This window comes from Lewinella sp. JB7 (assembly GCF_024297185.1).
Taxonomy (GTDB): domain Bacteria; phylum Bacteroidota; class Bacteroidia; order Chitinophagales; family Saprospiraceae; genus Neolewinella.
Genome location: NZ_JANCTD010000004.1, coordinates 230,687 through 346,029, shown reverse-complemented (window position 1 = coordinate 346,029; position 115,343 = coordinate 230,687). Strand labels below are relative to the sequence as shown.

Below are 115,343 nucleotides of genomic sequence, written 5' to 3'. Positions count from 1 at the left end.
GTCCGACATAATAAAGATGATGTTCGGCCGGGTGGCTGGTGTACTTCCCGCTACGTCTCCTTCGGGGGCGGGGCCGCAGGAGCAGAGTAAAAACAAAAACAGCAAAGAGGGTAGGGTGCGAAAAGTGAGCATGAAATAGCGTTTGACACTAAGGCGGTTTGAAGTAAGCATGTGGTATGCACGGGGGGGCTACCCTTCGTCCAGGTCGATGAGCTGATCCTTGCCCTTGACGAGCTTGCTCTGGTGGTCGGCGACAACGGACCGAATGCGCTCGAGAATTTCGGGGTGGGCCTCCGCGATGTCGTGACGCTCGGACGGGTCCATGCTCAAGTTGTAGAGTAGGGGGGTATCGTGGACCGTACGTTCTTCCCCGCCGTAGGCCCCCTGTGTGATGAAGTGGGCTTTGTAGTCACCTACCCGAATGGCGTAGAGCTCGTCCCCCCGGTAGTAGTAGACCGTATTACGCGGACTGGTGCCATCGCCGAAGAGGACGGGGGCTAGGTCCACCCCGTCCATGGGTCGGTCGTCCGGTTCCGCGACCCCGACCAGGGCGCTGAAGGTAGTGAACAGATCCATCGTCGTTCCCAGATCGGTGACCACCCCGGGCCGGATCCGGCCGGGACCCCAGAAGATGCAGGGCTCCCGCATGCCGCCCTCCCAGGTGGTGCCCTTGCCGTTGCGCAGGAGTCCGGCACTGCCGCCCTGAATACCGAAGGGCAACCAGGGGCCGTTGTCGGAGGTAAAGACGATCACCGTATTCTCGGCGAGCCCCTCTTCCTCCAGAAGTGCCCGGATTCGGCCGATCCCGGCGTCGATCTCTTCTACCACGTCGCCGTAAAGTCCCCGCTCACTGGTGCCCGTGAACTCCTCGGAGGCAAACAGCGGGATGTGGGGTAGGTTATGCGCCAGGTAGATGAAGAAGGGTTCGTCGTCGTCCCGTTCGCGGATGAAGTCCATCGCCTCCTCGGTGTACCTCCGGGTGATGGTGTGCTGGTCGGCGGGGCGCTCCACGATCTCGGTGTTGCGCATGAGCGGCACGTTGTAGCTCTTCGTGTCCGCGCCGTCGCGGGAGGTGAAGAAGTTCCAGTACCCCCCGGCCGCTTCCAGGTCGGCGACGATGTCCATGTCGTTGGAGTACGGAATGCCGAAGTAGTAATCAAAGCCGTTATTGGTGGGCAGGTAGGGCTCCTTGTGCCCCAGGTGCCACTTCCCGATGCAGGCGGTAGCGTAGCCGGCGGATTTGAGTTGGTCGGCGATCGTGACCTCCGCTTCGGGCAGACCGTACCTGGAGTTCGGGTAGAGCACCCGACGCCGCGGGCTCACCATGCCGCTTCGCACCGGCAGGCGACCGGTCATCAGGGCGGCCCTGCTCGGGGTGCACACGCTGGCCCCCACGTAGAAATTGGTCCACTTCTGTCCCTCCGTAGCCATGCGATCGAGGTGGGGCGTGCGGATGGTCGGATGGCCGTACACGCCCAAATCCCCGTAGCCCAGGTCGTCGGCGAAGATGACGATGATATTGGGCGGCCGCTGATCGGGTTCCCCGGCCTGGCCGTGCAGACTCAGGGAGAGCAGCAGAAGGGTGGCGAACAGGCCGGTGGGGAGGGGAGAGAAGAGGAGGTGCTGCATTTAATAGCCGGTATTTTGGGTAAGTAAATTGTTGGCGTCCATTTCCACCTGGGGAAGGGGGAACAGGACCCGGAAATCCTCCGCGATGTGCCCCCGTGCGCGGGCGCCGGAGATGAAGCGGTCGTGGCGGAGCTGATCCTCCCGCTGCTTCGATTCGAACCAGAATTCCCATTCCCGCTCGCGGAGAATGGCGTCGCGGAAGGAGGACTGATCGTAATCGGCCAACTGGAGCGGGTCGGCACCGGCCCGCTCGCGGACCATATTCACGAGATCGACGGCTTCCTGGCTGGGGCCGTTGAGCTCGTTCAGGGCCTCGGCGCGGCTGATGAGGATGTCCGCGTAGCGTACCACGGGCAGGTCGTTTCCGGCGTTGAAACCTACGGAATTCGGATCGAATTCGTACTTGTAGGGAAAGGATTTGTCGGCACCGAGCCCGGGCACTACTTGTCCGGAGGCCGTGCTGGTGTATTCGGTGACGATAAGATCCTGGCGGGTATCGTTGTCGGCGAAGGAGTTGACGAAGTCATCGTAGAGGTAAGTCCGCGCGGCGAAGACCCCGTTATTGGGGTAGGGGCGGGGGTAGTCGGGGGGGAAGAGTAGGGCGTTCACGCCCTGGCTGGTACTGCTGGATACGGCGGATTTAGGAAGGGCCCAGACCATCTCCTCGTTGCCTTCGTTCGCGACGGCGAACACGTTGGCGTAATCGTCCACGAGGCCGTAGTCGCCCGTATCCATCACGCGCTTGGCCATATCGGCGGCCTGCTGCCACTGCCGGGTGTTGAGGTAGAACTTGGTCAGTACGCCCATGGCTGCTCCGCGGGTGGCTTTTCCGTAGGCCAGGGGTTCTGCGGGCAGACCGTCGATCGCCTGCAGGAGTTCCGCTTCGATAAAGCTGCGCATCTCGGCGTCGCTGGCGCGGGCCTGCAACGGGTCGTCGGTGGAGGAGGTGTAGAGGGGGACGGGGCCGAACAGATTATACAGTTCGCCGTAGTTCCACCCCCGGAGGAAGTGGACTTCGGCCGCGGTGCGCCGGCGGAAGTCGGCGCTGAAGGCTTCGTTGTCGAGGTTGTCCAGGACGAGGTTAGCGTCGCGGATACCGTTGTAGTAGACCGTCCACATCGCCAGGATATGGTCGTGGTTGGCATCCCAGGTAAAGTTGATAAGGCTGGTCCAGAGGGACTCGATCGACCCGCCCTGTCCGTAGATCTCTCCGGCGGTCATGCCCTGCAGGTAGAAGGGCGCCCAGGATTCCTGGAAACCGGAGCGGTGACTGTAGGCGTAGGCCGAGTTCAGCACCGCTTCGATCCCGCTTTCGGAGGTGAAGAGGGTGGAAGGCGCCAGCTCGCTGAAAATCTCTTCCTCGAGGGGTCCCTCGCAGGAAACGAAACCGAGCAGGCATACGGCAAGGAGGTAGTGGTTGATGGCTTTCATGATATGTTATTTTGATTCCGGTTTCAGAAGCTTGCGTTCAGTCCTACGATGTACGTACGTGCCAGGGGGTAGCTGCTGTAGTCTACCCGCACGTTGCTGCGACCGAAGGAGTTCGCTTCGGGGTCGAAGCCGATGTAGTCGGTGATGGTGAAAAGGTTCTGCCCGGTGGCGTATAGCCGCAGGCTGCTGAGGAAGCCCTGTCCGCTCAGGGGGACCGTATAGCTCAGTTGTACGTTCTTCAGGCGGAAGTAGGAGGCATCCTGCAGTACCAGGCTATTCACCTTACCCGCGCCGTAGGCGTTGGGGTCCACGCCGGAGGGCCAGCGGGCGTCGGTGTTCTGGGGCGTCCAGCGATCGAGGGACTGCTCGGCCAGGCGGTTGCGGCGGAAGTTGGCGGGGTAAAGGCTCTCGATGACGTTGATGTTGAGCAAGTCGGCTCCCTGCTGCCCCTGGAAGAAAATGTCGAGTTGCCAGTTGCGGAAGGAGAAGGAGTTAGAAACCCCGTAGGTGAAATCCGGGAACGGACTGCCGATGATGGTCTGGTCGGCCGGCGTGATGGCCCCGTCGTTGTTCCGGTCCTCGAAGATGGGAAAGCCGGGCTGGGCGTTCGGCTGGGCCGATTCGGCGATGTTGTCACCTTCCTGGAAGATCCCCTGTACGACGTAGCCGTAGTAGGACGCCAGGGGCTCACCGACCTGAATGACGGCGGTATTGCCCACCGCCTGGATGCTGCCGGTGACGATGGAGGAGGCCCGGCCCAGGTCCAGGACCTTGTTCCGAATGGCCGAGAAATTGACCGAGGACTTCCATTTGAATCCCGGCGTCGACACGTTGACGGAGTTGGCCAAAAACTCGAAGCCCTGGTTGCGGACTTCCCCGACGTTGGTCAGTACCGACCGGAAGCCGGACGACCGCGGCAGGGGCAGGTTGAAGAGCAGGTCCTTGGTGTTCTTCAGGAAGTAGTCGACCGAGCCGTAGATGCGACCGTTCAGGATGCTGGCGTCGATCCCTACGTTGAACTGCTCGGTGGTTTCCCAGCGCAGGTCGGGGTTCGCGATCCGTTGCGGGGTCACGCTGCCCTGGACGTTGCCGTTAAAGACGACGCCCGGACCGGTACCGAACGTAAGCTGGGAGGCGTAGTTGCCGATCTCCTGGTTGCCGGTCTGTCCCCAGCTCGCCCGGAGCTTGAGTTCCTCAAATACGGCGGGCACGAAGGGTTCGCCCGACAGTTTATAGCCGAAGGCGAAGGAGGGAAAATAGCCGTACTTCTGGTTCGCCCCGAAGCGGGAGGAGCCGTCCGCCCGGATGGAAGCCGTGAAGAGGAACTTGTCGAACAGATTGTAATTCGCCCGGGCCAGGTAGGAAAGAAGGGTGTTTTCTTCCCGGCCACTCACCAGAGCATCGGTATTCGTATCGCCGAGACTCAGGTTGCCGGTGCCGATCTCGTCGGTCGGGAAACCGCTGATGCTGCCGCCGAAGAGCTTATTCTGGAACCACTGGTAAGTCACTCCTCCCAGCAGCGTGAAGACGTGGTTTTCGTTGAGGGAAGTATTGTAATTCATCGTGTACTCCAGCAGGGTACTGGATCGCTCCAGCATGGAAATGTTGGCGATGCCTCCCGACGGGCCGCCGTAGAAGGTGGCGCGGGTATTGTAGATGTCGCGGCGCGTCGACTGTCGGTCGGTTCCGAAGTTCAGCTTGGCGATCAGGTTGGGCAGGGCTTCCACGGACACGAATGCATTGCCCAGCGTGCGGTTGGTCTGTCCTCCGCTGTTCACGCCGCGAATCAGGGCGACGGGGTTGTTGACGGTCAGGTTAGTCGACTGGTTGTAGCTTCCGTCGGCGGCGAAAATGGGCTCGGTGGGGTCGTACAGCAGGGAGGAGTAAATGGGGCCGGCGTTTTCGTTGGTTTGGATGCCGTCGATGTTATTATTGTCCTCGACCAGGCTGGTGTTGATGTTGATGCCGACGTTCACCCGGTCGCTGAGTTCGGATTCGACGTTGATGCGGCCGATGTACTTCTCGATGCCGGAGTTTTCGACCACCCCCTGCTGGTTGAAGTAGTTGACGGAGGCGTATATCGACGTGCTGCCGGCCCGGCCGCTGAGGGAAAGGTTGTGGTCCGTAACCGGAGCGTTGCGGTACACCTCATCCTGCCAGTTCGTACCCGCCCCGATGGCCGATATGTCGGCGGCACTGAAGACCGGCTCCTGGCCGCGGGCCGCCGAAAGGTCATTCATCAGCGTGATGTATTCCTGGGTGGAGAGGATGTCGAGTTCCTTCGCGACGGTTTGCAGCCCGGCGTACGCGTTGTAGTTAACCGAAAGCTGTTCGCCCGCCCCCTTCTTCGTGGTTACGATGATGACGCCGTTCGCGCCCCGCGAACCGTAGATCGCGGTGGCAGAGGCGTCCTTCAGAATTTCAATCGAAGCGATGTCATTGGGGTTAAGGGAGTTGAGGGGGTTACGGGGGCTCTCATTCGCGCCGATGCCGCCCGCCCCGCCGGAGGAAAGGTTGGGGCTATTGTCGATGGGGAATCCGTCGATCACGTAGAGGGGTTCGTTGCCCGCATTGATGGAACTGGCTCCACGGACCCGGATGGAAAGTCCGCCGCCGGGCTCGGCACTGCTCTGGTTGATCTGTACGCCCGCGGCCCGCCCCTGCATCATCTGATCCACGGAGGCGTTCGCGCCGGGGTTGAGGTCTTCCGCCTTGAGGGACGATACGGCCCCCGTCAGGTCGCTCTTCTTTACCGTACCGTAACCGACGACGACGACTTCGTCCATCGCGATGCCCTCCGCCAGAACGACGTTCAGGTTTCCCGATGCCGGTACTTCCTGTGTTGAGTAGCCGGTATAGGTGAAGATCAGGGTACTGGTTTCGGGCACTTCGTCGAGCGTGAAGTCACCGTTGTAGTCCGTAACGGTGCCGCGCTGGGTTCCCTTCACCATGATGGTAGCTCCGATGAGGGGCTCTCCGTCGGCGCCGGAAACGTTACCCGTGACCGTCTGGGCCAGGGCGGTGGCCGTGCCCAGAAGCAGGCAGGCGAGTATGCTGAATAGTGATTTCATGATCGAATGTTGAATAGTTAATGACCTAGTGAAGGCGGGAAAAACGGTGCGGTGCCTAAAATCCGAGTTGGGAGAGCAGGGTGCGGGCCGGCGCGTCGATCGCGTCGAAGATGTAGGGAACCTTCTCCACCCCGGCTTCGTGGTCGGCGACCAGCTTGCGCAGCCGGCTTACGACCTCCCGATTCCGGGCACTCACTTCGTACTGTTCGGAGGGGTCGTGCTCCAGGTTGTAGAGTTGGGGCCGGGTGTACAAGGTGACGTCGCTGTAGGATTCCACCGACCGCAGGTGCATCTTCCAGGGGCCGGAGCGTACCGCGTACAGTTGGTTTAGGTGGTAGTAAAAGAGGGTTTCGGTCGCCTCCTCCTGCTCCCCCTTCCACACCGGCAGGAGATCGTTGCCGTCGATTGTCCGGTCCGTAGGTACCTGACCCCCGCCGAGCTTGATCAGGGTGGTGTAGAGGTCCATCGTGGTGCCCAGCGACTGGATGATCTGGTTTTCGGGGATCGTGCCCGGCCACTGCACGACCGCCGGTACCCGCATGCCGCCTTCCCAGCAGCTGCCCTTGCCGCCGCGGAGGAGCCCGGCCGACCCGCCCTCTTCGTGCTGGGTGGTCCAGGGACCGTTATCGCTAGTGAAAATGACCAGGGTGTTTTCTTCCAGACCGTGTTCCCGCAGCCGGTCGAGTACCTTCCCGACGCTCCAGTCGAGCTCCTCCACTACGTCGCCGTAGAGGCCGCGGCGGGTGCTGCCCTCGAAGGATTCGCTGGCGTACAGGGGCACGTGAGGAAAGTTGGGGGCGTAGTACAGGAAGAAGGGCTCGTCCCGGTGCTCATCGATGTAAGTCAGCACCTTGTCGGTGTAATCAATGGTGAGCTGGCTCTGGTCGACGTCCTCGTCAACCACTTTCTCCCCCTCCAGCATGGGCAGCGTAGTGTAGAGCTGCTTGAGTGGTCCTTCGGAGTCCGAATTCGACCGCATATCGTTGGAGTACGGGATGCCGTAGTAAGAGTCGAAGCCGTGGCGGGTGGGCAGGTATTCGGGCAGGTGACCCAGGTGCCACTTGCCCACCATGCCGGTGGCGTAGCCGGCATCGCGCAGGGCTTCGGGCAGGGTGATTTCTTCCTGCGGGAGCCCGCCCGTGGAGAAGGGAAAGAGGACGCCGAGCTTCTCGCCCACCATGCCGCTCCGGATCGGTAAGCGCCCGGTCAGGAGGGCGGCCCGACTCGGTGAGCACACGTTGGCGCCGACGTAGAAGCTGGTCAGTTTGGCACCCCGGCGGCCCATTTCGTCCAGATGAGGGGTGCGAATGGTCGGGTGACCGAAGGTACTCAGGTCACCGTATCCCAGATCGTCCGTAAAGATGAGTACGATGTTCGGGGGGCGGTCCTGGGCATTCATTGCGCAGGAGAGCAGAAGGAAGTAGGTGATTTGGCGTAATATTCGCATGACCATATTTTGTTCCAAATCTCGGTCAACATGCCTCCTAGTGCCTTCTACATTTTCGTCAATTACGTTGAAAAATCGGTCAGGGAGCCGCCTTGTCCCGCCGGCGTGCCTGAAATTCGGTCGGCGTCATCTGGTACAGTCGTTTGAAGCAGGTGGAGAAGTACTTCGGATCGGAAAAGCCCACCCGGTACCCGATCTCGGAGATGTTCAGGTCCGTGCGCTGCAGCAGATCGAGGGAGCGCTTCAACCGGATGGTGCGGATGAATTCATTCCCGCTGAGGTCCGTCAGGCTCTTCAACTTGCGGTAAAAGGTGGAGGATGACATGCCCAGCTCCTCGGAAATATTCGCTACCTCCAGCGTGCCGTCGTCCAGCCGTTGGTCGATGTAGGCAATAACGTGGTCAATGAAAGCCTGATCGGCCTGGTTGAGGGCAAGGTCATCGGTCGCCGGGAGGGTGGAGTGGAGAAAGGATTGTTTCAGACGCTTCCTGGAACGGAGCAGATTTTCCACCCGGGCCCGCAGCAAGTTCGTCGGAAAGGGTTTGGTGACGTAAGCATCCGCTCCCGTACGCAGTCCCTCGATTTCGTGGTCGGTGGAGTTCAGGGCGGTCAGCAGTATGATCGGGATGTGGCCGAGGAGGAAGTCGGCCCTGGCCCGGGCGCAAAACGCATAGCCGTCCATGCCGGGCATCATTACGTCGCAGATGATCAGATCGGGCATAGCCGTACGGGCGAGCTCCAGGGCCCGTTCGGCCGATTCCACGGTCAGCACTTCGTGGCGGTCGGAAAACATCTCCTCGATCAGCTCCCGCACGTCGGGTTCGTCGTCTACGACGAGCAGTTTGCCCTCCGCCGCTTCCGGACTGACCCGCTCCGGCTCCGGCGGGGGGAGCAGACCGGGCGAGGCACTACTCACCCGCTGTTCCGGGGCGTCCTCCTGCATCAGTTCCAGATCAGCTTTCGGAAGACTGAGGGTGAAGGTCGTACCCTCGTGCAACGTGGACTCGACCTCGATCGTGCCCCGGTGCAGAACGGTCAGTTGCTTGACCATGTGGAGCCCCAATCCCGATCCCACCCGACTATCGCCGCGCTGCTCCTGGAAGAAGGTGGTGAACACCCGGTCGAGATTTTCCGGTCGGATGCCGCGGCCCGTATCCGTAACCCGCAGGTGAAAATGGGTTGGGTGGGAAATATCGTCCGGTTCCGTAACGCTGACGCTGACGCACCCCGCGTCGGTAAATTTCACGGCATTGGCTACCAGGTTCGTCAGGATCTTTTCCATCACGTCCCGGTCGAAGAGTACGTAGGGGTACTTTTCCATGTTCGTCTCGAAGTTGAGCTCGATACCCTTCTCTTCCGCCATACTCAGGAAGCCGTACAGGATCTCCTCGGCGAAGGTCACGATGTTGCCCTTTTTTGCGAATACTTTCATGTCCGATTGCTCTATTTTTCTGAAGTCCAGAATCTGATTCACCCGGTGCAAAAGTTTGTGGGTGTTGCGATGAATGAGCCGCAGCAGGCGTCCTTCTCCACCACCCCGGTGGCGGCTGATGATCTCCTCCAGCGGGCCGATGATCAGCGTAAGCGGGGTGCGCAACTCGTGGGTGATCTGGGTGAAGAAATCGATCTTGAAATTGTACAATTCCTCCATCTTCTCCCGCTCGAAGCGCTGCATGACCACCTCCTGCCGCAACCGCCGGCGATGGCGGCGGTACAGGTAGAACTGGCGGACCAGGAAAAAAAGGACGATGGCGTAACCCAGATACGCCCACCCGCTCAGCCAGGGTTTCGGGGGCAGGTGCAGAGCCAGGGTAGCGGCCCGCGGTGCGAACTCTCCCTCCGCCCCCCGGTATTTCACTTCGAAGGTGTAATCTCCGGCCGGCAGGTCGCGGTAGGTCGCGTAGTTCCGGTTGCCTACCTGGTTCCACTCCTCCTCGTAGGGCCGCAGCCGGTAGGCGTAGTTGAGTCGCGACGGGTTGTGGTAGTCCAGCGCGGTATACTCGAAGGTGATGAGGCTCTGGTACCCCGGCAGGCGCACGCCGTCGATGTAGGGCAGGTCTCCCGGCACCCGGAAGCCCGCTACTTCCGATTTCACCGCCGAGCGGTTCAGCAGCAGAAAATCCGTCAGGTGAATCCGGGCGTCGGGTGGGGGCGCGGCGAGCAGCTTGGCCGGTTCAAAGGCGTACATCCCGCTATTCCCCCCTACCACGATTTCCCCCCGGGGCGTAGCGATCAGGCCGTTGCGGTTGAAATAGGTGGGCTCGAAGCCCTCGTTATGGTCGAGAATGTTAGCCACCTCCCACTCTTCGGTGACGCGAATGAGTCCCAGATTCGAGGCCAGCCAGTAACCCCGCGCGGGATCTTCGCAGATGGACATGACCGTAAGGTGCCTGGTCGGAGGCAGGCCGCGTAGTCGCTCGAACTCCGTCAGTTCCGCGTTGTAGCGAATCTGGCCCTGGTGGTCCGAGCACACGATCAGACGGTTCCGTGCGTCGAGGTAGAGCGCGGTCACGGCGGCTAGCGGAGGGTGATCGGCGGGAAATACGTGCCGACGGAAACTGCGATCCCGTTTGGAAAATACGTACAACGCCCCGGCACGGGAGGAGAGATATGCCACGCTATCGTTCTGGACGAGGGAGGTGACGGCGCTCTCCGTATTCGGCAGCGGGTAGGTGTCCAGGCTCCCGTCGTCGAGATCGTAGATCTGCAGACCGTCCAGATTAGAAAGGTAGATCTGGCGGCCGTCCTGCAGAATGGTGCTGACCAGACTTCCGGGCCGCAGTTTTCTGCCCCGGTTGGCGTGGTGAAAGTACTTCCAGCGGCCCGTGGCAAGGTGGTAATCGTAAAAGCCGGTGAGGGTCCCGATCAGGAGGTGATCTTCCTCCTCGGTCAGCAGCAGGCTCAGGATGTAATTGTTTTCCTTGCGGGCGCCCAGGTTGAGGGAGTCGGAATTGGTGGGCGTCAACTTCCGGAAGCGGTCCGCGCCGCGGTCGTAAAAGAGCAAACCCTCCTCGCCGGCCCCGACCCACAGATCGTTGTTGGCGGTCGGGGCGAAGGAGGTGATGTAGTTGCTGTTGATGCCGCTGTTTTCCCCCTTCGGAAAGTAAAGGTTGTAACTCACCTGCTGCTGGTAGAAGTACTCCATCCCACTGGTGAAGGTGCCGATCCAGATGCCCCCGTTGCGGTCGGCGTAGATCCCGGAGAGCGAGTTGGTCGCGAAGTTGCTCTCCGGACGGTCGCCGTACTGGATCACCTCCACGCTCCCCGTCGTGGGGTCGAGGATGTTCAGTCCGTTGCGGCCGGTAGCGACCCAGATCCGCCCCTCCCGGTCCTCGATGACGCCGTTGATGAAGCGGGAACTGAGGTTCTCCACCACCGTCCAGTGGCGGCTGCCGGGGTCGTAGTACCGCAGACCGTTGCCCCGATCGCTCACCCAGATGCGTTGGGCCGAGTCAAAGTAGATCGTGGACACAAATTCAACTACCCCCGGTTCGCGGATAAAATAGTCGGCCAAAGGATTGCTCATGCGCCCCGCCGCCGCATCGTACCGCCGCAGCCCCACGTTGGTATTGATCCATACCCGGTCGTCGGCATCCACGTGCAGCGCGGTCATCGCATCCATTCCGGGTTCGGAAGACAGGCCGGTAAGCCTCAGTTCCCGGACCACCTTCAGCCGTTCGTCCAGTTGCAGCAACACCCGTTCCGTAATGATGAATACCCGTCCACTACCGTCGCCCGCGATCGCCCTGATGGATTCTTCTCCCAGTACCGGATGCGCGAAACGTTGGAAGCGGGAAGTTCGCCGGTCGTATACGTTGAGTCCCGCCAGCGTTCCCACCCATAGGCGGTCCCGCTCGTCCTCGTACAGCGCCGTTATCTGGTCGTTGGCGAGACGGGTGCTGTCCGTAGCGTCCGCGAAGTAAACGGTGAACTGGCGGCCGTCGTAGCGGTTGAGGCCCAGGTCCGTTCCGAACCACATGAAGCCGCTCCGATCCTGGAGCATACACGTCACCCGGGGGTAGGACAGCCCCTCCCGGACCGAGATATTTCTGAAGTGGATCTGCTTGCTGAACTGAGCGTTCAACGGGGGGGTGAAGGCGCACCAGGCCAGCAAGAGGAGCCACGCGACCGAACCGCGAATGTGTAGCATGGGAAGACGTATCCGGGAGCAGACCCGGGTAGGGAAGATACGAATTCGGGCGGGGCCGCGGGAGCAACGCAACTACCGAGAGCAACAGGATCGGGTGATTTCCCGCCGACCGACCAGCTACCGGAGAGCAATTTTTCGCCGATCGGGCTATTGCATGTTGTCACGTTCTTCCCTATTTTACATGCACCCCCCCTTCGATACTAGACGGTAGCCTGGAACCCATTTCCCCCCCCTGTACCGAAGCCATCCCTCCCGGATGGCTTGGAGCGGTATGTTCTTCTCACCCATACTCTACTACCATGGCTAGGAAAATTATGAAGTTCGTCGCCTTTTTGGTGACAGGTATCCTGCTGATCGCGGGTGCGGTCGTCCTGTACGTCAAAACGGCTCTGCCCGACGTGGGTCCGCCGCCGGAGATTACCCTCGATCGTAGCCCCGCCAACGTGGAGCGGGGCAAATACCTGGCCAATCACGTGATGGCGTGTACGGATTGCCACTCCCAGCGCGACTGGACGCAGTACTCCGCTCCCGTCATACCGCACAGCGTCGGTATGGGTGGGGAGGTGTTCAGTCACGAGATCGGCCTTCCCGGGCGCTACGTGGCCAGCAACCTCACCCCCGCCAACCTGGGCAGCTGGACGGACGGAGAGATCTTCCGCGCCGTTACTTCCGGAGTAGGGGAGGGGGGGCGGGCCCTCTTTCCCATCATGCCCTACATGTCATTCGGCAAGCTGGATCGGGAGGATATTCTCTCCATCATTGCCTACCTCCGTTCCCTGGAGCCCATTGAGCACGTCACCGAGCCGTCCCGTTCCGACTTTCCGATGAACCTGATCGTAAACACCATCCCGACCGAACCGCAGTTCAGCACCCGCCCCCACCCGTCGGATCAGGTCGCTTACGGAGAGTACCTGGTCACGGCGGCGAGTTGCATCGATTGTCACACCCGCCAGGAGGGCGGTGAATTCGTGGGCAAACCGTTTTCCGGGGGCTTCAAATTCCCCCTGCCCAACAACACCACCGTCGTTTCGGCCAACATAACTCCCCACGAAACCGGCATCGGCAGCTGGACGGCGGATCAGTTTGTAGCGCGCTTTAAGCAGTACCAGGATACCGGCTACGTGTCGCCCGTCATCGCGGACGGTGACCCCCAGACCGTCATGCCCTGGGTCATGTTCTCCGGTATGCGGGAAGAAGATCTGCGGGCCATCTACGCTTACCTGCGCACCCTAGAGCCGGTGGAATCGCGGATTACGAATTTCGGCGCGCCTTCTTCCCTGCCGCGGAATCCGGTGGTACGGCAGGAGGGGCGGTAAATCTCTCACCGGGGCAGGTATCGTTGTCGTCGTCCTAGGTTTCCAGTATTGAATTCATTCGGCGAGGACTGCCGGGTTCGGCGTTGAAGGCAGGTAACGCGACGCTATCAACCCGCGAACCCGTTAACCGATACTTTTCATCACGCGTGCCGGGATGCCCGCTACCACCGTATTGGGGGGTACATCCTTCGTGACGACCGCCCCCGCCGCCACGACCGCGTTCTCACCTACGGTCACGCCGGGGAGCACGGTCGCGCCGGCCCCGATCCAGGCGTTCCGTTTAATCAGAACGGCAGCGGGCAGCAGCGTTTTGCGGTCGGCGGCGGAGACGGGGTGATCTTCGGAGGTGATGTTGACCCGCGGGCCGATCATGACGTCGTCTTCGATGGTGATGCCCCCCAGGTCGAGAAAGCTGCAGGCATGGTTGATGAATACCCGCCTGCCGATGCGGAGGTGGCCGCCGAAGTTTGTGTGAAAAGGCGTAAAGAGGGTGGTGTACTCATCGATGGTTTGTCCGGTCATCTCGCTGAGGCAAGCGCGGATAGCTGCCGGGTCGACACACTGGTTAAGGCGTACCAAAAGCTCCCGCGTGCGTATCACGGCCGCCCCGATGCGTTCGTATTCCGGATCGTCCATGGGAATGGGTACACCGGATCGCAGTCGGGTAAAAATGTCACTAGGGTCAGGCTGCTGCTGGGGTCGGGGCATCGGAAAAGTAGTTCAGTTACCGCCACAAAGTTACGGGCCGGGGCTCCCCTACGCTATTACAGTTGTTCCGGATACTCTACCTTGTAAATTGGTTAACCAATATCCGGTTGGCCGTCACCGCCGGCGAAACCACCGGCCGTGGACCACAGATAGCTAACATAAAACGAGCATCATGCACCAATTTAACCGAATGACGTACGCCTTAATCCTCACCGTTCTGACCATCCTGGCCACCGGCTGCAATGCGGATCCCCAAACAAGCCCGGCGGATACCCCTCCGGAGGACGGGGTAAGATATCCGAGCGACGTACTGTCTTCCCCCGACCAGTGGAGCATTATGCTCGGCAACGGGGAAGTGATCCGCGATCTGACGGACTTTGCTCACCCCGAATACTTCTATACGGCCCACGATAGTACGGACTGGGTCGTCTTCAAAACGCCGAACGGCGGCGTGACCTCCCCCAACTCCCACAATACGCGGACCGAATTGGGACAGAAAGAACGGTGGACGCCCGATGTCGGTGGTAAACTGCGCGGTACCGTCAAAGTGATGCACGTTTCCACCGCCGGAGATGCGCGGGTGGCCGCATCGCACTCGGTCGTCGTAGGGCAAATCCACAGCGATGACGGACACGAGAACGAACCCCTCAAGATCTTCTATAAAAAGTTTCCGGGACACGACCGCGGCTCCGTCTTCTGGAATTACGAGATCAATACGGAGGGGGACAACGATAAGCGGTGGGATTACTCCACGGCCGTCTGGGGCTACGATATGTCGACCCTCGGCAGCGGCCCGGACAGCTATCCGGCCGAACCGGAGGACGGCGTCGCCCTGGGAGAGGAATTCCGGTACGAGATCAACGTCCACGAAGGGGTGATGTACCTCACCTTCGAACGGGAGGGGTACCCGGCCAAGACCTTCACCAAGAGTCTTCTTGAATCGGACTTCGCCAACAAGGAGGACATGCCCGAACAGATCGTATCGCTCTACGCCGGCATCGGTCGCGACGGCACCGAACGCCCCACGGCTTACGCGGGGGAGCGGCAGTTCTTCAAGCAGGGCGCCTACAACCAAACCAACGGCCGCGACCCCGCGACGAATATGGTCTGGAGTACCGGCGCGGCTACCTACGACGGCGACGTAGCGGAACAGTACGCCAACGGCAGCTACACCGAAGTATGGTTCCGGGAATCCTCCATCGGACCGGGCACCGCGCCGACGCGCTGAGCAAGGGTACGACGGTACCGGGCGACCGACTAACTTACGGGACCCAACAACCCGCCTTCCAGATGTCGTACCCCCGAATGCTGATCCTTATAAGTGTACTGCTGACCGCAGGCGTCCTACCGGCCCAGTCCCCCCAGCCGGACCTGGAACGCCGGATGTGGCCCGCCCAGTGGATCACGGTACCGGAGACCGATCCGGAGGCCTACGGGGTCTATCTGTTCCGCAAGGAAATCGAGGTGGCCGGGGTGCCGGACAGCTTTCCGATGCTGATCACGGCCGATAACCAGTACGAGCTCTTCGTCAATGGCTCCTTCGTCAACCGGGGCGCCGCGAAGGGCGACCTCGATCACTGGAACTACGACCGGCTGGACCTGGCCCCCTTCCTCATCGCCGGCACGAATAGCCTTGCCGTACGGGTATGGAACGCGGGCGACTTCCGCCAGGAAGCGCAAATTTCCTACGGGACGGGACTGATCGTTCAGGCTGCATCACCGATTTCCGCCCCGATCAACACCGGGGATAGCTGGGTATGCCGCCAGGACCGCAGCTATCGCCCGGTGCCCGTGAGCGTCTACGGACCCCGGCCCGGTATGATCGGTATGTACGGCTATTACGTGGCGGGGCCCGGCGACCGTGTCGACATGGCCCAACGCATTGACCGCTGGGAAACGATCGACTTCGACGACTCGGAGTGGCAACCCGCCCGGGCCGTTTCCCCCGGCGTTCCGCGCAACACGGTCGGCATGGACGCCCGTCAACCCTGGCGGCTGGTGCCTTCCCCGATCCCTCCGATGCAACGAACGCCGGAACGCTTCGCGGCCGTCCGCCGGGCGGCGGGTGTGACCGTTCCCGACGACTTTCTGGCGGGGACCGATCCACTGACGATTCCGGCCGGTACGACGGCAACACTGCTACTCGATCAATCCTACCTCACCAACGCCTTCCCCACGATCACCCTGGGCGGGGGCGCGGGAGCAAGCGTAGTCCTCACCTACGCCGAAGCCCTCTACGAGGATGATCTGCGGACCAAGAATAATCGTAATGAAGTAGAAGGCAAGACCATACTGGGCCGCCAGGACAGTATATTCACCGACGGCACGGCCGGGCAAACCTTTACCCCGCTTTCCTACCGCACGTACCGCTACGTACAAGTGGAGATCACGACCGCGGAGGACCCCCTGACCATCGCGGATATTTCGGCGGTAGCCGTAGGTTTCCCCTTTGAGCGTAGAGCTAAGCTGAGCAGTCCACTCCCGGAAATGGACACCCTCCTCGACATCGGCTGGCGCACCGCCCGCATGTGCGCGATGGATACGTACATGGACTGCCCCTACTGGGAGCAGCTGCAGTACATCGGCGATACGCGTATTCAGGCGCTGGTCTCCCTCTACGAAACCGGCGACGACCGGCTGGTCAAGAACGCCCTCAACCTCATGCACTTCTCCCGCCAACCGGAGGGCATCACCACGAGCCGGTACCCCACCAACATCAAGCAGATCATCGGGCCATTCTCGCTCTGGTACATCGGTATGCTCCGCGACTACATGTGGTACGGCACCGACCGGGCCTTTATTCAGGATAAGCTCTTCGGAGTGCGGCAGATCCTCGACTATTTCGGCAATTTTCAGGATGCGAATGGATCATTGCGCGACCTGCCCAACTGGTCCTTCACCGACTGGGTGGAGGGCTGGCCGCGCGGTATCGCCCCGCTGGACGATGACGGTCACTCCGCCGTCCTCGACCTGCAGTTACTACTGGCCTTTGAGCACGCCACCCAACTGGAGGCGGAACTCGGCATGACAGTGTTCGCCCAACAGTACCGGGAGCAAGCGGAGCGGCTGGCAACTACCATCCGCGATCAGTACTGGGACGCCGGTCGCGGACTCTTCGCCGATACAAAAGCTCACGACCACTATTCTCAGCACGCCAACAGCCTGGCCATCCTCGCTGGAATTGTCCCGGAGAAAGATCGGGCCGCCCTGGCGAACCGTATGCTGGACGACGAGGATCTGGCCCCCGCCTCCATATACTTTCGGTATTACCTGCACCGGGCCCTGGCGGAAGCGGGAATGGGCAACGACTACCTCGACTGGCTCGACGTCTGGCGCACCAACCTTGAGTTGGGATTGACTACCTGGGCCGAGGATTCCGACGTAGCGGGTGCCCGCTCGGATTGTCATGCCTGGGGATCGAGTCCCAATATCGAATTTTACCGCACGGTACTGGGCATCGACAGCTCCGCCCCCCATTTTCGCAGCGTGCGGATCGAGCCCCACCTCGGCAACATCCGTCGGATCAGCGGGGAAATACCTCATCCGGCGGGTAGCATTTCGGCGGACTACGACCTCGACGCGGGGACCGCCCGTATACATCTGCCCGCGGATGTATACGGACTCTTCGTATGGCGGGGAAAGACCACGCCGCTCACCGGAGGAGCCAACCGGCTGGACCTGAAGTGACGGCTATTTCGGGAATTGCACGGCTCCCGCGCGCCGCCGCCCGGCCGGAAATTGCGCGAAAAATATATTTTAAGATTTTCTTCACCAAGTCGGTGACCGCGTGTTTACAACATAGTCTATTCCGTAAACTAAGTATCGGCACCTACCCCGCACCATTCTGGAGGGGGGTAACCGACGGCTGGTTAGACGCGATAGTTTATTTCACTTATTCACTGTATTCCCATGAAATACGTTTTGCTCGCAGGCATGCTTAGCCTGACCTTTGCTTGTGACAATAGCGCCACCCCCGACGAAACCACCGTCACCGACCAGGACCTGACTCCCGGAAGTGAAGTGGCAACCGAGCCGAACACCGCGGATGCCGCGCTGACCGAAGAAGGGGAGAATGACTTTACCAGCCACTTCGATGCTGCCGTAGCCACCTTCGACCAATCCCACTACGCCGAGGCGGCCGACCATCTGCAGATGGCCACCGCCGCACTGGAAAGTGAGCAGGTAGAACTGGAGGGTGAAGCGCAGGAAAGCCTGAAAGCCGTGATCGAGGAAATCGAGAACCTGACCGACCGCGTGCGCGCCGGCGAGGTAAGCGATCGCTCGGAGATCACCACGCTCATTCAGCGTGCGCAGGAGGCGGTCTATCCCACGGAGGAATAGTTCCCCATCCATCAGATTAATGACGCAGGTCCGTATCCGTACGGGCCTGCGTTTTTTTTGTCCCTTCCGTGTAGGCCGAATAGGGTCGGCTTGTTTTCCGGGGCGGCGCCCCGAAGGCTTTGCGGCAATAGTTGGAATATTCAGAAAGATCGGCTACCTTACAATTGGTTAACCAATTTATGGTTGACCAATTGTTGTGCCCCCGGGCAGGAAGTTTAAATGTCGATCGCATGAATTATTACTTACTGAGCTGCGCCATTGCGCTGTTATTTTTTTCCTGTGGTGGTGATCCCTCCGCAGAATCCATTACCGTCACCGATGTACGGGAACTGAACGAGGCCATCGATCGCAGCGGACCGGGCGCCGAGATCGTGCTCGCTAACGGCGTCTGGCGGGACGCGCGGATAAATTTCTACGGAAAGGGAACGGAGGAAGCCCCCATCACCCTGCGCGCCGAGACGCCGGGCGAAGTCTACCTGGAGGGACAGTCCTATCTACACCTGGGGGGAGAGCATCTGGTGGTCAGCGGACTACACTTTCGCAACGGCTACACGCCCGAGGGGGGCGTGATCCAGTACCGCATCGGGCGCGACAGTACAGCCTTCCACACCCGGGTCACCGACTGCGTGATCGACGGCTTTACCCAGCCCAACCGCTACGACAGCGATACCTGGATCGAATTTTACGGTAAGCATAACCAGCTCGACCACTGCTACATCGCCGGCAAGTCGAACGACGGCGCCACGCTGATGGTCTACCACGCCGGCAACGAGCACACCGACAACCACCACCAGATCGTGAACAATTACTTCGGTCCGCGCCCCCGCAAGGGTGGACCCCGGGGGGAGACGATCCGCCTGGGCGGCAGCGAAACCTCCATGACCCCCGGCCGGGTGAACGTGTCGAACAACTACTTCGAGGCCTGCAACGGGGAGGTGGAGATCATTTCCGACAAGACGAACTTCAACCTCTTCACCCACAACATCTTCGACAAATGCGAGGGCTCGCTGGTCATGCGGCACGCCAATTACACGACGGTCGACGGGAACATCTTTATCGGCGGGGACGATTCCGATTTCTACGGTGGCGTCCGGGTAGTGAACACCGGTCACTGGATCACCAACAACTACTTCTACAAGATCCGGGGGGAACAGTTCCGCAGTCCCCTGGCGATTATGAACGGCATCCCCAAAAGCTCCCTGAACCGCTACAAGCAGGTCACCGACGTGGTGGTAGCCCACAACACCTGGATCGACAGCCGCTCGCCCTGGCAGATCGGTGTCGGACAGAACATGGCCAGCGCCGACGTCCTCCCGGAAAGCGAGATCCGCTCGGCCCCACCCATCCGGACCACCATCGCCAATAACCTGGTCTACAATACCGAAGTGGACACGCTGCCGGTATTCAATCACGATGACATTACGGGCGTCCGCTTTGAGCATAACCTGATCGACAACCACGGCAGTGCCTACACGGAATACGAGGGCATCCGCAGCGCCACCATTGAGATGAAGCAGATTAACGACTGGTTGCTCGTGCCGGCGGACGGCCAGGACGAGCTGCTGAACCAGGTGTACGCCGGCTACGACTTCGACCGGATCAAGACCGACCTGTTCGGCAATCCCCGGAATGAGGTTAATCGGGTCGGGGCCATTAGTGACCTGGCGGCCGCCGCCGACTTCCGCGTCGACAAAAGCCAGTACGGCCCGTCGTGGTTCTCCACCGAAAAAGCGGTCGTCGAACCTACCGTACATCAGGCAGGCCCCGCGGCCGGCGAACTGGCAAACCTGATCGGACAGGCCGCCGCCGGGGACGTCATCGAACTCAGCGCGGGCACCTACGCACTGGACGCCTCCCTGAAGATCGACAAGCGGATCACCCTACGCGCCGCCGGTGGGGGAGACGTGCGCCTCGAGTACGCCGGCCCGGACGGCACCCCGGCCCTCCGGATGCATCCCGGAGGCGATATCCGGCTGGAAAACTTACACCTGAGCGGCGGGGCCAATCAGTTGGCCTTCGCCCCCCTGGACGAAGGGATGGCTTCGGCCTACAAGCTCTCGGTGAACAACTGCGAAATCGAGGATTTCGGCCACGTCCTGCTGGCTTCCCGGGGCTCCTTCGCCGACTCCCTCCACTTCACCAACACGACGATCCGCAACTGCGCGAACGGCTTCGTGCTCGCCGCGGACGAGAAGGGTGACTACAACGCCGAGATGGTAACCTTCGAGGGCTGCATCTTCGACGGGGTCAGAAGCAGCGTGATCGATTTTTACCGGGGCGGCTACGACGAGTCGACTATAGGCGGACAACTGACCCTGACCGACAACAACTTTACCGGCTGCGGCGCGGGGGAGAAGAGCGGCGTGCTGATCCGTACGCGCGGCATCATCAACGTGCACCTGGTGGGCAATACCTTCCGCGACAACCCGGTAGAACTCGTGGCACTCCTGTGGGGGGAGAAGAACAACCACCACCGCGACAACACGGTGATCCGCTCCGGGCGCATCGAGGTGGAGGAGCAACAGGAACTCGAACTGCTTTACTGATCGCCCGTCAAACCGACCGCTCCGGCGGTCCCCAACTTTAACTCACCGTAAGAAGCGTACCACCATGAAACACGAAAACGGACCGGGCGACGGCCATCCGACCACCAAAAAGAGTGCAGGACAAAAGCTGCTGGCCTTCCTGCTGGCCTTCGGGCCCGGCATCTTCGCCATCGGCTACACCATCGGTACGGGCAGCGTCACCTCCATGATCGTGGCGGGCAATTCCTTCGGGATGGACCTGCTGTGGGTGCTGTTTTTCAGCTGCATCTTCACGGGCGTGCTGATCTACGTATCCGGCAGCTACTACCTGTTTACCGGCGAAACCGCCCTGTACGCCGTGCGCAAACACCTGCCCTGGGGCAAGGCCCTGGCGATCGCCATCATCGTCGCCGTGGGGATCGGGCAGTGGAACTCGCTCATCGGGATCCTGGGCATCACCTCCAACGTCATTTTCGAGATCCTGGTGATCAACTTTCCCGGACTGGCGGACCAGAAATACTGGGTGGTACTCGGGCTGGCCGTGCTGGTCATCGGTATTTTCTACCTTCTGCTGATCAAGGGCAGCTACTCCCTCTTTGAGAAAGTACTCGCCCTGTTCGTCAGTCTGATGGGACTGTCGTTCATCTTTACACTACTCTTCGTGTTTCCCCTGCCGTCGGATATCGTGCGGGGACTGATCCCCAAAATACCCCAGGTGGAGGGGGCGGGGATTCTCATCGCGGCCTTCGTAGGGACCACCATGGCCGCGGCCACCTTCCTTTCGCGGCCGCTGTTCATCCAGGGTAAGGGGTGGACCATGGCCGATTTCCGGACCCAGAAGAACGACTCTATCATTGCGGCCCTGCTGATCTTCACCATCAGCGGGTCAATCATGGCCGTGGCGAGCGGCAGTCTGTACGGGCAGGGGAAAGAAATCACCCACGTACTCGATATGTCAGGGGCGCTGGAGCCGTCGGTCGGGAAGTTCGCCGTCAGCATCTTCTTCGCCGGGACGCTGAGCGCCGGTCTTTCCTCGATCTTTCCCTGTCTGATGATCGTACCCCTGATGCTCGGCGATTACAATTCCGGGCAGCTGGACGTGAATTCTAGTCGCTTCAAACTGATTACGGGGGTAGCCAGCATTCTGGCACTAAGCGTACCGGTATTCGGCTTCAACCCCATTCAGGGACAGATCTTTACCCAGGTATTCAACGTCTTCGCCCTGCCGCTGGTGGTCTTTTGCTTCCTCTTTCTGTGGAACCGAAAGAACGCGGGCCTACCGACCAATCGCCTGATCACCAACATCGTAATGGTGGGAGCATTCGTGTTTTCCCTCATCATCCTCTGGAACGGGCTGTCGGACATCTTTGGCTGAACCGGAATGTGAGCCGCCCGTCCGCCTACTTCGAAGCCTGTCCTTTCGCCAACTGCAACTGCACGGCTACGATGATCATCGGCATTCCACTGTCCACCGAAGGGTGGGAGAGGACCAGGTAAAGATCGTCGGAAGCAGACGGATCGGCGTCCGCCGGCAGCTTCACCGGGATGTGCAGGACCGGCGGCGCGGCGGCGAGGTTCATATCCTCGGAGGGGGGCAGGAAGTCGGACTTCCCGATCAGCGGACCGTCGGCGCTGCCGAGGTGCAGTTCGACCACGCCGCCCACGGCGTTCACCATCGGTTTGGGGGCCATGGCGACCACGTTCACGGCCTGCACGCCCGCCAGGCTGACGTCACTGAGGGTCACGTAGGAACCGGGGCCGTCGGGCAGCAGCATATTCTGGCCGCCGTAGGTCAGCTTACGCACTTTCTCGTAACTGTCGAAGCCGAAGACATCGAGCTGGGCGTTGCGGAGTACCACTGTTTGTTCCGTCGTCAGGCCGGGCAGGCCGCTGGCCCCCTGGTCGCGGTAGGCGGCCCGCAGGATGTACACGCCCTTGCCGGCGTCGCCTTCGGGCAACTGGATGGCGTAGTCACCGCTCAGGGGTAGTCCGGGGCCGGTGTCCTTGTTCTGGGCCATGATGTAGCGGACCATGCTGGCGGCATCCTCCGCGGCCAGTTCGGGGTGGGCGGACATCACGTGCTCGCCCCAGTTGCCCGTTCCGCCGGAGATGATCTTACCCGCCAGCATTTCGTGGGCCCCGGCGTCGCCGGTATAGCGTTCGGCGATGTCCTGGTAGCTCGGTCCGATGGATTCCCCGGCCACTTTGTGGCAGGCCATACAGTCATTTTCGCCGATCAGGACCTCGCCGCGGGTGGTGAGCGCCCCGTCGTCGGCCGAGCGATGGCCCTGGGCGATGGCGACCTTGTCGTAGCCCTCCGGCAGGTAATCCACGGTAAAGGCGACCCGGTCGGCCGAGATCCCGTTTTCGAGGGTGCCGTCTTCGGCGTCGCGCACGTTCACGGCGTAGCGGATGGGGCGACCGGGCGTGTAGAAGGAGCGGCTGCCCCGAAGGTCGAGCTCCACTACGGGAGGCTCGTTTCCGACGGTCAGGTCGGTAGACTGGGTCGTCACTCCACCGTTGCCGTCATCGACGGTGAGCACGGTACGGTAGATGCCGGGTTCCGAGAGCGTGACCTCCACGTCGGTGCCCGCAAAGGATTCGTCGTAGCCGTTGTCGGAAGAGATCTTCCACTGGTAGTCGAGTTCATCCCCGTCGGCGTCTTCCGTACCGTCGGCGGAGAGGCTCACGGTCAGGGGAGCGGCACCGCCCATGGTACTGGCGAGAAGTTGGGCTTCCGGCACCCGGTTGCCGCCGTTGTACTCGATGCGCACGAGGCGGGCGTCGTCGTTCTGGGTGAACCAGCCCGAGCCGTACTCGAGCATGTAGAGGTCTCCGTTGTCGGCAAAGACCATGTCCATCGGATTGCTGAAGCTGAAGCTGGGCATGAAGCGTTCCATGGATTTATAGTCGCCATTTTCATCGAGGGTCACGGCCATGACCCAGCCGCGCATCCACTCGTAGGTGAGCAACTTGCCGTTGTAGTAGTCGGGAAAGGCGCGCTCGGCACTGGAGAAATCGTCGCTGTAGAAGACCGGTCCGGCCATGGCGTTGCGCCCGCCGCTGCCCACGAGCGGGAACTCCGCGGAGGGGCCGTAGGGGTACCAGATCAGGGCTTCCTTCGCCGGGGGCAGTTGTTCCAGTCCGGTGTTGTTGGGGGATGTATTAGTGGGTGCGTTGACGTCCCACAGTTCGCCGGATCGGCCGGCGGCAAAGTCGTACTTGTGGTAAGCCTTATTGTTGCCGACAAAGTGGGGCCAACCGAAGTTGCCCGGCTCCCGCGCTTGTCCGACCTCATCGTGTCCGGCGGGGCCGCGGGTGCTGTCCGGGTCAGAGGCGTCGGGGCCTACTTCCCCCCAGTATACGTAGCCGGTGCGTTGGTCCACCGAGATGCGGAAGGGATTCCGGTGGCCCATGGTGTAGATCTCTGGCCGCGTCTTTTCGGTGCCCTCGGGGAACAGGTTCCCGGCGGGAATGGTGTAGGAGCCATCGTCTTCGGGGTGAATGCGGATGATCTTGCCGCGCAAGTCGTTGGTGTTGGCGGAAGACTTCTGGGCGTCCCAGGGTCCGCGCCCGGGTCGTTCGTCGCTGGGGCTGAAGCCGTTGGAGGCGTGGGGGTTGGTGTTGTCGCCGGTGGAGAGGTAGAGGTTGCCGTCGGCGTCCCAGGCGATGGAGCCCCCGGTGTGGCAGCACTCCTGCCGCTGCACGGGTACGTCGAGCATGATCTTTTCGGAGTCCAGGAGCAGCTCGTCGCCGCTCATGGTGAAGCGCGACAGGCGGTTGACGGAGGGCTCCACCGGGGAATAGAAGAGGTAGATCCACTGGTTATCGGCGAAGTCGGGGTCTTTGTTGAGGCCGAGCATGCCGTCTTCGGCCGTGCCCCCGCCCTCGTACTTGGTGCTGACGGGGAGGGTAGCGATGGTTTTGAGTTCCTCCGTCTGGGTATTGTACAGCCGGACTTCTCCCTTGCGCTGGATGAAGAGGATGCGGTGATCGTCGAGCAGGGTCATCTCCATGGGCTCATCGAGCTTGTCGGCCAGGACGACCTTGGCGAAGCGATTTTCCTCGGGGCGTGATTTACCGTAGTCGAGGGGTTCGGGATTGCTGCCCCCGCTGGCGTAGTCGATGCCGGCCCAGAGGTGCTGCAGGAAGGTGGAGTCGGTGTAGGCCTCGTTCGTATGGCCCAGGGCGGTGTAGAAGGAGCGGCCGCCGTCAAATTCCTGGTACCAGGCCATGGGGTGATAGTCGGGGTTCTCACCACCGATGTAGCTGCTGTCGTCGAGTTCCAGTACGGCGTTGATGCGCGGAGATATGTTGCGGAAACTGTAGAATTCATCGGTGCGGCGGAAGGTGTCGGGGAACATCGACGTAGCCCACATATCCTTTTCCAGGACCGTAAACTTGCCCTCCTGCACGTTGCTCGGCGTACTGGGGTGCATGAGGAAGTAGGCACCGGCGAGCTGTCCGTACCAGGGCCAGTCGTATTCGGTATCGGTGGCGGAGTGCACGCCTACGTAGCCGCCGCCCGCCTGGATGTAGCGCTCGAAGGCCACCTGCTGCTCGGCGTTCAGCACGTCGCCGGTGGTGTTCAGAAAGACGACCGCCCGGTAGGTTTGCAGCGTATCCTCGTTGAAGCGTTCGGCATCTTCGGTGAGCGTGACGGCGTATCCGTGCTCGGCGGCCATGCGCCCTACGGCGGCCTGTCCCGCGCCGATGGACTCGTGGCGGAAGCCGTCGGTCTTACTGAAAACGAGCAGGCGGGCCGGGCCGGTCGCGGTTTCCGAATCATCGCCGCAGGCCGGCAGGGCAAACAGCAGCAGGAAGAGGACGGACAGGAGAGCGGAGGACACGGAAATTTTCATGGACGATCGACTTAAGGGTACCAAAGATAGGCAAAACGAAATTATTGTCTATAAATAAGACAATAGCTCAGCGGGCCGGCAGGAATGGAACACGGGGCGTTTGCTGCGGACTCATTTCCCGCCGGTACTATATTTAACCCTATACCAATGTACTATGAGACAACTAATCGCGCTGCTCGTCTTCGCCTACGTGGTGCCCGGACAGTTCCTGATGGCCTAGTTTACTCCCCCGGAATCGAAGGTACTAGAGGGCCTGGATGCCCGGGCGGACGATTACTTCGACGTAGCCCGCCGCATCTGGGGTTTTGCCGAAGTCGGCTATAAGGAAGAGCGAAGCTCGGCCCTGCTGCAGGAGACCCTGCGCGCGGCAGGCTTTACCGTGACGTCCGGGGTGGCGGACATACCCACCGCTTTCACCGCGAGCTTCACGACGGGCGAGGGTCCGACCATCGGCATTCTGGGCGAATACGATGCTCTGCCGGGCATTACCCAGACGGATCGCCCGGTACGGGAGGAGCGTGAGGACGTCGCCGCCGGACACGCCTGCGGCCACCACCTCTTCGGGGCGGGATCGGCCGCGGCGGCCATCGCCGTAAAGCAGTGGATGGAGGACAACGACGTGGCCGGCACCCTGCGCTTCTACGGCACTCCCGCCGAGGAGGGCGGCGCCGGAAAGGTGTATATGGTACGGGCCGGACTGTTTGACGACGTAGACGCGGTGATTCACTGGCACCCCTCGGACGGCAACTCCGCCCACGCCGCCTCTTCGTTGGCCAATAAGTCCGCCAAGTTTCGCTTTTACGGCGTGTCGGCCCATGCGGCCTCCGCGCCGGAGAACGGTCGCTCCGCCCTCGACGGGGTGGAAGCCATGAACTTTATGGTCAACATGCTGCGGGAGCACCTGTCCATGGAGAGCCGCACCCACTACGTCATCACCCGGGGTGGGGAGGCCCCCAACGTGATTCCTGACTTCGCGGAGGTGTTTTACTACGTCCGTCACCCGGATATGGCTACCGCGGCGGAAAATTTCGCCCGGGTGGTGCAGTGCGCGGAGGGCGCGGCGCTGGGCACCGGCACCACGATGGACTACGAGGTCATTCACGGAGCCTATAACCTGCTGCCCAACGTCACCCTCAGCCGGCTCATGCACGATAACCTTGAGCGGATAGGGGGCGTGGAGTATACCGCCGACGAGCGGGCCTTCGCCGAGGAAATCGCTACTTCCTTCACGGGGACTGGTGGAAAGAACCTGGCCACGGCCGCGACGGTGGATTCCTTCCGGATCATCCGCAAGGGGCAGGGCGGCTCGACCGACGTGGGCGACGTGAGCTGGGTCGTGCCGACCGTCGGCCTACGCACCGCCACCTGGGTACCCGGTACTTCGGCCCACAGTTGGCAGGCGGTAGCGGCCGGGGGCACCAGCATCGGTAAGAAGGGCATGATGGTGGCCGCCAAAGCGATGACGCTGACCGCCATGGACCTGTTCCGCCAACCCGCCACCATTACCGCGGCCAGACAGGAACTGCTGGAACAGCGGGGGTCGGACTTCAAGTACCAGGCCCTGCTCGGCGACCGGGAACCCCCGCTGAACTACCGCGATTAACCCGGGAGGGGGACAGTCGCCACTGCATTATTGTCTATTAAATAGATAATAGCGAAATCTTCTTATCTTCCGCGAGCACCGTCCCGCTAAGCACCACTTTCTCTACCGCCTCGCCGACGCACCCTCACGCAAACCCCGCGGTGCCACGCCGGGGGATGAGTGACTGTAGGGGGCGTGCCTGTTTAAGACACGACCGACAAATGCCCGATATCCACCCACCGACCGACCGCAGTAGCGAATACATCAAACAGCTCTCCATTGATTGCGTCGTCTTTGGCTACCGCGACGGGAAGTTGTACGTCTTGGTACCCGAATTGATCTTTCGGGGCAACTACTACGGCCTGCCCGGCGGCTTCATCCGGCAGTCGGAATCCATCGACGATGCCGCCCGTCGCATTCTCGAGGGGCGCACCGGCATCACGAATATCTACCTGGAGCAGTTTCGGGTTTTCGGCGGTACGGAGCGGAATAACCGGAAGGCCCTGGAACGTCTGCTCGCACTGAATACGGAGGGAGACGGGGGTATCGACTGGATGCGCAACAACCTTCACTGGCTCGGCGAGCGGTTCGTCTCCATCGGGTACTATGCGTTGGTGGATATGCACATGGTGATGCCGGTGAAAACCAAAATCGATGCGAGCGTGAACTGGTACCCGTTAGACGAACTCCCGCCGATGATCATGGATCACGGCGAGATTATTGGTGAAGCGTTACGGTCCCTGCGCCGTGATCTGGACGAGAAACTCATCGCCTTCAATCTGCTACCCGAAAAATTTACCATGAAGGAGCTGCGGCTGCTGTACGAAGCCGTTTACGATCGCCCCTTCGCTCGCAACAACTTCCAGAAGAAGATCCTCGACCTCGGCGTCCTCGAACGGCTGGAAAAAAAGTATACGGGAGCTTCCAATCGGGCACCCTATCTGTACCGCTTTCAGAGAATAGACACTGCACCCGCGTCCCCGCACCAACTGCTTTGATGGCCGGTGTGGCCGACGCTATTTTGGGTGTCCAAACGAAATACGAACATGCATGATTTCAAGACTTCTGTGTACCTGTTTTTAATTCTATTGCTGGCCTGCGTCGGCGAGGTAACGGGGCAGATCACAGTAGAAAATTTACGGGTAGAACAAGGTTCCGAGCCGCTCGCACTGGAGACCGAAACGCCCCGTTTCAGCTGGCGGATGAAGGCAGAAACCGACCGCCGGGGCGTCCGCCAAACCGCCTACCGTATTCGGGTCCGAAACGAAGCGGGAGAGGAGGTGTGGAACTCCGGAAAGGTGGCTGACGATGAATCGCTGTACGTTCCCTATGCGGGGGCCTCGCTGCAACCAACCACTCGGTACAAGTGGGCGCTGGAAGTATGGGCCGATAACGGTGAAACGGCCGCTAACGAATCCTTCTTCGAAACTGCCCTGACGCTTGACGGACACAGTGCCTCGGAATGGAACGGCGCGCAGTGGATCGGTGGCGGAGAGGAAGATTTGGTACTCTTCAGTCCCTACTTGTCAGTGTTCCGTCTGGAATACGGCATACAACTCGATGAAGCGTCTGGCAGTACGCGCGCCGCTTTTCTGTTCGGGGGTAACGACGCGCGGTGGATGAACCGGAATAAGAACCTTTTCGGAATGGAGAACGAACGTGACCAGGCCTATCTCGCCCTGGAGCTGGACGTTTCCGCACTGGACGCGGAGACACCGGGCCCCGCCCGGCTTCATATTTATCGCGCCGGCTATACCGCCGACGACCAACCTGACCGGCCGCTGCTGACTTACGAGATTCCGATTACCCTTATCGACGCAACCAATCGCTACGCCACTCACCGAGTTTACCTGGATCTGGTTTTTGGCGAAGGCAATCTCTATCTTGACGGTACATCCCCGGAGCACCGGTTAAACGCCGAAACATTTACGGTGAACCCTTACGGGAAGGGAGGCGACTATATTTCGGCGCCGATGGTGGGTGAGGTAGGTTACTGGGTGGAGCCCGGTCAATCCGCCCGATTTTCCGAAGTAGCTGTTCGCAATTACCGGCAGCCGTCCAACGTTCTAGCCCGACTACCGGACGTCGAGTTCTCCACTAGTGGTAGCCGCCAATTGCAACTGACGGACCCCAGCCGGAATGCCGCTCCGCTGTTGCGTACTGAATTCACCGCGCCGGATCGGGCGATTGAGAAAGCCCGTCTGTACGTGACCGCCCGGGGCATCTACGAAGTTTACCTGAACGGGGAACGGGTGGGGGAGGAGTACTTCAATCCCGGCCTGACGCAGTACAACAAGACACACTTCTACCAGACCTACGATGTGACGGACCGGATCAGGCCGGGGGAAGCCAACGTTCTTGGTGCCTGGCTCAGCGAAGGGTGGTGGAGTGGCAACATCACCTTTAGGGGAGAGAACTGGAACTACTTCGGCGACCGACAGTCGTTACTAGCCAAATTGGTCATTACCTTCAGCGACGGGACGGAATATATCATCACGTCCAACGATACGGACTGGAAGCTTTTTACTGACGGTCCCATTCGATACGGTAGTTTCTTCCAGGGAGAAATTTACGATGCGCGGCGGGAGGCTGCCATCACGGATTGGTCGGAGCCCGGCTACGACGATAGCGACTGGAAATCCGCGGTGGAAGTGCCGCTCGAGGGGACTACCCTGCAGGGTAGTTTCCGGGACTTTCTCGGCAGAGAGGTCAGGCTGAACTACGACAGTATGGACCTTCGCAGCCAGATCGGGGAGAACGTGACCATTGTGGAAACACTTACCGCCCAAAGCGTGGAGGAAGTGCGTCCGGGTGTTTTTCTCTACGATCTGGGACAGAATATGGTCGGATTTCCGCGAATTACTCTGCACGATACCCGTCCAAGCGACACCATCACCCTGCGCTATGCGGAGATGCGGTATCCGCAACTACCCGAGTACACGGGAAATGAGGGAATGGTCATGATAGAGAATCTGCGGGCCGCATTAATCGAAGACCGCTACATCACCCGCGGCGGCCTGCGGGAGGTGATCCAGCCGCGGTTTACCTTTCACGGTTACCGCTACCTGGAGATTACGGGCATCGACGAGGCGCTCCCCCTGACAGCCGTAGAGGGCAGGGTACTGAGTTCGGTCAAGGAGCTGGCTTCCCACTACGAAACCTCCAATCCTCTAGTGAACCGGCTGTGGGAGAACATTACCTGGTCGCTACGGGGCAACTTTTTGTCTATTCCGACCGACACCCCGGCTCGCAATGAACGGATGGGTTGGAACGGCGACATCAACGTTTTCAGCCGTGCGGCGACATGGTTGGCGGACATCGGAGCCTTCCTGGAACGTCACGCCCTGGCCATGCGCGATATGCAAGGAGAGAATGGAAGATTCACCGACGTAGCACCGGTTGGCGGCGGTTTCGGCGGCACGATCTGGGGAAGTGCCGGACTCGTGATGACGTGGGAGAATTATCGACAGTTTGGCGACCTGGAAGCCCTCCGGGACCACTATCCCGCCATGCAGCGGTACGTAAAATTTCTGCAAACGCGATTCGACGATGGGATCCTCACCGAGGGTCCCCTGGGCGACTGGCTCAGTCCCGAAAACGGTAAGAACGACAACTCCATGCTCTGGGCGGCTTACTACGGTTACGATCTGAAAATTCTGGCTGCCGTAGCTGCGGCACTGGGTGAAGCGGAACAGTCCGGGCGCTACGAACGACAGTTTGCGGATTTTCGCGAAGAGTTCAATGCGCGCTACGTCGACCCCGAGACCTCCCACACCCTTCACCAGGGCGTCGTTTTCAATTTCAGGTCGGGGCTGACTACGGACAGCACCCTCAGGGGCAAGCGTGTCGATACCCAGGCTTCCTACGCGATCCCGCTGGCCTTCGGCCTGTTCACTGACGGGCACCGGGGGGCGGCGGGCCGTCTGTTGGCGGAAAGCGTGGAGCGAACGAACATAGACGACGGTGGTGTAGCACGGCCGCCCTATTCCCTGATGACCGGGTTTATTGGCACCGCGTCCATTGCCGAAGCGCTGAGCCAGGCCGGTCGCGACGACCTGGCCTACCGGCTACTGCAACAAGAGACCTATCCCTCCTGGCTATACCCGGTGAAGAACGGGGCGACGACCATCTGGGAGCGACTAAACTCCTACACCCACGACGACGGCTTCGGCGGGAACAACAATATGAACTCCTTTAACCACTACTCCTTCGGAGCAGTGGCCACCTGGATGTACAACCACTCCCTCGGGATACGACGCGATCCGGAACGCCCCGGGTTCAAGCATTTTTTGCTGTCTCCAACGCCGGACCCGACGGGCAAAATGACCTACGCCCGCGGACATTATGATTCACCCTACGGTCGCATTGAAAGTGAGTGGAGTACTGAAGAGGAAGCCGTCAGCTACCGTATCGTGGTGCCGCCCAACACTACCGCCACCCTGTCATTACTGGCCAAAGACGTCAGCACGATTACGGAGGGTGGACTACCCGCTACGGAAGCGGAAGCGGTTACGGCCAGAGGACACGATGGGGACAGACAATTATTTGAGCTGGCTGCGGGAAGCTATGACTTCAGAGTATCGAAGCGGTGAGTACCTTCTGATTTCAAGAATTTTGTAGGAATTAACCGATTTAGCAAGTCAAGTAACCAAGCGTGGTAATCCCTCCCCGCCGAAGACACTTATCATTGCAGGACACGTAACCGAGCCGTCGCCGCGGCTAAATGGTATATTTCACTAACCCTTGTCTGATGAAGAAAAGCGCATTACCCGATCCCTTCGCCGCCGCCCGGCTACGGGAGGGCATCGGACACATGAACGATCAGGGGGATCCGGTGACCATGATCCTGCGGCTGAAGGATTTGCGTAAGACGGCCCATAACTATAAGACCTTTCAGTCCGGAGCCACTCCCGGCCGCATCGTCGTACCCTCGGAAGTCAACATCCGCGATACCCGGCAGATCCCCTTCGAGCTCGACCCGCCGGAGCATACCGCCTATCGGGCCGCGGTGGAGGCCTGGTTCCGCCGGCCCCTGGAGGAAGGATATGCCCGGGCGCTTACCAGACAGATTGAAACCCTCGTCGATGAGGTGCTACAGGGGGACACCGTGGAGGTCGTTAGTGCCTTCGCCCTGCCCCTGCAGTCGCGGGCGCTGACCCTGCTGCTCAACATTCCCGAAGCGGAAGCGGACACCTGGATTGCCTGGGGCACCCATGTCTTCCGCAGCGAGGGCGTGGCGCTCGACGGCGAGAAGGCCAACATTCTGTACGATTACATCGACGAGCAGATCGACCGGGCGATCGCCGATCCCGGGGAAGACCTGTACTCCGTTCTCCTGGCTTCCGAAGTGAACGGCAAGCCACTGACGCGCGAAGAAGTCAGGGGCGTCATGATCCTGACCTTTGCCGGCGGTCGCGATACCCTCATCAATGCCATTACTAATTCCGTGGCCTACTTCGCCGAGCATCCGGAATCCCTGAACCGACTGCGCACCGAGCCGGAGATTCTGAACCGGGCCGTAGAGGAACTGGTCCGCTACTTCGCGCCGCTGACCCATATAGGCCGGGTCGTGACCCGGGATGCGGAAGTATGCGCCCACGCCGTGCGGGCCGATTCCCGCGTCTCCCTCTGCTGGGCCTCGGCCAACCGGGACGCCGCCGCCTTCGATAAGCCCGACGAGATCGTACTGGACCGCAAACTCAATCCCCACGTCAGTTTCGGCTTCAGCCACCACAACTGCCTGGGGGCCACCCACGCCCGCCAATTGCTGCGCACCCTGGTCGCTACGCTGGCCGAAAAGGTGGCATCGATCGAACTTCTCGACCACCGGGATAACGTCGAAGACCTCGATCAATTCAAGCGCAAGGTTGGATTCGACTCCCTCACGGTGCGCTTTCACGCCCGCTAAACCTCCCTTTTTCCCCAATTAACCTTACCACCATGGCAAACATCACCTTTATTACTACCGACGGCGCGTCGACTACGGTAAGCGGCAACTCGGGTTCCGTGATGGAACTCGCCCGCGACCACAACATCGAGGGCATTCTCGGTAACTGCGGAGGGGTGTGCTCCTGCGCTACCTGTCACGTACACGTCGCGCCGGATGACATGCGGAAAACCGGGGAAGCCAGCGAGATCGAGCGCGATATGCTCGAACTCGACGACAATGCCGATGAATACAGCCGGCTCTGTTGCCAGATCGTGGTCAGCGATGCCATCGACGGCGTCGTATTCCGGGTCGCGGAATAGGCGTTCACCTCGATAATTGCTCATGCCCCACGACGAAGCACCCACCTGCCTGATCGTCGGCGCCAGCCACGCCGGCGTCGGCTGCGCCTTTGAGCTCCGCCGGCAGGGGTGGACGGGACGGATCGTGCTCATCGACCGTGATCCCCACCTCCCTTACCACCGTCCGCCCTTGTCCAAGACCTGTCTTACGGCCGAAGCAGGGAGCGATCATAGTCCCCTCCGCGCGGCCGACAGCTACGCGAAGGACGCGATTGACCTGCGTCTCGGGGTGTCCGTCACCTCCGTCGACCGCGAACGTTCACTCGTACTTCTGGATAACGGCGAGAATCTCCCCTACGATAAGCTCGTACTGGCGACGGGTGCCCGCCCCCTGATCCCCCCTTTTCCGGGACTGGACGCCGCACGCCACGTTTTCCCGCTGCGGACGGCCGCCGACGTGGCCGGTATCCGCGCGGCACTATCCGAAGATCACGGTAAGCGCGTGGTCGTGATCGGAGGTGGTTACATCGGACTGGAAACGGCCGCCTCCCTCCGTAAGCTGGGAGCGGAGGTTACGGTTTTGGAGCGGGAAGAGCGCATCCTGGCCCGGGTCACGACCCCCACGATGTCGGCCTTCTTCGCGCAGCTCCACGCCGACCATGGAGTGAAAATTCTGACGGGTAAGACCGTTTCCGGGTTTCGGACCGGCGACACCCATTCAATCGTACACTGCGCGGACGGAGACGAATTCGCCGCCGACGTGGTCGTGATTGGCGTGGGCATCCGCGTGAACGTCGAACTGGCCCGCCAGGCCGGCCTGGAGGTGAGTGACGGGATTTGCGTAGATGCATCCGCCCGCACGTCCGACGAGAACATCTACGCCATCGGGGATTGCACCTACCACCACAATCCACGCTACGACCGCTTCGTCCGGCTGGAATCGGTGCAGAACGCAACGGACCAGGGCAGGGTGGCCGCGGCGGCCATTGTCGGAAAGGAAGCCGTCTACGATGCCATTCCCTGGTTCTGGTCCGATCAGTACGACGTTAAATTGCAAATTGTTGGGCTTTCCGCAGGCTACGACCGGGCGGTTCTGCGGGAAGAAGCGGGGCAGGGCCCCAAATTTTCCATCTGGTACTTCGCCGGCGATACCCTGCTGGCGGTCGACGCGGTAAATAACGCCAAAGCTTACGTGATTGGGACGAAATTTATCCAGTCGGGAGCACCGATCAACCGGGAAAAGCTGGCCGACTCTACCGTACCGCTCAGACCCGCTAACCTGATGCGTTAGCTTTCCGGTTTTACGTTGCACCCGCGTGCCCGCCCAAAAACTTGACCGATTCGGTGGTTAGAGTTGTTGATTAGGTAAGTCCGAATCCGCCCGCCATGGAACCCCGCGATATCAGTTGTTTTGATGACATCAAGGCTCTGGTGGACTCCTTCTACGGTAAGGTGAGGGAGGATACTCTACTGGGTCCCGTTTTCGGTGGGGTGATCAGAGACCGGTGGCCCGATCACCTCGGTAAGATGTACCGGTTCTGGCAGACCGTCTTGCTGGGCGAGCGCACCTACGGGGGCAGCCCCTTCCTGCCGCACCTGAAATTACCGGTGAGTAGCGAGCACTTCGATCGTTGGAAGCAACTGTTTCACCGTACGGTGGACGAACATTTTCGGGGCCCGAAGGCCGACGAGGCTAAGTGGCGAGCGGATCGGATGGCTGAAATGTTTGAGTTCAAGATCGACCATTATCGCCGCGGTCATAAGGAACCCCTGATCTGATGCGTAGGGAAGTCACACTGGGCCGCATCTTCGTTTTTCCCGAGACCGACGGCACGTATACTCTGCGGGAGCTGGTCTCCTTCCCCGTTCGGGCTTCCTTCTGTACGGAGCTCAGCGATCAGCTCGGACTTATCTACGCCGGGGTAAGCGGTGGCGGGAGCGTCTGTTTCGCCCGATCTCCGGAGCTACAACCCGCATACAAAACCGTTTTTACGCAAGCGGACCTCCTCCGTTACCTCACGGTCCGACTTACTACCCTTCGTCATTACGGGCGAGATACGCCGGTCCCCTTACCGGAAACCGCGGACGACTTTTGGCGTAGCCTCGGTAACTAAGGGGGCGGGTCCGCGGGAGCCGGACATACGGGACGGAGCAGTCCCCACTGAAAGTCGACCGGTAAGCCGTACGGTGTTGTCCCGCGTATTCTCCGGTCGGCGTGCATTATTGCGGGGAAGTTTATATATTCAATTGTTTACTTGATCGCACTATGACACACCCAAAGAACTGGCACTTTGCCGGACTGATCATCCTGTTTCTGCTTCCCTGCTGTCTGGTAGCCCAGACGTATACCAGTGTCCGGGGGGGGATTTGGTCCGATTCTACCACCTGGGACGACGGCGGCGTACCTCCCGAACCGATCCCCGCGGGCGCGACGGTGCTGATCACCCATCGGGTACACACCTTTGGGACGGATCAGATCACCAATCACGGTACGGTTCTCGTCGAACCCGCTCCCTCGACAGACGGTAACGACGCAAATTTTGTAATCGATCCTAGTAGCGCGCTCGATAATTACGGGACGTTGCGGTTTAAAGGAACCTACGTATCGCTCGCCCTGCTGGACGGAGCCACGTTGACCAACTATGGCACCATACGGTCCGAGCGGAATACCGCATCCGCTTCTCCGCCCGAGCTACACGTATACGGACGATTGACGAACGCTTCCGGCGGTGTCATTACGCTAGTCGACGGTCGTCTACAGCTTGGCGGGGAAAACGGACGACTCGAAAACAAAAGTGGTGGGTGGATAAGTATCCGGAACGCAGCCTCCCTGCTGGCCTTTGGCGGGAACCCGACGGATACCTGGCCCGCTTTCGAAAACCACGGGCGATTCGACGTCACCGGAGGTCTGCTGCTGCATGCAGGGGTACACCTCAATTCCCCCAGTGGGGTAATCAACGTAGCGCGCGGCTTTGATGTGAAGACTTTTACGAACCGGGGCACCATAAACGTGGATGCGGAGTTAGCGGATCTGATCAGTAGAGGCCGGCTTGATTCCCGGGAGGGTAAGCTGAATCTGCTTCACGGTAGAGTTTACGCCGTGGGGGACATCATCGTACCTACCCTGGTAAACCAACTGGATTTCTGGCCATACAGCCGGGCCGGAGACCAGGGGGAAACCGTAAACCTTGACGGAAACTACCGGGGGGAGGGCACCTTTACGGTGACCATCGATAGTGAAGCTCCCGAAGAGAATAGCCGATTGAATGCGACGGGAAGTATCGATATATCGCAGGAGGTCATTCGCGTACACCTAAATCGCAGGATCAACGTGCCTACCGGCACTTCGTTTACCATCCTGGAGGCCGCGGGGGGGATCGTAGGCCAGTTTGCGTCGATTGATACCTCAAATGCCAAACTCGGTCCCGGGAGGGTCTGGCGACTCGATTACCAGCCAGGCTCGGTGCACCTCCGGCTGGCGGCCGCACAGGATACCGACGGCGACGGGCCGCACGACGAGCGCGACAACTGCCCGCTTACGGCTAACCCGGATCAACTTGATACCGACTGCGACGGGGTAGGGGATGCGTGTGACGTCTGTCCGGGGGGCGACGACGCGGTCGATCACAACCGCGACGGGATTCCGGATTGTAGTCAATCGATAGCTATGGAAGAATACCCGCCCGCATGGCGGTGCGGGTCGGGCGAGCTGCTTTTCTGTGATCATTCGGCCGGTGATGCTTACCCGTCCGGTCCGGACTGCGTAGCTGAGGCGACCGTAGCCGGGCTACTATCGGAAGGTCGGGGACACGTCGGTGATTGCAGCCGGTGTACGCGTCCGGCCGACATCTGGCTCGAAGCCGAATGCGGCGTGGTCGGAGCCGACTGGCGAAAGGGTGCGCCCAGATTTACGACGATTCCGCGGTTGGGGCCCACCTATCTGGTGCACGTTCTGAACCGCCACGTGGCGCTCCCGCCGGTGAACGAGCCGGAAAGGGAGCTTAGGTACACCGTCGAAGTGGATGAGGCGGCGGTGTATTATCTCTTCTTCCGGATGGATGCACCGGACCCCGGCCGCAACTCCGTATGGGTTCGTATAGACGGAGGAAAGTGGATCAAGATGTGGCAGGAAGTCGGTGGAGCGCAGTTGCTGACTAAGGGATACGAGTGGCGTATGGTCAGTGACGACGGAGCCTTTTTGCCCCTGGAACTAACCGCCGGTCGCCACGTGATCACGGTGGCGAATCGCGAAAGTGGAACCAAGCTCGATCGCTTACTACTAAGCACCTATCCGGTACCCCCTCCGGCCAACTTCACCGGGGGAGATCCTGCCAATTGCGAAACCGCCGCCGCCTACGCCCGGGCGGTCGCCGGTATTACTCCCCTGAACGCGGAAGACGGGATGTCGGTCGACGTCTATCCGAACCCGGCCCGGGACGTAATTAACATGCGAGTTTCCGCCCACGGCGACGAAGCGTCCGTGGTACTGATCGATCAATTGGGGCGTACACAGTACCACCGCTCCCTTTCGGCTCACCAGACATCTTTCAGTATTGACGTACGGCGGGAAGGCATTCCGGATGGCGTATATACCGTGGTAGTACATACGCAACAGGGACCCGTGACGCGCCGGCTGGTAGTCGCCGGACGCTAGTCTCGCCGCGGCTTCCGCCGGCCGAACTTCTTCGGAGCGTCTCCGGCGGGCCGGTCACCCCCGGCGGAGTCGCTCTGGTTCCTGGGCTGGCCGCCGCTGCGACCGCGGCCGCGACCCCGGCCGCCGCCACCACTCTTGCCGCCGCTGCGGCCCTTGCTCCGACCACGGCCCCGGCCGCGATCCGCATCGGAAGAGCCACTGCCGGGTTCGGCATCGTTCAGCTCGTCGGGCAGGGGGATGCGGCGCACCTTCATTTCTACCAGTTCCTCGATCCGCTTGAAGCGCTGCCGGTCTTCCTTGCTGATCAGCGTGATGGCTTCACCCTCCGCGCTGGCCCGGGCGGTACGCCCGATCCGGTGTACGTAGTCTTCGGCGTCGCCGGGGACATCGAAATTGATGACCAGGTCGATGCCGTCGATGTGAATGCCCCGGCTGAGTACGTCGGTGGCGATGACGATGGGGATTTTGCCCGAACGAAAATCGCTCAGTCGCTGCTCGCGCTCGCTCTGCTCGAGGTCCGAGGAGACGCTTTCGGCCTTATGACCCTTGCGCTGGAGGCGACGGGTAAGGTCACGTACGGTCTTTTTCCGTCCGCAGAAGATCAGGATGCGTTCCAGGTCCTTCTTATCCTTGAGGATGTGCTCGATGAGGCTGATCTTGGCCCAGTCGGCGACGTCGAAGGCCTTCTGATCGATCTTCTCGGCGGGTTTGGAGATGGCGATGCTGATCTCGACGGGGTTCTTCAGGATTTCCCGGGAGAACTTGCGGATCTTGTTGGGCATCGTGGCCGAGTAGAAGAGGATCTGCAGCTTGTCCTTGGGGAGGAGATCAATAATTTTGATCATGTCATTGACGAATCCCATATCGAGCATGCGGTCGGCCTCGTCCAGTACGAGGTGACGGACACCACTCAGGTCCGCGTATCCGAGATCGAGGTGGGCGATCAGTCGACCGGGAGTGGCGACGACCAGGGGCGCTCCAGTCTTGAGCGCGTTCTTCTCCCGCTCCATGCTGTGTCCGTCCCGCCCTCCGTAAATGGCGATCGAGGAGGCCGGAGTGTAGAAGCTGAAGCCCTCCAGCTGGCGATCGACCTGCATGGCGAGTTCGCGGGTCGGTTCCAGGATGATGGTATTGACCTTCTTAACCGGCTCGCGGGTAAGCTTATCGAGGATGGGCAGGAGGAAGGCGGCGGTTTTACCGGTACCGGTCTGGGCAACGGCCAGCACGTCCCGACCCTCGAGCGAGGGGGGGATGGCCTGGGCCTGGATGGGGGTACACTTATCGAAGCCCATATCGTCGAGGGCGTCCAGCAGTTCGTCGACGAGATCGAGCTCATCGAAGTAGACCACCTCTTCTTCGGGGGTCTGGTCGGGGTTGTTTTCCATTATGGCTTGTCTTAACGCAAGCCAATTTTCTCCGGCCCGCGCACTAATGTGGCGGCAAAGATACTGTTTATTAACCGCTTAGTCGGTCTGCCGTTCCGGAACCCGCCAATCGTAGTAGATCCGGCTACCCGGAGCGACGCTCTTGACGATCCAGGTATTACCACCGATGATGCTGCCGGCACCGATGACCGTATCTCCACCGAGTATAGTAGCGCCGGCGTAGATGACCACGTTATCCTCGATGGTCGGATGTCGCTTGGTGCGGGCCATCTCCTTCTTTACGCTGAGGGCACCGAGGGTGACTCCCTGGTACATTTTGACGCCGTTGCCGATCTCTACGGTTTCCCCGATCACGATTCCCGTACCGTGGTCGATACAGAAGCGGTGGCCGATGCGCGCGCCGGGGTGAATTTCAATACCCGTCTTGCCGTGAGCAATTTCGCTGAGCATACGCGCGACGAGCCCCACGCCCAGTTGGTGCATCACGTGGGCGATGCGGTAAACGGCGAGGGCGTAGAACCCCGGATAGGTCGTGATCACCTCCGTACGGTTCGCGGCGGCGGGGTCACCGGCCAGAATAGCCTCGGCGTCTTCGATCAGCCGGGTATGGATGTGGGGCAATTGTTCCTCGAAACGGCTGCGGAGCTCATCGATCGGACAGCTCAGATTATGGCTGAGCGCGTCCAGAATCGTGTAGAGCTTCAGATCATTCGTGCGATAGTGATGTCGAAAGGCCGCCTCGTCGGCGAATCGAACGGTGCTGAGCTCCGGAAAGAGAAACTGCAGCAAACCCTGCAACCACTCCTCCATCAGTTTGGGGGAAGGTAGCCGAACCACGGAATGGTGCTCGCGAAAGAGCCGCTGTATGAATTGATCGTCCATAGAGTAAAGGTACGGCCGGCCGGGAGGCAAAAAAAAGGGCCGGCGAATAGCCGGCCCTCTGAAGGTCAACGGTAGTGGTTAAGAACCTACCGATGGATAATAGCTGGGTAATACTTTACTACGTTTGGAAAGACACGAATTAAAAAGTCAGTGTGCTTTATTACTCCAGAACTAGAAAAACTTGTGTTTGGCACGTCTCTCTAAAAAAACATTGTGCTTGTGCGTCTCTAAAACTAAAATCGTGTTTGCTATGTGTCTCAAAAAAAGTCTCTACATCTCTCAGAAAAAAAGTCAAGTCTCTCAGTGTCAAAAAAATAATGTGCGTTCAGAGTGTTTGTTCTTGTGTTGATAGTGTCGCTGTCTCTGTCTCTAATTCGCTTTAGTCGTCAAGTCGGGGATTAATTTTCAATTTGGCCTGGTCCGGGCTGAGGATCAGTTGCGGTTGCCGATCATACCTTTCATCTTCTGGCGGGCCAGGAAGATGCGGCTCTTGACCGTACCGATGGGGATATTGAGATGCGCGGCGATTTCCTTGTACTCATACCCACGGTAGAACATGAGGAAGGGTACGCTGTAGATTTCGCCGATGGTGCTCATCATGCGATTGAGTTCTTTGAGGCGCATGTCGTGCTCACCCTGGTTGGGGATGGCGCTGGTGCTCTCGAGGGCAAAGGTGAAGGTCTCGATGGGCTGGTTGACGTGCTTCCGGCTCTTTTCCTTACGGTAGCGGTTGATATAAGTGTTCCGCATGATGGTCGAAACCCAACTTTTGAAATTGGTTCCCATAGTGAATTTGTCTCGGTGGCGGTAGGCCCGCATGCTGGTTTCCTGCATAAGGTCCTGTGCATCCTGATGATTGCGCGTCAGGCGCAGGGCGAAGGAGAAAAGTAAGTTCTCAAGCTTATTGATCTCCTGGGTGAATTCTTGGTTGGTCATAATGTGATAGCTACTGTTATTCTAAATCGTGTGGACTAGGCCACATCTGCTTGCCCCAGTAATATCAAAGAGCGTGCCAAAAATGTAACTACCTGTAAATCAGGTATTTAAAAATTGGGCAGTCTTGCAATGATGTACTAAATCCCGCATTGTGACTAAATACAGTCATTGAGCGCCAGATTGCGGACCGATTTTTTCGCACGGCGAAGAAATTTACCGTCAGTAGCCCCGTGATCACTAATAATCATACCGCCATACTCGCTTATTTCCACAAAAAAGGCCCGGAGCGCACGCGCTCCGGGCCTTTCGCAGCCTCCGGGGTGGTGAATCAGTTCAGTTTGACGCCATCGGCGATAAAGTGCAACTCCCGACGGGGCTCGACGATCGCGGCAATCTCCGCGTCGGACTTGCCGGCATCCCGGGCGAAGTGACGGAGTTCGTCAACGGGCGTGATCTGATAAAAAGCCCGACCATTCAGGATCGCCTCGCGTTCGGCGATGTCTTTTGGAACAAAGAATCCGTAATCGCGGAACTTCACCATCATCGTTTCTCCGGAACCGACATCGACCGTCATCCAGCAACCCTTGGCCTGGCAAACTTCGTGGACCGTGGCGCGGAGGGTCGTCCGTACGGTGTCCCGCAGGCTGGCTTCGGGGTAGGTGGTCAGCAGTTCGGTCGCGGGCAAAACCTCCGTAGCGGAGAATTCAGCTCCGTAGGAATCCGTAGGCACCTCATTGCGGGAGGCGCAGGCCAGGGTGAACAGCAAACCGAAACTAAGGGTGAGGCGAAGCATGGCGATACGTTATTGGTAAGCGACGAGGTCGGTGATGTAGCTGCCCGCGTACCCCGCCTCGCGCAGGGTTTCCTGCAGGGCGACGGCTTCTTCGCGGTCAACGAAGCTCTGCCGGCTTTCCACTACCCATACCTGCTCGCAGGGACGGTAGCGAGCGACGAGCGAAGGATGAAAGGGATATTCGGCCGGATCGGTGTACCGCAAGATAGCTACCTGCACCTTGTATTCCCTGGTGGGGGTAGTAGCAAATTTAGGAAGGGAGGGGGCCGCTTCACCTCCGGGAGTACCGTAGGTAGCGGGGGCTTCTTCACAGTAGGCGGGTTTCGCCTCCTGGGCGACGAGGGTGTTCGCGGCGAAGGCGAGTAGAAGGATCGTGAGAATGCGCATAGTAAGTTGGCGTAGGGTAGGCAATGAATAATTTAGTGGTAACACCCGGCACGGTGGCCAGTTGTGCGCATATAAAGGATGGGGATTGGGCAAAGGTTCGCTTCCCCGATCAACGGATCTCCAGGATGACGTCCACGCGGCGATTGAGGTCCCGGCCGGAACGTCCGGGCAGTTCGCCCCGACCCTCTACCCGGATCAACGCCTCCGGAATGCCGAGCTGGCGCAGTACTTCGGCCACCGCCGCCGCCCGCCGCTGACTAAGCCCTAGGTTGTAGTCGCTGCTTCCCACCTCGTCCGTATAACCGACCACGGTAACCCCGACGACGGTGCGGGATTCCGCGGTGGCAATCAGTCGCTCGAGCTCCCCGCGGTGGGCATCCGTCACCGTAGCCTTTTCAAAAGCGAAAAGAACTTTAGACGTCCGGGACTGGGTGCGGGCCGGGCGGGGTGGGGGGGGCGCGAGTGGGGGCAGTTCGGCGGCCTCGCGTGACAGGCGCAAATCGATGCGATAGGGCGATTGGTTGTCCCATTGCGGAATATCGAAGGACCGCCGGTAGGGAAGGTAGTCAGGGTGGTCCGCGCTCAGGGGCAGTTGCTGATTGGGCGGTGCGCAGATGAAGAAACGCCCGGCGTAATTCGTACGAAAGACATCGCCGCCGGCGACCGGTATCTCCTGGTCGGGGATGGGCACGCCCGAGAGGCTGTCGGTCACGTAGCCGGAAACGAAGGTCACTTCCTTGCCGGTCAGGGTCTCGTTGAGGGTGAAGCCGTAGATGTCGAGTTTACCGTGACCGCCCGGTCGGTCGCTGGCGAAGAAGCCGCGGCGACCGTCGGCGGACAGGTGGAAACCGAGTTCGCGGTTGGCGCTGTTGATGGGCGGACCGATGTTAACGGCCGGGCTCCAACGCTGGCCGCCTTCATCCCAGCGGCTGAAGTAAATGTCCTGGTCGCCGAGCCCCCGGTGGCCCATGCTCGAAAAGTAGAGCGTTTCGCCGTCGTTGCTGAGAAAGGGCGCTTCTTCGTCCTCCGGCGTATTGACGCCGGCACCGAGGTTGCGGGGTTCGGACCAGCTGCCGTCCGCCAGGCGTTCGGAGCGGTAAAGATCACTTCCGCCGATGCCGCCCGGCCGGGTACTGGCGAAGAACAACTGGCGCCCGTCGCAACTGATGGCGGCCTGACTATCCCAGGTAGTGGAATTAAGGTAATCGGGCAGGCGGGTCACTTCGCCGATGCGTCCATTAATAAGGACGCCGGAGTAGATATCGCAGCCGCCACCGGCGGCGTCTTCGTGGCAGAGGGTGAAGAAGATCGACTCCCCGTCGCGCATCAGGGTGCACATACCCTCGGGTTGGCTGGTATTAAAGTGCCCGAAGCGTCCGGTCCGGTAGCCCCCCTGCGTCCGGCGTTCGCCTTCGATCAGGTCCTCATCGCCGTCGCGGCTCTGACGGGTGAAGAGCAGGGTGCCGAGATCATTAGAGAAGAAGGGGAAGTAGTCGTTGAGGGCGGTATTGATGGGCGCGCCCAGATTGTACAATCCGCTGGCGTTGGTGTAATTCGTGCTGTCGGAGGCGATGCGGGCTGCCAGAATGCGCCGTTCCAGTTTGCGGTCGACGATCTCGCGCTCCGTAATGGTTTCCTGCTCACCGACCAGGCCGTACCGACCGATATCTTCCGACTGGAGGTCGCGAAACTTCAGGAGATACCGGAGGGCCTCGCGCGACTGGCCCTGACGCAGGTAGACGTCACCGGTGTGGTAGTAAAGTAAGCGCGAGAAGTAGGGGTCACGCCGGATCACTGCTAGATAAGCATCCAGGGCGGGCTGGAGCTCGTCCTGGAGGTCATAGACGACGCCCAGCATGCGCAAGCCGGGCAGGAAGGTGGAGTCGAGGTCGACGGCCTGCCGCAGGGCCTTACCGGCGCGTTTGGCGTTTCCGTCGAGGAGGTGTTGCACGCCGTCGTCAAAGGCGGCGATGGCCCGGTCGCGTTTGGCACTTTGCTGAGTGAAAACCGTCGACGGCGCGAACAAGAAGAAAAGAAGTGGTATTAGGTGGACGATCCGCATACCGGAATTTCACTGGGACGGTTTACCGAAAGCTTGGGCTCCGTCCGAGGACGGAGCCACAAGTACAATGAGTGCATTAGTAAACTATCAACGCTAATGTAGAACCTTTTTTACATTCTCACCCCGACCGCCCCCGCCGGCGGCCGGGGTGTTTCTTATGCGGAATTAATTTTAGCCCCATGAAGTACCTGCTCGTTTTCGTCCTTCCGCTCACGCTGCTGGCCTGTAATGCCCGGCCTTCCGCGGATTCTACCGCTCCCGCGGCCCCGCCCCCCGTGTTTGGCGGCGAACTGCCCGCTTACTGGTACCAGAGCAAGGCGGAGATCTCCACCTACGACCTGCAACAGGCCCGCTACGGAGAAATGCGCCGGGGGAAAGCCATCCTGATTCAGGTTTCCGAAGACTTTCTCACCGACCGCCAGGTGAAAAACGATGCCTACGAGAACCCCAACAGCGCACCCGTCATCAAGACGAACCTCATCCGGCGCTTCACTACGGGCATCTACGATTACTCCCTGATGACCTCCGTCTTTACGCCCACCAACGCCGCCGATCACCCCCTCACCCTGAAGGTGACCACCAGTAGCCAGGACTGGTGCGGACAGAGCTTCACCCAGCTCAATTATGCGGGGGGAGAAAGCTGGGATATGCAGCTGCGCAGCTACTTCGAACGGGAGGGGGACCAGGATCGCGCGCTGGAAGCCGACTTCCTGGAAGACGAGGTTTTCAACCGCATCCGCATCGGTGGGGACTTGCCCGAAGGGGAGTTCCGCGTCATTCCCAATACCGGCTACCTGCTCATGACGCACCAACCCTACGAGGCCACCCCGGCACGGGCCACCACCGAAGCGATCGGGGACAGCCTCCGCCGGTACGTACTGGAGTTCGCGGCGCTGGACCGTCGCCTCACCGTCACCTACGACGCCGCCTCACCCTACGTCATACGGGAATGGACCGAAACATACCCGAGCCGCGATACCCTGCTGACGACCACCGCTACCCTGCGTGAACAGAAACTTTCGCCGTACTGGCAGCAAAACGCCACCGTGGATGATCCCCTGCGCGCCGAATTAGGACTGCAATAGCACAAACCCGGCGACACCCCGTTGTCCCTCACACAATGTCGTGGTTACATGATTTACCGTTTCCTTTCCCTGCTCTTTCTCGTTCTTTCCCTGCTTGTCTCCCAACTCCTGCCCGCCCAGGGGCTGGTGGTGCACCCCTACAATCCGAGCAATACCACGAATGCGGTACTGCTGGGCCTGGGTGGAGCCCTTACGTCCACATCGATCATGCTCGACCGGCGCGTGAGCCCACTGACCGAAGACGATATCTCGGTACTGGAGATCAACAAGATCCCGGGCATCGATATGTTCTCTACCCGCCACATCAGCCTGGACGCGGACGAGAATACCGACAAGCTGCTGCTGGCCAGTTTCGCCAGCCCCTTCTTCCTGCTCCTCGACCGGCCGGGACGCGACAACTTCGACCGCATGGCCCTGATCGTATTCCAGGGCGCCATGATCAATTCCGGCCTCATCAACCTGACAAAAGTGCTGGTCCGGCGTCCCCGGCCGTACACCTACAACGCCGATGCGCCCCTGGATACGAAGCTGAAAAAGTCAAGCCGCTACTCCTTCTTCAGCGGACACAGCGCCACCACGGCCTACTTCAGCATCACGACGGCTAAGCTCTACAACGATCTGTATCCTAATAGTAAGGCAACTCCCTACGTCTGGCTCGGAGCGGCCCTGTTGCCCGCCGCGGTCAGCTACGGCCGGATGCGGGCGGGCCGCCATTTTTTCACCGACGTGCTCGTGGGCTCGGCCGTCGGCACGATCATTGCAATCGTCGTACCTACCCTGCACCGCAACGGGGAGGGAAACTAGCACACATCATGGCGCAATTCATCGATTACTACCAGACGCTCGGCGTAGATAAGTCCGCCGATGAGAAGCAACTAAAGAAGGCCTTCCGCAAACTCGCGCGCAAGTACCACCCCGACGTGGCCCCCAACGACGCCGAAGCGGAACAACAATTCAAGCAGGTCAACGAGGCCTACGCCGTGCTCTCCGATCCGGAAAAACGCAAGAAGTACGACAAGTACGGTAAGGATTGGGAGCACGCCGACGCTTTCGAGCAGGCCCGCCAGCAACAGGGCGGCGGATTCGGTGGATTCGGCGGCGGTGGTGGCAATCCCTTCGGCGGACAGTACACCTACACCACTGGTGGAGGCGAGGGCGCCGACTTCTCCGATTTCTTCCGCGACATGTTTGGAGGAGCGGGGGGCGGGGCCGCGGGAGCCGGCTTTGGCGGAAGGAGCCGATCCTTTCGCGGACGCGACATCGAGGCCGAGTTGCGCGTGAACATGAACGACATTCTAGAGGACAACAAGCAAGTGCTGACGGTCAACGGCAAGCAACTGCGGGTCACCATCCCGCAGGGGGTGGAGGACGGACAAACGCTGCGACTGCGCGGACAGGGAAGCCCCGGCGCGGGTGGCGGCCCCGCGGGCGATCTCTACATCACCTTCCGCGTAAGTACGCCACCGGAATACCGCCGGGAAGGGGCCGATCTGTACAAGGAGCAGGAGGTCGATCTGTATACGATGCTGCTGGGGGGGAAGATCACCGTGCAGACCCCCACCGGAGCCGTTAATTTCCCGGTCGCGGAGAACACCGAAAACGGAAAGCGGGTACGGTTGAAGGGGAAGGGACTGCCGAAGTACAAAAGCGGCGGCCACGGCGACCTCTACCTCGACCTGCGCGTGAAGCTTCCCACTCAGCTGAACGCCGAGGAACGTGCCGCTTTCTCTAAACTGGCCGGCCGCTAGCCGGATAAAATAGTACGCCCCATGGCCGGAGTAGCCTACATCACCATCCAGCAGTTTTGCACCTTCCACCAGTGCGAAACCGTCGTGATCGAGGAATTCATCGATCACGGCATCTTCGAAGCGCAGCAGGATAAGCACATCATCCTGATTCCGGAAACCCAGGTGCCCCGGATCGAACGTGCCCTGCGGTTACGCAACGACCTGGGCGTGAACGCGCCGGGCATCGACATCATCCTGCGCCTGCTCGACCGGATCGAGGGCGGCCGCTACCGGTCGGTGGAGGACTGGGATGACTTCAGCTAAAAAAGCCTACCCGCCAGGGTTTGTACCGCGTAGGAATCAGGCTCAGATGGGGCCCCCGTAGTTGCGGTCGCAGGAACAGAATGCCGAAGTGGTAGGTATCTACCGATGCCGTGATTCGCGGATGCGCCTTAAGTGTAGTCCAGGCACGCTCCATATCCGCCGACCAGTGAATGTCCGCCACCACGATCACGCTCTCCGGCGTAGCGGTTTCCAGGAGGCGATCGATGTACTCCAGGGTAGGGGCGTAGCGGTGATCGCCGTCGATGAAAGCCAGCAGATTCTTCTTGCCCGGTGGCCAGTGATTGGCGAAGAACGTCCGGAAGGTCATCGTGAACGCGTGGAGCTTCGGTGAGACCCCCGCCCGCCGGAAGGTCTCGCTCGCCAGCGCGCTGACTTCGGCGTTCCCCTCTACGGTGAACAGCGGCGTACGGGTATCCGCGGCGTGCAGGTAAAGCGTGGAGATGCCGGCGTTCGTACCTAATTCGACGATACACGTGGGACGCAGCCACAGGGCCAGGCGAAACAAGAGTTTGCCGTGACGGTGGTTAATGGCGTTCGTGCGGACGAGGCTGGCCGCCGTCCGCTCGGGCTTTCGGGTGGTACGGCTGGCGGCTCCCAGAGAGCGCAGTCGGACCGTTTGCCGCTGCGTATTCCAGAACTTACGCAGTTGCCGGACGAGCCCGAAGGCGTGGTAGTAGCGGTCGTCGGCGTACACTTCCCGGACGAAGGCGCTCAGAAAGGGAGAGTGCACGTCGTAGCGCGTACGGGCGGCCAGGTACCACCGGAGTGCGGAGCGGAAACGATACCACCAGTAGGAGAGGAAGGATGACACGGGGGCAATGATAACACTTCACTTAGTGAGCAGCGTACCCCATGGATTCGCGCAAGATGGAACCAGGCATTCCCGCCAGCAGGTGTGGTGATCAGAGAGGACCAGATCACGGGAGTTAAAAAATGTACAGCTTCGGCTACCGCAGTGCGCGCAGACGTTCTGACTGGTGGACGAATGTTCGTCCGACTATCAATGCTGCATGAAATTTTCTTCTTTATTCTCTACGCTGCTGCTGGCACTACTGATCACCGCGTGCAGCAAGGATGACGCCCCCACTACGGGATTTCAACTCCGTATGGAGCTGGATAAATCGACCGTGAACTACCGCAGTGCCGGAGATCTGCGGTTTACGAGCGGGTCCGTGGTCATCAGCGAGATTGAATTCGACGGGGATCGTGCGGACGGGACTTCGGTAAGCCTTTCCCAAGAATCGATCATGACCTTTGATCTGGCGACCGGCCTACCCGGGTCCGGGAGCGTCGCGGTTCAAATCCCGGCGGGGGAATACCGGAGCGTCTACCTCGGTATCGAACTACTTGACGACGGTGATAAGCCCACCCTGGTGGCCGAAGGAACTTACGGTAAGGAAGACGGTACCGTCTATCCCGTACGGTTCGAGTTCAACTCGGGGGAAGTGTTCGAAGCCGAGGCGGACGGTACTACCGTCGAACCCGGAACGATCGCCACGAGTAAGATCGTCCTCAACCCTCACCACTGGTTCGCCGGCATTACCCGTAGCGATCTGGAGGATGCGACCGTTAACGGCAGTGGGGTCATCCTGATCAGTGAGGAGAGTAATACCGATATTTTCGATCGGGTAGCCGATGGCCTGGATCTGGCCACGGAAGCCGTATTCCGGTAACGGTTCTGAAATCTGACGGCTTCGCGCCCGGAAACGGGGTGGCAACCGTGTAGGTATCTGACCCGTTAGGTACTTGCACCAGTACAGTACATTATGTCACGCGGCTTCGTCAAGGAATCGGATCAGGAAGAACTGCCCATCATACCGCCCCGCGCGCCCCTGCCGGCCGGAGAGACCAATTACGTCACCCCCGAAGGGTACCGGGCACTGGAAGCCGAGCGGGAGCAGCTGGAAGCGGAGAAGGCCGCCCTGTCCTCCGACAATGAGGACGAACGACGGCGGGCCGCGACGGTGATCGACGGGAAACTCGCCCTTCTCCAGCAGCGGATCGTATCGGCGCGCATCGTCGACCCCGCCGGACAGCCCCCGGAGGAAGTACGTTTCGGAGCCTACGTAAAGCTCCGGCAGGGCGGTAGCAAAAGCGTCCAGGAGTTCCGGATCGTCGGGGTGGATGAGGCGAACGTAAAGGAAGGTAAGATCAGTTTTACCGCCCCGATCGCACGGGCCGTTACCGGACGTTGGGTCGGTGAAACCGCCGATTTCCATCTGGGGTCGGAGGTGCGTAAACTCGAAGTACTCGAAATTCGCTACTGATCGACCGCCGGGGGAACAGACGGGGTGGTCGCCTATATTTGTGGCCTAACCGTTAGACCCCATGCGCTACTTTTCCGCCCTACTGCTCCTGTTCGTTTTCGCCTGTGCGAGCGATGAATCCACCGTCACGGAAGCTCCGGTTGCGGACGAGTCTTTCGGTCGTTTGCTCGAGGAGTACCAGGAGGCACGCCTGCAACTGAACCCACTGGAAGCCACCTTCCTCGGTGACGACCGCTACAATGACCGGTTGCCCAACACGCTTGCGGGGGAATACAAGGAGGAGCGCCGGGGATTTTATCAGGATTACCTCGCGCAGCTCAAGAAGATCAACCGCGCCCGTCTCGGCCCGACCGAACAGATCAGCTATGATGTTCTCGAGTGGGAACTGAACATGGCCATGCAGGGTGCCAGCTTCGCCGAAGAACTCCTTCCCCTCGATCAATTCGATAGCCCTCACCTGATGATCGGGCAACTGGCCAGTGGAGAGAGCGCCCAACCCTTTGGTACCGTGGAGGATTACGAGAACTGGCTGCTGCGGGTGGAGGATTTCGCCGTTATGATGGACACCGCGCGGGCAAATCTGGAACGGGGAGCGGCCATGGGCTACACCCTCCCCCGGCCCCTCGCCGAAAAGATGTTACCCCAGTTGGAAGGGCTGGCCGCCGAGCCGGTGGAGGATCACCTGTTCTACGGGCCCGTGCGCAACCTGCCGGACAGCATTCCCGGTGCCGAGCGCGAACGACTTACGACGGAGTATAAACGCATGATCGGCCAGCGCATCATTCCCCTGTTTACCGACCTGACCACCTACGTGCGGAATGAGTACCTGCCGCTGACCCGGGAGACCAGCGGAATTGACGCCATTCCCAACGGGCCGGCATACTATAAGTACCTCATCAAGTTGTACACGACTACCGACCTGACCGCCGAGGAAATCCACGAACTCGGATTGAGCGAAGTGGCCCGCCTGCGCGGCGAAATGGAACGGGTAAAGGCGGAAGTCGGCTTCGATGGCGATCTGCAGGAATTCTTCGATCACGTCCGCAGCCGCCGCGAACTCATGCCCTTTCACGATCCCCAGCAGGTAATCGACAACTTCAACTCGATCTACGATCGCATGAAGCCCCAGTTGGCGCAACTGTTCAATAAGGTTCCGAAAACCCCCTTTGAGGTACGCCGCACCGAGGCTTTTCGGGAAGCCAGCGCCTCGGCGGAGTACAATCCGGGAAGCCTCGACGGCACCCGTCCCGGCATCTTCTACGTTCCGATCCCCGAGGTAGCAGCCTACAATACCTTCAGCGACGAGGATCTCTTTCTGCACGAAGCCATTCCCGGTCACCACTACCAGATCAGCCTACAGCAGGAGAACGAAGACTTACCCGCTTTCCGCCGCAATCTCTGGTACAGCGCCTACGGAGAAGGCTGGGCACTGTACTGCGAGAGCCTGGGGGAGGAACTCGGACTTTACGAGGACCCCTACCAGTACTTCGGTATGCTAAGCGCCGAGATGCACCGGGCAATCCGCCTCGTCGTGGACACCGGTATCCACAGTAAGGGATGGAGCCGCGAACGGGCCATTCAGTACAGCCTGGACAACGAAGCCGAAAGCGAAGCCAGCATCGTCTCCGAAATCGAGCGCTACATGGCCATCCCCGGCCAGGCCCTCAGCTACAAAGTCGGTCAACTGAAGATTCGCGAACTCCGGGCCCGGGCCGAAGAGGAGATGGGTAATGACTTCGACGTACGCGCCTTCCACGATCTGGTCTTGGAAGGCGGCTGCCTCCCCCTGGCCGTGCTGGAGCGGAAGGTCGACAGCTGGATCACCACCGGAAAATAGGCTTAGCGATCGGCGGTCGGTACGATCACCGCCGGCAAGTTCAGCTCCCGGTAGGCCGCGTTGAAGGCGGCTACATCTTCGTCGATGATGCGGTCGAGCACCTGACGGTAGCGTTGCCAGTCGGCCGTCAACTCCCGTAATCGCTCCCGGGCGCCGGTAGTGACGACCGGAACGGCACCGTCGACCCGGCTCTTCAGGTTCATCAGTTCGGCGTTGAGGCGGTTCGGAAAATTGATCACGTCCTGAAAGGTTTTCTGCTCGGGTTGAATGAGGGCATTCTCCCAATCGGTGATCCGGCTAATGATCCGGGTACCCTGGCGTACGAGGTCATCGGTGCCCGATACATTCGTCAGCTTGTCGTTCAGCGCTTCCACCGGCGACCGCACCTGCCGCATCCGGTTGACGGAACGGTGAATGTCCCGGACGGCGGCTTCGGCGGCGGTCAGAATTTCCTGTTGGCTACCGTATTCGGCCGGTGTGGCATCCAGATTAGGATCAGCTAACAATTCGGCGTCGACACTTACCGTATCCCGGGGGGTAGACAGTCGCAGGGTATACGTACCCGGCCCCACCAGGCTACCCCGGTAGTCGCCCAGCACGAAAATGCCCTCTACGGCCGGAAGGGTAGCACGACGCAGATCCCAGTTAAATCGATTAAATCCTGGTTCGGCGGGCAGAGCGGTTGCGGGGGGAGGTCCGCCGGGCCAGTTCTTCGTTTTCTCCGGTTTGCTCGAATAAGTCCGCACCACTGCCCCGCGGGCATCCAGCACGTCGAGGGTGACCGCGGTACTGTCGTCGACGACCGGCAGGTAGTAATCGAAGATGATACCGCTGGCCGGGTTCTGGCCCTCTCCGTCGGGAGCCTCATCGGGAGTAGAGAAATTGTAGCGGTAAGTGGGCTTGGGTTGAAAAATCGTCATGGCGGTCGGTGAGGCCCCGCCGGTTTGTTGCAGGGCACTCAGATCATCCAGGATCCAGAAGGCGCGGCCGGAGGTAGCCACGACGAGGTCGTTATCGCGCGTAGTGAGATCAAGGATGGGAGCGTCCGGTAGATTGAAGTTCGGCTTTTCCCAGTTTTTTCCCTCGTTGAAGGATAAATACAATCCGCGTTCGGTCCCCGCATAGAGCAATCCGGGGCGTTTGGGGTCTTCCCGGATCACCCGCACGAAGTCCTGCTCCCCGAAGCCCGCGACAATGCGTTGCCACGTCTTTCCGTAATCGGTAGTGCGGTAGGCTTCCGGGGTGAAATCATTGAACTTATAGTTGGTGACGGCGAGGTAAGCGGTGGCGGGATCGTGGGGGGAAACTTCGATGGCATTAACCAGCTTTTCGCCCATTCCGGCGGGGGTGATCTCCGTCCACTCCCCACCTTCGTTGCGGGTGAGCCACACGCGGCCGTCGTCGGTGCCTACCCAGAGTTCGCCGGCCCGGTGGGGGGAGGCGACGAGGTAGCTGATGGTGCCGTATATCTCGCCGCCGGCACCTTCATTCGTGAACGGGCCGCCGCCGTCTACCAGCTTAGTGGTATCGTTGCGGGTAAGGTCCGGGCTGATTTCCGTCCAACTGCGTCCTAGGTCGGTCGATTTCAGTACGCGATTGCCTCCGTGATAGAATACGTCGGGGTCCTGGGGCTGGGCTACAATGGGGGCGTTCCAATTGAAGCGGTACTTCATCTGTCGGGGGGGCGTGGCGAGTCCGGCGACCGGGCTGGCCATTACGTCGACTTCCGTATCCGTGTCGTTGTCGTACACCGAGATGTTGCCCTGGTAGCTGCCGCCCATGACGTAGCGGGGATTGTCGGGGTCGAAGGCCAGAAATGCACTTTCTCCCCCGGCGGTCGGTCGCCAGTTGGATTCGTCGATGCCGCTGCCCCGGCTCCGGCTGGCAATGTCTACGGCACTGTTGTCCTGCTGCCCGCCGTACACGTGGTAGGGCATTTGATTATCCGTAATGACCCGGTAGAACTGGGCGGTCGGCTGGTTGGCCTGGGTACTCCAGCTTTTACCCCCGTTGAAGGTTATCGTAGCGCCGCCGTCGTTGCCGAGAATCATATTGGCCGGATCTTCCCGGTTAATCCAGAGGTCGTGTTGGTCTCCGTGGGGATTAGGGATTACGGTAAAGTTCTTTCCTCCGTCGATGGAGCGGAGCATCGGCGCATTGAGCACGTATACGACCTCCGGATTGACGGGGTCCGCGAAGATCTCGATGTAGTACCACGCGCGGGCGACGGTGATGCGGTCCTTACTCGTCTGGGTCCACGACTTGCCGCCATCGTCCGAGCGGTAAACGCCTCCCCGGTCGCCGGCGGCTTCTACGTTGGCGTACACGCGTGAGGGCCGGGCGGGGCTTACGGAAATGGCAACTTTACCCAGGGTGTCCGGCAGTCCTTCGGTCAGTCGTTCCCAGTTATCGCCGCCATCAGTCGATTTAAAGAGTCCACTTCCCCGGCCACCGCTACGTACCGCCCAGGGGTAACGGCGGTGGTCCCACATCCCCGCGTAGAGAATGCGGGGGTTCGAGGGGTCCATGCTGAGGTCGACCGCACCGGTGGTTGCGTCGACGTAGAAGATTTTCTGCCAGCTCTCTCCACCGTCGGTACTACGGTAGATGCCCCGGTCCTCACTATCGCCGTGGACGGCGCCCTGCACGGCCACGTAAAGGTGATCCGGATCGCGGGGGTGTACCACGATTTCAGCAATGTGGCGGCTGTCGACAAGGCCCAGGTGTTTCCAGGTATCCCCGCCGTCGTCGGACCGGTAAACGCCGTCGCCGGCCGAGGTCATGACCCCCCGAACGGCGTGCTCGCCCGTGCCGGCGTAGATCACGTTCGCATCACTGGGGGCGATAGCGAGGGCTCCGATGGAACCGGTGTTCAGCTGGCCGTCCGAAATGTTGCGCCAGTGCATTCCGGCATCGTCGGTGCGAAAGATCCCGCCGCCAACGCCGCCGAAGTAGTAGCGGAGTGGTTGCCCCGGCACGCCGGTTACCGCATTGCTCCGCCCGCCCCGGAAGGGACCGATGTTGCGAAACTGAAGGCTGGCGTAGCGTTCGTCGGGAGAAATGGTGTCGCTGCCCGATTGTCCGAACGACGGACCGGAGGCAAACAGCAGCAACATCAGTAGTAAGCAGGGTAAGGAGAGCTTGTCCATAGGGGCGATTTGCGGCAATATAACCGATACCCCGTCCAACCGCAGTAGTACGTTCAACTTAGAAATCCAAATTGGAGGAGTGACCAGCGGGTTAAAGAGTATAGTGCAGGGGGTGTATGTATAAATGTGGGGTGTTAAGACTAGTTTATGGAGGTTGACATTCCGTTTATTTCCCGTATTCCTTCATCCAGGTGTTGAGCTCCCGGTAATCCAGTTTACCGTTGGTGTGCTTGAGGTATTCATGGATCTGTACGGCTTTGCGGGCCCGGGAGTCGGGGCGCTTGAGCTTGTCGATCATCAGGAGGAGGTTGCGCTGTTTGCCGGGCGTGAGGTCGTGGAATACTTCGCGGGCTTCGGGATCGATCTCCCAGAGTTCGGCGGCTTCGGGCGGCAGGGGTATGCCGTAATCGCTGTCGTCGGGGGACAGCTCAATGCTTACCACATCACCTTCTTCCAGTCCGAACTGCTGGCGGACTTCCTTACTTACCAGCAGAAAGTAGTCCCCGTGGCCGTCGGGCAGCAGGCCCCGGTGGATTACGCCCTCACCGTTAATGCGGCAAATGACGCGGTTGGCATTCCGGGGGCGATCGAGGATTTCCCGTACCGCGGTGGCGGGAATGCGGAGCACCGTAAAGTACACGGCTCCGTAGCCGGTATCGTCGGCGGCCTTCGTGAGGGGTAGCGTAAGGGTGGACATGGGATAAAAATAGGCCGTTGGACCGCTATAGCCGTTGGACGGTGTCACACCGTCCAACGGCTATAGCGGTCCAACGGGTAGGCCGGGCCGGGACACCGGGTTATTTTGCGGGCGGATGGCCAAAGCTGCACGTACGTTATGAAACGAGACTTCAACAAATTCATCGCCCACCTGGATGCGGACGAACTGCGGGACGAACTGGCCATGCTCTACGGGCGCTTCGGCGTGCTGCGGGAGTACTACGCCATGGAACTTACCGATCCGAAGAAGGTGATCGATAAGTACAAGGCCAATATGCGTAAGGCTTTCTTTCCGGCCCGGGGCCGGGGCAAACGTGGCCGGTCGGCCTCCAGTAAGCTGATCAAGGCCTTTTCCGCCATCTCCATTCACCCCAAGGACGTCATCGAGCTACAGTTTTACCGCGCCGAACTCATGACGGAGTACATCGGTGCGCGCCGTATCGACAGCGAAGCCTTTCACGAAAGCACCGTAAAAACCTTCGCCGATGCCTGCGCGGGGGCGGAGCAGGAGGTGTTGCTGGACTACTTCGCCGTGGGGGCCGGAAAGCTTGCCGAGTTATTCGAACAGCAGCGGCGCAACCGTCACTTCAGCCTGTACCCTACGTACCGGCGGTACTGGTAAGGGCGACGCCGGCCCGGTCGGCCTGGTAAGCACCCGGACTGTTACCGTAGCACTCCCCGAATACCCGGGTGAAGTAACTGACGCTGTTGAAGCCGCAACGCAGGGCGACTTCCCGGATGCTACGACTGGGGTCCAGCAGGAGATTGGCGGCGAGGCGGAGTCGCTCCGCGTTGATGAACTCTACCGGCGAGCAACCCACCTCGTTCTTGAAGGACCGGTAGAAGCCCGACTCGCTCATGCAGGCCAGCCGGCTGAGTTCGCCGACGGTCAGTTTGCGGTCCAGATTATTGCGCACATAGGTGATGACGCAGTCGATGGGATTTTGTCCGGCATCACGCTCGGCGTGGCGCAGATGGTGTTGCCGGGACTCAGATTCCATGACCCGGATCAAAAGTTCGCGCAGGAGCATGTTGACGAAGAGATCCTTCGAGGGGTGATTCTCGGCGCAGAGATACACCAGCCGCTGCAGCAACTGGGTGATGGCCGGATCGTGGGCGAAGTGAAAATTGTAGTCCGCGGCCGACCATTCGGCGCCGTCGGTTCGCGGTCGGCGTTCGTTCATCAGCTGCGCTACCTGACGCATCTCTTCGGCATCGATTTCGAGGGCCAGACACTTGGTGGGTTGCTTGCTCGTGGCATCGGGGAAATCGATGACCACCGGTTCCCCGGCGGGCAGGAGGATCGATTCGCCGGGCAGGAACGCAAAGCCGGGCTCCTGTCGCAGGTGCATGATCTTCCGGCCCCGAATCATACTGGCGAGCACCGGCCGATCGAAGCGGAGGGCTACGGCGGCGGTGGTCTGATAAGTCTCGAAGAGGTTAAGCTCCACTTTCTGCAGACTGTACATCGTACGGTTTTCGATCAACGTCTGGAGGGATTTAGTACGGAGTCGGTCGGTGTGGAGCATACGCCCCAAAATAGGGCATTTATAAAAATTCGGTACCCCCGGGGCCAAATAATAAAAGGTTTGGGCACAATCTTCCGAAGGATTGTAGTATTGTGCAACAGGGTTACAGAATATTGCAAAGGAGGGTGGGGAAGGAGTACTACTTTAGATGCCAACGTAGCCGGGCCTTCTCCGTATACCGCTGGCTCCCGCGCTCCGCCGCCTTCAAACACTACCGTAAAGCATCGATCATGAGTACCACTGCAACGCATACTTCCGATACCCTCGCAAAACCGAAATTCAAAGACCAGTACGAAAACTACATCGGCGGCGAATGGACCGCCCCCACCCAGGGCGAATACTTCGATAACCTCTCCCCGGTCGACGGCAAGAGCTTTACGCGAATCCCGCGGTCGACCAAGGAGGACGTCGATAAGGCCGTTGCCGCCGCCCACCGGGCCGCCGCCACCTGGAACCATACTTCAGCCACCGAACGGAGCAATCTGTTGCTGAAGATCGCCCAGGTGATGGAAGATAATCTGGAGGCCCTGGCCCGCGCCGAAACCTGGGACAACGGCAAGGCCCTGCGGGAGACGCTGGCCGCCGACATGCCCCTGGCCATCGATCACTTCCGCTACTTCGCCGGGGTGATCCGCGCCGAGGAAGGCGGGGTGGCCGAGCTCAACAGCGACACGGTCTCCAGTAACGTCTGGGAGCCGCTCGGCGTGGTCGGTCAGATCATTCCCTGGAATTTCCCCATCCTGATGGCTGCCTGGAAACTGGCCCCCGCCCTGGCCGCCGGCAACTGCGTAGTCCTGAAGCCCGCAGAGCAAACCCCGGTCGGTATCCTGATCCTGATGGAACTGATCGAGGATATCCTGCCCGCCGGCGTGCTCAACATCGTCAACGGATTCGGCGTGGAGGCCGGTAAGCCGCTCGCCAGTCATCCCGACATCCAGAAAATCGCCTTCACGGGTGAAACCACGACCGGTCAGCTGATCATGCAGTACGCCAGCAAGAACATTATTCCCGTCACCCTGGAATTGGGAGGTAAAAGTCCTAACGTGTTCATGGCCAGCGTAATGGACGCCAACGACGCCTTCTTCGACAAGTGCCTCGAAGGAGCGGCCATGTTCGCCCTGAATCAGGGAGAGGTATGTACCTGCCCGAGTCGGTTGCTGGTGCAGGAGTCGATCTACGATAAGTTTATGGAGCGCTTCATCCCCCGGGTGGAAGCGATCAAGATGGGCCACCCGCTGAGCCCCGATACGATGATGGGCGCTCAGGCCAGCAACGATCAGTACGAGAAGATTCTGAAGTACATCAAGATCGGCAAGGAAGAAGGCTGTGAAGTGCTTACCGGGGGCGAGCCCGCCTACGTGGACGGGCTGTCGGAGGGCTATTACATCAAGCCCACCGTACTGCGGGGGAACAACAAGATGCGCGTATTCCAGGAGGAAATCTTCGGTCCCGTGCTCTGCGTGACCACCTTCAAGGACGAGGCGGAAGCCATCGAGATCGCCAACGACACCCTGTACGGGCTCGGTGCGGGCGTGTGGACCCGCGACATGCACGAGGCTTACCGCCTACCCCGGGCCATCAAGGCCGGCCGGGTGTGGGTCAACTGCTACCACGACTATCCCGCCCACGCCCCCTTCGGTGGTTATAAGAAATCGGGCATCGGCCGGGAGAACCACAAAATGATGCTGGACCACTACCGGCAGACGAAGAATATGCTGGTGAGCTACCGCAAGGAAGCCCTCGGCTTCTTCTGATGGAATGTTAGGTTTAATCTCAGTTTGTTTAGTGTCAGCCGGCCGGTATCGCGTACCGGCCGGCTTTTTCAACTCCCCCGCCATGGCCAGAGTAGACATTACGGATCGTGCCCGCAAGGTGATCGATACCCTCCGCGAACAGCACGGGCCCCTGATCTTCCACCAGAGCGGCGGCTGCTGCGACGGCTCTTCGCCGATGTGCTTCCCGGAGGGCGAGCTCTACCTCGACGACGACAACGACGTGCTGCTGGGGGAGGTCCACGGTTGCCCCTTCTACATGTCGAAGTTTCAGTACGAATACTGGCAGCATACCCACCTTACCCTTGACGTTACCGAAGGGCGGGGCGCCAGTTTTTCGGCGGAAATTCCCCTCGGATTACGTTTCGTCATTGACTCTCGCTTGCTGGTCGCGGAAGACGACTAATCCGTGCATTGCCGAAGCAGGATCCGTTTACCGCGCACCCAACCGTGGTATTCCGGGCCGTATGACATGCCCAGGTATTCCGCCGACAGCCGGAAGGGTTCGTAAAAGCCATCATTGGCCCGCTCCTCCCCCGAACAGGACAGGACCGCCATTTCCAGCCCCCGCAACCGCCGCCCCAGGTCCTTATGGAAGGTGAGTAGGTCGGTAAACCGATCCAGAAAGTCTTTCATCCCTCCACTCATGCTGTACCAGTACACCGGGCTTGCCAGTATCACGCGGTCGTAGGTGACGATCCGTCTGGCCAGAGCCAGAAAATTGTCCTGAGCGGGGTAATCGTGGGCGTAGTCGTAGGGCGCTATGCTGTACTCGAGCAGGTCGAGGAGCTTACCCCCCGTTTGATCACTAAGTTGTCGGGCGGCGTCGACGGTATTTCCGTCCCCCCGGGCACTGCCGACGATGATCAGGGTACTACTCACTGGCCGGGTTGGACTTGGGGTACCGCCGATAAATTCAGGCTCACGCGGTGCCCGCCGGGCAGTTCGATGGCTTCCCCCGAAAGCACGGTAACGTATTCCAGCGTATCGGCCAGCGTTTCCTCCATGACGTAGGCACGGTGGGCCTCGATGGCGTCGTGTACTTCCTCCGGGCCGCCGAGGCGGACGTCGATCCGGTCGGTTACCTCGAGACCGGAATCTTTCCGTAGGCCCTGGATGCGGCTCACGATTTCACGGGCAAGCCCCTCGCGGGCCAGGTCGGGTGTTACGTTTATGTCGAGGGCCACCGTCAGTTCGCCGTCGGTAGCCACCTTCCAGCCGGGAATGTCCTGGGTCAGAATATCCACTTCGGCGGTGGTGATTTCCACTGGCTGACCGTCGAGTGCCAGGGGGAATGTCCCCTCGGTCTCCAGCCGGCTGATATCGTCCTGGCTCATGGCTCCGATGGCGCGCGCCGCTTCCTTCATTTGCTTACCGAGCCGCTTACCGAGCACCTTGAAGTTGGGTTTGATGGTCTTCTTCAGGAAATCGTCGTCCGTCAGGAATTCCACTTCCTTCACGTTCGTTTCCGCCTGGATGATGGGGGTTACGGCCGCCACGCGACGACGGAATTCCGCATCCAGGGCCGGCAGCAGGATTTTCTGGAGGGGCTGACGTACCCGGAGTTTTTCCCGTTTGCGCAGGCTCAGGACCAGGGAAGATATCCGTTGGGCGTAGGCCATGCGGCGTTCGAGGTCTTCGTCAATACGGGCGGGGTCCGCAGGAGCCAGCAGAGTAAGGTGAACGCTGAGCTGGGGGGTAGGGTGGTTGGAGGGTTGGATCAGGTTCCGGTACAACCAATCCGCAAAGAAGGGAGCCACTGGTGCCATGAGTTGACTTACGCGGAGCATGCAGGTGTGTAGCGTCTGGTAGGCCGCGCGCTTGTCGGTGGTCATGTCTCCCCGCCAGAAGCGCCGGCGACTCTGGCGGACGTACCAGTTGCTCAGCTCATCGTTGACGAAGCCGTCGATGGCCCGGCAGGCGGGGGTGGCGTCGTAAGAGGAAAAGCGCGCTTCCACTTCCGCGGTAAGGGTGTTGAGGCGACTGAGAATCCAGCGGTCGATTTCGGCGAGTTCTGCGTCGGCGACGGGGGTGTCGGTCGTCGCGTCGTAGCTGTCGATGTTGGCGTAGAGGGCGAAGAAGCCGTAGGTGTTGAAGAGGGTGCCGAAGAAGCGGCGCTGCACCTCCTTGATCCCTTCCAGGTCGAACTTCAGATTATCCCAGGGGTCGCTGTTGCCGATCATGTACCAGCGGGTGGCGTCGGCCCCGAAGGTGTCGATGGTGGTAAAGGGGTCTACGGCATTGCCCAGGCGCTTGGACATTTTCTTGCCGTCCTTATCCAGGACCAAGCCATTGCTAACCACGTTCTTGAACGCGACCGAATCGAAGACCATCGCGGCGATGGCATGGAGAGTGTAAAACCAGCCGCGGGTTTGGTCAACGCCTTCGGCGATGAAATCGGCGGGGAAGGAACGTTGGAACAGTTCTCCGTTTTCGAAGGGGTAATGGAACTGCGCGTACGGCATACTGCCGGAGTCGAACCAGACGTCGATCAGGTCCAGCTCCCGGCGCAATTCCTTCCCGTTCCGCCATAGTACTACCTCATCGATGTAGGGGCGGTGCAGGTCCTCGGGGACGGTCTGCTCCAGGCCAAGTTCCTGATTGGCCAGGGCGATGCCTTCTTCCAGTTCGGCGAGGGAACCGATGCAGATTTCTTCCGTACCACAGTCACTGCGCCAGATCGGTAGCGGAATACCCCAGTACCGGCTGCGGCTGAGGTTCCAGTCCTGGAGATTTTCCAGCCACTTGCCGAATCTTCCCTCCCCGGTGCTGGCGGGTTGCCAGTTGATGGTGCGGTTGAGTTCCTGCATGCGCTCCTTGACGGCGCTGGATTTGATGAACCAGCTGTCGAGGGGATAGTACAGTACGGGCTTATCGGTACGCCAGCAGTGGGGATAGCTGTGGTTGTATTTGGCTACGTTGAGGGCCAGCCCGCGTTTTTTAAGGTGTACGGCAATGTCAACGTTCACGTCGACGTAGTCCGCCTCGTCCTTATAGTTCTTCACGTAACGGCCGGCAAAGGGACCCGCGTCCTCGGTAAAACGACCGGTCTTGTCGACCAGGGTAAGCGAACCGATACCATTGGCCTTTCCGACCATCATATCGTCGGCCCCGAAGCTGGGGGCGGTGTGTACGATGCCGGTACCGGCTTCGGTAGTTACGAACGACCCGGAAATCACCCGGAAGGCGTCTCCGTCGGTGGGAGTGCCCACCGGTAGTAGTTGCTCGTAGCGGATGCCCACCAGCTCGTTGCCCCGGAAGGGGGCGCTCTGTTCGATCACGGTAGGTTGGTTGTTTCCCCCGAACCACTTGTCGACCAGCGCCTCGGCCAGGATGACGTCGATCGGTTCCTGGGTGTACGGATTGGTAGTCTTCACCCGGACGTAGTCGATGTTCGGACCGACGGTCAGGGCGGTGTTGCTGGGCAGTGTCCAGGGCGTGGTAGTCCAGGCAACGAAGTACAGGGGCTCGCTGCCGCGGAGCGCCTCGATCCCGAGTGCGTTCACCTGCTCCCGGTCGGCCACCCGGAACATGGCGACCACCGTGGTGTCGGTCACGTCCTGGTAAGCGCCCGGCATGTTAAGCTCATGGGAACTGAGTCCGGTGCCGGCGGCGGGGCTGTAGGGTTGGATCGTATAACCCTTATAGATCAGTCCCTGGTCGTAGATCTGTTTGAGGAGCCACCAGACGGATTCCATGTACTCCCGCTCGTAAGTGATGTAGGGGTTTTCGAGGTCCACCCAGTATCCCATTTTCCGGGTGATGTCGTCCCAGACGTCCTTGTAGCGCATGACGGTCTCCCGGCAGGCCTGGTTGTACTCGTCGACGCTGATCTTGACACCGATATCCTCCTTGGTGATGCCCAGTTCGGATTCCACCTTCAGCTCGATCGGCAGACCGTGGGTATCCCAGCCCCCCTTGCGCTCTACCCGTTTACCCTTCAGCGTCTGGAATCGGCAGAACATATCCTTGATCGTCCGGGCCATGACGTGGTGGATGCCCGGCTGTCCGTTCGCACTCGGCGGGCCCTCGTAGAAAACGAAGGGGTCATCGGCGGGTCGTTCCTCGATGCTACGGCGGAAGATGTCGTGATCTCCCCAGAAGCTGAGGACTTCCCGGTCGATGGCCGGCAGGTCGAGTGATTTATATTCCTGATACATGCTTTTCTGCGTTGCGGGGTGCAAAAATAAAAAAGCTCCGATGGCGGTCCGTCGGAGCTTTCAGTCGTTTTCGGGCAACGGTACGGCTACGGACACGGAGCGTGGCCGGTAATTATACCGCGAATGATGCGAGTGACTGACATGGCACAAAGATACGCAATGAGAAACGGGTCGGGTGCCGAAGTGGCCCCCTTACTCCCGGGACGAAAATTTGTTAAGACAATGTGAAAAAAAACTTGTCAGTTTGCTTGCCAGTGATTAAATTTATTCTACCTTGACGCTGCTAAAGGGCGGTAGATAATCCTGCCGGTCGCAGCAAGATTTAGTTTTCATTTGGTTTTTTGGGGTTATTGGGAGGCAACTTGTTGCCTCTTTTTTTTGGCCCCTACCTGATGGTCGCGCTTAGTCGACTACGATCTCCGGGGCGTAGCTGATCGGTACCTTCACCGAATTGGCGATGAAGCACTTTTTGCCGGCTTCGGTGTGGAGGTCGCGAGCCAGGTCCGCACCCTCTTCCTGTGCGATCCGAATGAGTGGGCGTAGGGTGACGGAGGTGAAACGACCGGCTCCGCCGTCGACGGCATCGACCATGGTCCCCTCGGCGCGATCCTCATACTCAAGCACCGTGATGCCGTTGACGGCGGCCAGGTGCAGGTACCAAAGCATATGACAGGAGGAAATGCTGGCTACGAACAACTCTTCGGGGCTGTACCGCCGTTTGTCGCCGCGAAAGGCCGGATCGCTCGACCCTTCGATGGATTGGTCCTTCCCGGTAACCGAAATCAGGTGGTCGCGGGAGTAGGCGCGGTAGTCCAGGGTTCCGCTGCCGCGATTGCCGGTCCAGCGGGTGATCGTAGCGAAGTGGTGTTGCACGGTTATCCGTTTGAGTGATTAGAGTGTTGTTGTGAGAAAAGTAAGGTAGGCCATAGGTGGCATAAGTACCGTATGTTACAGCCCCTATCGCGTGCCCCCACCCGAGAACCCGCCCATGATCCAAGGAACCGTCATAAAATCAACCGGCAGCTGGTACAACGTTCTTCTCGACGAAGAGACGCCGGATGGTGCCCGCGAGCTCCGTTGCCGGGTCGCGGGTAAGTTCCGGCTCGATGAGCTGAATCTTACGAACCCTATTGCCGTCGGCGACCGGGTCACCGTGGAGGTGGAAACCACCAACGACGAGGAGACCGGCGCAATCCGGGGCATTGCCGACCGGACCAACTACGTTGTCCGCCAGAGCCCCCGCCGCAAGCACGATCTTCACCTGCTGGCCAGCAACGTCGACCAGGCTGTTCTCATTACGACCATTATCGACCCGGGAGTCAAACTCGGTTTTATCGACCGATTCCTCCTCATGACCGAGCCCTTCGGTATTCCTACCATCATCGTGGTCAACAAAGCCGATCTCTACGCGGAGGACGAGATGGAAACCTACCGGGTCATCCACGATCTCTACACCGATATCGGTTATACCGTCGTGCTCGTTAGTGCCACTACCGGTCAGGGCATCGACGAGTTGCGCGAGCTGATGGAAGGCAAGCGAAACCTGCTGAGCGGACAGAGTGGGGTGGGGAAGTCCACCCTCGTCAACGCCGTCGAACCCCGCCTCGATCTGCGTACCGGCGAGTTGTCGGACTACACGGGAAAGGGCCAGCATACCACCACCTTCGCCGAGTTGTTCCAGCTGAGTTTCGGTGGCGAGCTTATTGATACGCCGGGCATCAAGACGCTGGGCTTCAACTACCTCAAACCCCAGGACGTCGCCCACAATTTCCGTGAAATTTTCGCCCTGAGCGAGGAGTGCCGCTTCGGAGGATCCTGTCTGCACAAGGACGAGCCCGGCTGCGCCGTCAAGGAATCGGTAGAGGAGGGTGACGACCGCGTGACCGACCTGCGCTACTTTTCCTACCTCGGAATACTCGACGAGATCGAGAACCAGAATTACTGGGAACGACGTAAAGTATAGCTCCGGATGGCCAATTGGTTGCTGAAAGCCGCGGTGCAAAAAACCATCTCCTACCTTCCCTTCAAGGAGCGGGTCAACTTCTTTTTTCAGAAGTACATCACCCGGGGCGTCGACCTGACCGACGAGCATTTTGGGTACAAACTCGATGCGGCCCGCGATCACGTACGCTACTTCCGTAAGTACGGCCAGACTCCGGCGGCGCAGGCTCGCGTACTAGAACTCGGTACCGGGTGGTACCCCATCGTTCCGGCAGCCTTATTCCTGGTTGGCTTCGAGCGGATCGTGTCCGTGGATATACGGAACTGGATGACCGCCGAGCGCCAGGTGATCGCCCTGCGCAAGCTGCTCGCCTACCATGACGACGGTCGGCTGGCGACCTACTTACCCGGGGTGCTGACCGACCGCCTGACCGTCCTCCGGGAGCTGTGTAAAACCCCGGAATCTCTGACGGTCGACCAGATCAGCAGCCGCATCCGGCTCGACGCCCGGGTGATGGATGCCACCCGGCTGGACTTCCCCGACGATCATTTCGACCTCATTTGCTCCAACAACACCTTCGAGCACGTGTATCCGAAAGTGCTCGCCCGCATCCTCGGGGAATTCAAACGGGTAGTGAAACCGAACGGAGTGATGAGTCACTTCGTCGACCTTTCCGACCACTTCGCCCACCTGGACTCCTCGATCAATATTTATAACTTTCTCCGCTTCAGCCACCGGCAGTGGGCAATGCTCGACAACAGCATCCAGCCGCAGAATCGCCTGCGCTGGCCCGATTATCTGGCGATGTACGCCGCGCTCGGCATACCCGTCCGGGAACAAGAAGTTCGCCCGGGAAACCTGGCCAATCTCCGGTCAGTCCCCGTGCACGCGGATATCGGACCCTACCCGGACGAGGAACTGGCCATCAGTCATGGTTACCTTGTGAGCTGATGTAATCCTCCCCCGGTTCGCCTGCCCCCCCTAGCTCTTTCCCCCATGGCCCTGACTTCCCGATACGCCGTTCTAACCGGCTTTGTTCTGAGCCTGGTGGTGAGCATCGTTCTACACTGGCAGATCTTTCCGCAGGACATTCAGGGGCGCCACAACTGGCGACAGTCGCAGACGATGTGGAACATCCGCAACTTCGTTCATTACGACAACGACATCCTCAACCCCCGGGTAAGCCACTTCAACGGCTCCAACAACAACCTGCTCCGGCTGGAATTTCCCCTCATGCAGTGGGGAATCGCCCAGGTCGTACGCCATACGGGGCACGAGGTGCTGGTGACGAGAATTTGTGTCTGGGCTACCAGCGTAACGGGGCTGGTTGCCTTCGGTTTGCTGCTAGTTACTATGGGATTTTCACCCGGGCTCGCGCTGGTGGGGACGACCCTCCTGCAGTTCAGCCCGCTCTTTTACTTCTACTCGATCAATGTGCTTCCGGATGTTCTGGCCCTCGCGGCCGGTATCTGGTATCTGTACTTTTTGTTCGCCTACTTCCGGGACCGTCGCTGGTGGCAGGTCGTCGCCGCTACCCTGGCCCTGGGGATCGCTACCCTGGCCAAGCTGCCGTTCGCCATGTTCGGCATCGTCGGACTGTTGTACGTACTGACGCGATTGTTCCGGCGCGGAGGAATCAACGGCCGGCTGTTCTTTTTTGCCGGAGCGCACCTGCTGTTCCTGCTCCCCGCCTATAAGTGGTACGCCTGGGTGATGCCACGGTGGCGAAACAGTCCTACGCTGTACGGTATCTTCGGCAACACCAACACGCCGGAGCAGAACCAGGCAATCATCGATTATTACTGGCAGCAATACTTCCCCTTCGACCTGCTGTCGCCGGCCGTGTGGTTGCTGCTTTTGGTCGGCACCCTCCTGCCCGTGCGGCGGCGGGCAGACTTCCCCTACGCGGGTTACGTCTGGGCCCTTGCCGCGGTCACCCTCGCCTTCGCCGTACTGCAGGGAAATACCATCACTATGGTTCATGACTACTACCTGCTTCCCCTGTTACCGTGGATGTACATCGTGGTAGCGGCCGGCGCGGAACGGATCTGGCGGTGGACCGCCACCAATGCCTGGAAACCGCTCGGCATTGTCCTGATCGCGGGGGCATTGCTGGCCGCCCCGGGCTGGGCTTACTGGCTGCGGCAACCCCTGTGGGCGCAGAGCGCCAGCGCGTACTATCCCGTCATGCGGGACGTATTTAATCACCAGAAGGTTCTCCGGGAAGCGGTCGACGACGACGCCAAAGTGATCGTACTGAACGACGTGTCCTACCAGATTTTCACCTGGCTGATCCGGAAGCGGGGGTACGTCTTTCACGGCAATGCGGTGCGTCCGGCCTGGATCGACGATCTGCACGAAAAACACGGCGTCGACTATCTCTACTCCAACTCGCGACGATTCGATCAGGATTCCACCATCCGGACCCGACTGGATTCTCTGATCCTGGAGGCCGGAGACATCCACGTGTACCGCATTGCCGACCGGGAACCGTAACGCCGCGGCCTAAAGGTCCATTTCCATCTTCTTGCCCACCAGCTTCACGACGAAGTACAGGACCACCAGTCCGGCGGCCATCAGGGAGAGGCATACCAGCCATCCGCCCCCCAGTAGGGTCGAAAAGAAGCCGCACAGCAAGGCCACCGAGCCCACGGTGAGCGCGTAGGGTAGTTGCGTGCGCACGTGATCGATGTGGTTACAGTCGGAGGCAAGGCTCGAAAGAATGGTCGTATCGGAGATCGGTGAACAGTGGTCGCCCAGCACGCTGGCCGCCAGCACGGTACTGATGACGTTGTAGAGCAGTCCGGCCGCATCGGGTTCGTCCCAGCCGGAAAGCATCGCGACGGTCCAGGTCAGCGGAATCGCGATGGGGTAGAGGATGGCCATCGTGCTCCAGCTGCTGCCCGTACTGAAACTGACCACGGCCGCCAGTACGAAGATGACCGGCTGGAGGAAGTAGGGATTCAGCGCATCGCCCAGCAGTTCCACCAGAAAGGTTGCCGTATGCAGTTCCTCGGTAGTGAGGGCCAGCGCCCAGGCCAGCGTAAGGATCATAACGGCCGAGAACATGGCCTTGAAGCCGGCCGTAAGCGACCCGATGGTTTGCTCTATGTTCATAATCCGTTGGGAGACCGTGAGGACGAGGGCGACGACGACGCCGCTCATACTGGCCCAGAGCAGGGCGACGTAGCTGTCGGCCGCCCCGATGGTCAGGCCCAGTTTGACGAAAAAGCCACCCTCGAGCGCGTCCCATACGGCACCCCAGTCGCCGGTGTCCGGTGGTGTTTCCATGGACGCGGACAGGCTGGAAAGCCCGGTATCGAGCAGTCCGATAATGGTCATGACGATCACCGTCAGGACGGGGATGGCGGCGTTGCGGGCCCGCAGCGGAGCACCCTTGACGGGTTCGAGGTCCTCCTGTTCGCTAGCCGCGGCTTCCTCCTCGCTCACCCGCTTGACCATACCGGTGGTACGGGCGCGGGTTTCCGCGGTGAGCATGGGCCCGAAGTCCCGACGCTGGTAAATCAGGTACAGGATGAAGGCCAGGGTGAGGATCGGATAGTAGCTGTACTTCAACGATTCGATGAAGATGGCGTAGGGCGTCGTGCCGGCAAAGTGTTCCACCTGGTCGATGCCGTCGCCGATGTAGCCCAACTCGGCGCCGATCCAGGTCGTGATGAAGGCCACCGAAGCCACGGGCGCGGCCGTGGAATCCACGATGTAAGCCAGTTTTTCGCGACTGATCCGGAAGCGGTCCGTAACCGAGCGCATCGTGTTCCCGACGATCAGAGTATTGGCGTAGTCGTCGAAGAAAATAGACACTCCCAATAACCAGGTGACGAACTGTCCGCGGCGCGGGTTGGTCGCGTACTTACTCATGCGTTGTACCACGCCCGCCATCCCACCGTTGCGGCTGATGATGGCCACCATACCGCCGATCATAAGGCTGAAGACGATTACCGACAGGTGACCGCTGTCGTTGAGGGCGTTGATGATGTAGGTGTCGATCGTCGCCAGCAGCGACTTAATAACCCCCAGAAAGAATTCGAACCGCAGTCCGCCCGCGATGAAGGCCCCTACCCAGACTCCCGCGAAAAGGGAAATGATGACCTCCTTGAAGATTAGTGCCAGCGCAATCGCGATCAGGGGGGGAAAGATGGAAAGCCACAGAGGGATGTGGCGCAACCGTCCCTCGCCGGGCTCTTGGCTCAGGTGGTACAATTCGGTCTGTTTTCCCGACTTGATCAGCTGAATGCCGGGCTCCACCGCGAGGAGCACACCGCCCTCGGTGGGGATTGCTTCCACGGCTTCGCCGTTCACCGTGAACGTTGCTCCCGCGTCCGCGCCCTGTATGACGATGCCCTGGTCGTTAGCGCTTACGTTTGCGAGCTGGGCGATGAGTGGAGAACTGCCCAGCGTACAGAGCAGGCACACAAACAGGGTAAGCAACGGTCGGGGCATAGCGGGGGGTTGGCGAGGCCAATATACGCTACTCCCTTACGAAACGGACCGACCCGGAACGCCCACCAGCCGTCAGACGAGCAATGTACAGGCCCGCGGGAAGGTGGTCCACGGCTAGGATCAGTCGCTGTTCACCGGCGGCGGCAACCGGGTACAGGCGGCGTTGCAGCAGGCGGCCGTCGCGTGCGTACACCTCGACCGTCACCTCCTCCGGTCGGTCGAGAGTAAGGTTCAGCGTAAGCAGATCGGCAGCCGGATTCGGGCGTGCGGAAAGTCCGGAGAGCGTTTGGTGTGGGTAAACTCCGTCGATGATCCGGTCGGCCCTGTACACGTCCAGATTATCGAACACATAGGTGTTGCCCGTATTCGAATTCGGCGCGAACAGCAGGATCAACTTGGTGATGGCCGTGGCACTTGCGGAGGCATCCGGGCGGTCGAGGGGCGTGAAGAGCAGTCGTTCCCAGGCATTCCGTACGGTCGTGGTGGTCGTGTACCGGCTATGGCGGCCGGTCGGGTAATTGCTGCCCTGGGCGGCGGCGGTTTCCAGCTGAAGGATGATCTCCGTGCCGACCGGTGCGTCTGTGCGCAGATCGAGGTAGAAACGCTTCTCTCCGGTGTACAGGTCAGTCACGTTGCCCAGGGAGGAGGCGCGGTACTCCAGTACATCGTACTGGGAGCCGGCATCCCGCACGTAGTTCCCCACCGTAGCCGAGCCGTTCACCGCGTCCGGTGCCGGATTACTGATCTCAGTCAGCGTGCCGGTGGAAAAGCCGTAGGTGATCTCCGCCTGATCGTCGAAATTTTCGAGACTGCGCTCGCGGTAGAAGGCGGCCCCAACGGTTACGTCGGTAGTCAGGGATTGCTCCCCGCACTCCAGGGTAGTAACGGCGGACAGGGAACCTCCTGCAGTGCCCCAGTCGACGGTTATCTCGGAAGTGCCCTGTCCGGCTACGATGGTTGCGGAGGCGGGAACCGTCCAATTGACCGTAGCTCCCGCCGGCAGGTTACCGACGGAATAGGTCTGTCCGCCGGCCTGATGTTCCACCGAGCGGGGACCCGTCAGGAAGGGCCTGCCCCCTCCGTAGACCCGCACGTAATCCACCTCCATGGTCGTCGGAAAATCGCTCGCCGTTACCGAGCCCCCGAGGTTGCCGCCGACGGCCAGGTTCAGGATGAAGAAGAAGTCCTGGTCGAAGGGCCAGCGCTGGGGCGACACGTCCGACCGGGTCTGAGTAGCGTAGTGGTAGCCGTCCACGAACCAGTCGATGGTATCCTTGCGCCACTCGACGGCAAATTCGTGGAAGTCCTCGTACACCGGTTCCTCAAAGTCGATGGTGGTCGAACGGTAGGAGTTATTCGGCCAGGCCTGGCCGTAGTGAATAGTGCCCAGTACCTGGTTCGGCTCGTTGCCGATGTACTCCATGATGTCGATCTCGCCACTGCGGGGCCAGCCGCCGTAGACCTCGTCGGTCGAGAGCATCCAGAAAGCGGGCCAGCTGCCGCGGGCATCGGGAAGCTTGATGCGGGCTTCCATGCGACCGTAGGTAAAGTCCTGCTTATCGCGGGTGATGATGCGGCTGGAGGTGTAGTTGCGGGTGCCGGCCGACTCCCGGCGGGCGGTGATCTTGAGGGTGCCGTCGCTGACTACGGCGTTGCTCTGCTGGTAGTACTGTAACTCATTATTGCCCCACCCGCAGAGATTGCGGTCGCAGCCGTCGCCGATCTCGTAGGTCCAGTTGGTAAGATCGAGGGACTCTCCGTCAAACTCATCGGACCAGACGAGCTCCGGGCACTGGGCGGATAATGTTGCCGACAGGAAGAAGAGAAATGAAATCGTGTAAAGCTGCTGCATGGAGTGGGGGAGTAGGTTTTCCAGGAGCAAAATAGCTTAAATTGGGGCATACCCCGACAAACGATTCCCGCTTCGACGGTTACCTTGCAGCAGCCTCCGATCCTATGTTGCGAATCTCCCTGCTCTTCTGGATACTCACCAGCGCGTCCGTGTCCGCTCAATTCCAGTTACAACCCGCCTATCCCCGGGTGACTGGTGCCGCCGGAGATGAGCTGCCCCTGGCCTGGCTCGGCGGCCTCAACGCTCCCCAGTTCAACGCCAGCGACCTCGACGGCGATGGCCGGGATGACCTTCTGCTTTTTGACCGCGCCGGCGACGCCCTCCTGGCGCTGCGCGGCGACGGTGCCGGCAACTATACCATAGCTCCGGAACTGACCGTCGGCTTTCCCGGCGACCTTAAACACTGGTTGCTACTGCGCGATTACGACGGGGACGGCGCCGACGATCTGTTCACTTACTCGGCGGAGGATGACGGCTTCCGGGTATTCCGGGGACAACGAGGTCCGTCCGGACTGCTTACTTACGCGCCGGAACCTACGTACGCCGGACTGCGCTACCCCCTCGGTAGCGGAAATACCACGCCGATCTTCGTCACCAGCATCGACTATCCGGCGCTCGATGATCTGGACGGCGACGGGGATCTGGATATACTCACCTTCAGCGTAGGTGGCGGTTACGTCGAGTACTACCGCAACCAGAGCGTGGAAAGGGGCTTCGGCACCGATACCTTGCTGTATACCCTCGAAAGCGAATGCTGGGGTGGCTTCTTCGAGAGCGGCCTCACTCCAGAGTTGGACCTCGGCGATGCTCCCGGGGAATGTTTTACCAATCTACGCGGGGAGACGCCCGTAAAGCCCCGCCACGCCGGATCTACCATCCTCACGCTCGACGCCGACGGCAACGGACTAAAGGACATCATGCTCGGCGATATTTCCTTCGAGTTCCTCGTGCTGGGTCTCAATACGGGCACTCCGCAGCAAGCGTTTATCACTGACCAAGACCCCCGGTGGCCGACGCCGGGGACCACCGCCGATATTCCCTTCTTCCCGGCCGCCTACCACCTCGATGTAGACGGCGACGGCGCACGCGATATCGTGGCCTCTCCGAGCCAGACCCTCAACGCGGAAGACATCAACGTCAGTTGGTACTACCAGAACGTCGGAACGGATGCCTCCCCCGACTTCGTTTTTCGGGACAGTCAACTGCTCGTACGGCAGAGCATCGATCTCGGAACCGGTGCCCTGCCGGCCATGGTGGACTACGACGCCGACGGCCGCCCCGATCTCGTCATCGGCAACAGTGAGGATTACGGTCCGCGGACTACCCTCAACAGCCGGCTGCGCCTCTACCGCAATGTCACGCCCCCGGGGGGCGAGCTCGCCTTTTCCTTCGCGGACGATGACTTTCTCGAGCTGCGGCAGTATAGCGCCACTACCTCCGCCTTCGCGCCGGCCTTTGGTGATCTGGACGGTGACGGAGACACGGACGCCATCGTTGGCGAGCGATCCGGCCGCCTGATCTACCTGGAGAATACCGCCGGGCCGGGCCGGGCCACGGTCTTTGCCGCTCCCGTTTTTGAGTACATGGACATTGACGCAGGCCAACTGGCCAAGCCGACCCTAGCGGATCTCGATCGCGACGGTTTGACGGACCTTGTTGTTGGGGGCTTTGACGGCCGCATCCGGTTTTACCGCAACGTGGGTTCGGTCGGTGCCCCGGCCTTCGATGCCGATCCCGAAGCCGCCGGGAATTACCTGCAGTTAGGGGGCATTAACACCAACGTTCCCGGCTCCTCCACGGGACATCCGACGCCGCAGGTCGTGACTTACGACGACCGCTTCCTGCTGATCACCGGTAACCGGGCCGGTACCCTCGAGGCGTACTCCTTCACGGAGCCCTCGCCATCCTTTACACTGCTCAACGACACCGTAGCGGGGCTGGACGTAGGGGGATTTTCTGCCCCGGCAACCGCTGACTTCGACGGCGACGGCCTGCTGGACATGGTCGTCGGCAACCAGCGGGGCGGCGTCGGGTATTACCGCACCGATTTGGTGGCCGAGCGGTCAACGGGCTTGCTGACCGTTCCGGCACCCGATTTCGTGTTCGGGGTGTCTCCCAATCCAAGCTCGGACGTGCTCCGCGTATATGATTTGCCGGGGACGCAGGAGCAGCGGATAAACCTTTATAGCAATGTAGGTCAGTTGCTGCGGACGGTCGATGCCGGGGGGCAGTTGGAGTATACGCTTGACCTTTCCTTACTAACTCCCGGGATTTATCTCGTTGCGGTGGAGGGGGATGCGGGGAGGAGCGTGGCGCGATTTGTTATGAACTAGCGAACAGGTCGAGCGTCCCCTGGTCCGAAAATTTTCACCACGGATGAACACTGATTTTCACTGATTTTCGCACAGATGGGCAAAGACCAGGTGGAGGCGTTGCACGCCGAGCATCAGGTCGGCTGAAACCGACGCTACTGTGGGGGAGTTACCGTACTTTTCCCCCTCACTATTCCCCATCGACCATGAGCGACGCATCCTTTCAACGTATCACCGAACAGCCTGGTCCCTACCGCGATTTGGAAACCCGCTCAGCGGCGGAACTCCTGACCTTTATTAACGAGCAGGATAGTCTGGTGCCGGCTGCCGTCGGGCGGAGCATTCCCGAACTCACCCGGCTCGTGGAAGCAATCGTGCCGCGAATGGAGCGGGGGGGGCGCTTATTTTACATCGGAGCCGGCACCAGCGGTCGGCTGGGCGTTCTGGATGCCAGCGAATGCCCGCCGACCTACGGGGTACCTCCCGGTATGGTGATCGGCATCATTGCCGGGGGGGATCGGGCCCTGCGCGATTCGGTCGAATCGGCCGAAGACAGTGGCGGTCAGGCCTGGACCGACCTTAGCGTCTACGCTCCGAATGCGGACGATACGCTGATCGGCATTGCCGCTTCGGGTACCACGCCGTACGTGATCGGGGGGCTCGAGCGTGCCCGGGCGGCCGGTCTGTTGACCGGCTGCGTGACGTGCAATCCCGGCGCACCCGTCACCACCGTCTGCGACCATCCCGTGGTAGCGGTCGTCGGGCCGGAGGTCGTCACCGGCAGTACGCGTATGAAGTCCGGTACGGCACAAAAACTGATCCTTAACATGATCACGACCACCGTGATGATCAAACTCGGTCGCGTGAGGGGAAATCGTATGGTGGACATGAAGCTCAGCAACGCGAAACTGATCGATCGCGGTACTAAAATGATCGTGGAGTCGACGGGGCTACCCTACGACGAAGCCCGGGAACGCTTACTCGAGGCCGGCAGTGTCAGAAACGTGATCGACCGGATGTAGGGGGTGCATATCCAGGACGTCGCGGCAGAATTCCACGATCGCCCTCTGGGCAGCCATCCAGTCCTCAGATTTGATCTGGCTTCCGACGAAGTGGCTCTTCGGCGTGGGAAGGGGAAGCAGCCGTTTCCGGTCGGCCGGGGTGGCGAACTGATCGTGAACGTCGGGGTAGCTCGACACCTCGACGTGCTCGTCTTTTACTAAAAAATTCTCCTTGTAGAAAATGGTAAGGACGGGACAGGTGATTCGTGAGAAGGTTTCCGGCGTCATGGTCGTCTGTACCAGTACCTGCAACTCAACGAGAGCTTCACTGGGATAGACGGTGTCGAAGTACTGAGCGGCTCCGGGTTCTTCGTGACTGATCTTTTTGTTACTTCCGAAAGACGCCAGGTAGGCGAGTTCGTGCCCCCAGGGCGACATCAGCAAGGACGCGCCGGGCTGATCGTCCTCCACGTTAGGACCCATATTCAGCAGGGCGTGAACGCGGTCGGGGAACTCGGCGGCTAATTTGAGAGCCAGAGTGCCGCCCGTCGAGGTCGACATCAGGATCACTTTCCGGCCGATGGCTTCCCCGATGGCCAGCGCTTCCAGGGCGTCGGCCCAGGCGGATTCGGGGGTGAAATCACGCAGGGCGGCCTCGGCCGTGAGTCCGTGACCCGACCACCGGCCCAGGAAGGCATTCGCTCCGAAGATGGCGGGGACGTTTACGTTGACGGGATATCCGTCGCGGTAGCTTCCCCCGAACCCGTGCAGGTACACGAAGGCGTACTCGGTGGGGGAGCGGGTGGAGTCGTGCCAGACGATCCGCGCCTCATTGTTCGGGCGGGTGGGAGCGGCGGATTCCTTGCGGGCCAGGTATTCCGTCAGGACTGCGGCTGCAGTAGGAACCTCCGGAACCGCGGGGACGTACACGGGCTGATCGATCTCCGGCCCGAGTAGGTAGGTGACGACCATGATAACAATAAAACCGACGGCGATGTACAGCATTTTTCGCATGCTCAAGGAGCGGGATTATGGCTCCGATTCCGGGGCCGGTTCCGCCAGGGTGGGGGCCTTCCACCGTTCGTAACCTACCGGAGAGCTGGCTACCTTACGAATGGCGGAGGTCGTTCGCTTCTTATCCACCACCATGGCGAGCGTCATGATGATACTGGTCCCGATGATAATGAAGAGCAAAATTCCGGGTTCAAAGTTCGGAATATTTGCTTCGGTTGGGATGGCGTAAAACAGCAGTACCGTAATGAGACCCCGCGGGGCCACAAACAACTGCGGCAGAATATCGGCTCCGATGAAGATGCGCAGAATGATGAAGCGAATAAGGTAGATACTCAGAATGATCAGTACACTTACGATCGCTACGTCGACACTGAGCAGGGAAGCTAGCGTGATGGTTACCCCGAAAATGACGAAGAAAAAGGTCCGTACCACGAAGGCCGTTTCGATGGTCACGACGTGCAGTCCCTCGTAAATATGCAGGGCCTTCTTGTAGTTCAGCCACTTCCGCAGGGGGCCCCGGAAGAACAGCCGCATATTGGCGATGAGCAATCCAAAAATCAGCACGATGATCAGGGAGGAGAGGTGCAACTTCTTGCCGATCGCGTACAGCAGCAGCAATACGGCAATGAGGAGAAAGAGCTTAACGTGACTCTTAATGTTCTGAAAGATCAGCACGATCGCGTAGCTGGCAACCAGGGAAACGACGATCGTAAGCAACACGTTACCCAGATAGGCCAGCCCCCCCGATCCGGTGTGCTCCACGACATCCAGGGTTTCTCCCGCTTCGGGAATGATGACCAACTGACTGGTCAGGAAGTAGAATAACATGATGCCGAGAATGTCGGAGAAGGTGCTCTCGTAAATATGAAACTCCTTCTTGTGCCCCTTAAGTCCCGTCACGCTGGGAATAATGATGGCACTGGACAGAATGGACAAGGGCGTCGCGTACAGCCAGGCGCTCTGGGTGGACATGCCATCGATGAAGTGTTCCAGAATAATGGCGGCCACCCAGGTCGACGCCAACAGGCCGATGAGAGCGACCGTAAAGGCCTTACCGATCGCGAGGAATTTGTCCCGCTCCAGCTTCAACTCCAACGCCGCTTCGAGCACGATCATGATCAGGCCGATGATGCCGAGGATCTCGAGGACGGGGAAAAAATTCAGGTTACCGAAACCGAAAGCGTCTAATCCGAGCTTAATGAGAATGCCCAGTACGATGAGCATCAACACGGACGGTACGTTGGTCCGTTTGCTTACTTCTCCGAAGAAGAAGGAAAGAATGATGACCACGGAGGCCTCAATGATGAGAAGGTAGGGGTCTACTTGTTCCATGAGTAGGGGGTCGGGGGCTTAGCGTTTGGCGATGGTGGCGGGGTATCCCCATTCGCCGAGAAGGGTGAGTAGTTCGGTCAGGTGCTTTTCGTCCCGTACCGACAGCCGGGCATGAATACGTTGTTGTTCCCTGCCGGCATAAGCAAGTTCGGGCCTGAAAGTACGGTCCAGGTAGGGTGTAGTGGTTAGGCGGTCGGCCAACTGCTGTAGCGGATGGTCTATTCCTTCCGGGCGGGCCATCTCAAGTTGGTAATACCCCCCGATGTCCTTACCGGTGATGAGGGAGAAGCCGCCCGTGAGCAGATTGGTGTAGTTGACGAAGTGCAGCCCTTCCCCCGTCTGCAGGTATAGGCCGATCCGTCCGATGCGGGAAATAACCCCCTTATGCCGTTCGGTGCGCATCCGTTTGCCCACGCCGATGAGGGGATTGAAGAGGACGAGCCGACCGCTGAGGTAGTCACGAAGCCGGGAAAACCCGGCCGCCACCACCAGGAGCAGGAGGATTCCGTGCAGGACGGGGTTAACGAAGAGGAAAATTACGGCCAACACCAGCGCGGTAATGGGCTCGTACAGCAAGAGGAAGGGCGCGATGATGCGGTACGCTCCCGCCCGAAAGCCTTCCGTACGTTTGGCTTTCATGAGCCAGTCGCGCAGCATAAACAGCAGGGCGTAAATGCCGTACAATAGGACAGCGGCGAACAGGAGGTCCATCCAGCCGAACAGGGGTTTCAGTATCGGATTCACGGGGCTTATTTTGAGTACTGTAGATATGCTTCGGATTCCAGCATCCGACCTACGTCGTTGACTACGCTTTCGGTGACCTCCACGCTACCGTCGTGGTTACGGGTGATCAACCCGATCCGAATAAGTCGCTGCAGTATACTTCCGTACCGTTCGTTATAGGCCGGTCCGAAGAGTTTGCGTAGCCGGTAATCGCGGGTACGCTTCTCCAGCAGTACGGCCGCCAGCAGCGTAGCCGTATCCGGAGTCAGAAAGGCGGGAAGGGTATGGCGTTTCATCTTCGGCTGATACACGCGCTCGTTGTCGTAGCGCTCGGTATAGTAAGCCCAGCGATCGATGGTTTCCCCCACGTTACCGTCGGTTGCCCGGTAGATGCGTTTGACCATTTGCCCAAAGCCGGTTTCGCTCACGGGCTCTCCTTCAGCGTCGACCATGATCTTGTGGGTAGCTCCGTGGCGGATCAGTACGGCGCGCCGCATATCGTCGAGCGAGAAGCGATCGAGATTGATCTCCGACTGGAATACCCGATGCAGATCCAGGAAGCGCCCCAGGTGACGGTAAACGGCGTTCGTGGTCGCGACGAGGTAGAAAATACGGGCCGAGTAGTCATCGATGTGGTGGCCGAGGGCACGAACGTTTTCCGCCAGGGTATGATCGTCGTCCCACCACAGTTCGAGATCGTCGATCCACACCAGCGGGCGCGACTGTACGGTGTACTTCTCCACGAACGCCAGAGCTTCGGCCAGGTCGCCGGTCGTGCGCAGGCGGCGGCCACTGACGGTGATCTGGGCATGGGGGCGCAGTCGGATGGCCTGACTGGGAAAGAATCGGTTCGTGATGAGCTCTCCGAACAGCGTCTTGCCGGCCAGCCGATTGCCCGTCAGCATAACGGCGCCCCGGTAGCCGAGTTTCCAGTGCTCGATGAGCTGGCGGAGGTGAGCGGTTTCGGATTCCCGCCCGACCAGGAAAGACTCTCCGATGTACCCTTTGGTCATCAGAATATTCGTGTAGGCGGCATTGTCGGGGGAAGCCGTCCGCTGCTGGATAACTCGAACCGTTTTTTCACTAATGCTGAGTTTCTCTTCGCGCGCGGCATCGCCCAGTAGTTTGCTCAAGCCGCTGACGTGATCTGCCAGCCATTCCCGCACAACCGTAATGAACCGGCTCTGCCGACGGGTAAATACATTGATGCCTGACTGGAGGGGCAGGGGGAGGAAGCCCGCCACCGGTCGGTACACCGAGGTCAGGCGGAGGTTGTCGTCGATCAATTCCTCGATGCGCTCCCTGATTCTGGCGTATTCCTGCCGTCGCTGGGAACTTCGCTGTTGGAAACCGGTGAAGGGCTGCGCCAGCTCGTCGTTGGTATAGGTCACTTCGTGGCCGGCCTTCGCTTCGTTGGATAACAGTAAAGCACGGTTACGCACATTGACGATGGCTACGTTCAGACCATTATTCGTTTGTTCGCTGAGTTCCCATAGTTCGTAGAGCAGGGGCATGATCTCCGCCGACACCCACTGATCGGTCGACCGTCGAAAGTTGACCTCCTTATATTTCAGTAAACCTTCCTCGGCGGTTACGGTGACTCGCTGTGACTCGGGCAGCTTGGCAATGCCCGCCGTAATCGCGTTCGTGAATCGGTCGAGGCGGGGGCGGGTGCCTTCTTCGGAAATGTAATCTTCGAGCTTCGCGGCGACGATGCCCGGCCGATCGGGATCGTAATCACCCTCCGTAATGAAGGCGGTAATTTCTCCGGCGCGTTCCAGGGTCTTGGTCATTACTTCCTCGCTGGCCGATACGCCCCGACGTAGCAACACGCGTATTTCGTCAAACTCCTCGCTACCGGCAGACAGCCGGGTAAATTCCTCGGCCAGGCCGGCACTCTGTTCGGCGATGGTCTCGATCTGGTGACGGTAGAGGGGCCAGGGGTTGTGCTGCAACTTCCAGGCACGCAACTGGCGGTTGCGTTGCCGTTCGTTGCGGAGCAGCGCGTCGCGGCGGGCGGCGAAATCACCGTCCCACTCCCGTAGAGCAGCCTGCAGAGCTTCCCGCGATTGATCGTACAATGCTGCGACCCGGCCCCGGTCCGCCCGGTCTTCCTTCACCTTCAGGGAGGCGATCTGTAACTGCAATTGAACATCGCGGTACAGCATCAGGAATCGCTTCGCCTGCTCGGCCCACACGAAGTGCAGGAGGCGACACTCCAGATCGTTAACGTCTTCTTCTTCCCCTACGGGACAGGCATCTCCGCGCGCGATCATGGCCTTAGCCATTTCCTGGGTGCGTTCGGCCAGCTCACTGACGGGGGTAGTAGGATCAATTCCCGTAACGGCCCGGTCGGCCGTCACCTCAAACGAAATCGGTAAGTCAGCGGTCATGGAGGGTAAGATACTAAGCGCGCGCGAGGGATTTCCCGTCCCCGCCGCGGCGCCGCTATTTTTGCTCGGCACCACGGCGCGGGGGGGTTGGTAGAGTTTTCCGGTTTCCGTACCCATAGACGTGTACCGGGCCTTCCGGGTTCGGTAGCTGTTGGAAAGCTATATTCGTGGCAAAGTCTTCGTATGCACACGTTCCGTTTCGTAGCCATTTTGTTCACCTGCCTGTTCGTCACCGTAGGATGTCAGGAAGAATTACCCCCACCGGCAATGGATACCCCCGAAGCCCTGGATGAATCCACCGTCGCTTCCCCCGACAGCCTCCTTCGCCACGCCGTTTTCTTCGCCTTCAAGGAGGAAGCCACCCCGGCACAAATCGACAGCGTCCAGCGGGCATTCAGCGCCCTGCCCGGACAAATCGAGGAAATTCACGACTACGAATGGGGCGTCAACAACAGCCCCGAGGGACTGAACAAGGGGTTCACCCATGCCTTCTTCGTCACCTTCCTCAGCGAAGCCGACCGGGAAGCGTACCTGCCCCATCCCGCTCACCAGGCGTTCGTTAGTGTCCTGCAGCCTCACCTTAAGGATGTATTCGTCGTCGACTACTGGGCCCAGTACAACACTGCCTCCCGGGAGCGCTAGTACAATGCTGCCTCCCGGCGGCGCCAGTACAATGCTGCCTCCGGCGGCGACGTAAAGCTTTCCACCGTTGCAACGGCACCAAGTTGCCACGGACCGCCCAAACCGTATCCCATATGTTTAACTAAGCAACAGCTGCTACTCACCCGGGCTACTTTGTCCGCATGAAGTTCCTACTAACCCTTAGTTTTTTATTCACGGTACTGATCCCTCTGTCCGCCACCGATTACTACGTCTCCACCGACGGAGATGACGAGAACCCCGGTACCAAAGAATTCCCCTTTCGCACCATTGCCAGAGCATCCGCGGTTTTACGAGCCGGGGACATATGCTACCTCCGCGGCGGTACCTACCGGGAGACACTATCGCCCGTCCACGCGGGTACGGAAAGCGCTGCCATCACTTACCGGGCGTTCGGGGATGAAACGGTTACGCTTACCGCTACGGAATCGATCGGGTAATGGGTACGCGCCACCGGTGAAAAATGGTACACCGCTACCGTCCCCATGGCGCTGGGCCGTCTCAATAACCTCTACTTCAACGGGCAACTGATGGACCTGGCCCGGTGGCCCAACAACGTCGATCGCGATCCCTATACCATCGATGCCACGCCCGTGAACGGGGGAACCGCCGGAACGATTGACCTGGCGGATACACCTCCAGCCGACTGGACCGGAGGGTACATATGGTATCTCGGGGCCCACTCAGGGACCAGTTGGACAAGGTCGGTGACGAACATCACGGGACGGACGGTCAGCTTCGAAGCGGTAGACATCGACAAGTGGCCCTTTAACCCCCATAATCCCACCTTGCTTCGCAACGGCAACCGGGGACGCGCCTACCTCGTGGGCGCATTTGCCGCGCTGGATCACGAACGGGAATGGTACTTCGACGGGGCCGGCAATATCCTGTACTTCATACCCCCGGACGGCGCAGCTCCCCACGATGGAACCGCGGAGTATACCGCACGGGAGCATACCGTGTTACTGGAGCAGCCTTACGTTCACGTGAAGGGAATAAAGACCTTCGGGGGGAAGGTCCAGATCAAAGCTTCCCACTGCGTGATCGAAGACAATGTAATCGCGCACGGACTGCACATGATCGACGAGCTGGACAATACCAGCGCTCAGGTGGGGTCGGGCAGCGTACACGTTCAGGCGGAAAACACCGTGATCCGCAACAATCTGATCGAGTATGGTTCCCACAACGGAATTTTCGTACAGGGCTGGGGGGGCGTAGCGGACGTGACGATCGAGGAAAACGAGATTCACGATTTTAACACGGTAGGCATTCATTCCTCTCCGGTGCGCGCCAACTGCGAGCGGGCAATCGTAACGCACAATACGATCTACACGACCGGCCGGGACGGGGTCTATCTGCCGGGGCACGAATCCGAGTTTGCGTACAACGACGTCTACGACTGCATGCGCATCAATAATGATGGCGGGATGTACTACGTAGTCGGAAACGCGAACCGGAAAGACGGAAGCATTCACCATAACTGGTTTCACGATTCCAGCGGCCCCGAATACGCGGACGGCCGTACCGCGGGGATCTACCTCGACAATAACAGCAAGGGGTATTCGGTACACCACAATATGGTGTGGAACATCAGTTGGTCGGCCGTACAGATGAACTGGGACGCGTCCTACAACGATATCATCAACAATAGTTTCTACCGACCGGAATCGGCCATGGGTATCTGGCTGAACGGGTATAGCCAACGGGAAAACCGCGTCATCAATAACTTCAGTACCGTCGGTGAGTGGGAGGGACAAACCGAGCGCCATAACCTGATCGCCGATACGGACCCCTTCGTAGATCGTGCCGGCCAGGATTTCCGGCCGGCGCCGGGCTCCAGCTTAATCGATTCCGGTACCGAAGTAGCGGGATATACCGAAGGATTTACGGGAGCAGCCCCCGATATCGGTGCCTATGAGTCCGGCGGTCAGGTATGGATTCCGGGCGCCCTCAGGGCCGACAACGGGACAACGGGCCTTTTCGCACCCGTAGCCCTGCCCCGATCAATTATTGCCTTGTATCCGAATCCCGCGTCCACCGTAACGTACGCCGAGTTTACCCACGGTGGCGAAGGTGCCGGAGAGTGGATGCTTCTGGCCACGGATGGTAAGATCGCGCGTAGGGGGCAACAACTCCTCCGTGACGGTACTAATCGCATCAGGATATCTACCGCCGGCTTACCCGCCGGAAGTTACCGGCTGACCGGTAGATCCCACCAGGCGACCTTCACCGGCACCGTAGTGGTTCCCTGACCTACCGATCAGGCCCCGTCCCTTCGGCCCCAACCTCCCGGGGTCAATGGAATACCATGGCCCGTATGATATAGCGTAATTGGCACAGTATAAATGTCTCGGCGGGTCATATGTGCCAACAATTAAATTGCGTGTTAAATCAAATAAGAAGGATTATTGGGTGAATGTGGAGGTATGTAAAATTTTGTCCTCTCTACAGAACAAACCCGGTTGCGGATTACCTATGTGAGTATATCGTTCACATTAAAATCCGTATTATGTTTTATCACGACGGAGGCAAACTCCAGTACCACGTAAAGGTCGATAAGCCCGATCCCGTATTCGCTAAGGCTCTTCAGCAGGCCATCGGGAGAATACAGGGAGAAATTCGCGTATGTCTGCAGTACATGTTCCAGGCCTGGGGTTCCCGGGGGCCGAAAAAGTACCGGGATATGCTGCTCGAAACCGGCACCGAGGAAATGGGCCACATCGAGATGTTAGCTACGGCCGTGGCCCTCAACCTGGAGGGGGCGCCCCTCGAGCAGGATAAGGCGGCTAATGATCCCGTGGTACTAGCCGCCATGGGGGGGATGAACATCCAGCACGTCATTAGCACCTGCATGGCCGCCATGCCGGTTGACAGCAGCGGGGTGCCCTTCAACTGCAGCCACGTCTACGCCAGTGGAAATGCCGCGGCCGATATGCTCGCCAACGTGATGGCCGAAAGCACGGGCCGAATGCTCGCCGTACAGTTGTTCAAGATGACTAACGACGCCGGTATGAAGGACATGCTCCGCTTCCTGATTGCCCGCGACACCATGCACCAAAATCAATTTCTCGCCGCGTGGGAAGAACTCGGCGGCCGTGACAACCACCCCATTCCCAACAACTTCCCCCAGGAAGAGGAGCTGTCTGATTACAACTACACTTTCTACACGACGGGCAAGGATGATTCGGTCGCGCCTCCCACCGGACGCTGGTCCTCCGGTCAGAGCATCGACGGAAAGGGGACTTTCGACCTGAAAAAAATGCAACCCGTCGGCGGCATACCCGATCTCGGCTACGCGAGTCCGCAGGCGGCGGTCCAGAAAGGACAGGAGAAATAGAATTGTACGGTAAAACTTTGTACGCAATACCGGACTCCGGGAGGGGTAGGGGGGTGTAATGGGGACAATTTGTTATGGTCAAGCCCGTTGATCTAACAAACCGCTCTCATGAAAAACTTCGCTACCCTTACCCTTCTCCTCACGCTCAGTGTTCTCGCCGCCGCCGTTTACGCCTTCCTTATGGGGGGAGTAATTCGGATGGAACGAATAGCCCCCTTCCTCGTGGGCTACGCCCTCATCAACCTGGGCTACGGGATGGCCAGTGTGGGCTTTATGCGCAAGTCGCGGCGCTGGCGCCGGCAGAGCAGCCGGAACCACTACTAGCGTTTACTCTGCCCGCAACGTCCACTCGCGTACCTCGGCCGGCGTACGGGATAGTTCTTCTCCAAGCTCCCGACTGGTCCGGTAACTCAGTTTTTCCACCACGTAAGATTCGACGGAAACGGTGAACTCCTCCGTGGCGAACGGCCACGGCCGAACGCCCAGCACACCCGATTCGGGATCCTGGTGCAGAAAGACCGGGTCGCCCAGGGCGTCGTTAATCTCGAGATCACGACCCAGGGTCGGAAGCTCTTCGCCGCACAGGATGAGGGACAGGCGGTCGCAAAATCGCAATCTGCCATAGGTCGTTTCCAGCAGCTCGGAAGTCCATCCGCGTGACTTCAGTAGCTCCTTCCGCCGGGTTTTGATCCGGTCGAGAAGTTTGCGGAGACGAGCATCGACGGGCTGTCCCGCGTACAAAAATTCGTAATGCCGGCCGATAAGCAGACCGGTCCAACCGTGCTTCCGGCGCGCATCGGCCATGAGGGACTCGGCCTGCAGGCTACGTTGCTTTTCGGAGATCTCAAGCAGCGTGAAATCCTTGGGAGCCCCCCGTTCGGTAAGGTAATCGCCGTCGGCAAAGTTTAGCTGGTGGTCATCGTGTTGGGCGACGGCCAGCAGGGTCGGGAGCGACAGATCCGCCGGGACCACCACCGGCAGTTGAGTATACAGCTCCGCGGCCAGAAGCCCGTGGGCGGGGTGAAGGGTGATGCGCCAGCCGGCGGGGTGAGGGCGTACGAGCATGGGAGATAGAGTACGGGCGGCCGGAATTATTGGAACCACCCGCTGAGAATAACCGGAAACGACCCGGAATGATCGCTTTTTACCGTAGGAGTCCGGCTCCCGCGTCCCCGCCCGAAAATTGTTAGTTGTGAGTTAGTACACGAACTATCTTCGCGGCCTAAATACGGTATATGTATCATCTAAATAGCGTGATAATCGTCGCTATTCTCTTCGTGTTGATTATCGTAGCGGACGTGATCGGACTGCGCCTGGGACACCGCTCCCGCGACAAAACCGACAGTGACGTCAAATCCCAAACTTCGGCTATCCAGGGGGGGATCATCGGTATGCTGGCCCTTATTCTGGGCTTTACCTTCAATATGTCGATCCAGCGCTACGACAGCCGCGCCGGTGCCGAAGTGGAAGAGGCCAACGCCATCGGGACCGCCGAGCTGCGCGCCGCCCTGCTGCCCGACCCCTTCGCCGCGGAAGCCCAGTCGGCCATCGACGACTACATCGACCTGCGGCTGGAGAGCAGTCACACCGACCTCACCCACGTCGCCGAGCGGAAGGCGCTGAACCAACGGACTCAACAACTGCAGCAACGGATCTGGGACATCGGGGTGGCCGCCGCCGACGCTACTCCCAACCCCGTACGGACCGGCTACTTCCTCACGGCCGTCAACGACATGATCGATGCCCAGGGCCGCCGGCTCGACGTACTGAACCGCCATGTACCCCCGGCGATATTTTACCTGCTCTTCGTCTTTTTTATCGCTACGGGCGGTCTGATCGGCTACTCCACCGGACTGGGGGAACGTCGCTCCCGCGCCCCCGCCCTGGTCCTGAACCTACTGATCTGCCTCATGGTCTTCATCATCATCGATCTCGACCGGCCGCGACGGGGCGTCATCGAGGTGAAGCAAGACAGCATGGAGGCTCTGCGTTAAACATTCCACACTCATCCTCTTATGTACAGTCTGAACAGCATCCTGATTGCGGTCCTCCTCTTCGTGCTCATCATCGTCGCCAACGAACTAGGCCTGCGTCTGGGGGGCTACTACCTCGACCGATCGGACAGCGACGTTAAGTCCCAGACCTCGGCGATCCAGGGTGGAGTGCTGGGTCTCCTGGCGCTCATTCTGGGCTTCACCTTCAGCATGTCGATCCAGCGGTACGACGAGCGCTCCGGAGCCGAAGTCAACGAAGCGAACGCCATCGGCACCGCCGAATTACGGACCGCCCTGCTGCCCGAACCCTACGACCGGCAGGCCCAGACGGCCATCGATGAGTACATCGAACTGCGTTTGCGCAGCGCCCACGTCGATCTGACGCACCGGGAGGAACGGCGGGTGCTGAACGTGGAAACCTCCGCCCTGCAGCAGCGCATCTGGGACATCGGGGTGGCCGCCGCCGACGCGAACCCGAATCCGGTGAAGACCGGCTACTTCCTGCAGGCCGTCAACGAAATGATTGACGCCTACGGCAGTCGGATCGATGCCCTGCAACGCCATGTCCCGCCGGCCATCTTTTACCTGCTCTTCGTTTTCTTCGTGAGCACGGGCGGGCTGATCGGATATTCGAGCGGTCTGGGGGAACGCCGCTCCCGCGCCCCCGCCCTGGTGCTGAACCTGCTCATCTGCCTGCTGGTGTTCATCATCATCGACCTCGACCGACCGCGGCGGGGGGTAATTCAGGTGCGGCAGGACAGTATGGAGGCCCTCCGCTAGCAACCATTTTCGGCGGATCGGTGTATTCGTAGGCCCCGTCCGGGGCACCGAAATTCCTGACCCTATGTCCGCCAATCCACCACTGCACATTCCCTTCTCCGTCCTGGAACTCGCCACCGTTGCCGAAGGAGACCGGCCGGCGGATACCTTCCGTAAGAGCCTCGATCTGGCCCGCCACATCGAGGCTTTGGGCTATAACCGTATGTGGGTATCGGAGCACCACAACATGGCCGGAGTGGCCAGTTCGGCGCCGACTATCCTGATGGGTTACCTGGCGGGTGGTACCTCCACGCTGCGAATTGGATCGGGGGGCATCATGCTGCCGAACCACGCGCCGCTGATCGTAGCGGAGCAGCTGGGGACCCTCGCCTCCCTGTACCCCGGCCGCATCGATCTGGGCCTCGGCCGGGCACCGGGAACCGATCCCGTGGCCTCCCGTGCCATCCGGGGAAATCGCTTTGACGCGGCCCACGATTTTCCCCGTGACGTACAGCAACTACAGACCTACTTCTCGGCGCAGAACAGCCACGCCGCCGTGCGTGCCATTCCCGGAGAGGGGCTTGACATTCCGATCTACCTGTTGGGGTCGAGTACGGAAAGCGCTTACCTGGCCGGACTCATGGGCCTGCCCTACGCCTTCGCCAGTCACTTCGCGCCGGCCCAGCTAATGGCGGCTTTAAAACGCTACCGCGATAACTTCCGGCCCTCCGCTGCCCTGTCCGAACCGTACGCCATTGCCTGCGTGAACGTCGTGGCGGCCGACACCGACGCCGAAGCCAACCGCCTGGCGACGACCCTCCAACAAGCCTTCCTCGGCATCGTAACCGGAAAGCGTAAGCTGGTACAGCCGCCCGTAGACTCCATGGACGCGCTCTGGTCGACGGCCGAACGGCAGTACGTGGAGCAGATGCTGGCGGCTTCCTTTTTCGGAAGTAAAGCTACCCTGGCCCGCGATCTGCGGGCATTCGTGCAACAGACGGGCATCAATGAGCTCATGGTCTCCGCCCACGTTTACGACCACGCGGCGCGGCTGTACTCCCACCAACTACTCGCGGAGGTGATGCGCGGCGTTACGGTGTAACGGACTCCTCGGGTACGTCCTCCAGATTCGGAACCGGCATGATGGTGACGTCGTGCAGCTTCCAGTGGAGCTTCCTGACGGAGGCACGGCCCGCCGCGATATCCTGCAACAGCTTGTCGTTCCGCCGGGGTACGACCAGAATTTCCCCGAAGTACACCTGCCCGTCCTCGCGAAATCTTACCCGGCTCTCCTCTACCCATGGCCAGGAGGCGACCAGCGCGTGCACCTCTCCGATCAGGGGATCGCGGCGATCCTCCTCGACCTTCTGCGGGTAGCGGTCCATGAGGTCCTGTACGGCTTCCTTCAGGTTGCCGTAGCCGTCCTTGAGGACTGAAAAGGAGATCAGGACCGCGGCGGCGGAATCGGCCCACCAGTACCCCATACCGACCCCGACGATTCCCGCGATGGCGGCGAAGGCCGTGCGGTAGTCCGCCTTCTGCGTATCGGCATCGGTAAAGAGGATTTTGTTGTGAAGCTCGCGGGCCAGGGGAAGCTTGGCGCGCCCGAGCACGACGGAGGGCAGGGCGCTGTACAGCAGGGTCAGAATCATAAGCCAGCCCGACCACACCTGTTGTCCGAACACGACGGTGCTGCCGATGGTGGGTCGCTCCGCACGCATAAGACTGATCCCCGCATCGATCAGCAGGAACGCCCCCATGGCGAACAGGGCCACGGCCCCGGTCAGGAACGCGATGCTGTACACGCGGTGGTATCCGTAGGGAAAGCTGGCGGAGGGAGGGCGATCGTAATGACGCGCCGCGACCAGGAACGAAATGGCCGGAAAAAGGCCAAGGATATCCTCGAGCCACGCGGTTTTCATGGCCTGGCTCGACCCCATGACCAGGTACATGAGCCCAACGACGGAAATCAGGTAAGCCACCGTAATCCACTCCAGGCGTTTGGCCCGTTGCATACGTGGCTGCAGGTCGGCGGGGAGCTCGAAAGCGTGTGCGCGGTAGATCATGACCGGGGTTTGCGAAGTGTACTTTCCAGGTGATAGAGTAATTTGTTTTCGCCCCGGGGGATCAGGAAAACGTGGCGGCCGTCGTAGGGCACTGAAGCACCGACTTCCCGGGTCCATACCGACGTCTTTTCCAGCCCCCCGATCACGACGTCCAGTTCCCGCCGTTCGAGCTGCCTGACGAGCGACGATTCGCTGCCCATCACGTAGCGGATGTCCATACCGTTAGCCCCGGCGAACTCCTCGACGATCGTTATTTCCGTACCGTGTAGGTCGTCGTCGCTTATGATGACGAAGGGCGGGTTATCCGTAATTCCCACGCGGAGGGCTTCCCGTTGGGCGCGGGCGAACGAGCCGGCGGGGTCACGGGGAATATCGCAGCCGAAGATCAGCAGCAGGACGAGCAGCGGAAGGACGAAGCAAAAGCGCATAAGCAGGTCATTAGCGGACAAGCGGGTAAAGCTACGGGGTATTTTGGCGTGGAGGACAAGGGTGGACGGTCCTGCGGGCAGCCGGAAGGTGCAGGACAGTTCCCCGCCCCGGGGTCGATACATTACGGGGTCCATCACTCCATTTTCCCATGCGTTATATCCTTTTTCTACTGCTTTTCGGTCTGGCGACGCTCGGTGCCCAGTCGGTTACCGTGTCCGATCTCCGCTTCGAACAACAGGAAAATACGCTGGGGGTAGGGGAGGCCCGGCCGCGACTTAGCTGGCGGCTTCAGTCTGCCGACCGCGACGTGATGCAGACGGCCTACCAGATTCGCGTAGCCGCCAACGAAACCGATCTGGAACGGGGCCGCAGGCTCATCTTCGATTCGGGTAAGGTGGATTCGGACCAGTCCGTACTCGTGTCCTACGCGGGGCCGGCGGCGGGGTCGCGGGAGCAACGTGTGTGGCAAGTCCGGGCCTGGACCGGCAGTGACCAGCCATCAGCCTGGAGCCCGCCCGCCCGGTGGGAAACCGGTCTGCTCACCCCGGAGGAGTGGACCGCGGGGTGGATCGAGCCCGATGTGACGGAGGACGAGAACCGCTCCATGCCCGCCCCCCTGCTGCGCCGCGAGTTCGAGCTGGACCGCAACATCGCTTCGGCCCGGCTCTACATCACGGCCCACGGCGTCTACGAAGCTACCATCAACGGCAAGCGGGTAGGGGACCTGCTACTTACTCCCGGCTGGACCGCCTACGACGAGCGCTTGCAGTACCAGACCTACGACGTTACCGATCACCTCCGGACCGGAGCAAACGCCATCGGTGTCGCGCTGGGTGACGGGTGGTACCGCGGTTATCTGGCCTGGGGCGACGCGCGTAACCATTACGGAAAGACGCTCGGTCTGCTCGCTCAACTCGAGGTTACCTACCGCAACGGCACGTCCGAACGCTTCGGAACCGACGGCGAGTGGCGGTCCGGTACGGGGGCCATTCGCAGTTCCGATATTTACAACGGGGAGGTCTACGATGCCCGGCGGGAACAGACCGGCTGGACGGAGCCCGGCTTCGACGTTTCGGACTGGAAAGGAGTAAGGATGGTCGACCACCCGAGAGATATTCTCGTGGCACCGGTGGGCCCCGGCGTACGGGTGACCGAAACGCTCGATCCGGTGGAACTCATCGTTACGCCGGAGGGCGATACCGTGCTCGACTTCGGTCAGAACCTGGTGGGGCGGGTGGCCCTTTCCGTAAGCGGTCCGGCCGGAACCACGGTGACGGTGGAGCACGCCGAGGTGCTGGATAAGATGGGTAACTTCTACACCACCAATCTGCGCGCCGCCAAACAGCGCCTGGACTATACCCTGGCGGGCGGCGGCACGGAAACCTTCCGGCCCCAGTTCACCTTTATGGGCTTCCGCTACGCGCGGGTGAGGGGGTGGCCCGGGGAGCTTACCCCCGGCAGCTTCACCGCGGAGGTCATCCATTCGGATATGCAGCCCACCGGCACCTTCACCTGCTCCGATTCCCTGATCAATCAACTGCAACGAAATATTCAGTGGGGGCAGCGGGGAAACTTCGTGGACGTACCCACCGATTGCCCCCAGCGCGACGAGCGCCTCGGCTGGACGGGTGACGCCCAGGCCTTCGCCCGCACCGCCGCCTTCAACTATGACGTATCCGGCTTCTTCCGGAAATGGTTGCGGGATCTGGAGGCCGATCAACTGGAGTCCGGCTCCGTGCCCTTTGTCATCCCCAATGTGCTGGGTGAGGGTGCTGCAGGGGCGGCGGGTTGGGCCGACGTGGCCACCATTGCCCCCTGGACGATGTACCTGGCCTACGGGGACCGGCAGGTCCTGGAGGAGCAGTACCGGAGTATGCAGGCATGGGTGAAGTATATGGAAGACAATGCCGCGGGAGACAATCTGTGGAACACGGGCTTCCACTTCGGCGACTGGCTCTTCTACTCCGCCGAGGACGACAACGACGGTCGTTCGGCCGTAACGGACAAGTACCTGATCGCCCAATCCTTTTTTATTCACTCGACCGATTTGCTGGCCCGCACCGCGGACGTGCTGGATAAACCGGCCGATGCGCAACGGTACCGGGAGCTGGCCGCAACCCTCCGGGAAGCCTACCTGCGTGAATACGTTACTCACAACGGCCGCCTGGTTAGCAGCACGCAAACGGCCTACGTACTGGCCCTGCACTTCGACCTGTTGCCGGAAGCCCTCCGGGAGCAGGCCGCGGAACGGCTGGTGGAGAACGTGCGCTCCTACGGCCACCTGACGACGGGCTTCCTGGGTACGCCCTACCTGCTGGAGGTACTTACGCGCTACGGCTACCTCGACGATGCCTACTCCCTGCTGGAACGGAAGGAATACCCATCGTGGTTATACCCCGTGACGCGCGGCGCCACGACGATCTGGGAGCGGTGGGATGGCATCAAACCCGACTCTTCCTTTCAGGCAGTCACCATGAACTCCTTCAATCACTACGCCTACGGGGCGGTGGGCGACTGGCTTTACCGTACGGTCGCCGGACTGGATACCGACGCCGAGAAGCCGGGTTACCGCCACCTGTTGCTAAACCCCCACCCCGGAGGAAGCCTCACCGACGCGACCGCCGAACTGATGACGCCCTACGGGCTAGCCGCCAGCGGTTGGGCACTGGACGGGGAGGAATTGACGGTGAACGTCACCGTACCGCCAAACGCTACCGCGGCGCTCACGCTGCCCGCCGCCGACCCGGCACGGGTCGATCTGGACGGTACTACCTTATCTACCGGTAACGGAGTGCATTCCGCGGAAGGGATCGACGGCAAAGTGGTGGTGCGACTGGGATCCGGAAACTACCGCTTTCGGTTGCCCGCTCCGGTAGGAAAGTAAATCCTTAGAGGGTCTTCCGGTTTTGCCTACTTTGGTAGGCTCCAACGTTTATTTGTCGAACATGCACCAGTATTACATATTTCTTCTGCTTTTAGGTGGGTTAGGTTCGCTGGCGGCTCAGCCCTTGGTGTCCGCCTTCCACGTCTCCGCCGGAGAATACGATCGCCAGGACACGCCGGTATGTGTTGCCGTAGCGGATAGCCTCTGGAATAATCGCGGTGAATTAGGACTGTACGAGACGACCACCGGGGAAAACCGGGCGATCGCGGCGCAGTGGACGGACGGACAACTCTGCTGGGTCATGACAGGAGCGACCCCCGCCGGCACTACGCGTCGCTACCGGTTGGCGCCGGCTTCCGGCACGTCCATGGCTCCCGCGTTCACCGCCAGCAAAGACGAAGGAGCCGTCCGCTTTGCCGTCAACGGCCGAGATGTACTGACCTACCAGCAAGCCCCCGCCGGGGTGCCCGCCGGCGTGGATCCGATATTCTCCCGGGGCGGCTACCTGCACCCGTTGCTCTCCCCGGCCGGCGATACCCTGACCCGCATCCAGCCGCCCGATCATTACCATCACTACGGGGTGTGGAACCCCTGGACGCATACGGAATTTCGGGGACGGGAACTCGACTTCTGGAATCTCGTCCGCGGTCACGGAACCGTAGCTACGCAGGACGTGACGGGAGTCCACGAAGGAAGCGTAACGGCCGGCCTCACCGCTCGTCATGCCTACCTGGCTTACCGCGACAGCGCCGTGACCGACAATCCTGAGCAACTGCTGGAAGAAACACTGAACCTGCGCGTCCTCCCTGCCCACGGGGACAACTACCAAATAGACTATACCACCGAGCAGACCAACATTACCGGTGAACCCTTCACCGTGAAGGCCTACCGCTACCAGGGCTTCGGCTACCGGGGGCGGGCCGGCTGGAACGACGACAACGTCGATCTGCTGACCAGCGCGGGCAGGAATAAAGCCGACGGTAACGCCACCCGTGCCCGTTGGATGAAAGTGGAAGGACCGACGGAGCACGGCCGCGCGGGCATACTGTTCATGACCCACCCCGGCAACTACAACTACCCGGAACAGATCCGCATCTGGCCTACCGGTGCTAACGGGGGGAAGGAGAACGTATTCGTCAATTTTAATCCGGCACAGGACCGCGACTATGTCATGCGACCCGGCGGCACCTACCGCCTCCGGTACCGGATGATGGTCTACGACGGACAGCTCGATACCACGACGGCCAACCGCTACTGGCGGGATTTTGCTCATCCACCCCGGGTGACGTGGGAGGCGGACGACGGCTTGCGGGGTGCCCGTGTACTGCTGTATACGAAAAACGGGGAGGGCTTCGTCCACGACAACATCCCGGCCAGCATCGCGGCCATCCGGAAACTGGGGGAGGAGAACGGCTTCGAAGTCGTGCATACGGAGGACCCGGGGATGTTCACCCCCGACCGGCTCGAGGAGTATGACGTGCTCGTGTTTTCGAATACCAACAACGACATCTTCGATACCCCGGAGCAGGAGGCGGCCTTCAGATCGTACATCGAGGCCGGGGGCGGTTTCGTCGGCATCCATTCCGCCTGCGGCTCGGAGCGCGACTGGCCCTGGTTTTGGCGGAACGTCGGTGGCAAGTTCTTCCGCCACGCCAGGCGGCAGGATTTCGACGTCGCCGTCGTGGATGCCGACCACCCTTCCACCGACTTCCTGCCACCGACCTGGCACATCCGCGATGACGAGTGCTACTACCTCAAACAGCTCAACCCCGCTATACACGTCCTGCTGGCCGCCGATCTCGGCACCGTGGACGATGAGGAGGGGCACGCCACCTATCCCGCCGACACCTTCGGCAGCAGCTTTCCCACCTCCTGGTACCACACCACGGACGGGGGGCGGCAGTGGTACACCTCCCTCGGCCACCGGATCGAGCACTACTCCGACCCGCAGTTCCTCCGGCACATCCTCGGTGGGATCCGCTGGGCTGCAGAGTAATTCACTCCTTCATTCCCTCTCTCCCTCAGTCCTTCCCATGAACCGTCGATCAGCCATCAAAAAGTCACTCCTCGCCACGGCGGCCACCGTCGCTTTTCCCACCATCGTTCCCGCCTCCGTCCTCGGTAAGGATGCTCCGAGCAACAAACTCCACATCGGGCAGATCGGCTTCGGACGCATTGCGCGCGGACATGACCTTCCCGAAACCATGAAGAACGACGTGGCCCGCGTCGTGGCCGTCTGCGACGTGGACAGCAAGCGCAAGGAACTCGGCAAGGCCTACATCGAGCAGTACTACCGCGAGAATAAGGGCAGCGATACCTTTATGGACGTGAAGATGTACGACGACTACCGGGAGTTGCTGGCCAGCCCCGACATCGACGGCGTCATCATTAGCACCCCGGACCACTGGCACGCCCAGCCCGCCATCGAAGCCGCCCTGGCCGGAAAGGATATTTACCTCCAGAAGCCCACCTCCCTTACGGTGGCGGAGGGACGGATGATGAGCGACATCGTGCACCGTACCGGCGTCGTCTTCCAGCTAGGCAGTCAGCAACGTTCGACCGACCCCTGGCCCCAGTTCCGACGCGCCTGCGAACTGGTCCGCAATGGACGCATCGGTAAGATCGAGCGGGTGGAGATCGGTCTGCCCAGCGACCCGGCGGGTGGGGATCCGACACCCATGCCCGTCCCCGAGAACCTGAACTACGACATGTGGCTCGGCCGCACCCCCTACGTGCCCTATACCCTCGAACGGGTGCACCCACAGCACGATTTCTCCCGTCCCGGCTGGCTGCGCTGCGAGCAGTTCGGGGCCGGCATGATCACCGGCTGGGGCGTACACCACATCGACATCGCCCACTGGGGAATGGGAACCGAGTTCACCGGGCCGATCGAGCTGGAGGCGACGGCCGAGTTCCCCCGGGAAGGCCTCTGGACGGTGCACGGGCCCTACCGCGTGGAAAGCAGGTACGCTAACGGGGTGACGATGATCGTCGACGGTGAGCTGCCCAACGGGGTTCACTTTTACGGTACGGACGGAGACATCTTCGTCTCCCGCGGCAACGTAGCCGTGACGGCCAACGATCCCGACTTCGGCAATTCCCCGGCCTTTAAAACCTCCATTAAGGATAAGGCCCAGCTGGAGATCGGCGAAAACGACATCCGGCTGTACGACAGCCCCGAGCAGCACCGCAACTGGCTGGACTGCATGAAATCGCGTGAGCTCACCATCTCCCCCGCCGAGGTCGCCCACCGCTCCTGCACCGCCTGCCTCATTTCCCACATCGCCATGAAAGTACCCGGCAAACTGCAGTGGGATCCGGTCAACGAGCGTTTCCGGGATAACGACGCCGCCAACCGAATGCTTTCCCGTTCCCAGCGCTACCCCTACGGCTACGACAATATCCCCGTACTGGCCGGCCACGCCCGCAAATAATTTCCGACCAACCCCACCCACCGTGAGAATCTGTACACCGCTAATCCTGACCGCCATCATGGGTTGTGCTTCCCCGAATCCCCCCTCCGACGACTCGTCCGCTGCCGCCTTTCGGGGGAGCTCCGGAGAGGTTAGGCTCATCACCCTCGATCCGGGCCACTTTCACGCCGGACTGGTGCAGAAGAAAATGTACGAGCAAGTCGACCCGACGGTACACGTGTACGCTCCGGAAGGGGAGGACGTACGGCAACACCTGGCCCGCATCGAGCGCTACAATGCGGGAACGTCGCCGACGAGCTGGCAACAGGAGGTGTACACCGGTCCGGACTACCTGGACCGTATGCTCGCCGACCGGGCCGGCAACGTGATCGTGGTGTCCGGGAACAACGGCCGCAAAACCGAGTACATCGAAGCAGCGGTCAAACACGGACTGAACGTACTGGCCGACAAACCCATGGTCATCGATCCGGCCGAGTACGAACTGCTCGCGCGAACGCTCGATGAGGCCGAGGCGCGGGGGGTACTGGTGTACGACATCATGACCGAGCGCTTCGAGATCACCACCATGCTGCAGCGCGCGCTCTCCCGGCAGACCGCCCTGTTCGGGGAGTTGGTGACGGGGTCGGTGGAGGAGCCCGCCATCAGTAAGGAGAGCGTCCACCACTTCAGTAAGGAAGTTTCCGGGGCGCCGCTGATCCGTCCGGCCTGGTTCTTTGACGTCAAGCAGCAGGGGGAGGGGATCGTGGACGTCGCGACCCACCTGGTGGATCTGGTACTGTGGGAAACCTTTCCGGACCAGGCAATCGCGACGAGTGAAGTCGAAGTCGTGCGGGCGCGCCGCTGGGCCACTCGCCTGAGTCGGGAACAGTTCAGCCACGTCACCGGTGAGGAAACTTTCCCGGACTACCTACAGTCCCAGGTGAAGGACGGCCATTTGGAAGTGTTCGCCAACGGAGAGATCGACTTCACGGTGCGCGGCGTCCACGGTAAGGTGTCCGTGATATGGAACTACGAAGCGCCGCCGGGCGCCGCCGATACCCACTACTCCGTCATGCGGGGCACGCGGGCGAACCTGATCATCCGCCAGGATGCCGAGCAGGGGTACACGCCGACGCTGTACGTAGAACCCGTCGGCACGCCCGACGAGAGTACGCTGAGGAATGCCATCGACGCCCTGCAGTCGTCGTTTCCCGGCATCGCCTACCGGCGCGCCGATACCGGTTACGAAATCACCGTACCACCCACTCTGCGTACCGGCCACGAGGATCACTTCGGACAGGTGACCGAGCAGTACTTGCGCTACCTTACCGACGGCAATCTACCGGCGTGGGAGCGCGCGAACATACTGACGAAGTATTTCGTGACGACCGAAGCCTACAAGATGAGCCGGTAATTTTCAGTCCCAAACCAGCCTATGCGTTACCTAAGTCTGCTTCTTCTCACTTTTCTCTGCTCCCGCGTCCCCGCCCAAACCACCGCCCTGTACGAGCGGACGCTCCAGAGCCTACCTACCTACATCGAGTTTCTCTCCCTGTCCAACGACGCTCACATCGACGGCCAGCTCGAGCCTAATCTCCAGTGGCTGGAACGGGAGTTCGGCCGGCGGGGCTTTACCACCCAGCGCCTTCCCAACGCCGGCATCGACCTGCTACTCGCGAGCTTCCCCGCCGACCGCGAAAATGCCGAGACGGTGCTTTTCTACGGACACGTGGACGGGCAACCCGTGGATCCAACGAAGTGGGTGCTCGCTCCGCCCTTTCAGCCCGTTTACGGGACCATGGCCGTGGATGCGGCCGGCAGCATCGACTACCGCCCCGCCGCACTTCCCGCCCGGCCCGATACCAGCGAGGTGCGACTGTTCGCGCGGTCGAGTAGCGACGCAAAGGCCCCCATTATGATGTTCCTGATCGCCTGGGATCAGCTCGTGGCCGACGGGAAGCGACCCAATTACCACGTCAAGTTCATCGTAGACCCCATGGAGGAAGGGAGTAGTCCGGACCTGCCCGGTGCCGTCGAAACCCACCGCGCCGCCCTGGCCGCCGATCACCTCGTCATTCTCGACGGACCGGTGCATACCACGAATCAACCCACCCTCATGGGAGGTGCCCGGGGAATCGCGACGGCCCGCATCACGGTCTACGGCCCGCGCTTGTCGCAGCATAGTGGCCACTACGGGAATTACGCCCCCAATCCCGCGCTCCGGCTGGCGCAGTTGCTGGGCTCGATGAAGGATCAGCAGGGGCGGGTCACGATCCCCGGTTACTACGACGGCATAGAACTGGATCAAGCTACCCGCGAGATGATGGCCGGCGTACCCGACGATCCGCTCCAGCTACGGCAAAGCATCGGCTTCAGCGAGCCCGACGGAGTGGGGGGCAACCTACAGGAGGCGCTTCAGTATCCCAGTCTGAACGTGCGCGGCATGTCCAGCGGTTGGATCGGCAGCGCGGCCCGTACCATCATTCCGGCTACCGCGGTGGCCAACCTGGACCTGCGCCTGGTCAAGGAAAGCGACGGCGACCGCCTGCTCGGTCTGGTCGAACGCCACATCGAAAACCAGGGCTTTCACCTCATCCCCGACGGCCGGGAACCCACCGACCAGGAACGGCTCGATTATCCCCGTCTGGCCAGCTTCAGCGGCCGCACCAGCTACGGCGCCTTCCGGACCGACCTCAACGGCCCCACCGGAAGCTGGCTGCAGCGTGCCCTATCCGCCACCTTTGGCGCCCCGCCGGTCCTGGTACGCACGATGGGGGGATCGGTGCCCATTGCGCCCTTCGTGAACACCCTTGACGTACCCGCCATCGTGCTCCCGCTGGTCAATCCCGACAACAACCAGCACAGTCCCAACGAGAACATCCGGCTCAGCAATTACTTCCGCGGCGTGGAGAGCCTCTACGGGGTGCTGTCGACGGATCTGTAAGCCCGAAATCGAATACCCATGCCCCCAACCTTCCGGCCACTGCGGTACCCGGTGCGGTCCGCTGCAAGGGGGGGCGGGCGGGAGCGCGGGTGCCGGGCTCGTCGGAAGAGCCGCCGCTTTGGGTGGGCACTCGTATTGCTGGTTGCGGTCTGGTCGGGCCTGGCCACCGCCGCCGAACCCTACACGCCCCAGCCGGTCAATCCCCTGGCCGAAGCCTGGCGCTGGCGGCAGTTTCCCGAACTGGACGGCGCCGGGACACGCTGCATCGCCGAAACCCCGGACCGTCACGTATTCGCCGGAGCGAGTGAGGGCGTACTGGAATACGACGGTTACCACTGGACATCCCACCGGCAGGCCGGAAGCCCGCGCGGCGCGCCGGTCGATCAAATCATGGTCGCCGACGATGGATCGGTGTACGCGGCCAGTCAGCGGGGCATCTACCGCTACGATGGATCCCGCTGGTCCCACCTGGTAGATATTCCGGAACACCTGCCCTTCAACTTCGTCACCCTCCGGCAGCTGCGGGACGGGCGGATCATCGCCAGCGCGAGCCGGGGATTAGTGGAGATCGCGCCGGACGGTACACTGACGACCTACTCATCCGCCGCTAAGATCGCGGCACTCCGCCCGTTCTTTCCCGGGGCCCGGTGGGTCGAGCTTCCGCCGGAGGCCCTGAGTGCGGCGGGGGACTTCCGGGACGTGTCGGACATCCTGGAGGACCGGGCGGGCAATGTGTGGCTTGCCGTGACCACGGAGGAGGAGACTGGTAAGTTGCTGCGTTTTCGCTGGTCGGACGTGCGTAATGGTAGCTGGACGGATTTTACCGTTTTTGAAGATGGGCCCCGACGGCGGTTCGGAGCATTTCAACGCCTACTGGAAGCCGATGACGGTCGCATTTGGGTTATCAACTCGAGCTCCGACCGGGGCATACTGGTGTTCGACGGTACGGACTGGGAGACCATCTACCTGAACCGTCGCTTCGGAGGGGACGAATACCTGACGGACATCGTGCAGTCGGACAACGGCATCATCTGGGTGGGGACGATCGCCAAATTATTCGCCTACTTCCCCGACGGCAGTTGGTCGGTGTACAAGGCTCCCCAGTACCCCATACCCGCTAACCGGGTGATTTTGCAGCGGAGCGCGAACGGGAAATTGTGGCTAGCGGGCTACAAGTCCAAATTGCTGTTGCTAGATCTCTCCTTCGCTCAATGGTTGACTTACGATGGGCTGAGCTTCCAGTTTGCGATAGGTGACGGGGAAGAATGGTACGTTGCCCACGACAAGCGAGTGGTCCGTCGCGAGGGAGATGACTGGAAGGGCTTCGGAGTTACGGACGGACTCATGGATACGCCGGTACGCCTACTGCGCACCTCCCGGGGTCAGGTATGGGCGGCGGGATCCCACCGCGGTAAAGCGGCCACCGCCCGCTGGCGCAACGATCGTTGGGACCTTCAGCTGCACCCGACCCTGTCGTGGGGCATTGATTACCGGGCGGTATTCGAGGCCCGGGACGGAAGTCTCTGGTTCGGCGGCAGCGTAGACGCCAACGTGCAGGATGGTTTCACGAGCGGACTGGTGCAGTTGACCGACCCCCTGGCCGATCACCTGCGGTGGACCTACCACCGCGCCGGCGAGAACGGGCTCAGCCAGGCCAATGTGTACGGGATCGGACAATCGCCCGACGGACGTATCTGCATCGGGGGCAGTCAGTTGTTGTGCTTCGACGGCCGGGAGTGGCAACCCGCGGCCGACGAACGCCTGCGGCAGTATGTCAACTGCCTGTACAGCACGGGCGACCGCCTTCTGGTGGGGTCAAGGTATTACGGGGTATTCGTGTACGACGGACGGGACTGGACCAACTACACCACCGCGGACGGATTGCCGGGGAACACCATCATCAGCATCGCCGTGCTCGCCGATTCCATCGTACTGGTGGCCACCGAAAACGGGACGTGTGCCTTCGACGGTAAATCCTGGACCCGCAATTTCCTTCCGGAGCAGTTGAACCTCGACTTCGAGGGGGGCACCATCCGCCATTCCGACGAGCACATCTGGATCGACCGCGTCTCGCGCAACTGGAAGCGACAGGCGCTGAACGCCACGCAGCTGGAGCTGGATCAGTACGATTTCTATTCGACCCGTTACCGTCCCTCCCCCACGCCGCCCGAAACAACCATTGCCTTCAACACCGAGCGGGTATCGGCGAACGGCAACGGCCTCGTCTCGTGGTCGGGCAGGGATTACTTCGGCGAGACCCGTTCCGAAAGCCTGGTGTACTCCTACCGCCTGGACGGTGGCGGATGGCAACCCTTCGCGGCGGTCGAAGAATATGCGTTCACCGGCCTGAGCGACGGCCCCCACCGCCTGGAGGTCCGCGCCCGGGACCTCGACTTTAACGTCGACCCCACGCCCGCCGTCGCTTCCTTCGAGGTGCTGGCTCCGATCTGGAAACAGGCGTGGTTTATCGGACTGATGCTGTTGTTCCTGATGCTGTTCGGCGTCTATGAATACCGGGTGCACCGGAAGAACGCGAAACTGAAAGCGGTGAACGTATCCTTGCAGGACCGCAACGAGGAGATACGCCAACACCGCGACCAACTTGAGGGGATGTTGGTACAACTGGAGAACCTATCCCGGGCCAAGGTGGGCTTCTTTACCAACATTTCCCACGAGCTCCGGACGCCCCTTACGCTCATCCTGGGCCCCATCGATCGACTGGTGGGAGAAGATCACGCCCTGCCCGCCGACCGTCGGCGGCAACTACAGATGATGGTGCAGCGCAATGCCCGGCGCTTACTCAACCTGATCGATCAGCTACTCGAAATGCGCCGGATCGAGCAGAGCGCACTGGAAATCAAGCTGAGCAATCTTTGCCTGCCCGACTTTCTGGCGGCCGTCACCGAGCTCTTCGCGGATCTCGCTCTCCGGCGCGGTATCGATCTCCGGTTCACCAGTGCAGCGGAGCACGAGATCGTTGCGGTGGATCTCGACAAGGTGGAAAAGGTATTAGCTAACCTGCTCTCCAATGCCTTCCGTCACACCCCGGACGGGGGAAGCATCACCGTAAGCGTAACGGCGGTGGATGCCTCCTCGGCCGGCCTACCGTCTTACTACGATCGCTACTTCGAAATCCGCGTGGAGGATACCGGAAGCGGCATCAGCCAGGATAAGATCGCCCTGATCTTCGACAAGTACTACACCTCCCCGTCCGCAGCCTCGACCGAAGCGGGCACGGGCATTGGACTGAGTTACACTAAAGACCTCGTCTATCTGATGCAGGGGGAGATTCGGGTGGAGAGTACGACGGGCGTCGGGTCCCGATTCACGGTTTTTCTACCGCTGGTGGCCGGCCACTCCCCGGATGTCGGGGACTTACCTACCTTAACTACGGCCCGCCAGGAATCCACGCTACTGCTCGCCAATTTCCGACAGGAACAGGAAGTCGCACCACCTTCCGATCGAGAGACGGATCCCTCCACCCCCCGCGTACTCATCGTGGAGGACAATCCCGATATGCTTGCTTTCCTGGCGCGCCTGCTGGAGGACCGTTATGCCGTCGTGACGGCCACGAGCGGACGACAAGGACTGCAACTAGCCGGAGAACAAACCATCGATCTCGTGATCAGCGACGTTATGATGGCGGAGATGGACGGGATCTCGCTGTGTCACCAACTGAAGGATAACCTGGCCACCAGTCACATTCCCGTAGTGTTGCTCACCGCGCGGGTGCTCGACGAGAGCAGGGCTTCCGGATATTCCCGGGGGGCGGACGACTACATCACCAAGCCGTTCAATCCCGATCTGCTCCTGCTGCGGGTAGCGAACCTGCTCGAGCAACGCCGGCGACTGCGGGAGAAATTTACCCTGGACGTCCGACTTACACCGGAAGCGGAAGTCGTAGCCTCTCCCGACGAGGAGTTCATGAACCGCCTGATCGGCCTGCTGCACGAGAACGTAGGCAATTCCGACTTCAACGTGAGGGCCATGTGCGGGGCCATGCACCTGAGTCACATGCACTTCATCCGTAAAGTGAAGCAACTGACCGGCCGCAAGCCCATCGATCTGCTACGGTCCTTCCGGATGAAAATGGCCCGTGACCTGCTGGCCCAGGACAGCCTGACCGTCGCCGAAGTCGCCTACCGGGTGGGGTTCGACCTGCCAAACTCATTCAGCCGCACCTTCAAGAAGGAGTACGGGATGACGCCGACGCAATTCGTGCAGGAGATGCGGGAGCGGTCCTGAATCATGCGAAAGCGACCCTCGGACGTAGGGTGAAAAGGGGCTACGCCGATGATGTTTTTTGCGTGGCCCGGGGCCGGCGGGGGGGTCTATATTTGGGGATTGGCTGACGGGGGCTGTTATCCCCTGAGGTCACCCTGTAAGTCGATCGTGCGTTATGCTTAAATGCCTCTGCGGATTTTTTTCCCTGCTCCTGTTTCTCCACTGTGGTGCGTCTCCGGATTCCGATCCCGGCACGCAGCCACCGGCTGACCCCTGGGCGGGTATGGCGGATATCCTCGCGGAGATACAGCCTCCGCGCTTTCCCGACCGGACGTTCGACATTACCCACTCCGGCGCGGTGGCCGACGGTCGTTCCGACGCCCTACCGGCGATCCGGCGGGCGATCGATAGTTGTCATGCCGCCGGCGGCGGAAGGGTGGTGGTCCCGGCCGGCGAATTCCTGGTCAACGGACCCGTACACCTGAAGAGCAACGTCGACTTCCACGTCGCGGAAGGGGCGACGGTGAAGTTCAGCACCACGCCCGAACACTACCTGCCCGCCGTGCATACCCGCTGGGAGGGAGTGGAGACTTACAATTACAGCCCGCTGATCTATGCCTACGGGGCGGAGAACATTGCCCTTACCGGTACCGGCACCCTCGACGGTCAGGCCGGAGAAGACAATTGGTGGCCGTGGTCGGGGTCCGAGCGCTACGGATGGCGGGAAGGGATGCCCAGCCAGGCCGACGCCGGCGGCCGCCCCCGGCTCTTCGACTGGAACACCCGGGAGGTGCCCCTGGAAGAGCGTCGCTTCGCCGGGCCGAGCTATCTGCGGCCGAATTTCGTGCAACCCTACAACTGTAAGAACATCCTCATCGAGGACGTTACGATCCGTAATTCGCCGATGTGGGTGCTGCATCCGACCCTGAGCGAAAACGTGACCATACGCAACGTACGGGTGATCAGTCACGGCCCGAACAGCGACGGCTGCGACCCGGAAAGCTGCAAGAACGTACTGATTAAGGACTGCTACTTCGATACCGGTGACGACTGCATCGCCCTGAAGTCGGGCCGCAACCAGGACGGTCGCCGGAGTGAGCGGCCCATCGAAAACGTCGTAATCCAGGGCTGCGAAATGAAAGACGGACACGGCGGCGTAGTAATCGGAAGCGAAGTAAGCGGGGGCGCCCGTAACATCTACGCCGAGGATTGCGTGATGGACAGCCCCAATCTGGAGCGCGCCATCCGCGTCAAGACCAACAAGGTGCGCGGGGGTACCATCGAGAACCTTTACTTCCGCAACATTACCGTCGGGGAGGTGCGGGAGGCCGTTGTCCGGATCAACATGCGCTACGCGATCTTCTCCGATACCAGTCAGGTGTTCGTGCCTACGGTGCGCAACATCTTCGTAGAGAACGTCACCTCGGAGCGAAGCCAGTACGGACTGCTGCTCGAGGGCTACGACGCCGACCACCCCATAACGGGCGTCGTACTGGATAACTGCCGTTTCGAAGGCGTCAGCGACGGAAACAAGATCGAGTTCGTCGAGGATCTGCGCCTGAACGAGGTGTACGTAAATGGCAGTCGCCTGGCGCAATGACCGCGGTGAACCTCTCCATCCGGTGGGTTGTCTGTCTGACCTTACTCCTGGCCCTGGCCGGCTGTCACCGCCCGCCCCGAAACCCGCCGACGGTTTTCCTGGTCGGCGATTCCACCATGGGCCCAAAGGAGGCGGATCGCCGACCGGAAACGGGCTGGGGGGAGATGCTCGGGGACTTCCTCCCGGGCATCCCCGTCGAAAATCATGCGCGTAACGGCCGCAGTACCCGTTCATTCCGCGCCGAGGGACGCTGGCGGTCCGTACTGGAAAAAGTGCAAGCCGGCGATTACGTATTCATTCAATTTGGCCACAACGACAGCAAAACGGAATCCGATCGCTACGCCTCCCCGGAAACATTCGAGGGCAACCTGAGGCAATTCGTTGCGGAGGTTCGTGAGCGCGGCGGGCGGCCGGTCTTACTTACGCCGGTGATCCGCAGGAAATTTGACGCCGTAGGTCAACTGGTCCGCACCCACGGGGGCTATCCGGCGGCCACCCGCCGCGCCGCCGCCGCGACGGGCACTCCCCTGATCGACATGACCGAAAAGAGCCGGATGCTGGTCGCGGGTTACGGCGATCCCGCTTCCCGAAGTCTGTACCTTTGGTCGCGGCCCGGAGAGCACGATAATTACCCCCGGGGCGTGGAGGACGATACCCACTTCTCTCCGGTTGGCGCCCGGGAAATGGCCCGCCTGGTCGCCGGGGGAATTCGGCAAGCGAGACTTCCGCTCCGCCGATTCGTGGTCTTGCCCGCTACGGAGTGAGGAAGTACCGACGGAAATACCCAAACAGTTTGCTTTCAAGCGAAACACGGCACCCGCGCGCCGCGCCCGCATCGTAATTCCCCCCCTTTCGGTAGACCGGCAAGTACGGCCGGGAACGTCGCGGCTCAGTACCTTTAACCGCTTACTAATACGGGGAAGCGCCCTTCCCCCGACGCACTAACGAAACATTCATGGCAGAGGTACTCAAAATTCACCCCGCGGATAACGTGATCGTTGCGCTCCGCGACTTCCGCGCCGGAGACGTCCTCGCTACGGGGCCGACCCCCCTCCGGTTTGCGGAGGACGTGCCGACGAAGCACAAGTTCGCCGAACGGGATTTTGCCGTCGGAGAGATCATCACCATGTACGGCGTCACCGTCGGCAAAACGCTCTGTCCGGTGCCCCGCGGGACCCGCATAACAACCGAAAACGTGGTCCATGCCTCCAGCGATTACGCCGTGGGCGAACGCCGGCTGGACTGGGAAGTGCCCGACGTTTCCGCCTTTACCGGCCGTACCTTCGACGGTTACCACCGCGCCGACGGCCAAGTAGGGACCCGCAACTACTGGCTGGTGATTCCGCTGGTGTTTTGCGAGAACCGAAACGTGGATGTCATTCGTTCCGCAATGCTGGAAAAATTGGGCTACGTCACGGACAAGGCCTTCAGCGTCGACGTCGATGCCCTGATCCAACGGTACCGGGGGGGCTCGACGGCCGCGGAGATCCTGCAGACGGATATCCTCCGCTCGGGCGACGAACTGCAACGCAACCGGGTATTTCCGAACGTGGACGGCATTAAGTTCCTGACCCACCAGGGAGGGTGTGGGGGGATCCGCCGGGATTCCGAGGCCCTGTGTCGCCTCCTGGCCGGCTACCTCAACAATCCGAACGTAGCCGGCGGCACGGTACTGAGCCTGGGCTGCCAGAACGCCCAGATCGGCGTGCTGCGGGATGCTTTGGATCGCATCAGTCCTGACTTCCGTAAACCCCTGCATATTCTGGAACAGCAGGCCAGCACCTCCGAACGCGACTTCATCGCCGATGGCGTCCGAGCGACCTTCACCGGGCTTATGGAGGTCGATCGCGTAACGAGGTCCCCGGCCGAGCTGCGGCATCTGACCCTCGGACTGGAGTGTGGCGGCTCGGACGGCTTTTCCGGCATCTCCGCTAATCCGGCCCTGGGATATACCTCGGACCTGCTCGTCACCCTCGGGGGAAAGGCGATCCTTTCCGAATTTCCCGAGTTGAACGGCGTTGAGCAGGAGCTGCTCAATCGCTGCGTGACGGACGCCGCGGCCGAGAAATTCGCTCACCTGATGCGCAGCTACTCCAAACGCGCCGAAGAGGTGGGTTCGGCTTTTTCGATGAACCCTTCCCCGGGAAACATTCGCGACGGACTCATCACCGACGCCATGAAGTCGGCCGGGGCCGCCAAGAAGGGCGGAACCTCTCCGGTGGTCGACGTGCTGGACTATACCGAACCGGCCACCCGACCCGGGCTCAACCTGCTCTGCACCCCCGGCAACGACGTGGAGAGCACGACCGGTCTGGCGGGTTCCGGCGCTAATCTGATCGTCTTCACTACCGGTCTGGGTACGCCTACCGGCAACCCCGTGGCACCCGTAGTGAAAATGGCCAGTAACACGGTCCTGGCCGAACGGATGGCCGACATCATCGACATCAACGCCGGCACCGTCATTTCCGGCGAGGATACGATCCGGACTAAGGGGGAAGAATTACTCGATCTTCTGATCGAGGTCGCCAGCGGCCGGCGGCTTACCCGGGCCGAACGACTCGGGCAGGACGATTTCATTCCCTGGAAGCGGGGCGTTTCCCTCTAAATCTTCGTATCCTCGACCCACCCAAAAGACAGTATGCAGACACTCAACCGTACCACGGCAGGCGTGGCCTCCCCGCCCCCGGAACGCGTCCTTCAGTTTGGCGGGGGCAATTTTCTCCGGGGTTTCGCCGGCTGGATCCTCGACGTTTACAACCAGCAGAGCGAACGCCCGCTGGGAGTCGTGGTCGCCAACAATTCCGACCGGGAGATCTACCGAAGGTGGCGGGAGCAGGAGGGGTTGTACCACGTACTCACCAAGGGCATCAGGAACGGTGAGCTGGTCGACCGCTACGACCTCATCACCAACGTCAGCCGGGTGCTGAGTCTCGACCGCGACTGGGCGAGCTTCCTGCGCACGGCCGAAAACCCGGACATGCGGTACGTTCTGTCCAATACGACGGAGGCGGGCATCCGCTTTTCCGCCGAAGATGCCGGTGACGACGCGCCTCCGGCCGAATTTCCGGCCAAGCTGACGCGGTGGCTGCACCGCCGGTTCGATCATTTCGGGGGCGCGAGCGAGCGGGGATGCGTGATCCTGCCGATGGAACTTCTGGTCGACAACGGCAGGGTGCTGCGGGAGAAAGTGTTGCGGTACGCCGATCATTGGAAGCTGGGGCACGCTTTTTCCCGGTGGGTGAATGAAGCGTGTATCTTCTGTAATACCCTGGTCGACCGTATCGTACCCGGCGTGGGAAAGCAGGAGGAAGCCGCCGCCCTGGCCACCGTCGGTTTTGACGACGCGGCCATCACCCAGGGCGAGCCCTACCACCTGCTGGCCGTGGACGCGCCGCCGTCGGTGCGCGAAGAGCTCCCCCTCGATCGGCTGGGCCTGAACATCGTCTACACCGACGATCTCACCCCATACCGCCGCAGTAAGGTGAGCGTCCTCAACGGGACCCACACGGCCATGGTGCCGGTCGGCTATCTCTGTGGTCGGGAAACGGTGCGGGAGACGCTGGAGGATGAGCTGACCGGCAATTTCGTCCGGGCGGTGGTCTTCGAGGAGATCCTGCCTACCCTCGATCTGCCGGGCGTAGATCTGGAACAATTCGCCCGCGACGTACTCGACCGCTTTCGGAACCCCTTCATTCACCACCGCCTGCTGAGTATCAGCCTGAACTCGGTCACTAAATTCCGGGAACGGGTGCTGCCGACCATGCTCGCCTACCACGACCGACGAGGGGAGTGGCCGCCGCGCCTAGTACTTTCGCTGGCCGCCCTCATCCGCTTCTACCGCGGGGACTTCCGGGACGGTACGATTCCCCTCAAGGATGATCACTGGGCCATCGAATTCATGCAATCGGCCTGGTCCGAGTCCGAGGACGCCGACGCCCTGGCCCGCCGGGTGCTCGGATGGGAACGGGCGTGGGGCCGGGACCTAACCGCCCATGACGGCCTCCACCAAGTGCTGTCCGATACCCTGCACCGGATCGAAGCGGTGGGCGTACCGGGCGCCGTTCGTCATCTTCATCAATCGTAACCTATGCATCGCCCCTTTCTCTGCCTGCTGATTGCCGCCCTAAGCACCGCCATGCCCGCCCAACAGACCCAGCCCCTTTACGAAGGTCCCGTACCGAACGCCCGCGCCGTCGCCGATCCCGAAACGGTCGAGGAGCGGGAAGTCGGCGGTCGGAGCATTGCCGACGTGGCCGTGCCGGAACTCACCGCCTTTCTGCCCGACCATCCCAACGGAAAGGCCGTCATCATCTGCCCGGGTGGGGGATACGCCCGTCTGGCCTTCGACAAGGAGGGCGTGTGGGTCGCCGAGCGACTGAACCGCGACAGCATCACCGCCTTCGTACTCAAGTATCGGATCCCGCAGGACGCTACGAACGTCGATAAGTCGCTTGCCCCCCTGATGGACGCCCAGCAGGCGATCCGCACGGTGCGCAAACGGGCGGCCACTTACGGCGTCGATCCCCATCAGATTGGCATTATGGGATTCTCGGCCGGCGGTCATTTGGCGGCAACGGCGGCCACCCAGTTCGATCGCGTGGCCGATCCGGGCGAAACCGATACGACCTCCGTGCGGCCCGATTTCGCGGCTCTGCTGTATCCCGTGATCAGCTTCGCCGATTCGATCACCCACCGGGGGTCCCGCAATAATTTGCTCGGGGAGCGGGCTACCGAGGCGGAAGTCATCCGCTTTTCGGCCGAGCGCCGCGTCACCTCCGATAGTCCGCCCGCGTTTCTGGTGCACGCGGCCGACGACGGTGCCGTACCCGTGGAGAACAGCCTTGCGTACTACCGCAGTTGCCTCGACCACGGCGTCCCCGCCGAACTGCACCTCTACGCGGCCGGGGGGCACGGTTTCGGACTCCACAACCCCACGACTCCCGACGATTGGGTGGAGCGTTTCACGAATTGGCTCCGCACGCTGTAACTTCCGCAACGGGGCCGGTAGGGCGCGGGCGCGGGTGCCACGATCACCCCGTAAAGCAAACGTTTCTGGCCCATGCACTTCGTCCTACTGCTGATTCTCCTGTTTTTCGGCGCGCTGGAAGCCCAGTCGGGTTACCATCCCCGCGACACGAGCTATTCCATTCATTCGTCCTTCGAAAAGATCCGGCGCGATTACCCAGGCGTGCGACCGGTGTATCCCCGGCTTCCGGCGGGCGTAGTGGCGGATACGAACCGGGTATACTTCACGGCGGCGGGCGATCGGGAGTTGCACCTGGACGTGTTCCGCCTACCCGCGGACGAGCTTCGGCCCGGAGTACTTATGATTCACGGCGGCGGCTGGACGACGGGTTCCAAGGAAAATCTGACGCCCATGGCGCAGCGCCTCGCCGGACTCGGCTACGTCACCGTGACCCCGGAGTACCGGCTCAGCGCCGAGGCGCCCTATCCGGCGGCGGTGATCGATTTGAAGCAGGCCGTGCGGTGGATGCGGGCCCACGCCGGAGAATACGGCATCGATACCAATAGGATCGCGGCTTACGGTTGCTCGGCCGGGGGGCAGCTGGCTTCCCTGCTGGGCGTCACGAACGGACCGCTGCTCTACGACACGGTAAGTCCCTGGGTCGGGTACTCGGCCGACGTTCAGGCCGTTCTCAACATCGACGGGATCGTATCCTTCATTCATCCGGAAGCGGAGCCGGAGTGGACCGGTCGGTCGGCGAACGCCTGGCTCGGTGACTTCAAGGGAAACTACCTGCAGTGGCGGGAGGCTTCCCCTCTTGAATACGCGGGGATCGGTACGCCGCCCTTTCTATTCGTGAACAGCTCCTACCCCCGGTTTCACGCCGGGCGGCAGGACTTCATTGACATCCTCCATCGCCAAGGAACGTACAGTGAGGTACAAACCTTCGCGGATGCCCCCCATGCGTTTTGGTTACTCGACCCGTGGTTCGAGCCTACCCTGGAGTACGCCGTTAGGTTTTTGGGGCGGATCTTTCCCCACGCAGAATAGCGCGGGTTCGTCCGCTTACCCGGTAGGAAAGTGCCGAATCCTCCGAAAGTGGTGATTGAAGGAGCAAGGGAGATGTAGGGTGCGACTGTTTACGGTAGGAGCCGACGGAGGAAGGACCGGTCAGCGGTGATGGTCGTGGAGTAACCGGCTAAAGGAGGACGCTCGACACCGTAAGTGATTCGGACCTACAGTATCCCTTCGCGCAATGAGTGTACGTACGAAATTAGTGGGTTGGGTGCACCAAATTTGACTGGTGTGCCGTGTGTACCGGTTGAAGTACCGTTGAATTTGCTACAGGCGGGTGGGGTAGGGTGGGCTTCGTATAGGGATAGATACGGGTCTGGCGGATGTGTATGCGACCGATAAACGAGGGGCGGGCACGGTGATGATGGGTGAAGATTCCTCAATATCGTTCCGGAATGCTCAACCTTATACCACCAAACTCCTTTGCACCTACCGAACTACCCTGCACCGGCGTCCCCGCCGAATGTACCTATGGAATACCTGCTGAACCCAGCGCTCCCCGTTCACCCCGCGCGTGCCGATAGGTGGCGGGGCAATCCCATTGTCGGTAAGGAATTTCAGTATCTGCACGAGCCTTTCGCTCCCCGGTGGAGTAAGGTGATGCGCATGATGCTCACGCCGAATCCCCAGCGGTCCGAAAAGAAGCGCGATCACTGGGTGCCGCGGGTAAGTCCTGACGTCAGCTACCTCGGCGACCGCAGCCGCAACTGGATCGTGTGGCTCGGACACGCCTGTTTTTTGCTTCAGCTCAACGGCTTGCGGTTTCTCACCGACCCTCAACTCACCGACATGCCGCTGGTGCCGCGGCGGGTACATCCGCCCTTCGGGTACGGTGACTTGCGCGGTATCGACTACCTGCTGCTGAGTCACGATCACCGCGATCACGTGGACAAGGACTGCATCCGGACCATCGTAGCGAACAATCGCATTGCTAAGATTTTGTGTCCCTTGCGGCTTTCCGGGGTCATTAAGGACTGGGTAGGGGAGACCGTCGTGGAGGAGGCCGCCTGGTTTCAGCGGTACGATCTGGCGGGTACGGGGGTAAGCATTCACTTACTGCCCTCCCGCCACTGGTGCCGTCGGGGGCTTCGGGATTTCAACCACGTGCTGTGGGGCAGTTTCATGATTGAAGCTGCGGTCGGGGAGGGGGAAGACAGGAGAATCTACTTCGGTGGCGATAGCGGTAAGACCCCTTACTGGGAAGAGATCGGCCGCATGTTTCCCGGCATCGACGTGGCGATGTTGGGCATAGGCGCGTATGCACCCGAATACATGATGCGGGAAGCTCACGCGAATCCGGCCGAGGCGTTTACCGGCTACCGTGATCTTGAGGCGCGGTACTGGTGGCCGATGCACCATGGTACCTATGACCTGAGCAACGAGCCGGCTTCAGAACCTATATCCTGGGCGTCCCGCCTGATGAGTAGGCACGGCTTGTCGGATTATCTGTTGCAGCCGGCCGTTAATGAACCGTGGTGGTTCGGGGCGGGGTCGTCCGGAGCGGTTGGACGGCTATAGCGGTTGGACGGCTATAGCGGTTGGACGGCTATAGCGGTTGGACGGCTATAGCGGTTGGACGGCTGTACCCACCACCAGTCTACTGCAGGTGGAGTCCGGTTAAGTTTCTTGTGTCGGCCGTTGTACCCTAAAATGAGGGTGTGTCATGGAGCGGTGTTCCCCCGTTGGACGGCTATAGCGGTTGGACGGCTATAGCCGTTGGACCGCTGTACCCCCCATCAGTCTACTGTAGGTGGAGTCCGGTTAAGTTTCTCCTGGGGCGGCTGTTGTACCCCAAAATGAGGGTGTGTCATGGAATGGTGTTCCCCCGTTGGACGGCTATAGCGGTCGGACGGGGTAGTCGCCGTAGTTTTGCGGCAAGCCCGCTTTCCCATGCACATTGACATTATTTCCACTGTCCCCGAACTGCTCGATAGCCCCCTCTCCCACAGCATCATGCAACGGGCGCGGGATAAGAACTTGCTCAGCATCGCCGTACACGATCTGCGACCCTTCGGCCTCGGTAGGCACAATAGCGTCGACGATTATCAATTCGGGGGCGGTGCCGGCATGGTGATGCGGTGTGAACCCCTGGCGGCCCTGATCGATGAACTCCGCGAACAGCGCGACTACGACGAGATCATCTACCTCACCCCCGACGGCGAACGCTACACCCAACGTCGGGCCAACCGCCTCTCCCTCCTCGGCAATCTCCTGCTCATCTGCGGCCACTATAAAGGGATCGATGAGCGCATCCGCGAGGAATACGTTACCCTGGAAATTAGCATCGGGGATTACGTACTCTCCGGCGGAGAACTGGCCGCGGCGGTCGTTGTAGACAGCATCGGTCGCATTCTCCCCGGGGTGATCGGCGACGAAACCAGTGCACTCACCGATACTTTTCAGGATGACCTGCTGGCCCCTCCCGTCTATACCCGGCCGGCGGAGTGGCGCGGCCGGGAAGTCCCCGATGTTCTGCGGAGCGGCAATACCGGCGCAATCGAAGAATGGCGGGAGGAACAAGCACTACAACGTACGCAAGAACGGCGGCCGGATCTGCTGGGGGAATGATGGTGTAGGGTGGGACCGTCCAACCGCTATAGCCGTCGGACGGGTAATCAACCCTGAGCCGGTTTATCCGGTTCCCATACCGTCCGTAACTCCCACCGCTATGGCTTTTAAGCTCCAATCCAAATTCTCTCCTACCGGCGATCAGCCCCAGGCCATCGAAAAACTCGTGGCGGGTGTCGAACAGGGGGAGCGCGGACAGGTCCTGCTCGGCGTCACCGGCTCCGGAAAGACCTTCACCATGGCGAATACGATCGCCCAGTTGAATCGGCCCACGCTGGTCCTCACGCACAACAAGACACTGACCGCTCAGCTGTACGGGGAGTTCAAGGAATTTTTCCCCGACAATGCCGTGGAGTACTTCGTGAGCTACTACGACTACTACCAACCGGAAGCCTACATCTCCACCTCCGATACCTTCATCGAGAAGGACCTGGCCATCAACGAGGAGGTGGATAAGCTCCGGCTACGGGCCACCTCCAATCTGCTCTCGGGGCGCCGCGACATCATCATTGTCGCTTCCGTGAGCTGCATTTACGGTATGGGTAATCCGGAGGACTATAAGTCGGGCATCATCCGCCTGGAGGTCGGACAAACGAAGAGTCGCAACGGCTTCCTGTACGATCTGGTCGACAGCCTCTACAGCCGCACCGAGACCGATTTCCGGCGCGCCACCTTCCGGGTGCGGGGCGATACGGTCGATATCAACCTGCCCTACGTTGAGTTCGGCTACCGGGTGGTCTTCTTCGGCGATGAGATCGAAACCATCGAACGGATCGAGATCGAGTCCGGCAAGCGTATCGAAACCATGCGTAATGCCGCCATCTTTCCGGCCAATCTGTACGTAGCCCCCAAGGAGCGCCTCAACGGGATCATCCGCAACATCGAGGACGAGCTCTACGAACAGGAACGCTACTTCGAACGGGAGGGCCGGTTGCTGGAGGCAAAACGCATTCACGAACGCACCAGCTTCGACTTGGAGATGATGAAGGAGCTTGGCTACTGTAACGGGGTAGAGAACTACAGCCGGTTTTTCGACGGGCGGCGACCGGGCACCCGACCTTTCTGCCTACTGGATTACTTCCCCGATGATTTTCTCATGATCATCGACGAGAGCCACGTGACCATTCCCCAGGTCCGGGGCATGTTCGGCGGCGACCGGGCCCGCAAACTCTCCCTGGTCAACTTCGGCTTCCGACTTCCCTCGGCCATGGACAACCGGCCGCTCAACTTCACGGAGTTCGAAAGCCTCATCAACCAGGTCGTGTACGTATCCGCCACCCCCGGCGACTACGAGCTCGAACAGACCGGCGGCGAGATTGTCGAGCAGCTGATCCGGCCCACCGGTTTGCTCGATCCACCCATCGAAGTACGGCCGAGCCTCAACCAGATCGATGACCTCATCGAAGAGATCGACGAGCGCCGTAAGGTCAATGAGCGCGTACTGGTCACTACGCTGACTAAGCGGATGAGTGAGGAACTGACCAGCTACTTCGCCAATATGAGCATCAAGGTCCGCTACATTCACTCCGAAGTCGATACGATGGAACGGGTGGAGATCCTGCGCGACCTCCGCCTCGGGGAGTTCGACGTACTGGTCGGCGTGAACCTCCTCCGGGAGGGACTCGACCTTCCAGAAGTCTCCCTGGTCGCTATCCTCGATGCCGATAAGGAGGGCTTCCTCCGCAACGAACGCAGCCTTACCCAGACGGCCGGCCGGGCGGCCCGTAACAGCAACGGACTGGTCATTATGTACGCCGACGTGATCACCGATTCCATGCGGCGTACCATCGACGAGACCAACCGGCGCCGCGCCATTCAGCTGGCCTACAACGAGGAGAACGACATTACGCCGATGACCATGGCCAAGACGCGGGACGAGATCATCAACCGCAGCACCATCCTCGATATCCGGGGCAAGAACGGCAAGCGGGCCTACGTGGAGCAGACCCAACCCAGCGTAGCGGCCGACCCCGTCCTGCAGCACATGACGAAAGACCAACTCGAGCTCGCCATTCAGGAGTCCGAACGAAAAATGAAGAAGGCGGCTAAGGAGCTCGACTTCATGAGTGCCGCCCAGTACCGCGACGAGGTGTTCGCCCTCAAAGCCCGCCTGAAAACGGGCGGTATGATGCTAAAGGAGAACTGAAACCGTGCCCTTTTGGCGCGTAGTTCTTAGCTTCGTTCGCAAACAATCCCGGAATGGAAGCTGCGTTCTGAGTTTGTTCCCCTCCCCGGGGAACCCCGTTCGCGCTGGCTACCCGCACGAGGCCCCGGGCGGGCCTAATTACACCGCATGAATCACCCACTGCACCACATTTTAGAAAAACACCTTGCCCCGGATGCCTTTCGCTGGCTGGAGGGTAAACTGGCCTCCCTCGACGAAGACTTCAAAGTCCGCACCTTCTACCTCGCCTTTGG

Annotated in this window: 84 protein-coding genes (2 of these 84 running past the window's edge); 54 read left to right on the top strand and 30 right to left on the bottom strand. The window is 60.6% G+C overall.

Going from position 1 to position 115,343, the window contains the following annotated elements; genetic code table 11:
* The 6 genes from NMA52_RS09605 to NMA52_RS09580 form a co-directional block, all read right to left on the bottom strand.
* On the bottom strand, window positions 1–132 hold the 5' portion of the coding sequence (locus tag NMA52_RS09605; RefSeq protein ID WP_254827446.1) for a sulfatase. Its footprint begins 1,467 nt before the window's first position; 132 of the gene's 1,599 nt are visible here — the first part of the coding sequence; it begins with the start codon at window positions 130–132; its stop codon lies off the left edge, out of view.
* A gap of 57 nt (window positions 133–189) precedes the next feature.
* Window positions 190–1,629 carry a sulfatase gene (locus NMA52_RS09600; protein WP_254827445.1) on the bottom strand — a complete coding sequence of 480 codons (1,440 nt, stop codon included), beginning with the start codon at window positions 1,627–1,629 and terminating at the stop codon, window positions 190–192.
* Window positions 1,630–3,060, bottom strand: a complete 1,431-nt coding sequence (locus tag NMA52_RS09595) for a RagB/SusD family nutrient uptake outer membrane protein (RefSeq protein WP_254827444.1) — start codon at window positions 3,058–3,060, stop codon at window positions 1,630–1,632.
* 23 nt (window positions 3,061–3,083) lie between these two features.
* Complete coding sequence (locus tag NMA52_RS09590) at window positions 3,084–6,131, bottom strand: TonB-dependent receptor (protein WP_254827443.1); 3,048 nt, start codon at window positions 6,129–6,131, stop codon at window positions 3,084–3,086.
* A gap of 55 nt (window positions 6,132–6,186) precedes the next feature.
* Entirely contained in the window at window positions 6,187–7,578 is a 1,392-nt protein-coding gene (locus NMA52_RS09585) for a sulfatase (RefSeq protein WP_254827442.1), read from the bottom strand.
* A gap of 79 nt (window positions 7,579–7,657) precedes the next feature.
* Window positions 7,658–11,728, bottom strand: a complete 4,071-nt coding sequence (locus NMA52_RS09580) for a hybrid sensor histidine kinase/response regulator transcription factor (protein WP_254827441.1) — start codon at window positions 11,726–11,728, stop codon at window positions 7,658–7,660.
* 299 nt (window positions 11,729–12,027) lie between these two features.
* Between NMA52_RS09580 and NMA52_RS09575 the strand changes: the two genes are divergently transcribed.
* Window positions 12,028–13,044 carry a c-type cytochrome gene (locus NMA52_RS09575; protein WP_254827440.1) on the top strand — a complete coding sequence of 339 codons (1,017 nt, stop codon included), beginning with the start codon at window positions 12,028–12,030 and terminating at the stop codon, window positions 13,042–13,044.
* A gap of 123 nt (window positions 13,045–13,167) precedes the next feature.
* On the opposite strand, the gene NMA52_RS18990 is transcribed toward NMA52_RS09575, so the two are convergent.
* A complete protein-coding gene (locus NMA52_RS18990) occupies window positions 13,168–13,680 on the bottom strand; it encodes a DapH/DapD/GlmU-related protein (protein WP_305884744.1) in 513 nt (170 codons plus the stop codon).
* 262 nt (window positions 13,681–13,942) lie between these two features.
* On the opposite strand from NMA52_RS18990, the gene NMA52_RS09565 reads away from it, so the two are divergent.
* The 5 genes from NMA52_RS09565 (at window position 13,943) to NMA52_RS09545 (ending at window position 21,993) form a co-directional block, all read left to right on the top strand.
* On the top strand, window positions 13,943–14,980 hold the full coding sequence (locus NMA52_RS09565) for a polysaccharide lyase family 7 protein (protein ID WP_254827439.1): 1,038 nt from the start codon (window positions 13,943–13,945) through the stop codon (window positions 14,978–14,980).
* 77 nt (window positions 14,981–15,057) lie between these two features.
* Entirely contained in the window at window positions 15,058–17,439 is a 2,382-nt protein-coding gene (locus NMA52_RS09560; protein ID WP_254827438.1) for a family 78 glycoside hydrolase catalytic domain, read from the top strand.
* 222 nt (window positions 17,440–17,661) lie between these two features.
* The gene (locus NMA52_RS09555; protein ID WP_254827437.1) at window positions 17,662–18,093 is read left to right on the top strand and encodes a hypothetical protein; all 432 of its coding nucleotides are present in this window, start codon (window positions 17,662–17,664) and stop codon (window positions 18,091–18,093) included.
* Window positions 18,094–18,323: 230 nt separating this feature from the next.
* Window positions 18,324–20,639, top strand: a complete 2,316-nt coding sequence (locus tag NMA52_RS09550; protein WP_254827436.1) for a chondroitinase-B domain-containing protein — start codon at window positions 18,324–18,326, stop codon at window positions 20,637–20,639.
* 64 nt (window positions 20,640–20,703) lie between these two features.
* Complete coding sequence (locus tag NMA52_RS09545) at window positions 20,704–21,993, top strand: NRAMP family divalent metal transporter (protein ID WP_254827435.1); 1,290 nt, start codon at window positions 20,704–20,706, stop codon at window positions 21,991–21,993.
* Window positions 21,994–22,018: 25 nt separating this feature from the next.
* Here NMA52_RS09545 and NMA52_RS09540 read toward each other — a convergent pair whose 3' ends face one another.
* Window positions 22,019–25,480, bottom strand: coding sequence for a ThuA domain-containing protein (locus tag NMA52_RS09540; protein ID WP_254827434.1), 3,462 nt, complete (start codon window positions 25,478–25,480; stop codon window positions 22,019–22,021).
* A gap of 253 nt (window positions 25,481–25,733) precedes the next feature.
* On the opposite strand from NMA52_RS09540, the gene NMA52_RS09535 reads away from it, so the two are divergent.
* The 9 genes from NMA52_RS09535 to NMA52_RS09495 all read left to right on the top strand — a co-directional run bounded on the left by NMA52_RS09535 (window position 25,734) and on the right by NMA52_RS09495 (window position 37,944).
* Entirely contained in the window at window positions 25,734–27,083 is a 1,350-nt protein-coding gene (locus NMA52_RS09535; protein ID WP_256534232.1) for an amidohydrolase, read from the top strand.
* Between the two features lie 200 nt (window positions 27,084–27,283).
* A complete protein-coding gene (locus NMA52_RS09530) occupies window positions 27,284–28,060 on the top strand; it encodes an NUDIX domain-containing protein (RefSeq protein ID WP_254827433.1) in 777 nt (258 codons plus the stop codon).
* A 48-nt stretch (window positions 28,061–28,108) separates the two neighbouring features.
* Window positions 28,109–31,654, top strand: a complete 3,546-nt coding sequence (locus NMA52_RS09525; protein ID WP_254827432.1) for a family 78 glycoside hydrolase catalytic domain — start codon at window positions 28,109–28,111, stop codon at window positions 31,652–31,654.
* A gap of 158 nt (window positions 31,655–31,812) precedes the next feature.
* Window positions 31,813–32,970: a cytochrome P450 gene (locus NMA52_RS09520; protein WP_254827431.1), complete on the top strand. Its 1,158-nt coding sequence runs from the start codon at window positions 31,813–31,815 to the stop codon at window positions 32,968–32,970.
* Between the two features lie 32 nt (window positions 32,971–33,002).
* Window positions 33,003–33,311 (top strand): 2Fe-2S iron-sulfur cluster-binding protein, encoded by a 309-nt coding sequence (locus tag NMA52_RS09515; RefSeq protein ID WP_254827430.1) that lies wholly within the window; start codon window positions 33,003–33,005, stop codon window positions 33,309–33,311.
* A gap of 22 nt (window positions 33,312–33,333) precedes the next feature.
* The gene (locus tag NMA52_RS09510; RefSeq protein WP_254827429.1) at window positions 33,334–34,581 is read left to right on the top strand and encodes an NAD(P)/FAD-dependent oxidoreductase; all 1,248 of its coding nucleotides are present in this window, start codon (window positions 33,334–33,336) and stop codon (window positions 34,579–34,581) included.
* Between the two features lie 95 nt (window positions 34,582–34,676).
* A complete protein-coding gene (locus NMA52_RS09505; RefSeq protein ID WP_254827428.1) occupies window positions 34,677–35,069 on the top strand; it encodes a group III truncated hemoglobin in 393 nt (130 codons plus the stop codon).
* Entirely contained in the window at window positions 35,069–35,404 is a 336-nt protein-coding gene (locus NMA52_RS09500) for a hypothetical protein (RefSeq protein ID WP_254827427.1), read from the top strand. Before NMA52_RS09505 ends, NMA52_RS09500 begins: the two co-directional genes overlap by 1 nt.
* Before the next feature lie 152 nt (window positions 35,405–35,556).
* Entirely contained in the window at window positions 35,557–37,944 is a 2,388-nt protein-coding gene (locus NMA52_RS09495) for a T9SS type A sorting domain-containing protein (RefSeq protein ID WP_254827426.1), read from the top strand.
* Here the strand turns inward: NMA52_RS09495 and NMA52_RS09490 are convergent.
* The 6 genes from NMA52_RS09490 to NMA52_RS09465 form a co-directional block, all read right to left on the bottom strand.
* Window positions 37,941–39,329: a DEAD/DEAH box helicase gene (locus tag NMA52_RS09490; RefSeq protein WP_254827425.1), complete on the bottom strand. Its 1,389-nt coding sequence runs from the start codon at window positions 39,327–39,329 to the stop codon at window positions 37,941–37,943. The two genes, NMA52_RS09495 and NMA52_RS09490, sit on opposite strands and share 4 nt — an antisense overlap.
* A gap of 78 nt (window positions 39,330–39,407) precedes the next feature.
* Window positions 39,408–40,211, bottom strand: coding sequence for a serine O-acetyltransferase EpsC (gene epsC, locus NMA52_RS09485; RefSeq protein WP_254827424.1), 804 nt, complete (start codon window positions 40,209–40,211; stop codon window positions 39,408–39,410).
* A gap of 432 nt (window positions 40,212–40,643) precedes the next feature.
* Window positions 40,644–41,147 (bottom strand): RNA polymerase sigma factor, encoded by a 504-nt coding sequence (locus NMA52_RS09480; RefSeq protein ID WP_099105240.1) that lies wholly within the window; start codon window positions 41,145–41,147, stop codon window positions 40,644–40,646.
* Between the two features lie 328 nt (window positions 41,148–41,475).
* Complete coding sequence (locus NMA52_RS09475; protein WP_254827423.1) at window positions 41,476–41,940, bottom strand: DUF4920 domain-containing protein; 465 nt, start codon at window positions 41,938–41,940, stop codon at window positions 41,476–41,478.
* A gap of 9 nt (window positions 41,941–41,949) precedes the next feature.
* A complete protein-coding gene (locus NMA52_RS09470) occupies window positions 41,950–42,327 on the bottom strand; it encodes a hypothetical protein (RefSeq protein WP_254827422.1) in 378 nt (125 codons plus the stop codon).
* Between the two features lie 109 nt (window positions 42,328–42,436).
* A complete protein-coding gene (locus NMA52_RS09465) occupies window positions 42,437–44,389 on the bottom strand; it encodes an OmpA family protein (RefSeq protein WP_254827421.1) in 1,953 nt (650 codons plus the stop codon).
* 179 nt (window positions 44,390–44,568) lie between these two features.
* On the opposite strand from NMA52_RS09465, the gene NMA52_RS09460 reads away from it, so the two are divergent.
* Genes NMA52_RS09460 through NMA52_RS09445 form a run of 4 tightly spaced genes read left to right on the top strand, consistent with a single transcriptional unit; the run spans window position 44,569 to window position 47,525 of the window.
* Window positions 44,569–45,474, top strand: coding sequence for a hypothetical protein (locus tag NMA52_RS09460; RefSeq protein WP_254827420.1), 906 nt, complete (start codon window positions 44,569–44,571; stop codon window positions 45,472–45,474).
* Between the two features lie 48 nt (window positions 45,475–45,522).
* Window positions 45,523–46,278, top strand: coding sequence for a phosphatase PAP2 family protein (locus tag NMA52_RS09455; protein ID WP_254827419.1), 756 nt, complete (start codon window positions 45,523–45,525; stop codon window positions 46,276–46,278).
* Between the two features lie 8 nt (window positions 46,279–46,286).
* Window positions 46,287–47,222 (top strand): J domain-containing protein, encoded by a 936-nt coding sequence (locus NMA52_RS09450; RefSeq protein ID WP_254827418.1) that lies wholly within the window; start codon window positions 46,287–46,289, stop codon window positions 47,220–47,222.
* 21 nt (window positions 47,223–47,243) lie between these two features.
* Window positions 47,244–47,525 (top strand): chaperone modulator CbpM, encoded by a 282-nt coding sequence (locus NMA52_RS09445; RefSeq protein WP_254827417.1) that lies wholly within the window; start codon window positions 47,244–47,246, stop codon window positions 47,523–47,525.
* Here NMA52_RS09445 and NMA52_RS19135 read toward each other — a convergent pair.
* The gene (locus NMA52_RS19135) at window positions 47,518–48,357 is read right to left on the bottom strand and encodes a class I SAM-dependent methyltransferase (RefSeq protein ID WP_254827416.1); all 840 of its coding nucleotides are present in this window, start codon (window positions 48,355–48,357) and stop codon (window positions 47,518–47,520) included. The genes NMA52_RS09445 and NMA52_RS19135 overlap by 8 nt on opposite strands.
* 199 nt (window positions 48,358–48,556) lie before the next feature.
* Between NMA52_RS19135 and NMA52_RS09435 the strand changes: the two genes are divergently transcribed.
* The 3 genes from NMA52_RS09435 to NMA52_RS09425 all read left to right on the top strand — a co-directional run bounded on the left by NMA52_RS09435 (window position 48,557) and on the right by NMA52_RS09425 (window position 51,650).
* Window positions 48,557–49,219: a hypothetical protein gene (locus NMA52_RS09435; RefSeq protein ID WP_254827415.1), complete on the top strand. Its 663-nt coding sequence runs from the start codon at window positions 48,557–48,559 to the stop codon at window positions 49,217–49,219.
* Between the two features lie 93 nt (window positions 49,220–49,312).
* Window positions 49,313–49,813 carry a GreA/GreB family elongation factor gene (locus NMA52_RS09430; protein ID WP_254827414.1) on the top strand — a complete coding sequence of 167 codons (501 nt, stop codon included), beginning with the start codon at window positions 49,313–49,315 and terminating at the stop codon, window positions 49,811–49,813.
* Window positions 49,814–49,874: 61 nt separating this feature from the next.
* Window positions 49,875–51,650, top strand: a complete 1,776-nt coding sequence (locus tag NMA52_RS09425; protein ID WP_254827413.1) for a DUF885 family protein — start codon at window positions 49,875–49,877, stop codon at window positions 51,648–51,650.
* A 2-nt stretch (window positions 51,651–51,652) separates the two neighbouring features.
* Here the strand turns inward: NMA52_RS09425 and NMA52_RS09420 are convergent, their stop codons facing one another.
* A complete protein-coding gene (locus NMA52_RS09420; protein WP_254827412.1) occupies window positions 51,653–54,799 on the bottom strand; it encodes a glycosyl hydrolase in 3,147 nt (1,048 codons plus the stop codon).
* 166 nt (window positions 54,800–54,965) lie between these two features.
* Complete coding sequence (locus NMA52_RS09415) at window positions 54,966–55,496, bottom strand: YdeI/OmpD-associated family protein (RefSeq protein ID WP_254827411.1); 531 nt, start codon at window positions 55,494–55,496, stop codon at window positions 54,966–54,968.
* Between the two features lie 138 nt (window positions 55,497–55,634).
* Here NMA52_RS09415 and NMA52_RS09410 point away from each other — a divergent pair, with 138 nt between their 5' ends.
* Window positions 55,635–56,138, top strand: a complete 504-nt coding sequence (locus NMA52_RS09410) for a DUF6155 family protein (RefSeq protein ID WP_254827410.1) — start codon at window positions 55,635–55,637, stop codon at window positions 56,136–56,138.
* Here NMA52_RS09410 and NMA52_RS09405 read toward each other — a convergent pair.
* Entirely contained in the window at window positions 56,116–57,045 is a 930-nt protein-coding gene (locus NMA52_RS09405) for an AraC family transcriptional regulator (protein ID WP_254827409.1), read from the bottom strand. The genes NMA52_RS09410 and NMA52_RS09405 overlap by 23 nt on opposite strands.
* 230 nt (window positions 57,046–57,275) lie before the next feature.
* On the opposite strand from NMA52_RS09405, the gene NMA52_RS09400 reads away from it, so the two are divergent.
* Complete coding sequence (locus NMA52_RS09400) at window positions 57,276–58,799, top strand: aldehyde dehydrogenase family protein (RefSeq protein WP_254827408.1); 1,524 nt, start codon at window positions 57,276–57,278, stop codon at window positions 58,797–58,799.
* Between the two features lie 82 nt (window positions 58,800–58,881).
* The gene (locus NMA52_RS09395) at window positions 58,882–59,223 is read left to right on the top strand and encodes a DUF779 domain-containing protein (protein ID WP_254827407.1); all 342 of its coding nucleotides are present in this window, start codon (window positions 58,882–58,884) and stop codon (window positions 59,221–59,223) included.
* Here NMA52_RS09395 and NMA52_RS09390 read toward each other — a convergent pair.
* From NMA52_RS09390 to NMA52_RS09380, 3 genes are all read right to left on the bottom strand, one after another.
* On the bottom strand, window positions 59,220–59,699 hold the full coding sequence (locus tag NMA52_RS09390) for an NAD(P)H-dependent oxidoreductase (protein WP_254827406.1): 480 nt from the start codon (window positions 59,697–59,699) through the stop codon (window positions 59,220–59,222). The genes NMA52_RS09395 and NMA52_RS09390 overlap by 4 nt on opposite strands.
* Window positions 59,696–62,977 carry an isoleucine--tRNA ligase gene (gene ileS / locus NMA52_RS09385; protein WP_254827405.1) on the bottom strand — a complete coding sequence of 1,094 codons (3,282 nt, stop codon included), beginning with the start codon at window positions 62,975–62,977 and terminating at the stop codon, window positions 59,696–59,698. Before ileS ends, NMA52_RS09390 begins: the two co-directional genes overlap by 4 nt.
* Before the next feature lie 402 nt (window positions 62,978–63,379).
* Window positions 63,380–63,850, bottom strand: a complete 471-nt coding sequence (locus tag NMA52_RS09380; RefSeq protein WP_254827404.1) for an OsmC family protein — start codon at window positions 63,848–63,850, stop codon at window positions 63,380–63,382.
* Window positions 63,851–63,965: 115 nt separating this feature from the next.
* Here NMA52_RS09380 and rsgA point away from each other — a divergent pair, with 115 nt between their 5' ends.
* Genes rsgA through NMA52_RS09365 form a run of 3 tightly spaced genes read left to right on the top strand, consistent with a single transcriptional unit; the run spans window position 63,966 to window position 67,415 of the window.
* Window positions 63,966–64,940: a ribosome small subunit-dependent GTPase A gene (gene rsgA, locus NMA52_RS09375; protein WP_254827403.1), complete on the top strand. Its 975-nt coding sequence runs from the start codon at window positions 63,966–63,968 to the stop codon at window positions 64,938–64,940.
* 6 nt (window positions 64,941–64,946) lie between these two features.
* Window positions 64,947–65,870 (top strand): class I SAM-dependent methyltransferase, encoded by a 924-nt coding sequence (locus NMA52_RS09370; protein WP_254827402.1) that lies wholly within the window; start codon window positions 64,947–64,949, stop codon window positions 65,868–65,870.
* Window positions 65,871–65,915: 45 nt separating this feature from the next.
* A complete protein-coding gene (locus NMA52_RS09365; protein ID WP_254827401.1) occupies window positions 65,916–67,415 on the top strand; it encodes a glycosyltransferase family 39 protein in 1,500 nt (499 codons plus the stop codon).
* A gap of 9 nt (window positions 67,416–67,424) precedes the next feature.
* On the opposite strand, the gene NMA52_RS09360 is transcribed toward NMA52_RS09365, so the two are convergent.
* The gene (locus NMA52_RS09360) at window positions 67,425–69,380 is read right to left on the bottom strand and encodes a Na+/H+ antiporter NhaC family protein (RefSeq protein ID WP_254827400.1); all 1,956 of its coding nucleotides are present in this window, start codon (window positions 69,378–69,380) and stop codon (window positions 67,425–67,427) included.
* A gap of 28 nt (window positions 69,381–69,408) precedes the next feature.
* Entirely contained in the window at window positions 69,409–71,232 is a 1,824-nt protein-coding gene (locus NMA52_RS09355; RefSeq protein WP_254827399.1) for a family 16 glycosylhydrolase, read from the bottom strand.
* A gap of 104 nt (window positions 71,233–71,336) precedes the next feature.
* Here NMA52_RS09355 and NMA52_RS09350 point away from each other — a divergent pair, with 104 nt between their 5' ends.
* On the top strand, window positions 71,337–73,565 hold the full coding sequence (locus NMA52_RS09350; protein WP_254827398.1) for an FG-GAP-like repeat-containing protein: 2,229 nt from the start codon (window positions 71,337–71,339) through the stop codon (window positions 73,563–73,565).
* A gap of 185 nt (window positions 73,566–73,750) precedes the next feature.
* Window positions 73,751–74,566, top strand: a complete 816-nt coding sequence (gene murQ, locus NMA52_RS09345; protein ID WP_254827397.1) for an N-acetylmuramic acid 6-phosphate etherase — start codon at window positions 73,751–73,753, stop codon at window positions 74,564–74,566.
* Here the strand turns inward: murQ and NMA52_RS09340 are convergent.
* Genes NMA52_RS09340 through NMA52_RS09325 form a run of 4 tightly spaced genes read right to left on the bottom strand, consistent with a single transcriptional unit; the run spans window position 74,522 to window position 80,007 of the window.
* Window positions 74,522–75,559 carry a carboxylesterase gene (locus NMA52_RS09340; protein WP_254827537.1) on the bottom strand — a complete coding sequence of 346 codons (1,038 nt, stop codon included), beginning with the start codon at window positions 75,557–75,559 and terminating at the stop codon, window positions 74,522–74,524. The two genes, murQ and NMA52_RS09340, sit on opposite strands and share 45 nt — an antisense overlap.
* Before the next feature lie 15 nt (window positions 75,560–75,574).
* On the bottom strand, window positions 75,575–76,891 hold the full coding sequence (locus NMA52_RS09335; protein ID WP_254827396.1) for a cation:proton antiporter: 1,317 nt from the start codon (window positions 76,889–76,891) through the stop codon (window positions 75,575–75,577).
* 18 nt (window positions 76,892–76,909) lie between these two features.
* Complete coding sequence (locus tag NMA52_RS09330; RefSeq protein ID WP_254827395.1) at window positions 76,910–77,635, bottom strand: hypothetical protein; 726 nt, start codon at window positions 77,633–77,635, stop codon at window positions 76,910–76,912.
* A 5-nt stretch (window positions 77,636–77,640) separates the two neighbouring features.
* The gene (locus NMA52_RS09325) at window positions 77,641–80,007 is read right to left on the bottom strand and encodes an ATP-binding protein (RefSeq protein ID WP_254827394.1); all 2,367 of its coding nucleotides are present in this window, start codon (window positions 80,005–80,007) and stop codon (window positions 77,641–77,643) included.
* 267 nt (window positions 80,008–80,274) lie between these two features.
* Here NMA52_RS09325 and NMA52_RS09320 point away from each other — a divergent pair, with 267 nt between their 5' ends.
* From NMA52_RS09320 to NMA52_RS09300, 5 genes are all read left to right on the top strand, one after another.
* Window positions 80,275–80,649: a Dabb family protein gene (locus NMA52_RS09320; RefSeq protein ID WP_371930956.1), complete on the top strand. Its 375-nt coding sequence runs from the start codon at window positions 80,275–80,277 to the stop codon at window positions 80,647–80,649.
* Between the two features lie 161 nt (window positions 80,650–80,810).
* The gene (locus NMA52_RS09315) at window positions 80,811–81,107 is read left to right on the top strand and encodes a DUF1565 domain-containing protein (protein WP_254827392.1); all 297 of its coding nucleotides are present in this window, start codon (window positions 80,811–80,813) and stop codon (window positions 81,105–81,107) included.
* Between the two features lie 45 nt (window positions 81,108–81,152).
* Complete coding sequence (locus tag NMA52_RS09310) at window positions 81,153–82,919, top strand: right-handed parallel beta-helix repeat-containing protein (RefSeq protein WP_254827391.1); 1,767 nt, start codon at window positions 81,153–81,155, stop codon at window positions 82,917–82,919.
* A 257-nt stretch (window positions 82,920–83,176) separates the two neighbouring features.
* On the top strand, window positions 83,177–84,004 hold the full coding sequence (locus tag NMA52_RS09305; RefSeq protein ID WP_254827390.1) for a manganese catalase family protein: 828 nt from the start codon (window positions 83,177–83,179) through the stop codon (window positions 84,002–84,004).
* 108 nt (window positions 84,005–84,112) lie between these two features.
* The gene (locus NMA52_RS09300; RefSeq protein WP_254827389.1) at window positions 84,113–84,328 is read left to right on the top strand and encodes a hypothetical protein; all 216 of its coding nucleotides are present in this window, start codon (window positions 84,113–84,115) and stop codon (window positions 84,326–84,328) included.
* Window positions 84,329–84,331: 3 nt separating this feature from the next.
* Here NMA52_RS09300 and NMA52_RS09295 read toward each other — a convergent pair whose 3' ends face one another.
* Window positions 84,332–85,069: a DUF3891 family protein gene (locus NMA52_RS09295; protein ID WP_254827388.1), complete on the bottom strand. Its 738-nt coding sequence runs from the start codon at window positions 85,067–85,069 to the stop codon at window positions 84,332–84,334.
* Window positions 85,070–85,239: 170 nt separating this feature from the next.
* Between NMA52_RS09295 and NMA52_RS09290 the strand changes: the two genes are divergently transcribed.
* The 3 genes from NMA52_RS09290 (at window position 85,240) to NMA52_RS09280 (ending at window position 87,859) form a co-directional block, all read left to right on the top strand.
* On the top strand, window positions 85,240–85,998 hold the full coding sequence (locus tag NMA52_RS09290) for a hypothetical protein (protein ID WP_254827387.1): 759 nt from the start codon (window positions 85,240–85,242) through the stop codon (window positions 85,996–85,998).
* A 21-nt stretch (window positions 85,999–86,019) separates the two neighbouring features.
* Complete coding sequence (locus NMA52_RS09285; RefSeq protein ID WP_254827386.1) at window positions 86,020–86,778, top strand: hypothetical protein; 759 nt, start codon at window positions 86,020–86,022, stop codon at window positions 86,776–86,778.
* Between the two features lie 64 nt (window positions 86,779–86,842).
* Window positions 86,843–87,859 (top strand): LLM class flavin-dependent oxidoreductase, encoded by a 1,017-nt coding sequence (locus NMA52_RS09280; protein ID WP_254827385.1) that lies wholly within the window; start codon window positions 86,843–86,845, stop codon window positions 87,857–87,859.
* Here the strand turns inward: NMA52_RS09280 and NMA52_RS09275 are convergent.
* Together NMA52_RS09275 and NMA52_RS09270 are read right to left on the bottom strand one after the other, a co-directional pair.
* Window positions 87,849–88,823 carry a cation diffusion facilitator family transporter gene (locus NMA52_RS09275; protein ID WP_254827384.1) on the bottom strand — a complete coding sequence of 325 codons (975 nt, stop codon included), beginning with the start codon at window positions 88,821–88,823 and terminating at the stop codon, window positions 87,849–87,851. The genes NMA52_RS09280 and NMA52_RS09275 overlap by 11 nt on opposite strands.
* Window positions 88,820–89,251 (bottom strand): transporter substrate-binding domain-containing protein, encoded by a 432-nt coding sequence (locus NMA52_RS09270; RefSeq protein ID WP_254827383.1) that lies wholly within the window; start codon window positions 89,249–89,251, stop codon window positions 88,820–88,822. Before NMA52_RS09270 ends, NMA52_RS09275 begins: the two co-directional genes overlap by 4 nt.
* A 149-nt stretch (window positions 89,252–89,400) precedes the next feature.
* On the opposite strand from NMA52_RS09270, the gene NMA52_RS09265 reads away from it, so the two are divergent.
* From NMA52_RS09265 to NMA52_RS09190, 16 genes are all read left to right on the top strand, one after another.
* Window positions 89,401–92,136 (top strand): alpha-L-rhamnosidase, encoded by a 2,736-nt coding sequence (locus NMA52_RS09265; protein ID WP_254827382.1) that lies wholly within the window; start codon window positions 89,401–89,403, stop codon window positions 92,134–92,136.
* Between the two features lie 61 nt (window positions 92,137–92,197).
* Entirely contained in the window at window positions 92,198–94,132 is a 1,935-nt protein-coding gene (locus NMA52_RS09260) for a ThuA domain-containing protein (RefSeq protein ID WP_254827381.1), read from the top strand.
* Between the two features lie 37 nt (window positions 94,133–94,169).
* The gene (locus tag NMA52_RS09255) at window positions 94,170–95,570 is read left to right on the top strand and encodes a Gfo/Idh/MocA family protein (protein WP_254827380.1); all 1,401 of its coding nucleotides are present in this window, start codon (window positions 94,170–94,172) and stop codon (window positions 95,568–95,570) included.
* 22 nt (window positions 95,571–95,592) lie between these two features.
* Window positions 95,593–96,963, top strand: a complete 1,371-nt coding sequence (locus NMA52_RS09250; RefSeq protein WP_254827379.1) for a putative oxidoreductase C-terminal domain-containing protein — start codon at window positions 95,593–95,595, stop codon at window positions 96,961–96,963.
* Between the two features lie 21 nt (window positions 96,964–96,984).
* Entirely contained in the window at window positions 96,985–98,493 is a 1,509-nt protein-coding gene (locus NMA52_RS09245) for a M20/M25/M40 family metallo-hydrolase (protein WP_254827378.1), read from the top strand.
* Between the two features lie 18 nt (window positions 98,494–98,511).
* On the top strand, window positions 98,512–102,738 hold the full coding sequence (locus NMA52_RS09240; RefSeq protein WP_254827377.1) for a hybrid sensor histidine kinase/response regulator transcription factor: 4,227 nt from the start codon (window positions 98,512–98,514) through the stop codon (window positions 102,736–102,738).
* A 154-nt stretch (window positions 102,739–102,892) separates the two neighbouring features.
* Window positions 102,893–104,317, top strand: a complete 1,425-nt coding sequence (locus NMA52_RS09235; RefSeq protein ID WP_254827376.1) for a glycoside hydrolase family 28 protein — start codon at window positions 102,893–102,895, stop codon at window positions 104,315–104,317.
* Window positions 104,314–105,081: a rhamnogalacturonan acetylesterase gene (locus NMA52_RS09230; protein WP_254827375.1), complete on the top strand. Its 768-nt coding sequence runs from the start codon at window positions 104,314–104,316 to the stop codon at window positions 105,079–105,081. The genes NMA52_RS09235 and NMA52_RS09230 overlap by 4 nt, the downstream gene beginning before the upstream one ends.
* Window positions 105,082–105,272: 191 nt before the next feature.
* Window positions 105,273–106,922, top strand: coding sequence for a UxaA family hydrolase (locus NMA52_RS09225; RefSeq protein WP_254827374.1), 1,650 nt, complete (start codon window positions 105,273–105,275; stop codon window positions 106,920–106,922).
* Window positions 106,923–106,955: 33 nt separating this feature from the next.
* Window positions 106,956–108,401 carry a tagaturonate reductase gene (locus NMA52_RS09220; RefSeq protein WP_254827373.1) on the top strand — a complete coding sequence of 482 codons (1,446 nt, stop codon included), beginning with the start codon at window positions 106,956–106,958 and terminating at the stop codon, window positions 108,399–108,401.
* A gap of 3 nt (window positions 108,402–108,404) precedes the next feature.
* Window positions 108,405–109,304 carry an alpha/beta hydrolase gene (locus tag NMA52_RS09215; protein ID WP_254827372.1) on the top strand — a complete coding sequence of 300 codons (900 nt, stop codon included), beginning with the start codon at window positions 108,405–108,407 and terminating at the stop codon, window positions 109,302–109,304.
* A gap of 72 nt (window positions 109,305–109,376) precedes the next feature.
* A complete protein-coding gene (locus NMA52_RS09210) occupies window positions 109,377–110,333 on the top strand; it encodes an alpha/beta hydrolase (RefSeq protein ID WP_254827371.1) in 957 nt (318 codons plus the stop codon).
* Window positions 110,334–110,828: 495 nt separating this feature from the next.
* Complete coding sequence (locus tag NMA52_RS09205; protein ID WP_254827370.1) at window positions 110,829–111,875, top strand: MBL fold metallo-hydrolase; 1,047 nt, start codon at window positions 110,829–110,831, stop codon at window positions 111,873–111,875.
* Between the two features lie 372 nt (window positions 111,876–112,247).
* Window positions 112,248–112,925 (top strand): tRNA (guanosine(37)-N1)-methyltransferase TrmD, encoded by a 678-nt coding sequence (gene trmD / locus NMA52_RS09200; RefSeq protein ID WP_254827369.1) that lies wholly within the window; start codon window positions 112,248–112,250, stop codon window positions 112,923–112,925.
* A gap of 100 nt (window positions 112,926–113,025) precedes the next feature.
* Window positions 113,026–115,071, top strand: coding sequence for an excinuclease ABC subunit UvrB (gene uvrB, locus NMA52_RS09195; protein ID WP_254827368.1), 2,046 nt, complete (start codon window positions 113,026–113,028; stop codon window positions 115,069–115,071).
* Window positions 115,072–115,218: 147 nt separating this feature from the next.
* Window positions 115,219–115,343, top strand: the beginning of a protein-coding gene (locus NMA52_RS09190) for an EboA domain-containing protein (protein WP_254827367.1). It continues 679 nt past the right edge of the window; 125 of the gene's 804 nt are visible here — the first part of the coding sequence; it begins with the start codon at window positions 115,219–115,221; its stop codon lies beyond the right edge, outside the window.

Excerpts from the sequence above, each read along its gene's own strand:
- NMA52_RS09600 (WP_254827445.1), bottom strand. The coding sequence starts at position 1,629 with ATGCAGCACCTCCTCTTCTCTCCCCTCCCCACCGGCCTGTTCGCCACC.
- NMA52_RS09595 (WP_254827444.1), bottom strand. The coding sequence starts at position 3,060 with ATGAAAGCCATCAACCACTACCTCCTTGCCGTATGCCTGCTCGGTTTC.
- NMA52_RS09590 (WP_254827443.1), bottom strand. The coding sequence starts at position 6,131 with ATGAAATCACTATTCAGCATACTCGCCTGCCTGCTTCTGGGCACGGCC.
- NMA52_RS09585 (WP_254827442.1), bottom strand. The coding sequence starts at position 7,578 with ATGCGAATATTACGCCAAATCACCTACTTCCTTCTGCTCTCCTGCGCA.
- NMA52_RS09580 (WP_254827441.1), bottom strand. The coding sequence starts at position 11,728 with ATGCTACACATTCGCGGTTCGGTCGCGTGGCTCCTCTTGCTGGCCTGG.
- NMA52_RS09575 (WP_254827440.1), top strand. The coding sequence starts at position 12,028 with ATGGCTAGGAAAATTATGAAGTTCGTCGCCTTTTTGGTGACAGGTATC.
- NMA52_RS18990 (WP_305884744.1), bottom strand. The coding sequence starts at position 13,680 with ATGGACGATCCGGAATACGAACGCATCGGGGCGGCCGTGATACGCACG.
- NMA52_RS09565 (WP_254827439.1), top strand. The coding sequence starts at position 13,943 with ATGACGTACGCCTTAATCCTCACCGTTCTGACCATCCTGGCCACCGGC.
- NMA52_RS09560 (WP_254827438.1), top strand. The coding sequence starts at position 15,058 with ATGCTGATCCTTATAAGTGTACTGCTGACCGCAGGCGTCCTACCGGCC.
- NMA52_RS09555 (WP_254827437.1), top strand. The coding sequence starts at position 17,662 with ATGAAATACGTTTTGCTCGCAGGCATGCTTAGCCTGACCTTTGCTTGT.
- NMA52_RS09550 (WP_254827436.1), top strand. The coding sequence starts at position 18,324 with ATGAATTATTACTTACTGAGCTGCGCCATTGCGCTGTTATTTTTTTCC.
- NMA52_RS09545 (WP_254827435.1), top strand. The coding sequence starts at position 20,704 with ATGAAACACGAAAACGGACCGGGCGACGGCCATCCGACCACCAAAAAG.
- NMA52_RS09540 (WP_254827434.1), bottom strand. The coding sequence starts at position 25,480 with ATGAAAATTTCCGTGTCCTCCGCTCTCCTGTCCGTCCTCTTCCTGCTG.
- NMA52_RS09530 (WP_254827433.1), top strand. The coding sequence starts at position 27,284 with ATGCCCGATATCCACCCACCGACCGACCGCAGTAGCGAATACATCAAA.
- NMA52_RS09525 (WP_254827432.1), top strand. The coding sequence starts at position 28,109 with ATGCATGATTTCAAGACTTCTGTGTACCTGTTTTTAATTCTATTGCTG.
- NMA52_RS09520 (WP_254827431.1), top strand. The coding sequence starts at position 31,813 with ATGAAGAAAAGCGCATTACCCGATCCCTTCGCCGCCGCCCGGCTACGG.
- NMA52_RS09515 (WP_254827430.1), top strand. The coding sequence starts at position 33,003 with ATGGCAAACATCACCTTTATTACTACCGACGGCGCGTCGACTACGGTA.
- NMA52_RS09510 (WP_254827429.1), top strand. The coding sequence starts at position 33,334 with ATGCCCCACGACGAAGCACCCACCTGCCTGATCGTCGGCGCCAGCCAC.
- NMA52_RS09505 (WP_254827428.1), top strand. The coding sequence starts at position 34,677 with ATGGAACCCCGCGATATCAGTTGTTTTGATGACATCAAGGCTCTGGTG.
- NMA52_RS09500 (WP_254827427.1), top strand. The coding sequence starts at position 35,069 with ATGCGTAGGGAAGTCACACTGGGCCGCATCTTCGTTTTTCCCGAGACC.
- NMA52_RS09495 (WP_254827426.1), top strand. The coding sequence starts at position 35,557 with ATGACACACCCAAAGAACTGGCACTTTGCCGGACTGATCATCCTGTTT.
- NMA52_RS09490 (WP_254827425.1), bottom strand. The coding sequence starts at position 39,329 with ATGGAAAACAACCCCGACCAGACCCCCGAAGAAGAGGTGGTCTACTTC.
- epsC (WP_254827424.1), bottom strand. The coding sequence starts at position 40,211 with ATGGACGATCAATTCATACAGCGGCTCTTTCGCGAGCACCATTCCGTG.
- NMA52_RS09480 (WP_099105240.1), bottom strand. The coding sequence starts at position 41,147 with ATGACCAACCAAGAATTCACCCAGGAGATCAATAAGCTTGAGAACTTA.
- NMA52_RS09475 (WP_254827423.1), bottom strand. The coding sequence starts at position 41,940 with ATGCTTCGCCTCACCCTTAGTTTCGGTTTGCTGTTCACCCTGGCCTGC.
- NMA52_RS09470 (WP_254827422.1), bottom strand. The coding sequence starts at position 42,327 with ATGCGCATTCTCACGATCCTTCTACTCGCCTTCGCCGCGAACACCCTC.
- NMA52_RS09465 (WP_254827421.1), bottom strand. The coding sequence starts at position 44,389 with ATGCGGATCGTCCACCTAATACCACTTCTTTTCTTCTTGTTCGCGCCG.
- NMA52_RS09460 (WP_254827420.1), top strand. The coding sequence starts at position 44,569 with ATGAAGTACCTGCTCGTTTTCGTCCTTCCGCTCACGCTGCTGGCCTGT.
- NMA52_RS09455 (WP_254827419.1), top strand. The coding sequence starts at position 45,523 with ATGATTTACCGTTTCCTTTCCCTGCTCTTTCTCGTTCTTTCCCTGCTT.
- NMA52_RS09450 (WP_254827418.1), top strand. The coding sequence starts at position 46,287 with ATGGCGCAATTCATCGATTACTACCAGACGCTCGGCGTAGATAAGTCC.
- NMA52_RS09445 (WP_254827417.1), top strand. The coding sequence starts at position 47,244 with ATGGCCGGAGTAGCCTACATCACCATCCAGCAGTTTTGCACCTTCCAC.
- NMA52_RS09435 (WP_254827415.1), top strand. The coding sequence starts at position 48,557 with ATGAAATTTTCTTCTTTATTCTCTACGCTGCTGCTGGCACTACTGATC.
- NMA52_RS09430 (WP_254827414.1), top strand. The coding sequence starts at position 49,313 with ATGTCACGCGGCTTCGTCAAGGAATCGGATCAGGAAGAACTGCCCATC.
- NMA52_RS09425 (WP_254827413.1), top strand. The coding sequence starts at position 49,875 with ATGCGCTACTTTTCCGCCCTACTGCTCCTGTTCGTTTTCGCCTGTGCG.
- NMA52_RS09420 (WP_254827412.1), bottom strand. The coding sequence starts at position 54,799 with ATGGACAAGCTCTCCTTACCCTGCTTACTACTGATGTTGCTGCTGTTT.
- NMA52_RS09415 (WP_254827411.1), bottom strand. The coding sequence starts at position 55,496 with ATGTCCACCCTTACGCTACCCCTCACGAAGGCCGCCGACGATACCGGC.
- NMA52_RS09410 (WP_254827410.1), top strand. The coding sequence starts at position 55,635 with ATGAAACGAGACTTCAACAAATTCATCGCCCACCTGGATGCGGACGAA.
- NMA52_RS09405 (WP_254827409.1), bottom strand. The coding sequence starts at position 57,045 with ATGCTCCACACCGACCGACTCCGTACTAAATCCCTCCAGACGTTGATC.
- NMA52_RS09400 (WP_254827408.1), top strand. The coding sequence starts at position 57,276 with ATGAGTACCACTGCAACGCATACTTCCGATACCCTCGCAAAACCGAAA.
- NMA52_RS09395 (WP_254827407.1), top strand. The coding sequence starts at position 58,882 with ATGGCCAGAGTAGACATTACGGATCGTGCCCGCAAGGTGATCGATACC.
- ileS (WP_254827405.1), bottom strand. The coding sequence starts at position 62,977 with ATGTATCAGGAATATAAATCACTCGACCTGCCGGCCATCGACCGGGAA.
- rsgA (WP_254827403.1), top strand. The coding sequence starts at position 63,966 with ATGATCCAAGGAACCGTCATAAAATCAACCGGCAGCTGGTACAACGTT.
- NMA52_RS09370 (WP_254827402.1), top strand. The coding sequence starts at position 64,947 with ATGGCCAATTGGTTGCTGAAAGCCGCGGTGCAAAAAACCATCTCCTAC.
- NMA52_RS09365 (WP_254827401.1), top strand. The coding sequence starts at position 65,916 with ATGGCCCTGACTTCCCGATACGCCGTTCTAACCGGCTTTGTTCTGAGC.
- NMA52_RS09360 (WP_254827400.1), bottom strand. The coding sequence starts at position 69,380 with ATGCCCCGACCGTTGCTTACCCTGTTTGTGTGCCTGCTCTGTACGCTG.
- NMA52_RS09355 (WP_254827399.1), bottom strand. The coding sequence starts at position 71,232 with ATGCAGCAGCTTTACACGATTTCATTTCTCTTCTTCCTGTCGGCAACA.
- NMA52_RS09350 (WP_254827398.1), top strand. The coding sequence starts at position 71,337 with ATGTTGCGAATCTCCCTGCTCTTCTGGATACTCACCAGCGCGTCCGTG.
- murQ (WP_254827397.1), top strand. The coding sequence starts at position 73,751 with ATGAGCGACGCATCCTTTCAACGTATCACCGAACAGCCTGGTCCCTAC.
- NMA52_RS09340 (WP_254827537.1), bottom strand. The coding sequence starts at position 75,559 with ATGCGAAAAATGCTGTACATCGCCGTCGGTTTTATTGTTATCATGGTC.
- NMA52_RS09335 (WP_254827396.1), bottom strand. The coding sequence starts at position 76,891 with ATGGAACAAGTAGACCCCTACCTTCTCATCATTGAGGCCTCCGTGGTC.
- NMA52_RS09325 (WP_254827394.1), bottom strand. The coding sequence starts at position 80,007 with ATGACCGCTGACTTACCGATTTCGTTTGAGGTGACGGCCGACCGGGCC.
- NMA52_RS09320 (WP_371930956.1), top strand. The coding sequence starts at position 80,275 with ATGGATACCCCCGAAGCCCTGGATGAATCCACCGTCGCTTCCCCCGAC.
- NMA52_RS09315 (WP_254827392.1), top strand. The coding sequence starts at position 80,811 with ATGAAGTTCCTACTAACCCTTAGTTTTTTATTCACGGTACTGATCCCT.
- NMA52_RS09310 (WP_254827391.1), top strand. The coding sequence starts at position 81,153 with ATGGCGCTGGGCCGTCTCAATAACCTCTACTTCAACGGGCAACTGATG.
- NMA52_RS09305 (WP_254827390.1), top strand. The coding sequence starts at position 83,177 with ATGTTTTATCACGACGGAGGCAAACTCCAGTACCACGTAAAGGTCGAT.
- NMA52_RS09300 (WP_254827389.1), top strand. The coding sequence starts at position 84,113 with ATGAAAAACTTCGCTACCCTTACCCTTCTCCTCACGCTCAGTGTTCTC.
- NMA52_RS09295 (WP_254827388.1), bottom strand. The coding sequence starts at position 85,069 with ATGCTCGTACGCCCTCACCCCGCCGGCTGGCGCATCACCCTTCACCCC.
- NMA52_RS09290 (WP_254827387.1), top strand. The coding sequence starts at position 85,240 with ATGTATCATCTAAATAGCGTGATAATCGTCGCTATTCTCTTCGTGTTG.
- NMA52_RS09285 (WP_254827386.1), top strand. The coding sequence starts at position 86,020 with ATGTACAGTCTGAACAGCATCCTGATTGCGGTCCTCCTCTTCGTGCTC.
- NMA52_RS09280 (WP_254827385.1), top strand. The coding sequence starts at position 86,843 with ATGTCCGCCAATCCACCACTGCACATTCCCTTCTCCGTCCTGGAACTC.
- NMA52_RS09275 (WP_254827384.1), bottom strand. The coding sequence starts at position 88,823 with ATGATCTACCGCGCACACGCTTTCGAGCTCCCCGCCGACCTGCAGCCA.
- NMA52_RS09270 (WP_254827383.1), bottom strand. The coding sequence starts at position 89,251 with ATGCGCTTTTGCTTCGTCCTTCCGCTGCTCGTCCTGCTGCTGATCTTC.
- NMA52_RS09265 (WP_254827382.1), top strand. The coding sequence starts at position 89,401 with ATGCGTTATATCCTTTTTCTACTGCTTTTCGGTCTGGCGACGCTCGGT.
- NMA52_RS09260 (WP_254827381.1), top strand. The coding sequence starts at position 92,198 with ATGCACCAGTATTACATATTTCTTCTGCTTTTAGGTGGGTTAGGTTCG.
- NMA52_RS09255 (WP_254827380.1), top strand. The coding sequence starts at position 94,170 with ATGAACCGTCGATCAGCCATCAAAAAGTCACTCCTCGCCACGGCGGCC.
- NMA52_RS09245 (WP_254827378.1), top strand. The coding sequence starts at position 96,985 with ATGCGTTACCTAAGTCTGCTTCTTCTCACTTTTCTCTGCTCCCGCGTC.
- NMA52_RS09240 (WP_254827377.1), top strand. The coding sequence starts at position 98,512 with ATGCCCCCAACCTTCCGGCCACTGCGGTACCCGGTGCGGTCCGCTGCA.
- NMA52_RS09235 (WP_254827376.1), top strand. The coding sequence starts at position 102,893 with ATGCTTAAATGCCTCTGCGGATTTTTTTCCCTGCTCCTGTTTCTCCAC.
- NMA52_RS09230 (WP_254827375.1), top strand. The coding sequence starts at position 104,314 with ATGACCGCGGTGAACCTCTCCATCCGGTGGGTTGTCTGTCTGACCTTA.
- NMA52_RS09225 (WP_254827374.1), top strand. The coding sequence starts at position 105,273 with ATGGCAGAGGTACTCAAAATTCACCCCGCGGATAACGTGATCGTTGCG.
- NMA52_RS09220 (WP_254827373.1), top strand. The coding sequence starts at position 106,956 with ATGCAGACACTCAACCGTACCACGGCAGGCGTGGCCTCCCCGCCCCCG.
- NMA52_RS09215 (WP_254827372.1), top strand. The coding sequence starts at position 108,405 with ATGCATCGCCCCTTTCTCTGCCTGCTGATTGCCGCCCTAAGCACCGCC.
- NMA52_RS09210 (WP_254827371.1), top strand. The coding sequence starts at position 109,377 with ATGCACTTCGTCCTACTGCTGATTCTCCTGTTTTTCGGCGCGCTGGAA.
- NMA52_RS09205 (WP_254827370.1), top strand. The coding sequence starts at position 110,829 with ATGGAATACCTGCTGAACCCAGCGCTCCCCGTTCACCCCGCGCGTGCC.
- trmD (WP_254827369.1), top strand. The coding sequence starts at position 112,248 with ATGCACATTGACATTATTTCCACTGTCCCCGAACTGCTCGATAGCCCC.
- uvrB (WP_254827368.1), top strand. The coding sequence starts at position 113,026 with ATGGCTTTTAAGCTCCAATCCAAATTCTCTCCTACCGGCGATCAGCCC.